The following is a 93362-nucleotide window of genomic DNA, read 5'->3' on the forward strand; positions in this document are numbered from 1 at the left end:
GCCGGTGGCGGCTGCTTTATAAAGATAAGGGGTAGAGCTATCCACCTCTTTTTCGATCCTCATGGAAGAGTGCTGACGTGTACCGGTTATCGCTCCGTTTGCGCTGTTAACCGGAAGATTGATACCGTGACTTAAACCGATTATCTCAATGCTTCCTTCGCAGTCCTGGACATCTACTGAGCCTTTGATATCCGCGCCGCCGTCGTCTTTGAGCCACATATAGGGAGGGATTGGCATGTTATTTGTTCCTTTTTTTGTTAAATAACTTCATTGTTAAGAAATAGAAGACCGTTGTGAGAGTAACCAGGATTAAAATATCGGCGTTTATATATGTTTCGTACATTGTCTCCGCATTCACATCATCATAGATGAATTCGCAAATAGCAGTCGCAATGTCATGATTAATGTAAGCTGTTGAAGGACCCAGAGTGCGACCTACCAGGAAGCTAATTAAAACAAACCAGACGGCCTTTAGCAGCCTTGAGGCCCATTTACGGGCAGGTGTAGCTATATCCACTGCCAATAACCTCAATGCAACCGCGAGCCATGAGTGAACGCATACACGGGATTTGAATAAGCTCTGTATTCATCAAAGCGCTATGAATCGCTGCATAATCGGAGTTATGAGCGATTGTTATACATCCTTCTGACACTGTACCCGGATGGAGTCTGAACAGCCCGCGATAGACGTGTTCAACCCATGTTCCATCGTCGATCCCCCAATCATCCCTATATAAAGCAAACCACTCATCACGGCCAAATTCCGCACCGGATCTTATTTTGTTCCACTGGTCCTGAACATGAGCCTTTATTGAAGATAAGAAACCGCCTGAACCTCGATCGACAATCCAATATTTACCTGGGGGAATTGGGCCTGCACCTTGTATTGCGCCGCAGGCTCCTTGATTACGGTAAGCTCCCTGACCGGAATGCGCCATAAAGATGCCAACCCCATATAGATTAAATGGGGCGTAGTCAGCACCGTTTAGCGTCATTGTTCCATTTATAGCCATACATATCCGCCTTTCGTTTTAGCGACGGATTTGATGTCTGGCATGTACTGCGCCTTTTTATCAGGGCTCAAACAAGTATATGGGGAGACCGATGTTACCTGCGTTATTGACATTACTGCGCTTAAAAACTCCATTCCTTTTCCTGCCATCAGGTGGTTTATTCGTTACAGCTTATGCCCGCTGCCTGTATGGAAGGTCAAACCCGATCATGTTTCCGCTCAATTGGTGTTCTTTTAAGATATTGACCAGGCAAATTTTAACCGCATGAGACGATCAGCGATGCCGCCACGCTGTCGCCATGGGCATAAAGGTAGGGTTATAAGCAACTGATTGGGAAGGGGATGAATTTCAGGCAACAAAAAACCCATCAACCTTGAACCAAAACGGCGGGGTTGATGGGCTCCACAAATTGGGGACATCAAAGAAAAGCAGTGGCAATAGTTATGACTGTGACCTGTGTAAAAAGTTCTGCGCGTAACGAAAATTTTTTCAGCCACGCGCAAACTTGAGACTTATCCGAGTCCAGGCCAGATAATGACGATCAGCGTACCTGCCAGCGTCAGCAGCACGTTTGCGATCGCGTACGTGCCTGCATAGCCCAGCGCCGGAATATTGCTGCGCGCGGTGTCGCTGATGATTTCCATCGCCGGTGCGCAGGTACGCGCGCCCATCATCGCGCCGAAGAGCAGGGCGCGGTTCATGCGTAGCACGTAGGCACCGAACAGGAAGCAGATCACCACCGGCACCAGGCTGACGACAAGTCCGGAAAGCAACATTTGCCAGCCGACAGCGCCCAGGCCGTTGCCAATGCCGCTCCCGGCGCTTAAGCCGACACCCGCCATAAAGACCATCAGGCCGAACTCTTTCACCATGTTCAGCGCCCCCTGAGGGATATAACCGAAGGTCGGATGGTTCGCTCGCAGGAAGCCCAGCATGATCCCGGCGAACAGCAGGCCGGCAGCGTTACCGATGCCGAAGCTAAAGTTGCTGAACTGGAAGGTGATCATCCCAATCATCAGGCCGACAATGAAGAAGGCGCAGAACGCTAACAGGTCCGTCACCTGGCTGTGAATGGAGATAAAGCCGATACGATCGGCAACGGTTTTGACACGTCGGGCATCGCCGCTGACCTGCAACACGTCGCCTTTGTTGAGCACAATGTTATCGTCGATAGGCATTTCAATCTGGCTGCGGATAACGCGGTTGAGGAAACAGCCGTGGTCGGTCAGCTTCAGCTGCGCCAGACGGCGGCCCACGGCGTTGTGGTTTTTCACCACAATCTCTTCGGTGACGATACGCATGTCGAGCAGGTCGCGGTCGAACACCTCTTTCCCGTTGCGGAAGCTGGGATCGAGACGCGCGTGGGCGTCCGGGTAGCCGACCAGGGCGATGTCATCGCCCATCTGGAGCACCGCGTCACCGTCCGGGTTAGCCAGAATACCGTTACGACGAATTCGTTCGATGTAGCAGCCGGTCTGACGGTAGATCCCAAGTTCGCGCAGGTTTTTCCCGTCAGTCCAGGCAACCAGCTCCGGGCCGACCCGGTACGCGCGGATCACCGGCAGGTAAACCTTACGTTTGGAGTCCGTGTCCAGGCCGCGCTCACGGGCAATGGTCTGGGCGCTGGTCTGGAGATCCTGATGCTGAAGTTTCGGCAGATAGCGCGCGCCAACAATCAGGCTTACCAGACCAATCAGATAGGTCAGGGCATAGCCCAGGCTCAGGTTGTCCAGCGCGACGGAAAGCGGCGTGCCTGCCATGCCAGAATGACGAAGCGTGTCCCCGGCACCCACAAGCACCGGCGTGGAGGTCATCGAGCCGGCCAGCATACCGGCCGTTAAGCCAATGTCCCAGCCAAACAGTTTGCCCAGCCCTAACGCAATCAGCAGCGCGCTGCCGACCATCACCAGCGCCAGCATCAGATAATTTTTGCCATCACGGAAGAAAATCGAAAAAAAGTTCGGGCCGGCTTCCACGCCTACGCAAAAAATAAACAGCATGAAACCTAAGTTAAGCGCGTCCGTGTTAATACTGAAATGTTGCTGACCTAATAACAGCGAGACGACTAAAACGCCAATGGAATTACCAAGTTGAACTGAACCCAGGCGCAATTTACCCAGACAAAGGCCCAGTGCCAGTACCACAAATAATAACAGGATGTAATTCCCATTTAACAAGTCTGCGACGTTTATATTCACGGAGGCTAACTTCTTGTTTACCAGTAAGTTGTTGAATGAAAGGACTATTTGGGCTACTGTTTTCAGAGTCAGGGAATCACTGAGAACCTCCCTGCTTCCTGATAAATACCCTAAACACTAGCAGGCGGTTAGTTTAATCGTAATAGCTACCGACAGCCACCTATTATCGCACGACTTCCGTGCGTGTTTTGGCAAGGATTGCCGCAATGCTTTATCTGACTGGGCGTCCACCGGACGATTTTTGTATTTGATAGAGATAAGTCAGGAGGATAGTTTGAACTTTAAACGAAACTGGGCTGGCGTCATCAGCTGTTTTTTGCTGTTTACGGTCGTTTGCATGTCGCTTGCATTTAACGTGAAGGGCGCCTTCAGAGCGTCCGGTCATCCGGAGCTGGGCCTGCTGTTTTTCATTCTGCCGGGGGCTGTGGCCAGTTTTCTCTCTCGCAAAGGCGAGGTGGTGATGCCGCTTCTGGGGGCAATCCTTGCGGCGCCCATCTGCTTGCTTCTGATGCGCGTGCTGTTTCTCTCGTCGAGAAGCGTCTGGCAGGAAGTGGCGTGGTTGTTGAGCGGCGTTTTCTGGTGTGCGCTGGGCGCGCTGTGTTTCTTATTTACGCGCAGCCTGCTGCAACAGCGGAAGCACCGTAAATAAAAACGCCCTCAGGGTGAGGGCGTCTTCGCATTGCCTTACTGAGCGGCAAACAGGCCAAGGTGCTCTTTGGCGTAGGCTTCAAAATCGGTGCAGCCGCCGATGTGTTTCTGGTCGAGGAAGATCTGCGGCACGGTTTCAACCGGTTTACCCACGGTTTTTTCCAGATCGGCTTTGCTGATGCCTTCCGCGTGGATATCCACGTAGCGGAAGTTAAAATCATCACGTTCTTCAGTCAGTTTCTCAGCCAGCTCTTTCGCGCGCACACAGTAAGGGCATCCTGGACGACCAAAAATTACTGCAAACATTTCTCTCTCCTCAAAAAACAAGCCTGACGGCGAATAATGCCTATAGTGCACGATAACCTGTCGTCATGGAAAGAAGGTTTCACCTGTCACTTTGATACAGTCAGGCTATGTTTCGCCAATTACATCATGGGGATCATTGCCTATACTGGCTGCCATACGTTTTACGCAATACAAAGAGAGATAAAATGACGCCAACCATTGACCTGCTTCGTTCCCACCGTTCCATTCGCCATTTTACCGATGAGCCAATTACTCAGGCGCAGCGTGAAGCGATCATCGACAGCGCGCGCGGTACCTCCAGCTCCAGCTTTTTGCAGTGCAGCTCGATTATCCGCATCACCGATCCGGCGATGCGTGAACAGCTGGTGACGCTCACGGGTGGACAAAAGCACGTTGCCCAGGCGGCCGAGTTCTGGGTGTTCTGCGCCGATTTTAACCGTCACCTGCAAATCTGCCCTGAGGCGGAGCTGGGGCTGGCGGAACAGCTGCTGCTGGGCGTGGTCGATACGGCGCTGATGGCGCAAAACGCCTTCACGGCGGCGGAATCGCTGGGGCTTGGCGGGGTGTATATCGGCGGGCTGCGCAACAACATCGAAAGCGTGACCGAGCTGCTGAAGCTGCCGAAACACGTGCTGCCGCTGTTTGGCCTGTGCCTCGGCTGGCCGGCGGACAACCCGGATCTGAAGCCGCGTATTCCTGCCGCGATGCTGGTGCATGAAAACCACTACCAGCCGGTCGACCAGGACGTTCTGAATCAATACGACGAAGAGCTGGCGAACTACTACCTGACGCGCGACAGCAACAACCGTCGCGACACCTGGAGCGACCATATTCGTCGCACCATTATCAAGGAGAGCCGCCCGTTCATTCTTGATTACCTGCACAAGCAGGGCTGGGCAACGCGGTAGTCCATTCCTCCCGCGCCTCGTGTATGATAGGCAGGCTTTTACCATGTCTTTAGAGAGGTGCAGGGTGAAGATTGCCATATTGTCCCGGGATGGAACGCTCTATTCATGTAAACGTCTGCGAGAAGCGGCGGCGAAGCGCGGGCATCAGATTGAGATCCTCGATCCGATGTCCTGCTATATGAACATCGACCCTGCGGCGTCGTCGATTCACTACAAGGGCCGCAAGCTGCCGCACTTCGATGCGGTGATCCCCCGCATTGGCTCCCAGATCACCTATTACGGCACGGCTGCGCTGCGCCAGTTTGAAATGCTGGGAAGCTATCCGCTCAACGAGTCCGTGGCGATTTCCCGCGGCCGCGATAAACTGCGCTCGCTACAGCTGCTGGCGCGCCAGGGGATCGATCTGCCTGTCACCGGGATTGCCCACTCCCCGGACGACACCAGCGATTTGATCGACATGGTGGGCGGTGCGCCGCTGGTCATAAAGCTGGTGGAGGGCACGCAGGGAATCGGGGTGGTACTGGCGGAGACGCGTCAGGCGGCTGAAAGCGTGATTGACGCGTTTCGCGGTCTGAATGCCCATATTCTGGTGCAGGAATATATTAAAGAGGCCAAAGGGTGCGATATCCGCTGCTTTGTGGTGGGCGATGAAGTGGTGGCTGCCATTGAGCGGCAGGCGAAAGAGGGCGACTTCCGCTCGAACCTGCACCGCGGCGGCATTGCGCGGGTGGCCATTATCAGCGAGCGCGAGCGCGCGATCGCGGTGAAAGCCGCACAGACGTTAGGCCTGGACGTTGCGGGGGTCGATCTGCTGCGCGCCGAGCGCGGGCCGCTGGTGATGGAGGTCAACGCCTCGCCGGGGCTGGAAGGGGTGGAAAAAACCACGGGCGTCGATATTGCAGGTAAAATGATCGCGTGGATTGAACGTCACGCGACGCCGGGATTTTGCCTGAAAACGGGCGGTTAAATGGATCGGCGCGCACTTTTTGCGTAATCTGGACAACGTTTTTATTTAAGAGGCTGCACAGCGATGGATTTACAGGTCGTACCTACACTGGATACGTTACGTCAATGGCTCGATGATGCCGGTATTACTTTCTTCGAATGCGACTCCTGCCAGGCGCTGCATCTGCCTCACATGCAAAATTTCGACGGCATTTTTGATGCCAAAATCGATCTGATTAACGACGTCATTCTTTTCTCGGCGCTGGCCGAAGTGAAGCCTTCCGCGCTGCTGGCGCTGGCGTCCGATCTGTCTGCAATTAACGCCAGTTCTCTGACGGTCAAAGCGTTTCTCGACATACAGGATGATAACCTGCCGAAGCTGGTGGTTTGCCAGTCTTTATTCTCCGGCGCCGGGCTCTCCTTCAAGCAGTTCGCCTGGTTTATGCGCCTGAGCGAAGAGCAGATTTCCATGGTAATGATGGAAGCCAACGCACACCACCTGCTGTACAGCGCGGAAGATGATGCTGAGAATAATGATGCATCTCCCAATTTTCTCCACTAAGGCTGTCTGACTTTTGCGCAGTCGCTGCCAGAGCGGCTGCATAACACCGTTTTTTCTGCTGCTTTTAACCTTTCTTTAAAGAATTTTTCACCTCCTCTCAGGCCGTTTCGGCTTATCACGTAGACATAATCTGCATAAAAAATTGATAAAAGGCGTTTTTACGTCTGGGCTATAGCCGGAGACACGGGCTACAGTTATTCTTGCGATGCTTAAAAAAGCGAGCGGATCCTGCCGGAAAAAGGGGGTTATATTTATTTCGGGCAGAGCGACAAACTATGCATGATTATTGCATATCTTCAGGCTGCACAGTTTTGGTTCGTTTGTTAACGAGCTTTCAGAAGGAATAACAATATGATCGCCTTGAATAAAAAATGGTTATCGGGTCTGGTTGCGGGTGCTCTGATGGCCGTCTCTGCCGGCACGCTCGCTGCGGAACAAAAAACGCTGCACGTCTATAACTGGTCTGACTATATTGCGCCGGACACCGTCGCCAATTTTGAAAAAGAGACCGGCATTAAAGTGGTCTACGACGTATTCGATTCCAACGAAGTGCTGGAAGGCAAACTGATGGCGGGCAGCACCGGCTTTGACCTGGTTGTGCCGTCGGCAAGTTTCCTTGAGCGTCAGCTGACCGCCGGCGTTTTCCAGCCGCTGGATAAGAGCAAATTACCCAACTGGAAAAACCTCGACCCGGAGGTGCTGAAGCTGGTGGCTAAGCACGATCCGGAGAATAAATACGCGATGCCATACCTGTGGGCGACCACCGGCATCGGCTTTAACGTGGATAAGGTCAAAGCCGCGCTGGGCCCGGACGTCAAGCTGGACAGCTGGGACGTGGTGCTGAAGCCGGAAAACCTTGAAAAGCTCAAAAGCTGCGGCGTCTCTTTCCTCGATGCGCCGGAAGAAATTTTTGCCACCGTGCTTAACTATCTCGGCAAAGATCCCAACAGCAGCAAGGCCGACGACTACACCGGCCCGGCAACCGACCTGCTGCTGAAGCTGCGTCCGAATATTCGCTACTTCCACTCCTCTCAGTACATTAACGACCTGGCGAACGGCGATATCTGCGTGGCAATCGGCTGGGCGGGTGACGTCTGGCAGGCGGCGAACCGTGCGAAAGAGGCGAAAAACGGCGTGAATATTTCCTACTTCATTCCGAAAGAGGGCGCGCTGGCGTTCTTTGACGTCTTCGCCATGCCGGCTGATGCGAAAAACAAAGAGGAAGCGTATCAGTTCCTCAACTACCTGATGCGTCCGGAAGTGATTGCCCACATTAGCGACCACGTTTACTACGCTAACGGTAACAAGGCCTCCGTGCCGATGGTCAGCGAGGATATCCGCAATAACCCGGCGATCTATCCGCCAGCGGACGTCTTTGCCAAGCTGTTCACCCTGAAGGTGCAGGAGCCTAAGATCGACCGCGTGCGTACCCGCGCGTGGACGAAGGTGAAAAGCGGTAAGTAACGGCGTTTGATATCGTTGCCCGGTGGCGCTAACGCTTACCGGGCCGACACAACCCGTAGGCCGGGCAAGCGTTAGCGCCGCCCGGCGATGCGCACCCTGACGGTGCGTTTGCACCAGTGTTGATCTATGCCGGAGAGCACCCCGTGAATGACGCGATCCCCCGCCCGCAGGCGAAAGTCCGTAAAGCGCTGACCCCGCTTCTTGAAATTCGTAACCTCACCAAATCCTTCGACGGCCAGCATGCCGTGGACGACGTCAGCCTGACGATCTACAAAGGCGAAATATTCGCTCTGCTCGGCGCATCGGGCTGCGGTAAGTCCACGCTGCTGCGCATGCTCGCCGGGTTTGAACAGCCGACCGCCGGACAGATAGTGCTGGACGGCGTTGATCTCTCCAGCGTGCCGCCGTACCAGCGGCCCATAAACATGATGTTTCAGTCCTACGCGCTGTTTCCGCACATGACCGTCGAGCAGAATATCGCCTTCGGCCTGAAGCAGGACAAGCTGCCGAAAGCCGAAATCACCGCGCGCGTGGCGGAGATGCTGAGCCTGGTGCACATGCAGGAGTTCGCGAAGCGCAAGCCGCACCAGCTTTCCGGCGGCCAGCGTCAGCGCGTGGCGCTGGCAAGAAGCCTGGCGAAGCGTCCGAAGCTGCTGCTGCTCGACGAGCCGATGGGCGCCCTGGATAAAAAGCTGCGCGACCGGATGCAGCTGGAAGTGGTGGATATCCTCGAGCGCGTGGGCGTGACCTGCGTGATGGTGACTCACGACCAGGAAGAGGCGATGACCATGGCCGGGCGCATTGCGATCATGAATCGCGGTAAGTTCGTGCAGATTGGCGAGCCGGAAGAGATCTACGAGCACCCGACCACCCGCTACAGCGCGGAGTTTATCGGCTCGGTGAACGTCTTCGAAGGGCTGCTGAAGGAGCGTCAGGACGATGGCCTGGTGATTGAATCGCCGGGGCTGGTGCACCCGCTGAAGGTTGATTCTGACAACTCCGTGGTGGACAACGTGCCGGTCTACGTGGCCCTGCGCCCGGAAAAAATCATGCTCTGCGATGAGCCGCCCGCCGATGGCTATAACTTTGCCGTGGGCGAAGTGGTGCACATTGCCTATCTCGGCGACCTGTCGATTTATCACGTTCGCCTGAAAAGCGGGCAGATGCTCAGCGCCCAGCTACAGAACGAGCACCGGTATCGCAAAGGACAGCCAACCTGGGGCGACGAAGTGAGCCTGTGCTGGGATGCGGACAGCTGCGTCGTACTGACGGTATAAGGAGCGGCCATGAGTACACTTGAACCTCCAGCCCGCGTCAAAACACCGGGCGGCTTCGCGCGCTGGCTGGCGCGCGTGCAGATGGCGCATGGCCGCAAGCTGGTCATCGCCATGCCGTATATCTGGCTGATCCTGCTGTTTCTGCTGCCGTTCCTGATCGTCTTTAAGATCAGCCTGGCGGAGATGGCGCGGGCGATCCCGCCGTACACCGATCTGTGGGAGTGGGCCGACGGACAGCTGACGCTGACGCTGAATCTGGGCAACTTCCTTCAGCTCACCGAGGATCCGCTCTATTTCGAAGCCTATTTACAGTCGTTGCAGGTGGCCGCCGTCTCGACGATATGCTGTCTGCTGATGGGCTACCCGCTGGCGTGGGCGGTGGCGCACAGCAAGCCGTCAACGCGAAACATTTTGCTGCTGCTGGTGATTTTACCGTCGTGGACGTCGTTCCTGATCCGCGTATACGCCTGGATGGGGATCCTGAAAAATAACGGCATCCTGAATAACTTTCTGCTGTGGCTTGGCGTCATCGACCAGCCGTTGACCATCCTGCACACCAACCTCGCGGTGTATATCGGGATTGTTTACGCCTACCTGCCGTTTATGGTGCTGCCGATTTATACCGCCCTGACGCGCATTGACTACTCGCTGGTGGAAGCCTCGCTGGATCTCGGCGCGCGGCCGCTGAAGACCTTCTTCAGCGTGATCGTGCCGCTGACCAAAGGCGGGATCATTGCCGGGTCGATGCTGGTGTTTATACCGGCGGTCGGGGAGTTTGTGATCCCGGAACTGCTTGGCGGACCGGACAGCATCATGATTGGCCGCGTGCTGTGGCAGGAGTTCTTCAATAACCGCGACTGGCCGGTGGCCTCGGCGGTGGCGATCGTCATGTTGCTGCTGCTGATCGTGCCGATCATGTGGTTCCACAAGCATCAGCAGAAACAGATGGGAGATCGCGGATGAACAACTTGCCGGTAGTACGCTCTCCGTGGCGCATTCTGATCCTGGTGATTGGCTTCACCTTCCTGTACGCGCCGATGCTGATGCTGGTGATCTACTCGTTCAACAGCTCAAAGCTGGTGACCGTCTGGGCGGGCTGGTCAACGCGCTGGTATAGCGCGCTGTTCCACGACGAGGCGATGATGAGCGCGGTCGGATTAAGCCTGACCATTGCAGCGCTGGCGGCGACGATGGCCTGCGTGCTGGGCACGATTGCCGCGCTGGTGATGGTGCGCTTTGGCCGCTTCCGCGGGGCCAACGGCTTTGCGTTTATGATCACCGCGCCGCTGGTGATGCCGGACGTGATCACCGGCCTGTCGCTGCTGCTGCTGTTTGTGGCGCTGGCGCACGCCATCGGCTGGCCGGCGGATCGCGGGATGCTTACCATCTGGCTGGCGCACGTGACCTTCTGTACGGCGTACGTGGCGGTGGTGATCTCCTCGCGTCTGCGCGAGCTGGACCGCTCCATTGAAGAGGCGGCGATGGATCTCGGCGCCACGCCGCTGAAGGTTTTCTTCATCATCACGCTGCCGATGATTATGCCGGCGGTCATCTCCGGCTGGCTGCTGGCGTTCACGCTCTCGCTCGACGATCTGGTTATCGCCAGCTTTGTCTCGGGGCCGGGCGCGACGACGCTGCCGATGCTGGTCTTCTCCAGCGTGCGCATGGGGGTAAATCCGGAGATTAACGCTCTGGCGTCTATCATCCTTGGCGTGGTCGGAATTGTCGGATTTATCGCCTGGTATTTGATGGCGCGCGCGGAAAAGCAGCGCGTTCGCGATATCCAGCGTGCAAGACGCGGCTGAAGGAATTATTATTTCCAGTGATGTGCCGCGTATGACGCGGCACTGTTTTTCAGGGAAGTAAAAACATTGGGATTCTTGCAAAAAACACGTCATTCGCACGCCCGTCCGAACGTCCCTGCGCTGGTTCAGGTGGCGGCGCTCGCCATTATTATGATCCGCTGCCTGGATGTGCTGATGATTATGAACACGCTGGGCCCGCGGGGCATGGGGGAGTTCATTCATCGCAGCGCGCAGACGTGGAATCTGACGCTGGTGTTTCTCAGCAGCCTGATGCTGGTGTTTATTGAGATCTACTGCGCGTTCTCGCTGGTAAAGGGGCGCAACTGGGCGCGCTGGGTCTATTTTCTTACGCAGATCACCGCTGCCAGCTATCTGTGGGCCGCCTCGCTGGGCTACGGCTATCCGGAGCTGTTCAGCATTCCCGGCGGCTCCCGCCGCGAGATTTTCCATTCCTTAGTGATGCAGAAATTGCCGGACATGCTGGTGCTCTGCCTGCTCTATGTTCCCGCCTCCAGTCGGCGGTTCTTCCGCCTGCAATAATGTGTATAATCGCAGCCCTCGTTTTCCTTGAGGTTTTCATATGCAGTGCGCACTCTATGACGCCGGTCGTTGCCGCTCCTGTCAGTGGATAGAACAGCCGGTCTCTCAACAACTCACCGCCAAAATGGCCGATTTACAGCAGCTGCTTGCCGGTCACGCGGTGGGCGAGTGGTGCGCACCCGTCAGCGGGCCGGAGCTGGGCTTTCGTAATAAAGCCAAAATGGTGGTCAGCGGCAGCGTCGAAAAGCCGCTGCTGGGCATGCTGCACCGTGACGGCACGCCGGAAGACCTCACCGCCTGCCCGCTGTATCCCGCTTCGTTTGAACCGGTGTTTGCCGCACTGAAGCCGTTTATCGCCCGCGCGGGGTTAACGCCCTATAACGTTGCCCGCAGGCGCGGCGAGCTGAAATACCTCCTGCTGACCGAAAGCCAGATCGACGGCGGCATGATGCTGCGCTTCGTGCTGCGCTCAGAGAGCAAGCTGGAGCAGCTGCGCGCAGCGCTGCCGGCATTGCAGGCCCAGCTTCCGCCGTTGCGGGTGATCACGGCCAACATTCAGCCGGTGCACATGGCGATTATGGAAGGGGAGAAAGAGATTTTCTTCACCGAACAGCATGCGCTGGCGGAGAACTTTAACGGCGTGCCGCTGTGGATCCGTCCGCAAAGTTTCTTCCAGACTAACCCCACCGTCGCCAGCGCGCTGTACGCCACCGCGCGCGACTGGGTGCGCGCGTTACAGGTTCATCACATGTGGGATCTGTTCTGCGGCGTCGGCGGCTTTGGCCTGCACTGCGCCACGCCGGACATGCAGCTCACCGGCATTGAAATCTCCGCCGAAGCGATTGCCTGCGCAAAGCAGTCCGCCGCGGAGCTGGGGTTAACCAATCTGCACTTCCAGGCGCTGGACTCCACGCAGTTCGCGACCGGGGAGGGCAACGTGCCGGAGCTGGTGCTGGTGAACCCGCCGCGCCGGGGCATCGGCCAGGCACTGTGCGACTATCTGAGCCAGATGGCGCCTAAGTACATCGTTTATTCCAGCTGTAACGCACAGACCATGGCGAAAGATATCGCTAATCTGCCGGGTTACCGCATTGAGCGCGTTCAGCTCTTTGATATGTTCCCGCACACCGCGCATTACGAAGTGCTGACGTTGCTCGTGAAATCTTAAACAAAATGTGAACTCTTCATCCCTGCGAAATCAGGTAAGCTTACGTCATAAAAATTGAATAAAGGCTTACCGATGAAGCAGATCCTGCTGGTGGAAGATGACCACGATATTGCGGCGCTCCTGCGCCTCAACTTAGAAGACGAAGGCTACACCATTACCCACGAGCCGGACGGGGGGAAGGCGTTACCGCTTCTGGAAAAACAGCCGTGGGACGCGGTGATCCTCGATCTGATGCTGCCGAACGTCGACGGCCTGGAAATTTGCCGCCGTATCCGCCAGATGACCCGCTACCTGCCCATTATCATCATTAGCGCCCGCAGCAGTGAAACCGATCGTATTACCGGCCTGGAAACCGGGGCGGATGATTATCTGGCAAAACCGTTCTCGGTGCAGGAGTTGATTGCCCGCATTAAGGCGCTGTTCCGCCGTCAGCAGGCGATGGGGCAGGCGCAGACGGACGGCATTATCCAGGCGCACGGCCTGACGATCGATCCGCTGGCGCGCAGCGTGCGTCTCAACGGGCAACACGTCGATCTCACCCCGCGCGAATTTGAGCTGCTCTATTTCTTTGCCCGCCATCCCGGCGAGGTCTTCTCGCGGCTGGCGCTGCTGGAACAGGTGTGGGGCTATCAGCACGAAGGCTACGAGCACACCGTCAATACCCACATCAACCGCCTGCGCATCAAAATTGAGAAAGATGCCGCCGAGCCGGAAATCATTCGCACCGTCTGGGGCAAAGGCTATAAGTTTGCGGAGCGTAACCATGATGCGTCGCTTTAGCCTGAGCCAGCGCCTGACGCTGCTGTTTACGGCGTTATTGCTGCTCTGCGCTACCGTTGCCTGTGCGGTGCAGCTTTACAGCAGCATGCAGTACGGCAACGCCATGGTGCAGCGGCTCTCCGGCGGCCTGGCGCAGCAGATCGTCCAGCGGGAACCGATTCTGGACGCGCAGGGCAGGGTGGATCGCAGTGCCTTAAAGCCCCTGTTCGACCGGCTGATGACCTTTAATCCGAGCGTCGAGCTGTATGTTGTCTCCCCGGATGGCGATATCCTGGCTGATGCCGCCCCGCCGGGCCACATCCAGAGGCAAAAAATTGACCTTGCGCCGATTCAAAATTTCCTGAGCGGGACGGTGATGCCGGTGCTGGGCGACGACCCCCGCAGTCAGAATAAAAAGATCTTCAGCGCCACGCCGCTGCGTCAGGACGGCGAGCTGAAAGGCTATCTGTACATTATTTTGCAGGGGGAGGAGTTCAACGCGCTGGCGGAGACGGCCTGGCACAAAGCGCTCTGGAGTACGGCGCTGTGGTCCATGCTGCTGGTGGCGCTGTTTGGCCTGCTGGCGGGGGTGCTCATCTGGTACTGGGTGACGCGTCCGGTCAAACAGCTCACGATGGACGTGGCCGGGCTGGAGCAGGACAGCATCAGCGCGATCAAGCAGCTGGCGGCCCAGCCGCTGGCGCCTGCCGGCCAGGATGAAGTGGCGATCCTGCGCAATACCTTTATTGAGCTGGCGCGCAAAATCACCTCTCAGTGGGATCGGCTGGCCGACAGCGACCGTCAGCGGCGGGAGTTTATCGCCAATATTTCACACGATTTGCGCACGCCGCTGACCTCGCTGCTGGGGTATCTGGAAACGCTGTCGCTGAAATCCGCGACGCTGACGCCACAGGAGCACCAGCAGTACCTCGCCACCGCGCTGCGTCAGGGGCAAAAGGTGCGCCATCTGTCGCAGCAGCTGTTTGAGCTGGCGCGTCTTGAGCACGGCGGCATCAAGCCCCAGCGCGAGCGTTTTGCCATGGCCGAGCTGATTTCCGACGTGGCGCAGAAGTTTGAGCTGGCCGCCCGCACGCGGGAGTTAAATCTGCATATTGATGTGCCGGGTCCGCTGCCGCTGGTGAACGCCGACGTCTCCATGATTGAACGGGTGGTGACGAATCTGCTGGATAACGCGATACGCCATACGCCACCGGGTGGAGACATTCGTCTGGCGGTGTGGCAGGAGAACGACCGGTTGCAGGTTGAAGTGGAAGATAACGGCGCGGGTGTCGATGCGGCCTTGCGGGACGATCTGTTCCAGCGGCCTTCAGCGTTAAATCCTCAGGCGTCGCGGGACAACCGGGGCGGATTAGGGCTATTGATCGTGAAAAGAATGCTGGAGCTGCACGGCGGGGGGATCCGGTTGATGGAGTCCGTAAGCGGGGCGCGGTTCAGGTTCTTTGTGCCGCTGTGAGAAATTGCCGGGTGGCGCTGCGCTTACCCGGCCTACAGACCACCCCCGTAGGCCAGACCACCCGGCAAAAAGCGATTACTGCGGGAACCACTGCTCGCTGATTTTCTGGTACGTACCGTCAGCCTTGATCGCTTTCAGCGCGCCGTTCAGTTTCTCCAGCAGGGCTTTGTTATCCGGGCGTACCGCGATGCCGAGGCCAGTACCGAAGTACTGCGGATCGGTCACTTTCTCGGTCGCCGTCCCCAGCTGCGGGTTGGTTTTCAGCCATTCGTTCACCACGGCGGTATCGCCGAATACGCCGTCAATACGGCCATTTTTCAGGTCGATAATCGCGTTCTGATAGCTGTCATAGGCTACGGTTTTGACTTCAGGGTGCTTGTCCTGGAGGAATTTCTGGTGCGTGGTGCCGTTTTCCATGCCGATGCGCTTGCCTTTCAGCTGGTCAAAGGAGGTGTACGCGCCTTTCTTCGCAATCACCACCGCAGAGTTGGCGTAGTACGGGTCGGTGAACGCGACCTGCTTGCTGCGCTCTGGGGTGATATCCATACCGGAAATCACCGCATCGTATTTTTTGAACTTGAGGGACGGGATCAGGCTGTCAAACGCGTGGTTAGTAAAGGTGCAGTCGGCCTGCATCTGCTTGCACAGCGCTTTCGCCAGGTCGATGTCGAAACCGACGATCTGGTTGCTGGCATCCAGCGATTCAAACGGCGGATAGGTGGCAGAAACGCCGAAATTAATTTTATCTGCGGCTGACGCGCCAGCGGCGAAGGTTGCCAGTAATGCGGCCAGAACTAACTTTTTCATTGTGTTGCTCCCGTCTGTAGGTCTTATGAACGTACAATGCCATTTAATGAATTTATATGCAATATAAACGATTAAATATTAAAAGGTAGGCAAAAAAAAACGGATAACCAAAAGGTTATCCGTCACGTGTATTCACGTTTATGCATTTTCTGCCGGGCGGGCCCGGCCTACGATCTCCGCTCGAATGCCAGCGCCTTACGCTCGATCAGGCGCATCATCAGCGTCAGCAGGCCGTTGACCACCAGATACACCAGCCCGGCCGCACCGAACACCATCACGTCGTAGGTGCGTCCATACAGCAGCTGCCCGTGGCCCATCACTTCCATCAGGGTGATGGTGTAGGCCAGAGAGGTGCTCTTGAACACCAGAACGACTTCGTTGGAATAGGAAGAGAGCGCGCGCTTAAAGGCGTACGGCAGCAGGATCGCCAGCGTGTCCTTCTTGCTCATGCCCAGCGCGCCGCAGGACTGCCACTGGCCTTCCGGGATCGCGCGGATTGCACCGTAAAACAGCTGCGTGGTGTAGGCGGCGCTGTTCAGCGAGAGGGCAATCAGGGCGCATAGCCACGGCTCAGAGAGCAGGTGCCAGAGCACCGGGTATTCCTGCAACGACGGGAACTGCCCCGGACCGTAGTAAATCAGGAAAATCTGCACCAGCAGCGGCGTACCGGTAAACAGCGTAATGTAACCGCGTACAATCCACACCAGCACCGGCGTTTTCAGCGTCAGGACGATGGTGAAGATCAGCGCCAGAATCAGCGCCACGATGATGGACGCGACGGTCAGCGTCAGGCTGGTGTGCAGCCCTTTCATCAGTTCGGGTAAATAGTCCAGCATCAGCCTGGTCTCCGTTCAAAACGCGTTGCACGCAGATCAATACGCTTAAGAACGTACTGGCTCAGCAACGTGATCGCCAGGTAGATCGCTGCCGCCACAATGTACCAGGTAAAAGGCTCCTGCGTACGGGTGGCGATGCTTTTGGTTTGCAGCATCAAATCGTTCACGCTGATCAGGCTCACCAGCGCGGTATCTTTCAACAGGACCAGCCACTGATTACCCAGCCCCGGCAGGGCATGACGCCACATCTGCGGCATCACCAGGCGGAAGAAGATCGCCGCTTTCGACAGGCCCAGCGCCTGGCCGGATTCCCACTGACCCTGCGGCACTGCCTTCAGCGCGCCGCGCAGCGTTTGTGACGCATAGGCCGAATAGAGCAGGGAGAGCGCAATCACGCCGCACAGGAATGGGCTGACGTCAAAGTTCTCGATCTGCATCTGCACCGGGATCTGCGCAACGCCGAGGTTAAGGGTAAAGCCGTCCGACAGCGTGAGCAGCAGCTGTGAGGAACCGAAATAGATAAACAGGACCACCAGAATTTCCGGTAGCCCGCGCAGCACGGTTACCAGCGCTGAACCGAGCCATGCGACAGGGCGCCACTTAACGGACTCCCACACCGCAAAGAACATCGCCAGTACCAGGCCGATAATCAGTGCACAAACGGCAAGGCCGACGGTCATCCCGGCGGCGCTTGCTAAAGGAAAAATTTCATTCATCAGGAATTACTTCTGGAACCATTTTTTGTAGATGGTTTCGTAGGTGCCGTCTTTCTTCACTTTTTCCAGCGCAGCGTTGAATTTCTGCTGCAACTCGGTGTTGCCCTGACGTACAGCAATACCCAGACCTGTACCGAAGTAGTCTTTATCGGTCACCTTGTCACCCACGGCGGCCAGCTTGTCGTTCGCTTTCAGCCATTCAGTCACAACAGCCGTGTCCCCGAAGACCGCATCGATACGACCGTTTTGCAGGTCCAGCTTCGCGTTCTGGTAGCTGTCATACGGCACGGTGGTGATTTCCGGATGCTTATCCATGATGAATTTCTGGTGCGTGGTGCCGTTTTGAACGCCCACCTTCTTGCCTTTCAGCAGATCGACAGAAGCGTATTTGCCTTTCTGACCGATGAACAGGGCAGAGTTGTCATAGTAAGGCGCAGTGAACAGAACCTGCTTTTCACGCTCCGGGGTGATGTCCATGCCGGCCATCACCGCGTCGATGCGGCGGAACTTCAGGCTCGGGATCAGGCTGTCGAACGACTGGTTGCTGAAGGTGCAGGTCGCGTCGATCTCTTTACACAGGGCGTTGGCCAGGTCCACGTCGAAGCCAACAATTTTGTTGTTCGCATCGATGGATTCAAACGGAGGATAAGACGCTTCGGTGGCGAAACGGATGGTCTGGGCTGCGGTAGCGGAAAGGCTGACGCTAGCGAGCAGCGCGGCAATCAATACTTTTTTCATTATAATTTCCCTAACACGTCAGTGAGATAAGTAATTTTTGAAGGCATCGGTTTGCGGGTTGGTGAAGCAGCTCGCGTCACCTTGCTCAACGATATACCCGTTTTCCATGTAGACCACGCGGCTGGCGGTTTTGCGCGCCACTTCCACCTCGTGGGTCACGATGACCTGGGTAATGTTGGTTTCCGCCAGCTCGCGAATAATACTCACGATCTGAGCAGTAATTTCCGGATCCAGCGCCGCGGTCGGCTCATCAAACAGTAGCACCGCCGGCTCCATCATCAGCGCACGGGCAATCGCCACGCGCTGCTGCTGACCACCGGAGAGGTGAAGCGGATAGCGGTCGCTGTAGGGCTTCAGGCGCAGACGTTCCAGCAGCTTGTCGGCACGCGCCATCGCCTGATCCTTGCTTAAGCCGAGCACGCGGCACGGGGCTTCAATCAGATTTTGTACCACGGTCAGGTGCGGCCAGAGATTGTATTGCTGAAAAACCATGCCCACGTTTTGACGCAGTTCACGAATCGCTTTATCAGAAGGGGTTTTCGCAAAATCAAAATGGTTACCGGCAATGGCCAGCGTGCCCGAGCGGGGCATTTCAAGCAGATTCAGAACGCGCAGAAGGGAGCTTTTTCCCGCGCCGCTTGGGCCGAGCAAAACCAGCGTTTCGCCCTCCGGGCAGCTCAGCGTAATGTCGAACAGCGCCTGGTGTGCGCCGTAGAAGCAGTTAATGCCGTTTAGTTTAATACTCATCGGGGCAGTCTTTACTCATCCAGGCAATCTATAGCAATTGAGGCCGCAGATAGTACCGTTGACAGAATAGTTATGCAATATTTCTGCGTTAAAAGTTAAATATAACCCGTTTTTCTTCTTAAACATAGCACAAAATAGCGAAGGGGGAGGGGGGCGAGAATAAATGTCGGCATTCCGCCTGAAATGCCGGACATTTTACGGGGTTAACGTTTATATCACCGCTGCGTTAGCGGTTTTCAACGGACTGGCGCAGGGTGCCAGCCGGGGCATGAACGCTGCCGCCAATGTAGCGAACATCATCGATGGCCCAGCACTGTCCTTCACGGATCATCAGCACTTCATCCTGCCAGGTCTGGGTGCCCTGCGTCAGCTTCACGCGCAGCGGAATATTGCGCGCGTCGGTGTTCGGGATGGTTGACGCGCTGGCAACCTCGGCGCTGTCGGGCAGCGTCGCGCGGCTGGAGAACGGATCGGCAGACAGCAGCGCGTTATGCTGCGGATCGCGCGAGGCGTCGTTAAGCAGTTTCGCCAGGTTATCGCTCAGGTACGGGCGCAGGGCGGTGAGGTCATTACCGCGATGCTGAATGCGATAATCATAGAACTGTTGCGCCACGGCGTCCGGGCCGCCCTCGATGCAGGGGCCGCTGCGGGAACCGATATCCTTAAAGGCTGGCGTGACCGGCGTAGTGCAGGCGCTGAGCACCAGCGCGCAGGGCACTAAAAGCGTTAAAGCAGAGTAGCGCATGTTGATTTCCTTATTTATTAACTATCCTTTCAATCATAGCGTAACGAACCGATAATGCAGTTGCTAACGCATTGAACGCTAAAGAAGGAGAGAAAGTATGCAGTTTTCAACGACCCCAACCCTGGAAGGGCAACCGATCACCGAGTACTGCGGCGTGGTCACCGGCGAGGCGATCCTTGGCGCTAACGTCTTCCGCGACTTTTTTGCCGGCATTCGCGACATCGTCGGCGGGCGCTCCGGCGCGTATGAAAAAGAGCTGCGTAAAGCGCGCGAGATTGCGTTTAAGGAACTGGGCGAGCAGGCCAAGGCGCTGGGCGCGGATGCGGTGGTGGGCATTGATATCGACTACGAAACGGTCGGTAAAGATGCCAGCATGCTGATGGTGAGCGTAAGCGGCACGGCGGTGAAGATCCGTTGATGATGCGTTCGCTCCCAGCCGTCCTGCTGGCGCTGCTGCTGGCAGGATGCGCCACGGAAAAAGGCATCGTTGATAAGGGTGCTTACGAGCTGGATACGCGCCATCAGGCGCAGGCGGCCTACCCGCGTATAAAGGTGCTGGTTATTCACTACACCGCAGACGATTTTGACACCTCGCTTGCAACCCTGACCGATAAAAACGTCAGCTCCCATTATCTCATCCCCGCCAGGCCCCCCGCGCCGGACGGTAAACCACGCATCTGGCAACTGGTGCCGGAGAGCGAGCTTGCCTGGCATGCGGGCATCAGCTTCTGGCGCGGCACCAACCGCATCAACGATACCTCCGTGGGGATTGAGCTGGAGAACCGCGGCTGGCAGAAAGTTGGAGGGGTAAAAACCTTCGTGCCCTTTGAACCGGCACAAATCGCGGCGCTGATCCCTCTCGCTAAAGACATCATTGCCCGCTACGACATCAAACCGCAGAACGTGGTGGCCCATGCCGATATTGCCCCGCAGCGTAAGGACGATCCCGGCCCGCTGTTCCCGTGGCGCGAGCTGGCGCAGCAGGGGATAGGCGCGTGGCCCGATCCGGCGCGCGTGGCGTTCTATATGAACGGGCGATCGCGTTATGAGCCGGTGGATACCGCAACGCTGCTCGATCTGCTGGCCCGCTACGGCTACGAGGTGCCCGAAGACAGCACCCCCGCGCAGCAAAAACGCATCATCATGGCGTTCCAGATGCATTTCCGCCCGCAGCTGTGGAACGGTGTAGCCGACGTTGAATCCCTGGCTATCGCCGAAGCGCTGTTAGAGAAATACGGACAGGGGTAATCCTTCAGAATACCCCCGAATAGGTATATTCTCCTTACTTGTCATGAGATTAATCTTAAGTACATCGTCAATTAACTTTTAGTAAATTGACTTAAAATTATCCGGATTTAAGATAGACACATAGCTTGCTAACTAAATTGGCAAATAAATAAAAGCATTATTCTTTCTTTTTTTTCTTGAGAATTTCATCAGGACTCATATTCAGGTTCCGGCAACAGGCCGGGGCCATTATTAATCATTAAAATCTTAAATCGGGTATAACAATGTTAAGAATCTACGCTAATAAATTACGTCCGCAGGCCGAGATGGAAAAAATTATCGCTGCCACTTCCGGCGTTGAGGAAAAAACGCTGAAGAAATGGCAAAAAATCTCTACGGCTGATTTCGAATACATCCATATTATCGTCAGCGGTGAGGTAGAGTTTCGCCGTGAGTCAGACGAGCTGTGTATGTTCAGCGTAACGGGATACTGCATATTCGGCCTCTCCTCAATGTACTACCAGTCCGCCCATATGTACGGCCTTGTGCGGGCGAATACCGTGGTTCGCTCCATTAAGAAAGAGGATTTCGCCCGGCTGATGACCGAGAAAAACCTGTGGCCTGAACTGACGAAGGTGCTTTCCTGGTATATCTGCATGCTGAGCAAACGCGATGATGTTCTGGTTGCCCGCAGCGCGTATTCCGTTGTCCGCGAATTTTTATATGAAATAAACGATCTGATTGTCCAGCATCAACGCGATATCAACGTTTATGATTACATTCAGGAATATACTAACCTGGCGCGCAGCACCATTATTAAAATCCTCTCCGACCTTAAAAAAGGCCAGTATATTGTGGTGGAAAAAGGTCGACTGCTTAATCTCACCTCTCTGCCTGAAAAATATTAATGCTGCACCCGCCGGTCTCCTGATTCATCTGACGGACGCCGGCTATTATCGCTCTGTTTTACGCTTGCCTGCGTATTATCCTGCGTTTCGTCTACCGGCGGCGCGGGTATTTTTCCCTGCGAATAATCCTGCTCCTGTTCTTTCAACGCCTGCTTAAGTAATTCTTCAAGAGACGCATCGTTGCTGCCTGCGCTGGCGGGCGCGATGTCGCGTTCGTGCGCCTCGGTTCCCGGCAGGGTATCCCGCGACGTGTCCTGCGGCACCGCGCCGTCGGGCGCCTGCTGCCAGTCGGCATCATCGCTGTTTATGGGCAGGTCCTGCATGGGCGGAACATCAACATGCACCGGCGCAGGTTTAGGCTGCGGATGCGGGAACGGTTTACTCACATACACGTAATGCATATCTGAAAGCTGCGTTTCCGGCTTCGCCACGCTGGCTTTGACCGGTTCGGGCGACGGGTGGCGGAGGTGCCAGTACACATGTGCATACAGGCCGGCAACCAGCATGGCGCAAAGCCCGAACGCCCATAACACCGTTTTGCCGAATACGTTTTTCAGGCTGGGGAGACGGTACGAGAACCAGACCGCCTCTCCGGTTGAGTAGCTGCGCTGGGCCGCAAGACAGATGGTCGACATTAGGCTTTTTTCTCCTGCGTTTTCGCGTCCGCAGTGGTGCGGACGGCCTGAATCAGTACGCTCGGCGTGCTGTTGGTCACGCGCATTAATTGCATCAGCGTGTCTTCTCCCGGGATGCCGTCCACGTGCAGTTTCATTTGTTGCTGGAACTCGCGGGTGCGTTTCATCATCTCTGCGGTCCAGATCCGGGCGTGCGTTTCCGGCTTGCTGAGCGCGAGGCTTAACTGCTGATCGAGCCAGGCCATGTCTTTACCGTCGCTGGCGGCGCCGATCGCGTCCTGGCCTTCCGGCGTCAGGCGGTGCAGCTGAGTGAAGTTGCCGGTCGCATGCTGGTTAAACCAGCTGCGGCTCACCTGCCAGGTCCGGTTATTCATGAGCAGGTCAATCGACGTGTCGCCGACGCGGGCGACAACCGCATAGTTAAGGTGACCGCCGGTTTTGAGCTCGCTGACCCACGGATACCCCTCCCGCGCCAGCGCGTCCGGCGACGCGTTCCCCTGCTTACACATCAGGTTCACCTTCGCGGCGTTATGGCACAGGGCCTCTTCTGCCGAGGCGTCATACCCCCACATCAGATAAAGCTGGTGCATCGCATCCGGCTGATTCACCATTTCGTTGTCGATAACCGGCACCACGGCTGCTTCAGGTTTTGGCGTCGGCTGTTTCCAGCTGACGGGGACCGGCAGCGGGATGGGAAGGTGCGCGTTGATCGACGAGGTCAGATACCAGCCGCAGGCCGCAAACAGCACCGACGCGAACAGCCCCACGGTCGCCAGGCGCTTACCCTGTTTTTTGGCGGGCAGGATCTCTCCCGCCGCCAGGCGTAAATGACGCGGGCTGACCTGCGCCGCGCGTTCCGTCCAGGCGGCGAGCATTGACAGGTGTGCCAGAGCATTCAGTTTGCTGATGTTGCCTTTGGTCAGCGCGTGCATTTTGCGCACGCGGGCCGGCGTTAACGGCGAATTTTCACAGCCGTGTTCTTCGCACTGCGCCTGCACGTAGCTCAGGTATTCGCGGCAGGTCAGGGGGCGCAGAACGTGATGGGTGTGCATATATTCGCGCAGTTCAGGTTGCTTAATCAGGCTTTCCCGATCCGCTGCGCCCATTAGCACCACGGACAGGCGGACGTTCAGCTCCTGGGCACGCGTGAGCAGCGTTCCCAGGACTTCCAGACAGCCCTCTTTCATGGCTTCGCAATGGGCGATGGTCAGCACTCTGGATTTCGCTTTTCCCTCCTGCCACTGGCGCAGTACGGCATCCACCGCCTGCATGCGGTTGCCGATCGCTTTCGCTCCCGGGTTGAGCTTGTACAGCAGGCTACTGGCACTCAATTTTGGAAACGCGCTGATGGCAAGCACGTTGCCGCTGCTGGTTTTCAGCGCATCGCTGAAGTGAGCCAGGAGCGGCGCGTCGTCGCTAAAGAGCCCGATAATGCCCGCCTGCTGGGTTTTCTCTTTCAGCAGGTTAAACACATCCTGATGATAAGGCACCAGAAAATCCCCGGATAAACGGGCGATCGTCCTGAATGGCGGGTTTTTAAAATTAAAGTGGCTCTGATACATAACGACTTACCGTCTCTGATTAGGAATAGCAACAGCACCAGAAAGTAAGTTAATGCTCTGAGGTGGTCAATTTGCAGACAGGGTAAAAATATCCTGCTGGCAGCGCCTAACATCTGGATTTTATACGGTCAATATTTTTCTTTATGAAAGTTAGCGGCAAAGTCAGTGGTCGCATTTGCAACAGCTTATTACTATTTTCATCCATATTGGCGCAGTATGACGCTGCTTATTTTTGCTTTGCTATAGGCCGGATAAAAAATGAGGTTCTCATTTCTGTCACGGTGGATAACGCCTTGTATTATGTTTGTGCTGCTGATTTTTTGTGGACAGCAAGGGTATCTCACCTTTAAAGATTATAAAAAAGTTACGAATAAGTTGGCTAATTCTGACGAGCAGCCGCTGAAAACCTTGCGTGAGGAAAAAGTCTTTACGCTATTCACCGCGGCCGTGCGTCAGGATAACGTGCCCGCGGCGGTAAAAGCCCCGCTGGCGGCGGAAATCGAGGGCATCGTGAGCAGCGATGACGCCTGGCTCTCCTTTGCCGTCATCAAGACGCCGGGCGGCCAGAAAAGCTACCGCGAGGGCGAACCGCTCACCGGCTTTAACGACGCATTTATTCAGGAAATTAATAAAGATAATGTGGTTGTTAATTATGAAGGTGCTACGCAGGTACTGGCATTAAATAAGCCGGACTATTTCAAGGGCGGCACAGAAAGCGGCCCGGTGACCAAATCGACAAAAGATCCCGGTGCAGACAGTTTGCATCTGGATGATTATCTGGTGTTAAAGCCGTTAATAGAAAAGGGCCAGCTGGAAGGCTACAGGATCAACCCACGGAATGCCTCCTCGTTCTACAGCCAGTCTGGTCTGGAAAAAGGGGATGTGGCGGTGAAAGTCAATTCTGTCGATATGACTGATGAAGCAAAAGCGAAAAGCATTATTGCTAACTGGTCGAAAATGAAAGAGGCGGAGGTCGTGGTTCGGCGTCACGCTCACCTTGAAAATATTCGGGTCAATGTTCTAAACAATTAACAAGTGTACAGACATGAAGAAATTTCCATGGGCGTGCGTGGCGCTGACCGCATTGTCGTTATATTCCAGTTCGCTGCTTGCAGCTAACTTTAGCGCGAGTTTTAAAAATACCGATATTCGCGAGTTTATCGATACGGTAGGCCGCAATCTCAACAAAACCATTCTGGTCGATCCGTCCGTTCAGGGCACCGTCTCGGTCAGAACCTACAACGTGCTGACGGAAGATGAATATTACCAGTTCTTCCTGAGCGTGCTGGACCTGTACGGCCTGTCGGTGATCCCGATGGACAACGGCATGGTCAAAGTGGTGCGCTCCAGCGTGGCGCGTACCGCCGGTGCGCCGCTGGCGGACAGCAAAAACCCGGGCAAGGGTGACGAGATCATCACCCGCGTGGTGCGGATGGAAAACGTGCCGGTGCGCGAGCTGGCCCCGCTGCTGCGCCAGCTGAACGATGCCACCGGCATCGGTAACGTGGTGCATTTTGAGCCGTCCAACGTGATGTTGTTAACCGGTAAGGCCTCGGTGGTGAACCGTCTGGTGGATCTGGTGCAGCGCGTTGACAGAGAGGGCGTTCAGCGCCGCGAAATCGTGCCGCTGCGCTTTGCCTCTGCCAAAGATCTCTCCGACATGTTGAACAACCTCAACAATGAAGAGCAGAAGGGGCAGAACGCGCCGCAGCTCGCCACCAAAGTGGTGGCGGATGACGAAACCAACAGCCTGGTGATCAGCGGTTCGGAAGATGCGCGTACGCGCACCCGCTCCCTGATTAACCAGCTCGATCGCGAGCAGAACAACGAGGGGAATACCCGCGTCTTCTACCTCAAGTACGCCAGCGCCACCAAAGTGGTTCCGGTGCTGACCGGTATTGGCGAGCAGCTGAAAGACAAGCCGGGTACGGCCAAAGCGAAAACCGCGAGCGCCGCGACGGATCTGAATATTACCGCCGACGAGTCAACCAACTCGCTGGTGATCACCGCCCAGCCTAACGTGATGAATTCCCTGGAGAAGGTGATCGACAAGCTCGATATTCGCCGTCCGCAGGTGCTGGTAGAAGCGATCATTGCGGAAGTGCAGGACGGTAACGGCATGGATCTCGGCGTGCAGTGGACCGGCAAGCACGGCGGCGTGCAGTTCGGCGCCACCGGCTTACCGATTAGCCAGATCAAGAACGGCACCATGAAGGGGGCGAGCTTCACCGGCCTGGCGACCGGCTTCTTTAACGGCGACTTCGGCGCCCTGGTGACCGCGCTCTCCACCGACGGCAAAAACGACATCCTCTCCACGCCGAGTGTGGTCACGCTGGATAACAAAGAAGCGTCGTTTAACGTGGGTCAGGACGTGCCGGTGCTTTCCGGCTCGCAGACCACCAGCGGCGACAACGTCTTTAACTCCGTTGAGCGTAAAACGGTCGGTACCAAGCTGAAAATTGTGCCGCAGATTAACGACGGCGACATGATCCACCTGAAGATTGAGCAGGAAGTCTCCAGCGTTGACAACAGCGCGACGGAAGACGCCAGCCTCGGCCCGACCTTCAACACCCGCACCATCAATAACGAGGTGATGGTCCACAGCGGTCAGACGGTGGTGCTTGGCGGCCTGATGGAAAACGTCACCAAGCAGTCGGTCTCTAAGGTGCCGCTGCTCGGCGATATCCCGCTGGTCGGCCAGCTGTTCCGCTACACCTCGCAGGATACGTCCAAGCGCAACCTGATGGTGTTTATTCATACCACCGTCCTGCGTGACGACGACAACTACAGCGCGGCGTCGAAGGAGAAATATGACCAGATCCGGGTGCGCCAGATGCAGCGACTGGAAGAGAAAAAGCTCGGCATCATTGCGCCGAGCGACAATGCCGTCCTGCCCGCGTTTCCTGTCGACGCCAGCGCCGCGCCGGTGAAAACCAGCGCCACGCGCAATCCGTTTAAAGAATAGTGCGGAGGGGGCAATGTGGACGAACTGAGTAAAGCGCTGTGCAGCAGCAGCTACGCAAAGGATAACGGCGTTCTGTTTTATAACAACGAGGTCTTTATCCGTGAGGACACCCCGGCGTATGCACTGCTGGAGGTGCGCCGTGTACTGGGACGTGCGTTCGTTCCGGTCACCCTGACGCCGGAAGCCTTCGATGAGCTGCTGGCCAAAATCTGGCAGCAGAGCAGCGGCGTTTCGCAGCAGCTGGTGGACGATATGGACGCGGATATCGACCTGATGGCGCTAACCGAGGAGATCCCGGATAACGAAGATCTGCTCGATAACGACGAAAACTCGCCGGTGATCCGCCTGATCAACGCCATTCTCAGCGAGGCGGTGAAGGACGGCGCGTCGGATATTCATATCGAAACCTTCGAGCGCACGCTGAGCATTCGCTTCCGCGTCGACGGCGTGCTGCGCCCGGTGCTACAGCCGGCGCGCAAGCTCGCCCCGCTGCTGGTGTCGCGCATCAAGGTAATGTCGAAGCTGGACATCGCCGAGAAGCGCCTGCCGCAGGATGGCCGTATCTCCCTGCGCATCGGGCGCAAGGCGATCGACGTGCGCGTGTCGACCATTCCGTCCCAGTACGGCGAGCGCGTGGTCATGCGTCTGCTAGACAAAAGCAACCTCAAGCCCGACATCAACAAGCTTGGGCTGATTGATGAAGAGCTGGAGAAGTTAAAAGGGCTGATTGACCGCCCGCACGGCATTATCCTGGTCACCGGGCCGACAGGTTCCGGTAAAAGTACCACTCTGTACGCCATTCTTTCGGCGCTGAACGGCCATGAACGCAACATCCTGACCGTGGAAGACCCGATTGAATACGAGCTGGAAGGGGTGGGGCAGACGCAGGTGAACCCGCGCGTGGACATGACCTTTGCCCGCGGGCTGCGCGCCATTCTGCGTCAGGACCCGGACGTGGTGATGATCGGGGAAATTCGTGACGGTGAGACCGCGCAAATTGCGGTGCAGGCGTCGCTTACCGGTCACCTGGTCATGTCTACGCTGCACACCAATAGCGCCGCAGGGGCGATTACCCGCCTGCGGGATATGGGGCTGGAGTCGTTCTTAATCGGTTCATCGCTGCTCGGCGTCATTGCCCAGCGTCTGGTGCGTCGGCTGTGCACGTACTGCCGGACCACCAGTCCGCTGGACGCCAATGAAAAAGCGCTGTTCAGCTTTATGGACGCGCCGCCAAAAGCGATCTACCGCGCGGTGGGGTGTGAACACTGCCGCCAGAGCGGCTATCAGGGCCGCGCCGGTATTCATGAATTTCTGGTGGTGGACAGCACCATGCGCCGCGCCATTCATGAAGATAAGGACGAAATGTCCATCGAAACGCAGCTGTTTAAGCAGGCCTACAGCCTGCGCGAAAACGGGCTGCTGAAGGTGATTAGCGGCGTGACGTCTCTGGAAGAGGTGATGCGCGTTACCGCCGAGCGTGGGGGGGATGCGTAATGGCCTTCTACGCCTGGACGGCGACGGATGCTGCCGGAAAAACCCAGCGCGGGACGCTACAGGCCGAGGGGCAAAAGCAGGTTCGCCAGACGTTGCGCGAACAAAAGCTGATGCCCGTCAGCATCACCGAAACCCGCGAGGCGGCGGCAGCCGGAAAAGCAAAAACCGGGGCGAAGCTCTCCACGCCGGTGCTGTCGATGTTTACCCGCCAGCTCTCGACGCTGGTGAACGCCGCGCTGCCGCTGGAGAGCGCGCTGAAGGCCATCTCTAAGCAGACGGAAGACAAAAAGCTGGCGGCGATGGTGGTGGAAATTCGCGAAAAAGTGGTGGAAGGGCATACGCTGTTCGACGCCTTCAGCCAGTTTCCGCGCACCTTCGACAAGCTCTACTGCACGCTGGTGATGGCCGGTGAAAAGACCGGTCACCTGGGCGACGTGCTGGAAAAGCTGGCGGAGTACAACGAGCAGCGTCAGAAGATGAAAAGCAAGCTGACGCAGGCGATGGTCTACCCGATTACCCTCACCGTGGTCGCCATCGCGGTCATCAGCATTCTGCTGGTGGCGGTGGTGCCGCAGGTGATTGAGCAGTTTACCCACATGAAGCAGCAGCTGCCGATCACCACCCGCACGCTGATTGCGGTCAGTGATTTCCTGCAAGCCTGGGGCATCTGTATTGCCGGCAGCCTGGCGGGGGCGTTCGTCGGCTTTAAAACCTGGGTGCGAAACGTGAAAAACCGTTTTCGCTGGCACAGCTGGCTGGTGAACGGCTCGCCGATTAAAAAGCTGGTGTGCGCCATCAACAGCGCCCGCTATATCCGTACCCTGAGCATTTTGCAGGCCAGCAGCGTGCCGCTGCTGGAGGGCATGTATATCGCGATGGACGGGATTGAAAACCTCTATGCCCGGCAGGTACTGGAGCAGGCCGCCGACACCGTGCGCCAGGGGGCGTCGCTGTATGCGGCGCTGGAACAGGCGAAATTATTCCCGCCAACCATGCTGTATATGATTGCCTCCGGCGAAGAGAGCGGGGAATTAGGTAATTTAATGGATCGCGCGGCGGAAAATCAGGAATCGGCTTTACAACATCGAATTACATTAACGCTGTCGGTTTTTGAACCGGCGCTGGTGGTATCCATGGCGACGATTGTTTTATTCATCGTGCTGTCAATATTACAACCGCTTCTGCAACTTAATAATATGGTAGGTTAAATCATGGCTTTAAAACGTAAAAACCTGGCTCGCCAGGCGGGCTTCACCTTGCTCGAATTAATGGTGGTCATTGTTATTCTCGGCGTTCTGGCAAGTATGGTGGTGCCAAACTTAATGGGAAATAAAGAAAAAGCGGATGAGCAAAAGGCCACCAGCGATATTGTCGCGCTCGAAGGCTCGCTGGATATGTACAAGCTGGATAACCACCGCTACCCGACCACTGAACAGGGCTTGCAGGCGCTGGTGACCAAGCCTGAAATCGCGCCCATCCCGAACGGCTACCGCGCGGACGGCTATATCCGTCGCCTGCCGCAGGATCCGTGGGGCGGTGATTATATTCTGGTTAGCCCGGGTGAACACGGCGCGGTGGACGTTTTCTCCGCCGGTCCGGACGGCGAAGCGAATACCGCCGATGACATTACCAACTGGTCTCTGGATAAGAAAGAGAAATAATGAAAAATCAACGCGGCTTTACGTTGCTGGAAATTATTCTGGCGCTGGTGATATTTGCCAGTTGCGCCATGATGGTGGTGTCAACCATACCTTCACGCAGCGGTGCGGATATATTTGGCCAGCAATTAAAAGCCCTCGTTGATTACGGTTCAGACCGCGCGGTCATGGACGGAAATATTGTCGGGCTGGTGATGACCACGGATAAATATCAGCTGGTGACGATCGACGATAAAAATGGCGAATGTCACTGGGTGCCATTATCCGCCGGACGTATTACCACCAAAGGTCATTTCCCGGAAGAGATGCACGTCTCGCTCTCGCCGCAGCGCCTGGCCGCAACGGTGGCGTCCGAGCCGCAGGTGATCTTTTTACCGGACGGTGAAATCAGCCGCTTTACGCTGACGCTGCAAAGTTTCGACAAACAGCACCATTTCCGCGTGGTGTCGCAGGGTGCGGCACCGGTATCGGTAGAAAACGATGACTAAGGGCAACAAAAAGCAAAAGGGGATGACGCTGCTGGAGGTGATGGTTGCCCTGGTGATTTTCTCCACTGCCGCGCTGGCGTTGATGAACTCGGTCTCCCTGAACGTGCGGTTTACCCATGGTCTGGCCGACACCTTGCAGGCCAGTTGGGTAGCGGAAAACCAGCTGGCGGAAGCACAGCTTACCAAAACCGACTTCCCGGATGCCGAGCAGCAGGGGACGGAGATGATGGGCGGGCGCAGCTGGAACTGGCGCAAGCAGCGGGTGAAAACCGCCGACAACGTCTGGGCGAACGCCATTCGCGTCTATGCGGAAGGTGACGAGAGCCAGCCGGTCATCTCCCTGCACGTCATTCCGCCGGGAGAGAGCAAGTGAAAAAAACGCGACGCCAGCGCGGGTTTACCCTGCTGGAGATCATGATTGCGCTGACCATCTTCGCGGTGATCAGCACCCTGGCCTGGCAAATTCTGGACGGCGCGATGCGTACCAGCTCGGCGACGGATGCCAGCGCCGCCGGCTTCAACCAGCTTCAGCGCGCCTGGAGTCTGATGGAGCGTGATTTTTTCCAGCTCCAGGCGCGGGCCCCGCGCAATGAGCCGGAGCTGTTTCGTCAGGAGGGCGATGCCCTTGAGCTGACCACCCTGAACGGCGTGAGCGGAACAGTCCAGCTGGAGCGCGTCCGCTGGCGGCTGGAGGAGGGGCGTCTGTATCGCGACGTCTGGCCGGTGATTGACGGTCCGGCAGACGTGAAGCCCGACGACGTGCCGATTGTCACCGGGGTGAAAACGTTACGGTGGCAGTTTTATCGTCAGGGCTGGATGAAGTCCTGGCCCGACGCCGCCCATCTGCCGGACGGCGTGGAGGCGACGCTGACGATGGATAACGGGGAGACCTGGCGCTGGGTGTTTACCACGCCGGGCGATATGCCGGAGGTGGCCGCTGCCGAGGGGCCTGAGAAGGCCGCCGACGCGCCGGCGGCGACCCCGGATGCCGCCCCTTTGCCGGAGGCCAAACCATGAGCCGGATCCGTCAACAAAAGGGCGTTGCCCTGCTGGTGGTGCTGATTTTACTGGTGATGATGTCCGCCCTGGCCGCCAAAATCAGCCAGCAGTTCTGCCGAAATTTGCAGAAAACACATTATCAGGTAAGCCAGCAGCAGCTGCGCTGGGCGATGCAGGCCCAGGAAAAAGTGGTGAAGGACCGGTTGCAGACTGACGCCAGCGGCGAAAGCAAGCCGCTGTCGCTGGACGGCGACTGGCATCAGCCGCTGGAGACCAGGGGTGAAGACTACACGGTCGTGAGCCAGGTGGAAGATGCCCAGGTCTGCCTTAACGTCAATAACCTGTTGACCGCCGACGTCGCGCCCCAGGCGCAAAATGCGCCCGCCGTGGTGGAAAAACCGCGTAAAGAGCAGAGTGTCGAACAGCTGCTGACGGAGAGCGGCCTCAGCCAGAGCACGGCGGAGGAGGTCTATTTCCAGCTGGTGGATTATCTCGATGGTGACAGCACAACGGCGAAAGAGGGCGCCGAAAGCGACGCGTGGGCTGGCGTCGTGCCCGCGCGGCAACCGGCAAACCAGATGATGCGCAGCATCGCGGAAATCAAGCTGCTGCCGGCGTTTCCTGCTTCGGCCTACCCGAAGGTCAGCAAGCTGCTGTGCGCGCTGCCGGACGCCGCCAGCAAGATTGACGTGAACACCCTGCAACCGGAACAGGCCGCCGTGCTGGCGGCCATGTTCCCCGGAAAACTCACGCAGGATGACGCCGTTCGCCTGCTGGATTCGCGGCCTGAATCGGGCTGGGAAAATATGGAAGCGTTCAGCAAAGCGCTGGAGCAGACCTTCCCGCAGGTCAAAGACGATCTCCCGCAGGTGGCCGATCGCTTTTCTGTAAACAGCCGGTACTTCCGCGTGAACTACAGCGGCAATACCGATGAATTAACGCTTCGCGTGGTCAGCCAGCTTCAGATTAATAACGAAGCCGGCGAGATCGTGACGTGGCAGCGCCGTTACCGAATGATTGAATAAGAAAAGTAGAACGTTATGAAACAGGTACTTTTTGTTCGTCCCGACAGCCGCGAGGGCGGGAAAATAATGGGGTGTGTCTCCGGCAGCCAGCAGGTAGAGACGCTGGAGAGCCTGGACGCGCTGGCGGACCATCCGCTGGCGGCCCGTGTTTGTCTGCTGCTGCCCGCCAGCAGCATGATCTTCCGCCATTTTACGCTGCCGAAGAAAGTCGCCTCTCAGGCGACGGCGTTCTCCTGGATGGCGGAAGAGACGCTGATTGGCGACGTGGATAATCTCCACTGGACGGTGCTGAACAAAAAAGGCGCCGAGGTGGATGCGGTGGCGATAGACGCCGACAATCTGCGCGGGTGGTTAAGCCGCTGTCAGGAGGCGGGGTTAAAGGTGATCCAGGTGCTGCCGGATGCCTGGCTGCTGCCCGTGACGGCTGGCGGAAGTACCCTTGTCGCCCAGGACGACGGCTACTGGCTACGTTTATCACCGCATGTTGCCAGCGAAATGGAGGCGAGCCTGCTGCCGCTTCTGATGCATAAGGCCGGAGAGGGGGAGGTGTGCTGTTACGGCGACGCGCCTGCAAACGTCACCGTTGACGTGCAGCATGCCTGGCAGCATCCGCTGGTGCTGATCCAGCCGCAGTGGCAAGCCTGTCGCGTGAATCTGCTTCACGGTGAATTCAGCCTTAAGGCCGGTAACGGGCGCGTCGCAAAACGTATGAAAGCCGCAGCGGTGGCGGCGGGCCTGCTGTCCGTTGGCCTGCTGCTGGGGCCGCGCATTGCGATGGCCTGGATGCTGGTGCAGCAGGAAAACCAGATACAGGAGGAGATCCTCCAGGTGTACCAGCACCATTTCCCCAGCATGCGTCACCAGACCAACATCAAATATCACTTTGGTCAGAACGTCAAAAAACAGAGCAAGGGGATCTTCCTTCAGCTGGACGAGCTGGCCGCCGCCCGGCAGTCAGTCCCTGCGATGGAAATCGACCTGCTGGAATACGATGCGCAGCAAAACACGCTAACGCTTAGCGTCAGCGCGCAAAACCAGCCCGCGTTGCAGGCGTTTGTTAATCAGACCCGTGAGAATTTCGATTTTACCTTACAGCCTGTTTCAACCACCGAACCGTATACCGCCATGATCGCAGGGAAACATAAATGAAAGAGCGAATCGCGCAGCTGAAATCACGCTATCAGAATTACAGCGCCCGGGAGAAAGTTATTTTAAAACTCTGCATCGTCGCCCTGCTTGGGGCTGCGGTGTATTACGCAGGAGTCATCCCTTTGGATAATATGATTCAAAATAGTAAATCGACGCTTAAACGACAAAAAGAGACGCTAAACTGGATGCGCAGTGAAATTAATAAAAATCATCTTCAGGTCCAGTTAGTCAAAACGGATAATCCACGTACGGTGGTTGAGAAAAGCGCCCATGAAATTAACCTTTCACTGACGGACGTGCGTCAGGAGGGACAAACGTTATCGTTCGTGGTGAGTCGGGTAAATGTGTATGAATTAAAAAACTGGCTGCGCGAAATTAATCAGACCTCCGGCGTCAGGTTGCAAAAAATAAACCTCACGCCGGTTGACCACCTCAGCGATGTGAAAGCGCAGGTGCAGCTTACCTGGGCAAAAAACGCATGAATACCGTCTCGCTGATCCGGGAAGCCTGTCCGGTTAGTTTCGCGATGATGAGTGCGATCCTGGGCGGGATTATGGGCAGTTTTCTGGGCGTTGTGGCCGAGCGCCTGCCGGGGATGATGATGGACGAGGAGGGGAGCGGCAATCTGCTCTTTCCTGCCTCGCACTGCCCGGTGTGCCAGCACACGCTGGCCGCATGGGAAAATATTCCTCTGGTCAGCTGGCTATTATTACGGGGGCGCTGCCACCAGTGCAGCACGGCCATCCCGCTGCGGTTATTTTTGGTCGAATTGTTCTCCGCGCTGTTTTTTGGCGTCACGGCCTGGTGCATGCCGGACGTTCAGGCGCTGTTTTCCCTTTGGTTACTGGCGCTCTTTTTACTGCCACTGGCGATGATCGACTGGCAGCACCAGCTTCTTCCGGACTGTCTGACCCAGCCGCTGCTGTGGGCAGGTCTCTTGCTCCATGCGTTTGACCACAGATTGCCGTTGCACGACGCGCTGTTCGGCGCGGTAGCGGGCTATCTGTCGCTCTGGCTGCTCTACTGGGCCTTTCGTTTGGTCACGGGGCGGGAAGGCCTGGGCTACGGCGATTTTAAACTACTGGCGGCGCTGGGCGCCTGGTGTGGCTGGCAGGCGCTGCCCACCATTGAGCTGGCGGCAGCGTTAAGCGGTATTGTCGGTTATTTCATCCTGAATAATGTAAATAAAAATAACCTCACTATTTCTTTCGGACCGTATCTCGCCTTTGCTGGAATAATTGTGTTTATCAGCCAGCAACTGGTTTCCACATTTTAAATATAGCGGTCAAGTTATTTTATAAATTTTTTTGACGGTGGAAGAGAAGGACGTCTCTTTACGCCCGGTGTATCGTAAGGGATATAAGCTAGACGGAATTCAGGCTTGTATCTTTTTATGGAGGAATACAACGCAGTAAAAAGCTTTTTTTCACGGCATTCAGGTTGGTTAAATACGCATTATGCGAAGCGCATCCATGATCTCACGGAAGACATGGATTATTAACGTTACGAATAAATTTATCAGGAAATAAAAATGAAATTTATGAAGCCTAAATATCTGGCGCTTTTTGTTGCAGCCGCAACGAGCTCGGTATTTGCAGCGGCACCGGGTACACCGTCAATTACATCAGGCAACGATAAGTTTGCGCTGGTAGAGGTGGATCAGGCGGCACAGGACTACAACAACCTCATCAAAGTGCACAAAGATGGCGTTGACGTGAAGGTTGAGTGGAACGTGTGGAGCGGCGACGCCCCTACGTCGGCAAAAGTGCTGCTGGACGGCCAGACCGTCTGGACCGGAGCGGGCAGCACCGCCGGCTCTGCGACGTTCAAAGTGAAAAAAGGCGGACGCTATCAGGAACAGGTCGAGCTGTGTAATGACAGCGGCTGCACCAAAAGCGCCAGCAAGCTGATCATCGTGGCGGACACCGACGGTAGCCACCTGCTGCCGCTCAACACCCCGCTGCTGGAAAACAACAAAGCGTTCGCGCAGCACACCGATAAAGTGGTTGGCGCTTACTTCCCCGAGTGGGGCGTGTACGACCGTAACTTCTCTGCGGACAAAATTCCGGCGGCGAACATCAACCACCTGCTGTACGGCTTCATTCCAATCTGCGGCGGCGACGGCATTAACGACAGCGCCAAATCCTCCGGCGCGCTGGAATCTCTGAAGCGCGCCTGCCAGGGCCGTCAGGACTACACCGTGGCGATCCACGATCCGTGGGCGGCGTTGCAGAAACCTCAGCAGGGCGTGACCGGCTGGGATGAACCGTACAAAGGCAACTACGGTCAGCTGATGGCGATGAAAAAAGCCCATCCGGACCTGAAAATTCTGCCATCCGTTGGCGGCTGGACCCTGTCCGACCCGTTCTATCAGATGGATAACAAAGTGCTGCGCGACCGCTTCGTTGCGTCCGTGAAAGACTTCCTGACCACCTGGAAAGTGTTCGACGGCGTGGATATCGACTGGGAATTCCCGGGCGGCGGCGGTGAAAACGCCAAGCTGGGTAACCCGCAGACCGATAAAGCGACTTACACCGCGCTGATGCACGACCTGCGCCAGATGCTGAACGAGCTGTCTGCGGAAACTGGCCGTACCTACGAGCTGACCACCGCTATCGGTGCAGGCAAAGATAAGATCGAAGACGTGGACTACAACACCGCGCAGCAGTACATCGACCACATCTTCCTGATGAGCTACGACTTCTACGGCGCGTGGAGCAATACCGACCTCGGCCACCAGACCGCGCTGTACGGTGCGTCCTGGAAACCAGACACCAACTACACCACCGATAACGCGGTGAAAGCGATGCTCGAGCAGGGCGTACAGCCAGGCAAGATCGTGGTTGGCGCAGGCATGTACGGGCGCGGCTGGACCGGCGTTCACGGCTACACCGGCGACAATCCGTTCACCGGCACCGCCACCGGCCCGGTCAAGGGCACGTGGGAAAACGGCATCGTTGACTACCGTCAGATTGTGAACCAGATGCTGGGCAAACCGGGCTGGGAGTACAAATACGACGAAGCGGCAGAAGCGCCGTACGTGTTCAACAAGTCTACTGGCGAGCTGGTGACCTACGATAACGCCCGTTCCGTGAACGCGAAGGGCAAATACGTACTGAACAAAAACCTGGGCGGCCTGTTCGCGTGGTCTATCGAATCCGATAACGGCGACATCCTTAACGCCATGAACGAAAGCCTGCTGGGCGGCAGTTCAACGCCTGTTGAGCCGGTTGTAACCAACCATGCGCCGGTCGCGTCTGCTACCGACATGACGGTAACGGGCCCGGCGACGGTCACGCTCGACGGCTCCGCCTCCAGCGACCAGGACGGCGATGCGCTGACCTACAAATGGACGCAGGTTTCCGGCGCCACCGTGACCCTGGCGAACAGCACCAAAGCGAAAGCCAGCTTCAGCGTACCGGCTGTGACCAGCGATCAGAACCTGGTGTTCCGCCTGACCGTGACCGACGCGAAAGGCCTGAGCAACGCGATCGACGTGCAGGTCGTGAACAAAGCGCCGAAAGCGAACCAGGCGCCGGTGATCAATGCCATGGACGCCGTTACCGTTGAGTCCGGTGAAGCGATTTCTCTGCATGCACAGGCGACCGATCCAGACGGCGACGCGCTGACCTACAGCTGGAGCGTACCGGCAGACATGAACGCAACGGGGACAAATACCGCCAACGTTCGCATTACTGCGCCAGAGGTCAACAACACCTCTTCCTACACCCTGAGCGTTGTGGTCACCGACGGCAAAACCAGCGTGCAGTCTAACGTGCAGGTAACGGTGAACCCGAAAGCGGCCCCGGCCCCGGCGCCTGTGGACGAAGACACCACCCCGGCCGACGAAGGTAACGTGCCGTCTGACGAAGGGAATACCCCGTCTGACGAAGGCACTACCCCGGCGGATCAGGGTACGGCAACCGGCAGCTGTGATGCGCCAGTTGATCCGGCAGCCAGCCAGCATGCGGTTTGGGAATCCAGCAAGGTCTACAACGGTGGCGACATCGTGAGCTTCGACAACCTGGTGTGGAAAGCGAAGTACTGGACTCAGGGCAACCAGCCTGGCTTCGGCGCAGAAGCGTGGGAGCTGGTGAGCCAGGTGAAATTCAACTGGCGTTCCGATGTGGTCTATAACGGCGGCGAAACCACCACGTACGAGGGCAATGTTTATCGTGCGAAATGGTGGACCCGCGGTGATAACCCTGCGAACAGCGATGTATGGGTGAAAGAAGGCGCAGCACCAGACTGCAAATAATCTGACCCGATAAACGCTCACCGCGCCCGTCACGGTGCGGTGAGCGATTTAAATTCATTTTACAGGATGTGGGTAAGGAGAAATAACCGATACTGTCAGCAGGTAAAAATGAAAAAGCTCATTTTGTTATTGTTAATAATAAGCCAAAGCGCACTGGCGAACTGTTGGGATAAAGCGGCGCATTATTATCATGTCGATCCTTATTTATTGTATGCCATCGCCAATGTGGAATCTGGAATGAATCCGTATGCGGTTGGACAAAACCGCGACGGCACGCGTGATGTTGGACTGATGCAAATTAACAGCACGCATTTTACCGCGCTGGAAAGCCGGGGCATCGATGAATATCGCTTAATGACGGAGCCGTGTACGTCCATCATGGTGGGCGCCTCGATTCTCTCCGGCATGATTAAAGTGTATGGCTATAACTGGGAGGCCGTAGGCGCCTATAACGCCGGGTTAAAAAAAGAGAATTATCCGCAGCGCATGAAATATGCCCATAAGGTCTGGGCGAAATACCAGCAACTGAAATTAGCGGCCCGGTATTAACGTTTTTTATTTTTGAAGAATTCCTGAAGGTGTTCTTCGAAAAGTGAAAACAGCTGAATGTGGTTTATGTATTAACGGAATAATACCTAAGCCGGGTTTTTAACGTTTAATCTGAAATAAACAGGAATACTGAAATGAACAAAAGGACGTTATTGAGTGTACTCATTGCGGGAGCCTGCGTGGCGCCATTGATGGCCCAGGCTGCAAATCTGAAGGAAACCAGCAGTGAGCCGTACACCATGAAAGCCAGCGATCTGGCGAAGAAAGAAAAAGAATTAACCGATTTCCCGCTCATGACGTCGGTTAAGGAGACCATCAGGACGCTGGATAACGCGCAGGTTGAAATGATTGAGCCAGGCCGCGCGGCGAACCCGGAAAACGTTAAGCGCGTCGAAGGGATTGTGAAAGCCAGCGACTGGGAATATCTCTTCCCGCTGCGCGCTCAGGCCTATACCTACAGCAACTTCCTGAAGGCCGTGGGTAAATTCCCGGCGCTGTGTAAGACCTACGACGACGGTCGTGACAGCGACGCCATCTGCCGTAAAGAGCTGGCCACCATGTTTGCCCACTTTGCCCAGGAAACCGGCGGCCACGAAAGCTGGCGTCCGGAAGCCGAATGGCGTCAGGCGCTGGTTCACGTGCGCGAAATGGGCTGGAGCGAAGGGCAGAAGGGCGGCTATAACGGCGAGTGTAACCCGGACGTCTGGCAGGGTCAGACCTGGCCGTGCGGTAAAGATAAAGACGGCGACTTCCTGAGCTACTTCGGTCGCGGCGCGAAGCAGCTGTCCTACAACTACAACTACGGTCCGTTCTCCGAAGCGATGTATGGCGACGTGCGTACCCTGCTCGACAAGCCTGAGCTGGTGGCGGACACCTGGCTGAACCTGGCGAGCGCGATCTTCTTCTTCGCCTACCCGCAGCCGCCAAAACCAAGCATGTTGCAGGTTATCGACGGAACGTGGCAGCCGAACGATCACGATAAAGCCAACGGCCTGGTGCCGGGCTTCGGCGTCACCACCCAGATCATTAACGGCGGCGTTGAGTGCGGCGGTCCAACCGAGATTGCCCAGTCTCAGAACCGTATTAAGTACTACAAAGAGTTCGCCAACTACCTGAAAGTACCGGTTCCGGCAAACGAAGTGCTGGGCTGCGCCAACATGAAGCAGTTCGACGAGTACGGTGCGGGCGCCCTGAAGATTTACTGGGAGCAGGACTGGGGATGGAGCCCGGATACGCCAAATGGTTCGACCTACGCGTGCCAGCTGGTGGGCTACCAGACGCCGTTCAGTGCGTTTAAAGACGGTGACTACACCAAGTGCGTGCAGAAGAACTACAAGGTGAATATCGTGAACGATGACGGCTCTGCCGACACGCCGGTGACCCCGGCGCCAACGCCAACGCCAGCACCGACGCCAGCCGAGGATGAAACGCCGGCCCCTGCGCCAGCGCCTGTTCCGGATGAAACGCCGGCAGAGCCTGTCGTGGTGAACCACGCGCCGGTTGCGCAGATTGCGGGCCCAATCGGTGCCGTTGAAGCGGGCGCGCAGGTTTCGCTGAGCGCTGAAGGCTCTACCGACGCAGACGGCAACACGCTGACCTATACCTGGCGTGCTCAGGACGGTCAGACCGTGGCTGGCGAAGACAAAGCGGTAGTGACCTTCACTGCACCGGAGTCTGCAACGGCGCAGCAGTATGAAGTGAGCCTGACCGTCAGCGACGGCGAGCTGAGCAGCACCACGACTTACCTGCTGAACGTGAAGGCGAAAGCGTCTACGCCATCCGAAGAAGACACGTCGTACCCGGCGTGGAGCGCGAACAGCAAGTACAACGCGGGTGATATCGTGAACAACCACGGTAAGCTGTTCCAGTGCAAACCGTTCCCGTACAGCGGCTGGTGTAACAGTGCCCCGTCGTACTATGAACCGGGCGCAGGCCTGGCATGGGCTGATGCCTGGACGGCGCTGTAAAAGCAAACGGCAACCCTCGGGTTGCCGTTTTTGTATTTGCTCTATCCCCTCACCCTAACCCTCTCCCCAAAGGGGCGAGGGGACAGTACGGTGCAGTTGTAGGCCCGGTAAGGCGAAGCCGCCACCGGGCAAAAAGGCTAGCGATGAAGCTTCCCGTGATCCCGTAACCACGCCGCCGTACGCACAATCCCTTCATCCAGCGATACAATCGGCTTGTACCCCAGCTCGTTCTCCGCGCGTGAGATGTCCAGCGTAAAATCAAAGTTGAGCTTCGACACGCCGTAATGGGTCAGCGCAGGCTCCTTCGCCGATTTACTGCCAAAGCGCTCCATGCTGCGGGCGATCATGTCCAGCATCGGGTAAGGCACGGAACGAATGCGGCAGTCGATTTTCAGCTCGTCAATCAGCCTTTGCACAATGCTGCGCAGGGTGCAGGGTTCGCCGTTGGTGATGTTATACGCGCGGCCCGACACCAGCGTATCGCAGTCCGGCTGGCTCGCCAGCCACATGGCGTGAACGGCGTTCTCGTAATAGGTCATGTCCACCAGTGCATCGCCGCCGCGCGGTAACAGCACGCTGCCGTAGTGGTGCATCATCTGGGCCAGCCGCGGGATGAATACTTTGTCGTGCGGCCCGAACAGGCTCTGCGGGCGCAGCACGGTAAAACGGGTATGCGGGTTTGACTGGGCCAGCAGGTCGATCACCTCTTCGCCAGCCGCTTTGCTGCGGGCAAACTCACAGGCGAAGCGCGCCGGGCGGAAATCTTCCTGAATATCGCGGTGGTGGTGGTAGTCAAAATAGAGCGACGGGGAGGAGATATGAATAAAGTTACGCACGCCCCAGGCGACGGCCCATTCGCCCAGACGGCGCGTGGCGCGCACGTTCGCGAGATCGAAGGCTTCCTGGGTCCCCCACGGGGAGGTAAAACTGGAGCAGTGCCACAGCGTATCGATACCGGCGAGCATCACCTTAGCCTGAGAGGAGACCAGCTCCGTCAGGTCGGCATGGACAAATTCAGCGCCCATTTTTTGCAGGAGCTTGCCCATCGCCTCGTTGCGACCGGTGGCCCTGACGCTGATGCCTTTGTTGCGCAGAAATTCGACCGCATTTCGGCCTAAGCCGCTGGTCGCCCCGGTAACCAGTACCTTCATAACAATCCACTGTGTTGAAAAGAATTTCGTGCGCATTCTTTCGTGAATTACGATGTGTTGCAATGGGAAAGGTGAAAGAAAAAGGGTTTTATTTACTTACCTTCCCGCTTTTCTTCTGCCAGTTGCGCAATCCGTTTCGCCATTCCACGGAAGATAAACAGGTGTGCCGGGATCATCAGCAGCCAGTAGAACAGGCCCGGCATGCCGTGCGGGTGCCACCACGCCCGAACGTCCAGTTCACGGTGGTCGCCGTGGTCCTTAAGGGTGAAGCAGAGCCGCCCCAGCCCCGGCGCCTTCATGCCAAACAGCAGTGCCAGCTGTTTTTCTGGCTCAACGATGATCACCTTCCAGCTGTCGACCGTATCGCCCACGTTCAGATACGGGGCGGCAGGGCGGCCTTTTGCCAGCCGGTGACCCACCAGCAGATCCAGCGCGCCGCGCGTCTGCCAGAGGATATTGCCGAAGAAAAAGCGCTCTTTGCCGCCAATATGGTTCACCACGTCCCACAGCGCGCTAAGGCTGGCCGAGGTTTTTACCGTACAGCCCGCCTGTTTCGGGTAATAGCCGTACTCGGGCCGCCAGCGGGCAAAGGCCTGCGCGTCGTAGCCCCAGTCGCTGGAGTTCACCAGCTTCTCTTCTTCTTTCAGCGTATTGCGCACCGCGTCGTCAAAGCGGATCAGTTCCTGCGGGATCAAGGCCCGCAGCGCGCGATCGTCCGCCAGCAGATCGTGCTTCAGTCCCTGGATCAGCGCCTTCGCGGTTGTCGGAGGAACAGAGGTAATGACGTTTAAAAACCACACCGAGATCCAGCGGGTCGGGAAGGGGATGGGCACCAGCCAGCGTTTGCGACCGCTCACCCGCATAAAATGTTCGAACTGCTCCTGATAGCTCAGTACCTCCGGGCCTGCCGCCTCCAGCACGCGGTGTTGCTCCGCCGGGTGATCCAGCAAAGCTACCAGATAGTGGAGCAAATTCTCCAGCGCAATGGGCGTGGTGCGCGAGCGTACCCAGCGCGGCGGCGTCAGCACCGGCAGGTTATAGACCATATCGCGCATTACCTCGAACGCGGCGGAACCCGCGCCGACGATGATCCCGGCCCGCAGCTCGGTAACGGGAATATTCGCGCCGCGCAGCGTGTCCGCCGTCAGCTGGCGGGCGCGCAGGTGATCGGACTGCTCGTTCTCAGGGGCCTGGAGCGAGCTTAAAAAAATCACCTGCTTCACCGGCGTTTGCAGCAGCGCGTCGCGGACGTTCATCGCCACCTGACGCTCGTGGGCGATAAAATCCCCGCCTTCGCCCATGCTGTGCACCAGGTAGTAAAGCGTGTCCACCCCTTCCAGCAGCGCGGGAAGCGCCTTCGGCCAGCTAAGGTCAAGAGGGTGACAGGTTACGCCAGGCAAATGGCGATTTTGCAGGCGCTCAGTGTTGCGTGCCGCTGCCAGCACCTGATGCCCCTGCTGGCTTAACGCAGTGGTCAGATGCTGACCGATATACCCGCTGGCACCGAGAACCAGAATACGTTGCGGCACGGTATGCTCCTTAACGCTGTAAAAACGCCTGCCAGTGTTTCACCACGTCTGTTAACTGTTCGCGGTTAACGTCCAGATGCATCACCAGACGCACAACCGGGGAGGCGTTGATCAGCACGCCGCGCGCTTTCATAAATTCGCCCAGCGCAGCGTGTTCATCGCCGACGCGGACAAACAGCATGTTGGTGTCGTGACGCATTACGTCAGCGCCGATCTCCCGCAGCTGTGCCGCCATCCACGCAGCATTGTCGTGATCGTCCTTGAGGCGCGCCACGTTATTTTTCAGCGCGTACAGTCCGGCAGCCGCCAGGATCCCCGCCTGACGCATCCCGCCGCCGGTCATTTTGCGCCAGCGGTTGGCGCGCTTGATGTAGTCAGTGCTGCCGACCAGCAGCGAACCCACCGGTGTACCCAGCCCTTTTGAGAGGCAGATGGTGAAGGAGTCGCAATATTGGGTGATGTCCTTCAGCTCGCAGCCATACTCCACCACGGCGTTAAAGATGCGCGCGCCGTCCACGTGCAGGCCGAGGTTGCGCTCGCGAGTGAATTCCCACGCTGCTTTCAGGTATTCTCGCGGCAGGACCTTGCCGTTGTGGGTATTTTCCAGACTGAGCAGCTTAGTGCGGGCGAAGTGAATATCGTCGGCTTTGATTTTCGCCGCGACCTTATCCAGCGGCAGCGAGCCGTCCGGCGCGGCATCGATCGGCTGCGGCTGGATGCTGCCAAGCACCGCCGCGCCGCCGGCTTCGTACAGGTAGTTATGCGCGCCCTGGCCGACAATATACTCTTCTCCGCGCTCGCAGTGGCTGAGCAGCGCCACCAGGTTAGCCTGGGTGCCGGTGGGCAGGAACAGGGCGGCCTCTTTGCCGCCAAGTTCGGCGGCATAGCGTTGCAGTTCGTTGACCGTCGGGTCATCGCCGTAGACGTCGTCCCCGACCGGGGCGGCCATCATCTCTTCGAGCATGGCGCGACCCGGGCGGGTAACGGTATCACTACGTAAATCAATCATTTCACATCCCTTTACTTTAAGAGGTCATGTGAAATGTTTTACCTGAGCCAGTTGGTTTTTGCCAGTTCGATCACCTCGTCACCGCGCCCGCTGATGATAGCGCGCAGCATGTAGAGGCTGAAACCTTTGGCCTGTTCCAGCTTGATTTGCGGCGGGATCGCCAGCTCTTCTTTGGCCACCACCACATCCACCAGCACCGGGCCGTCGATGGAGAAGGCGCGTTGCAGGGCATCGTCCACCTCAGAGGCTTTCTCCACCCGAATGCCGGTGATGCCGCAGGCTTCGGCAATGCGGGCGAAATTGGTGTCGTGTAGCTCGGTACCGTCCGTGAGGTAGCCTCCGGCCTTCATCTCCATCGCCACGAAGCCCAGCACGCTGTTGTTAAAGACCACGATTTTCAGCGGAAGCTTCATCTGCGCCACCGACAGGAAATCCCCCATCAGCATGCTGAAGCCGCCGTCGCCGCACATCGCTACCACCTGACGTTCAGGTGCCGTCGCTTTTGCGCCCAGCGCCTGCGGCATGGCGTTCGCCATCGAGCCGTGGTTGAACGAGCCAAGCAGGCGACGCTTACCGTTCATCTTCAGGTAGCGTGCGGCCCAGACGGTGGGCGTACCCACGTCGCAGGTGAAAATGGCATCGTCGTCGGCGAAGTGACTGATCTGCTGCGCCAGATACTGCGGGTGAATGGCTTTCTCGCTCGGTTTGGCGAGGTCGTCCAGCCCCTTGCGCGCATCGCGGTAATCGCTCAGGGCTTTATCGAGGAATTTGCGGTCCGTTTTCTCTTCCAGCAGTGGCAGCAGGGCGGCGAGGGTGGATTTAATATCGCCGATAAGCGCCATATCCACCTTGCTGTGCGCGCCGATACTGCCAGGGTTGATGTCGATCTGAATAATTTTGGCGTCCGTCGGGTAGAACGCGCGGTACGGGAACTGGGTGCCGAGCAGGATCAGCATGTCGGCGTTCATCATGGTATGGAAGCCGCTGGAAAAACCGATCAGCCCGGTCATGCCGACGTCGTACGGGTTATCGTACTCAACGTGCTCTTTCCCGCGCAGGGCGTGGACGATTGGCGCCTTCAGCTTAGCGGCAAATTCCACCAGCTCATTATGCGCACCGGCACAGCCGCTGCCGCACATCAGGGCGATATTGCTGGAGTATCGCAGCAGCTGCGCCAGCTTTTTCAGCTCTTCTTCAGCGGGGGTGACGGTCGGCTGCGGCGCCGAGCACCAGTGGGTGGTGGCGGTTTCAGGTGCGGCCTTCAGCGCCACGTCGCCCGGCAGGACGACCACAGAAACCCCACGATTCAGGACCGCCTTACGCATGGCTATCGCCAGCACCTGCGGGATCTGCTCCGGCGAGGAGACCAGCTCGCAGTAGTGACTGCATTCACGGAACAGCTCCTGGGGATGCGTCTCCTGAAAATAGCCGCTGCCGATTTCGGATGATGGAATGTGTGCGGCAATCGCCAGCACCGGCACATGGTTGCGGTGACAGTCGAAAAGACCGTTGATAAGGTGAAGGTTTCCTGGCCCGCAGGAGCCGGCACAGACGGCGAGTTCGCCCGTGAGCTGCGCTTCGGCTCCCGCGGCAAAGGCGGCGACCTCTTCATGGCGGGTGGGCATCCATTCTATGGTCTTCATCTTGTTAAGGCTGTCGCTGAGTCCGTTCAGCGAATCGCCGGTGACGCCCCAGATACGCTTTACGCCAGCCTGCTCAAGGGTTTTCGCTATGTATGCAGCCACGGTTTGTTTCATGGTTGTCCTTCTCCTTTATGTGATATCGCTTACAAGCTTAGAAGAAAGTGACTGTATTGCCTGTGCAACAACCTGCATTTAACGATGGCTTTCACTGCAATGGAATGCGTGTGGCGAACCCGGCAAACTCTTGTTACGACTTGCCTTACAGGCGGCAGGCACAACGCAGGCCGGGTAAACGCACTGCCACCCGGCAAAAAGCCCGGTGGCGCTGACGCTTACCGGGCCTACAAGGCTTGCAGAGACAAATGTGCGGGACCGGCTAAAAGCCCGGTGGCGCTAACGGTTACCGTTTATGCGAGCACCAAATCCCCCTGCGGATGACACGAGCATGCCAGCACGTAACCTTCTGCAATTTCCGCGTCGGTCAGCGTCATGGTGCTGGTGACGGTGTACTCACCGGAAACCACTTTAGTCTTGCAGCATCCGCACACCCCAGCGCGGCAGGCTGCCGCTACCGGCACGTTGTTGCTTTCCAGCGCTTCAAGAAGCGTGGTGCCCACGCGGCCAAAGAAGGTCTGCGCCGGTTGCAGCTTCGTGAACTTCATCCCGCTGGTTGCCGCTTCCGCCACGGGCGTGAAGAACTGCTCTTTGAAGAAGCGGGTCACGCCCAGCGCTTTCACTTCTTTCTCCACACTCTCCATGTACGGCGCCGGGCCGCAGGTCATCACGGTACGGTTCGCAATGTCCGGCACGCTTTGCAGCAATTCGCGGCTCAGGCGGCCCGCGATAAACCCGTGCGTAGCATTGTTCTCCGCGACCAGCGTCACCGGATAGTTGCGCCATTCTTCGGCAAAAATCACATCTTCCGGGGAGCGCACGCTGAAGATCGCCTGCACGTCGGCCTGCGGACGGTATTTCGCCAGCCAGCGACGCATCGACATAATCGGCGTCACGCCACAGCCCGCCGCCAGCAGCAGGAATTTATCTTCCGTCTTATCGTCACAGGTGAACTCGCCCTGTGCGTCAGACAGCCAGATATAATCTCCGCGCTTCACGTCACGGGTCAGCCACTGGGAGCCTGCGCCGTCATCAATGCGGCGGACGGTGAGCGTAATGTATTCGCTCACGCCCGGCGTTGAGGAGATCGTGTAAGCGCGCAGGGTGTCCGCCGAATTGCGGACGCTGACCAGCGCATACTGACCCGCGCGGTACGGATAGTAGTCATGGCACAGCAGCGACAGCGTCCACACATCCGGCGTCTCCTGATGTATGTGATGTACCTGCATCCGCCACGGACATTGTGAGGTTGGCATGGTCATGAATTACTCCTTACGCGCTCAGCAGCTGTTTCATATCATCTTCAACATTGGTCACGGAACGCAGACCAAATTTCTCGTTCAGGATGGCCAGCAGGTCCGGCGTCAGGAAGCCTGGCGCGGTCGGCCCGGTGACGATGTTGGTCACGCCGAGAGAAAGCAGGGTCAGCAGGATGACGATCGCTTTCTGCTCGAACCAGGAGAGCACCAGCGACAGCGGCAGATCGTTCACGCCGCAGCCGAGTTTTTCCGCCAGCGTGACCGCCAGAATGATGGCCGAGTAAGCATCGTTACACTGGCCGGCATCCACCAGGCGCGGCAGACCTTCGATGTTGCCGAAGTCCAGCTTGTTGAAGCGGTACTTACCGCAGGCCAGGGTCAGGATCAGGCAGTCATCCGGCACGCGGGTGGCGAAATCGGTGAAGTAGTTACGTTCGCCGCGCGCGCCGTCACAGCCGCCGATCAGGAAAATGTGGCGCAGTTTTTCACGGCTGACGAGGTCAATCAGAGAATCTGCCGCCCCCAGCAGCGTTTCGCGGCCAAAGCCGACGGTGATCAGATGTTCGATTTCACTGTACGGGAAGCCCGCCATCTGTTGCGCCTGGGCGATAACCGGACCGAAATCATCGCCTTCAAGGTGGCTCACGCCCGGCCAGCCGACGATGCTGCGGGTCCAGATGCGGTCATCATACGCGCCCACGGTAGGGTCGATGATGCAGTTAGAGGTCATCACAATAGGACCAGGGAAGCGGGCGAACTCCACCTGCTGGTTCTGCCAGCCGCTGCCGTAGTTACCCACCAGATGACTGAACTTGCGCAGTTCCGGGTAGCCGTGGGCGGGCAGCATTTCGCCGTGGGTATAGACGTTAACCCCGGTGCCTACGGTCTGCTTCAGCAGGTTGTAGAGATCTTTCAGGTCGTGGCCGGAGATCAGGATGCATTTGCCTTCGGTCGCTTTGACGTTGACCTGCGTCGGGGTTGGGTGGCCGTAGGTGCTGGTTTCACCGGCATCCAGAATGCTCATGACCTTGAAGTTCATCTGGCCGATTTCCATTGCGCATTCGAGCAGGGCGTTCATGTCGGAAGGCCAGGTGCCGAGCCACGCCATGATTTTGTGGTACTGGGCGTAGATATCGTTGTCGTACTGACCGAGCACGTGCGCGTGTTCCATATAGGCCGCTGCACCTTTCAGGCCGTACAGGCACAGCAGACGCAGGCCGAGGATGTTCTCGCCAATCGCCGCTTTGTCCTTATTGGGGGTAAATTCTGCGGCCTGGCGCTGTAGCTCGCCCAGGTCGTCGCTCACCAGCTGAAGCTCCGCCATTGGGTTGTCCACGCGGGCACTGGCATCGGCATTCAGGCACTGCACTTTCAGAGCTTCACGCAGGGCAATCGCTTCGCGGGCATAGCCCACAATACGTGGAGAATCGAAGTTAACGTTGGTCAGCGTGGAGAAAAATGCGCGCGGCGCAAAGCTGTCGACATAGTGATCGACAATGCCATATTCACGGGCCTTGAAGGCCCAGGCGGACAAGCCTTGTAGCGCTGCAATCAGCAGATCCTGAAGATCGGACGTTTCTGCGGTTTTACCGCACATACCCTGCGCGTAAGAGCAGCCGTTGCCTGCCGGGGTACGGATGGTTTGTTCACATTGCACACAAAACATAATCACACCTGTTAAAGTTATATTTGAGATACATGTTTAAGGTTATGCCTGTGCCACAGCAGAGAAAAGTGCTTTCTTGTACTAAGTGAAGGGTTATTGATTTAGCGCAATTTTGACGGCAGGGTCACTACCGCCAAAGCAGTATCAGGCTGAGAAAAACGCCATCAGAATGGGCACCAGCAGGCTCAGAATAAAGCCGTGTACGATGGCGGCAGGGACCATCTCCAGCCCCCCCGAGCGCTGTAGCACCGGCAGGGTAAAGTCCATCGAGGTGGCGCCACACAGGCCCAGCGCGGTAGAGCGGCTGCGGCGTACCAGACCGGGGATCAGCATGATGGCTATCAGCTCGCGCGCCAGATCGTTAAAGAAGGCGGCGCTGCCAATCACCGGGCCAAACGATTCGGTCAGCAAAATACCGGAGAGAGAATACCAGCCAAACCCGGATGCCATTGCCAGGCTGGTTTTCAGCGGCAGGTCGAGAATAAAGGCGTTAATCACGCCCCCGGCCATTGAGCTGACCACAACGATAACGGCAACAATCATTCCCCGGCGGTTAAGGACAATCTGTTTCAGCGTCATGCCGTTATTGCGCAGCTGAATACCGATCAGGAATAGCAGGAAAATCAGCGTATATTCGCTGGCTTCCGTTGCGTGCTGTAAAAATGCCCATCCGGTCAGCCCCAGTAAAAAACCAAGCACCACAACGCCGCACAGCTTTAATGATTCCAGCGCCATCGCAATTCGGGAGGGAAGCTTTTCCTGATGGTGGTGATTTTTCCAGGGAATAGTGCGTTCCAGCCACAGTAGCGCGGCAATATTGCACAGCAAAATAACCACGACCGTGACCGCAGAATAATGCAGGATGGAAAGTAAATTTGTCGCCAGATTATCCAGGAAGGCCAGGCTGATCCCCATAAAGAAAAGAATGACGTAAACAATCCAGCTGAGAAAACGATTAATGAGCTTTAAGGCCGATTCATGACGCAGCGGAATAAGGTAGCCCACAATCAGGGGCAGAAGAATGATGAGGAGTCCTGAGAACATGAACAGCCGGTCCTTTTGAGTTTTCGTTAAGCGCCAGAGACACTACCCAATAAAGGCTGTACAGTAAAGCGGCAAAAGAAAGCCGGGTGGCGGCTGCGCCTTACCCGGCCTACAAAGTGCACACTCACGTAGGTCGGGTAAGCGTTAGCGCCACCCGACATTACAGGCCGCACTTAATTAATCGCGTTTTTCCAGCAGGGTGCGGTACAGCACGCCGCCCAGAATACCGCCGATAACTGGCATCACCCAGAACAGCCACAGCTGCTCAAGCGCCCATCCGCCCTGGAAAATGGCGACGGCGGTGCTGCGTGCCGGGTTTACGGAGGTGTTGGTCACCGGAATGGAGATCAGGTGGATCAGCGTCAGCGCCAGGCCAATCGCGATAGGGGCGAAGCCGGCAGGCGCATGTTTGTCCGTCGCGCCGTGGATCACCAGCAGGAAGCCAGCGGTGAGGACAATTTCAATCACGATGGCAGACAGCATTGAGTAGCCGCCCGGAGAGTGTTCGCCGAAACCGTTCGAGGCAAAACCGCTGGCCGCTGCGTCAAAGCCCGCTTTACCGCTGGCAATTACGTACAGCACCGCCGCGGCAATAATACCGCCAATAACCTGAGCAATAATATAGCCAATAATGTCTTTCGCCGGGAAACGTCCGCCCGCCCATAAGCCTAACGTAACGGCCGGGTTGAAATGTCCCCCGGAAATATGCCCCACGGCGAAGGCCATGGTTAATACCGTTAAACCGAATGCCAGCGCAACGCCGACAAATCCAATACCTAATTCCGGAAATGCGGCTGCCAGTACTGCGCTACCGCAACCACCCAATACCAGCCAGAATGTACCAAAACATTCTGCCGCTAATTTTCTGAACATAACCACCTCAAAAATAAACCTCCGCACACAGCTTTGCGCGCGGTTTATATCGTCATAAAGGGATGACGACGCAAAGAGCCAGTATTTTGAAACCATCAACTTTCCTTCGCCACTCAAATAAATTCACTAAATTTGATTTAAGGCAATGTGATGTCATTCCTTGTTCAGAACGGAGGGAACCGCGCATGGCCCAATGATTAATCGGGCATATATTCTGCTGTCGTGACACATAGCCTGCCGCTATACTGCTGATAACGTGAAGGAAAAAGTGGCCGAAATGCGGGGGATGTATGCTACTCGAACGTGTGGAGATTGTCGGGTTCCGCGGGATTAACCGCCTGTCACTACAGCTGGAACAGAACAACGTCCTGATAGGCGAGAATGCCTGGGGTAAATCCAGCCTGCTGGATGCCCTGACGCTGCTACTTTCGCCCGAAGAGAACTTGTACCACTTCGTTCATGACGACTTCTGGTTTCCGCCGGGGGATGTCAACGGACGAGAAAAACATCTGCATATCATTCTGACCTTCCGCGAATCCGAGCCCGGTCGCCATCGCGTGCGCCGTTTTCGTCCGATGTCCCCCTGCTGGGTGCCCTGTGAAGACGGTTTCCACCGTATTTTCTATCGCCTTGAGGGCGAAATGGCGCAAAACGACGGGGTATTAACCCTGCGTGAATTTCTTGATGAGAAAGGAAATCCGATCCCGCTCGAACATATTGACGATCTTGCCCGTCATCTGATCCGCCTGTCTCCCGTGCTGCGCTTACGTGACGCGCGCTTTATGCGGCGGATCCGTAACGGCACCGTGCCGAATATGCCAGAGGTGGAGGTGACCGCCCGCGAGCTGGATTTTCTCGCCCGGGAACTGGTTTCGCGGCCGCAGAACCTCACCGACGGCCAGATCCGCCAGGGGCTTTCTGCCATGGTGCAGTTACTGGAGCACTACTTTTCCGAGCAGGGAACGGGCCAGGCACGCCACCGCCTGATGCGCCGCCGCTCGCACGATGAGCAACGAAGCTGGCGCTATCTCGATATCATCAACCGCATGATCGACCGCCCCGGCGGACGCACGCATCGGGTGATCCTGCTGGGACTTTTCTCCACGCTTTTACAGGCGAAAGGGACGGTGCGTCTGGATCGGGACGCGCGCCCGCTGCTGCTGGTGGAAGATCCGGAAACGCGTCTGCACCCGATTATGCTTTCCGTGGCGTGGCATCTTCTGAATCTGCTGCCGTTGCAGCGTGTCACCACCACGAATTCCGGCGAGCTGCTCTCCCTGACGCCGGTAGAGTACGTCTGCCGCCTGGTGCGTGAATCGTCGCGCGTTACCGCCTACCGGCTCGGGCCCGGCGGGTTAAATGCCGAAGATGGCCGTCGAATTGCGTTTCATATCCGTTTTAACCGCGCCTCTTCCCTGTTTGCCCGCTGCTGGCTGCTGGTGGAAGGGGAAACCGAAACCTGGGTGATAAACGAGCTGGCTCGCCAGTGCGGACACCACTTTGATGCTGAGGGGATCAAGGTGATCGAATTTGCCCAGTCCGGCTTAAAGCCGCTGATCAAATTTGCACGCCGGATGGGGATCGAGTGGCACGTGCTGGTAGACGGCGATGAGGCGGGGAAAAAATACGCGGCGACCGTGCGCAGCCTGCTCAATAACGATCGTGAAGAGGAGCGGGAGCATCTGACCACGCTGCCCGCGATGGACATGGAGCACTTCATGTACCGCCAGGGATTTGACGACGTTTTTCACCGCGTGGCGATGATCCCGGTAGACGTGCCCATGAATATGCGTCGGGTGATTGCCAAAGCCATCCAGCGGTCGTCGAAGCCGGATTTGGCCATTGAAGTGGCGACGGAAGCGGGCAGGCGGGGCGTGGAGTCGGTGCCGATCCTGCTGCGTAAAATGTTCTCCCGCGTGCTCTGGCTGGCGCGCGGGAGGGCAGATTAGCGGGCGGTCGCCTGCGAAACCTGCTGGATCAGGCTATCAAGCAGGGCATAGCGGCGGCGGTATTCGGCCCGTTTTTTACTCGCAATCTCTTCCATCGGTTTACGGGGCATGGTTAAAGGCAGAGCAAAGTTGCCATTCTCCTGCTGCTGTCCGCCAAGAGAGCGCCAGAAGCTGTCGTAGTCAGCCAGCAATTTTCCCTCTTTTTTCTTGCGATAGCGCCAGCTGCGGTAGATGTGGGTGGCGTTGCTCACCGCGAGGATCTGCTCGACCGGGAAAGCGTCTGCCAGCGTCATGACCGCTTCCACCAGCAGACGTTTTGGGAACAGCCCGTGGCAGGCTTTTGTCGCAAGCTGAATGTGCTCGTGCGGGACATGCGCTTTCGCTCCCTGCATTCCACCGATAAACAGCGTTGTCTTGCCTTCATATTTGCACAGCGTAAAGGTCAGTTCGGCCAGCACCGTGTTCTGGTGGTCGCAAAACGTAAGGGTCGCTTCCCCTTCTTTATCCAGAAACGCATCCGCGCTCAGGCGAATGCTAAAATGCTGCTCCTCTTTGCCCGTTAACGTCACCAGCGTGATGCCCTGGCTGGAGAGGTAGCCGTTCAGCAGCGATGCCGGAAGATGGCGGTTCATCATCTGATAGTGATCGTTCAGTGCCTCCAGCGTATGCTGACGGTCCATATTGACGGTCAGCCACGGTCGGTGCAGGCGGCACGGCAGGCCGGGCTGCACGCGCAGGAGCTGCATCAGACGGGGCTGTTTCGCAAGGTCCGCGAGCAGGCGAGCAGTGGTCAGAGGCGTTGCCAGCGAGCGCAACATAAACTTACGTCGATAGGCCGGATTTTGCCACGCCAGCCCCGGCGTGAGGGAACCCGATGCCAGGCTTTTGAACAGTTGCCAGCCCGATTTAGGCTGGGGCAGGGTTGAATAGGGTGTATCGACGATGGAAGACATGTTAGATCCTGCTTCTGGTGGAATGTCGCTATTTCAGCAGGCGCTTTATCAACATCGGGTAAACAATTCCCGACGATTACGGGGATCGGGGGTTTCGTTGAGGAGTGGTTTAGATAAAATCAACGTTGATGGTAGCCAGAACAACTATTTGGAATATTTATGAACCTGAAGGGAAAACGCAGAAAGCTGTTTCTGCTGCTGGCGGTAGTGGTGCTGGCGGGCGGATTCTGGTTATGGAAGGTGCTGAACGCGCCGGTACCGCAGTATCAAACGCTGATTGTCCGTCCGGGCGAGCTGCAACAGAACGTGCTGGCGACGGGGAAACTGGATGCTCTGCGTAAAGTTGACGTGGGCGCGCAGGTCAGCGGCCAGCTTAAAACCCTGTCAGTTGAGATTGGCGATAAGGTTAAAAAAGGCCAACTACTGGGGGTGATCGATCCTGAGCAGGCGCAAAACCAGATCCGCGAAGTGGAAGCGACGCTGATGGAGCTGCGCGCGCAGCGCGCTCAGGCTCAGGCGGAGCGTAATCTTGCCCAGGTCACCCTGACGCGCCAGCAGGCGCTGGCGAAAACGCAGGCCATCTCGAAACAGGATCTGGACACTGCCGCCACGGAGCTGGCGGTGAAGCAGGCGCAGATTGGCACCATCGACGCGCAGATTAAGCGGAATCAGGCCTCGCTGGATACGGCGAAAACCAATCTCGATTACACGCAAATCGTTGCGCCTATGGCCGGGGAAGTGACGCAGATCACCACCCTGCAAGGCCAGACGGTTATCGCCGCACAACAGGCGCCGAACATCCTGACTCTGGCAGACATGAGCACCATGCTGGTGAAAGCTCAGGTGTCCGAAGCGGACGTCATTCACCTTAAGCCGGGGCAGAAAGCCTGGTTTATGGTGCTGGGCGATCCACAAACCCGCTATGAGGGCGTGCTGAAAGATATCCTGCCGACGCCGGAAAAGGTAAACGACGCCATCTTCTACTACGCGCGTTTCGAGGTGCCAAACCCGCAGGGCGTGCTGCGTCTGGACATGACCGCCCAGGTGCATATTCAGCTGACCGGCGTGAAAAACGTGCTGACGGTTCCGCTCTCCGCGCTGGGCGAATCCGCCGGGGATAATCGCTACAAGGTAAAAGTGCTGCGCAACGGCGAAACCCGCGAGCGGGAAGTGGTGATTGGCGCGCGTAACGATACTGACGTGGTGGTGGTGAAAGGGCTGGAAGCGGGTGAGGAAGTGGTTACCAGCGAAAGCCTGCCCGGAGCCGCGCAATGACGGCGCTGCTTGAGCTGAATGACATTCGCCGCAGCTACCCGTCCGGCGACGGGCCGGTGGAGGTGCTGAAGGGCATCTCCCTGCGCGTGGAAGCCGGAGAAATGGTGGCGATTGTCGGGGCGTCGGGCTCGGGTAAATCAACGCTGATGAACATTCTCGGCTGTCTGGATAAACCCACCGGCGGCACCTATCGCGTGGCCGGTACAGACGTGTCCACCCTGGACGGGGACGCGCTGGCGAAGCTGCGCCGCGAGCATTTTGGCTTTATCTTCCAGCGCTACCATCTGCTTTCACACCTGAGCGCGGCGCAGAACGTGGAAGTGCCGGCGGTGTATGCGGGCGTGGAGCGGAAAAAACGCCTTGAGCGCGCAAAGGCGCTGTTAACGCGTCTCGGGCTGGCGGAGCGGGTGGATTATCAGCCCTCGCAGCTTTCCGGCGGTCAGCAGCAGCGCGTGAGCATTGCCCGCGCGCTGATGAACGGCGGACAGGTGATCCTCGCCGATGAGCCAACCGGGGCGCTCGACAGCCATTCAGGTGAAGAGGTGATGGCGATCCTCCACCAGCTTCGCGATCAGGGGCACACGGTGATTATCGTCACCCACGATCCGCAGGTGGCGGCACAGGCCGAACGGATCATTGAGATCCGCGACGGGGAGCTTGTCAGCAACCCGCCGCCACGTCAGTCCAGAGCGGCCGCACCGAAGGAAGCCTTGCCCGCGTCTGGCGGCTGGGGACAGTTCTCCAGCGGCTTTCGCGAGGCGCTGACCATGGCCTGGCTGGCAATGGCGGCCAATAAAATGCGCACCCTGCTGACCATGCTCGGCATCATCATCGGTATTGCCTCGGTGGTGTCGATTGTGGTGGTGGGCGATGCGGCGAAGCAGCTGGTGCTGGCGGATATTCGCGCCATCGGGACCAACACCATCGACGTCTATCCCGGCAAAGATTTTGGCGACGACGAGCCACAGTATCAGCAGGCGCTCAAGTATGACGATCTGGCGGCTATTCAGAAGCAGCCGTGGGTTAATTCGGCTACGCCTGCCGTCTCGCAAAATCTGCGTCTGCGCTACGGCAACATCGACGTGGCGGCCAGCGCTAACGGCGTCAGCGGAGATTACTTCAACGTCTACGGCATGACCTTCAGCGAAGGGGCGACCTTTAACGCCGAACAGCTGGCGGGCAGGGCGCAGGTGGTGGTGCTGGATGCTAACTCGCGCAGGTAGCTTTTCCCTAATAAAACGAACGTAGTGGGCGAGGTGATACTGGTCGGCAACATGCCTGCCACGGTGATTGGCGTGGCGGAGGAGAAGCAGTCGATGTTTGGCAGCAGCAAGATCCTGCGCGTCTGGCTGCCGTACAGCACCATTTCCGGGCGCATTATGGGCCAGTCCTGGCTCAATTCCATCACCGTGCGGGTGAAGGAGGGCTACGACAGCGCGCTGGCGGAACAGCAGCTGGAGCGGCTGTTAACCCTGCGCCACGGGAAGAAGGATTTCTTCACCTGGAACATGGACGGCCTCTTGAAAACGGCGGAAAAGACCACACGTACTCTTCAGCTATTCCTGACGCTGGTGGCGGTGATTTCGCTGGTCGTCGGCGGGATCGGGGTGATGAACATTATGCTGGTGTCGGTGACGGAGCGTACGCGGGAGATTGGCATCCGCATGGCGGTCGGGGCCAGAGCCAGCGACGTGCTTCAGCAGTTTTTGATTGAAGCGGTGCTGGTGTGTCTGGTGGGCGGTGCGATGGGCATTGCGCTCTCGATGATGATCGCCTTTGCGCTCCAGCTCTTCTTACCGGGCTGGGAAATTGGCTTTTCGCCGATGGCGATCCTGACGGCGTTTTTATGTTCCACCTTCACCGGTATTCTTTTCGGCTGGCTGCCGGCGCGAAACGCGGCGCGGCTCGATCCGGTGGATGCGCTGGCGCGAGAATAACCCGAAAATAAAAATGCCAGCCGATCGGGCTGGCATTTTGCCTGCGGGGTGTACACAATGAATCAGAGAGCTATGCAACCGTTTCTGCTTCAACGGGCACGATAAGACTGGCGTGATTGCCTTTTGGCCCCTGGTGTACATCGAACCGGACGGACTGCCCGGCTTTGAGCGTCCTGTAACCATCCATCTGAATGGTGGAATAGTGAGCGAAGATATCCTCGCCGCCGCCTTCGGGGCAGATGAAGCCAAACCCCTTGGCGTTGTTGAACCACTTAACAGTACCCATTTCCATGCTTCGACATCCTTCGTAAATCTTATAAATTAAGATGGAATGAACCGGTGGTGGAGTGGGGGCTGTTCAAAACCTCGCCAACTCACGCTTGTACAATTTAGAGAATCGGAAGACGCCGTCAAGCGTTTGGCGCTGGAGTTGGGACAATAATCAACCAAAATTTGAGGCAGTTAACGCTATTGCAACAGTTTGTGACAGACATCGCGGATGACAGTAATAGATGATTGTTATCTAACATCTGAGGTAGATTCAAAGTGGTTATGCATCATGGGTAAGACCAACGACTGGCTGGATTTTGACCAGCTGGCGGAAGATAAAGTGCGCGACGCGCTAAAACCGCCATCTATGTATAAAGTTATGTTAATGAACGATGATTACACGCCAATGGAATTTGTTATTGACGTGCTACAAAAGTTCTTTTCTTATGATGTTGAACGTGCAACGCAACTGATGCTTACCGTTCATTATCGTGGCAAAGCGATCTGCGGCATCTTCACTGCCGAAGTCGCGGAGACCAAAGTAGCGATGGTGAACGACTATGCAAGGGAGAACGAGCATCCGTTGCTGTGTACGCTGGAAAAGGCCTGATAAGGCATAAAATTGGGGGAGGTGCCTATGCTCAATCAAGAACTGGAACTCAGTTTAAACATGGCTTTCGCCAGAGCGCGTGAGCACCGACATGAGTTTATGACCGTCGAGCACCTGCTGCTCGCATTGCTTAGCAACCCATCTGCCCGCGAAGCGCTGGAAGCCTGCTCCGTGGATCTGGTGGCGCTACGTCAGGAACTCGAAGCCTTCATCGAACAAACCACACCGGTGCTGCCCGCCAGTGAAGAAGAGCGCGACACGCAACCGACGCTCAGCTTCCAGCGCGTATTGCAGCGCGCGGTTTTCCACGTCCAGTCTTCCGGACGTAGCGAAGTGACTGGCGCAAATGTCTTGGTCGCCATCTTCAGCGAACAGGAGTCCCAGGCGGCCTACCTGCTGCGCAAACACGAAGTCAGCCGTCTCGACGTGGTCAACTTCATCTCTCACGGAACGCGAAAAGACGAGCCTAACCAGGCGTCGGATCCCAGCGGGCAGATCAACAACAGTGAAGAGCAAGCAGGCGGGGAGGATCGTATGGAAAACTTCACCACCAACCTTAACCAGCTTGCTCGCGTCGGCGGTATCGACCCGCTGATTGGCCGCGACAAAGAGCTGGAGCGTGCCATCCAGGTGCTGTGCCGTCGCCGTAAGAACAACCCGCTGCTGGTGGGGGAATCTGGCGTGGGTAAAACCGCGATTGCCGAAGGGCTGGCCTGGCGCATTGTGCAGGGCGACGTGCCGGAAGTGATCGCTGACTGCACCATCTACTCGCTGGACATCGGTTCGCTGCTGGCGGGCACTAAATACCGCGGTGATTTTGAAAAACGTTTCAAAGCGCTGTTAAAACAGCTGGAGCAGGATACCAACAGCATCCTGTTTATCGATGAGATCCACACCATTATCGGCGCAGGGGCGGCCTCCGGTGGTCAGGTGGATGCCGCCAACCTGATCAAACCGCTGCTCTCCAGCGGCAAGATCCGCGTGATGGGCTCCACGACGTACCAGGAGTTCAGCAACATTTTCGAGAAAGACCGTGCGCTGGCGCGTCGTTTCCAGAAAATCGACGTCACCGAGCCGTCGGTTGACGAAACGGTGCAGATCATCAACGGCCTGAAAACGAAGTACGAAGCGCACCACGACGTGCGTTACACCGCGAAAGCGGTGCGTGCGGCGGTGGAGCTGGCGGTGAAATACATCAACGATCGTCATCTGCCGGATAAAGCGATCGACGTGATTGATGAAGCGGGTGCGCGTGCGCGCCTGATGCCGGCCAGCAAGCGTAAGAAAACCGTGAACGTGGCGGATATCGAGTCCGTGGTCGCCCGCATCGCGCGTATTCCTGAGAAGAGCGTTTCTCAGAGCGACCGCGATACGCTGCGTACGCTCGGCAATCGCCTGAAAATGCTGGTCTTTGGTCAGGATAAAGCCATTGAGGCCTTAACCGAAGCGATCAAGATGGCTCGTGCTGGTCTGGGGCATGACCACAAGCCTGTTGGTTCCTTCCTGTTCGCCGGCCCGACCGGCGTGGGGAAAACCGAGGTGACGGTTCAGCTCTCCAAGGCGCTGGGCATCGAGCTGCTGCGCTTTGATATGTCCGAGTATATGGAGCGTCACACCGTCAGCCGTTTGATTGGTGCCCCTCCGGGATACGTGGGCTTTGACCAGGGTGGCCTGCTCACCGACGCGGTGATCAAGCATCCGCACGCGGTACTGCTGCTCGATGAAATCGAGAAAGCGCACCCGGACGTGTTCAACATCCTGTTGCAGGTGATGGACAACGGGACGCTGACCGATAACAACGGGCGCAAGGCGGACTTCCGCAACGTGGTGCTGGTGATGACCACCAACGCCGGGGTGCGTGAAACCGAGCGCAAATCCATCGGCCTGATCCACCAGGATAACAGCACCGATGCGATGGAGGAGATCAAGAAGATCTTCACGCCGGAGTTCCGTAACCGTCTGGACAACATTATCTGGTTCGATCACCTGTCTACCGAGGTGATCCATCAGGTGGTGGACAAGTTCATCGTCGAGTTGCAGGTTCAGCTGGATCAGAAAGGCGTGTCGCTGGAAGTGAGCCAGGAGGCCCGCAACTGGCTGGCTGAGAAAGGCTACGACCGTGCGATGGGTGCACGTCCGATGGCACGCGTGATTCAGGATAACCTGAAGAAACCGCTGGCGAACGAGCTGCTGTTTGGATCGCTGGTGGACGGCGGCCAGGTGACCGTGGCGCTGGATCAGGCGAAGAACGAGCTGACGTACGATTTCCAGAGTGCGGCGAAGCACAAGCCGGAAGCGGCTCACTGAGTTGTAAGGTAAAAGCAAAACGGCAACTTCGGTTGCCGTTTTTAGTTTTTGCAAGTAAAGAGACGTATGGGCACATCAGAAAAAGGGCTCTTCGGAGTCCCTTTTTTATGCGACTGCTCTTTCATTCCATGAGTCTTTGAACATTATGTTCCCATCAAAGTAAATCCATTCTATTGATTCATAGCGTATTTCGATTTCTTCCATATGCTTACTTGCGACTCCTATTGGAAATAAAATTGGAGAAATTCTTGTAATCTTTACGTTTTCCAATTTTATATTAAAGTATTCTACTTCTATTCCTGCTTCATTAATTCTGTACATTTTAATTAAAGCTTTTTTAAATGTTCTACCCTGACATACCGCCCTGAATAAATAGGGGGTGAGGCGATCTATCTCTTTTTCAAATGTAATGGGAACATGTAGGCGTGTTCCAGTAAGTTTTCCAGTGTTGTAATCTGTAGGAATCCATACAGAATGGTTGAACGATTTAAGTTCTGTAGAACCCAATCGTGTAGGCATTAAACATTCTCCTGTTATAGGTGAGTTATTTTCATCAGTAAGCCACATATGGGCCGGTATTGTCATTTTTTATCCTTTGTCTCTGAAGCGGAAAGCAATTACAAATACGGTAATAAAGATGCCTAGAATAATTTCGTGAGCTATTTTAATATTATCTATATTGACTGCTACTATACCTGAAAGAAAAGCGGAAAAGATAAATACACCGTACCAGTAAATATCATTAAAACAATCCTGTATAACACTATCAAAGAATTGTTTTAAAAATTTCATTATTGACTTTAACATGATTACATCATTCTTTTTAGTGCGTTAGTAATTTCAATATCAGATGCTGTGTTTATGTTTAAGTATCCAGCCTTCATAATAATTGGCTCAATAAGAAAATACATCATCTCAAGTTTTTCAACATAAAGTGCATGATGAAATTGTGGCATAAAAGTTTTTAATCTATTTGCACTTTCAGAAGCCTTGTTAACAATGCCATAAAGGTTCAATGCGGTAATCGGAATGCCAACGCGTGTGCCCATTTTTTTAACAAAAGCAGCTTCAATGGAGGCATTCATTTTATTACCATAACAAATGTAAGATACAACGGAATAAATTAAGGCAGATTTTGATAAAGTTTTTATGGAAATGTTTTTAGTGAATGGTGTTAATCTTTCAAGGATGCTTTTCTTTTCTACTTCATTTTTGCTTTTAAGAACCGTTTCTATATAAATCTTAATCATCCTGAAAATTAAATTCCGATGTAAAACCAACTCGCCTAACCCCTGCACGAATCTGACATCTTCATCCTTTAATCGGGTGCAAACATCATGATAATTTTTCGTTAAACATGATGAATAGTATAACAGGCGCGTTGCTGCATCCCCGAGGTTATTTAAATAATCAATAACTCCCTCTTTGACCCCGCTCATAGCCTTGTCTAATCTTATGGCTAATTCTTTGTCGGTTCCTATTTTATTAATAATATCTTCACTGTAATACATAATGCATTCCTTTTATTTAATGCGTACATCATCTTATATGGAGCGCTTTGAACAAGTGATCGTGATCTCACTTTTGTTAAATAAGAAAAAATGTAGACTTGATATTAACTTGATAGATGAATGGACTTAAATAATTAATGTGATGAATATATGAGTTATTGGCTATTTCTATCAGCTTCATTTTCCATTTTAAAACATGTCATTGAGAATGGATCTTATATCTTTTGATGTGATTTCATTAGCAATATTTTTTTCGGGTGGAAGGTCGCTAGAGACAACTGTAAAGCGCAGTGTTTTATAGTGATGATACGAAAGCTTGCCGGACGCTATAAAATTCGCTTTATGAGCATCAAACAGACGTGCAAGCGTACTGCTTATTTTTGTGACTTTGTTCACTACAGAACAAGGGGTAAATTAAATTTCATTATTGTTTGATCAATTTTTGATGTCCTTACCAGTGGGAGAAGGGGAGGCCTCGAGGCCGTAGAGGAATTTTGCGAGGCGCTTTCCAGTTTCGTTAGAAGTTGATTGCTGGATAAATCCACAGTAATAAAATGGCGGCGCACCTGCAAAATCAGGTGTCGGGATTGGCGTCCTGATTACACACATATGGAAAGATGTTGCTAACGCAACGTCACTTGTTTCGTTCACTCTTTATTTAGCTACGGTATAATCCGTATCTTCAAATATGGTGGGCTGAACCGGAGCTTCTTTTGAAGCGCCGATTTTCCATATGGTCGGTACGCCAAACCGGTTCAGTCTGCCACCCGAAGTTGGCGTTTCTGGTGGTAGTTTTCAGCTTTAAATATGGAAATTATGAATATGGAAAACCAGTCTATCTCCCAGCTCTATAGCGAGCTCTCCCTCAACCCCGATCTCCCAACCCTTGCCGAACGCTGCAACCTGCTCACTGAAATCCTGCTCGACTGTCATTCGCTCCCACAAACGCAGCCCGTTTGCCGCTGTCTCGGAGCTTATCTGGAAGAGGTAAAATCCGGCCTCGCAGAATCCATGCGTGACTTTCAGGTGGTGGAATTTGAGGACGACGCGGAACAGCCGCGACAAAAAGAGTGGTTGCTGGAAGATACCGAAACGAAATGCGACTACTGCCTGGCATTAAACCACGTGCTGCTGGTTTCGCATTTTGACCGCGATATGCTGCCGCACCTGACGGGACTGCTGCATGACATTACTCATTCTATGGCCGCTGATGTCGTTGCACCTCCACGTGTAGAATCGGTAATTCACATTATTTCCTGAGTGGAATCCGAGGCGTCGGGGGCAGGCCTCTAACGCCGCTGGCTTGACCCTTTTTTTTGATGTTTACGTAACGTATTGATTTATATAATGCGAACTTACGTGCCAGAAAAAAGGGTTTTATGCGCGAAAGTTGATTATTTTGTTTTCAAACAATAAGATGGCGTGGTTTTCTTTCAGTTCACTGCCGTACAGGCAGCTTAGAAAGTAAGTCGCTGCAAGAAGTGGGCGGATATGGAGTTCACTGCCGTACAGGCAGCTTAGAAATGGAACGCGATGAAATTCTCAGGCAATTACGTATTCACTGCCGTACAGGCAGCTTAGAAAACTATGGATTTCAACACCTGTAGGCAGTGACAGTTCACTGCCGTACAGGCAGCTTAGAAATACTAAAATTAAGGGGTATGAATGGAATTAACGTTCACTGCCGTACAGGCAGCTTAGAAAAGCGGGATCGAAGTGTGGGCGGTGGCGCTTAAGTTCACTGCCGTACAGGCAGCTTAGAAAGTGCGGCGGGCAAAAAAAAGCCGGATTTACCGTTCACTGCCGTACAGGCAGCTTAGAAATTTCACTATTTCCCACGTCACGCGGACCTCCAGTTCACTGCCGTACAGGCAGCTTAGAAAGTTCTGGTGCACTGCGGCATAAGCGAGCGGCGAGTTCACTGCCGTACAGGCAGCTTAGAAACTGTCAGGCGTCGCGCCCTGAATAGCCGGAATCGTTCACTGCCGTACAGGCAGCTTAGAAAAATGAAGCCTGCGTGTTGAAGCATGAGACCGTGTTCACTGCCGTACAGGCAGCTTAGAAAAGAATCGCCTGCCGTCGGCTAGCATGAAGCTCGTTCACTGCCGTACAGGCAGCTTAGAAAACGTCATTAACGTGGCTATCGCCACCCTAAATGTTCACTGCCGTACAGGCAGCTTAGAAATTGAACGCGATGAAATTCTCAGGCAATTACGTGTTCACTGCCGTACAGGCAGCTTAGAAAGAAACAGCGTCTGATTATGGATGTTGAAATGGTGTTCACTGCCGTACAGGCAGCTTAGAAATGCCAGAACGACTCCAATCCCCGATTTATCATGTTCACTGCCGTACAGGCAGCTTAGAAAGCTGGTCGCACCGGTCGGGGTGTTGGTACCTGTTCACTGCCGTACAGGCAGCTTAGAAATCTTCGGCCTCTTCCTCTTCGGCTACATCGAGGTTCACTGCCGTACAGGCAGCTTAGAAAATCGGCAACCTGGCGTTTGCTTAACTATGGTGGTTCACTGCCGTACAGGCAGCTTAGAAACCGATCGCTCGCGTGTTCGAACAAAACACCGGGTTCACTGCCGTACAGGCAGCTTAGAAAGTAAGGCTGCGACTGAAGTTCATTAGCCTAGCGTTCACTGCCGTACAGGCAGCTTAGAAATAATAGCTTCCGCGCTGCTTCAAACCTGACTCGTTCACTGCCGTACAGGCAGCTTAGAAAAATGACTGGCCGTCGGCATGATATATGCAGACGTTCACTGCCGTACAGGCAGCTTAGAAACGTCATGATTGCGATCTGGACGAGCTGCTGAAGTTCACTGCCGTACAGGCAGCTTAGAAACAAAGCTAGCCGGCGTACAACGGAAAAAACCTGTTCACTGCCGTACAGGCAGCTTAGAAATGATGAATCGACCGGGATTTTAATCGATAGTTGTTCACTGCCGTACAGGCAGCTTAGAAAATTTCCTTTATCTCAAATGCGATCAACAATTCGTTCACTGTCGTACAGGCAGCTTTGAAAGAACACAGATAACACGGCATCTCTGACCGTCGGTTCACTGCCGTACAGGCAGCTTAGAAATTTTTAACAAGGGCAGTAGCCACCAGCCGTGCGTTCACTGCCGTACAGGCAGCTTAAAAATTAAACGTGCAAAAGTCCCCGTCGTTGTTCATGTTCACTGCTGTACAAGTAGCACAGCTAAACTCAATCTGTTCAAACATTCACTCTATCTATTGAAGATTAAATACCATCATACCTCCACCCCTGTTATTTTAAATTAAATAAAAAACCTATTCACACACCAATCATATTTCTAAATATATATTATCCACAAAAATAATAAATCAAAAGGAAAGGTCATATTTCATCCGCCTATTACAGTAATTACTATTCATTTGATACCCGTCACATTTGTCCTCATCTTATGTTCGATAACATACCAGCACTCAACGCATTGAACTAAAAGCCCTTTATATGTCTGTAAACAGCATCACCCCCACGGATTTAAAAACTATTCTGCATTCAAAGCGCGCCAATATTTATTATCTTGAAAAATGCCGTATTCAGGTGAATGGTGGACGCGTTGAATACGTCACTCAGGAAGGTAAAGAATCGTTTTACTGGAATATTCCCATCGCCAATACGACGGCGGTGATGCTGGGCATGGGAACCTCCGTGACGCAAATGGCAATGCGGGAGTTCGCGCGAGCGGGGGTGATGGTCGGTTTTTGTGGCACGGACGGCACGCCGCTTTATTCAGCGAATGAAGGGGATATTGATCTCTCCTGGCTGTGTCCGCAGAGTGAATATCGTCCAACGGGATATTTACAGAACTGGGTGTCATTCTGGTTCAACGAAGAAAAGCGCTTGCAGGCGGCAAAACAATTTCAGTTTATCCGTTTACAGCAAATCGAAAAACAGTGGACAGGGCTGCGTATGCAGCGGGAAACGGCCTTTCAGCCAGATAAAGATGCACTAAATATCCTGCTTGAGCGTGCCAGACAAGGCATGGCAAAAGCTCAGGACCACACCTCACTGATGCTCCAGGAAGCCCAGCTCACGAAATCTCTCTACAAACTCACCAGCCAGACGACGGGTTACGGCAGTTTTACCCGAGCTAAACTGGGAGGCGGGGTGGATATGGCAAACCGTTTTCTCGACCAGGGTAATTATCTGGCCTACGGGCTGGCGGCTGTTGCGGCTTGGGTGACGGGCATTCCGCACGGTCTGGCGGTGATGCATGGAAAAACCCGACGCGGCGGGCTGGTTTTTGATATAGCCGATTTAATAAAGGACGCGCTGGTCATGCCTCAGGCATTTATGGCCGCAATGGAAGGAGAAGATCATCAACAGTTTCGCCAGCGCTGCATCAACGCCTTTCAGCAGGCGGACGCGCTGGATGTGATGATTACCACGTTGCAGGAAACATCCCAGACACTGGCGGTAACCGCGCCATGAATGTTCTTATTATTTCCCGCTGCACGAAAAACGCCCGGGATGAAAGCTGTCGTATTATCGACCAGTTTGCAGAGCGCACGGGCGATGCGGCCTGGCAGACAACCATTACCCTGGATGGCGCTACCACGCTCAGAAAACTTTTGCGTAAAACGGCGCGGCGTAACACCGCCGTGGCCTGCCACTGGCTGAAGAAAAGCGGGGAAACAGAGCTGCTGTGGATTGTCGGAAACCTTCGTCGCTTCAATGCGCAGGGGCGCGTTCCCACCCATCGCACCACGAAAAATGTGCTTAAAAATGGTGATGAGCACCGCTGGAACAGCGCTGAAAGCATCGCGTTGCTGGCTGCTATCGCCGGGCTGTTCCACGATTTTGGAAAAGCAGGGATGTGCTTCCAGCAAACGCTGCTGAAAGAGAGTCAGCATCGTTTTCAGCCATACCGGCATGAATGGATCTCGGTGCGTCTGTTTCAGGCTTTTGTAGGGCAACAAACCGATGCGCAGTGGCTGGCATCGCTTGAGCATCTCAAGGCGGCTGACGAAAAAGGTATGCTGAAAGCCCTGACGATGGATACGCCGGAAAGAAGCAGTAGCCCGCTAGGTAACCTGCCCCCTCTGGCGCGAGTAGTGGCATGGTTGATGCTGTCGCACCACCGTTTACCGCAGTCCCGTTCGGCAGAGCCACAATTAATGTACTGCGATGGCTGGCTTGAGCGACAGCTGAATGCGGACTGGAACTCCCTGAATCACCGATCTGAAAAAACCAAATGGACCGAGCGTGATAAAAAGAATGTCTGGAAATTCCCTCACGGCACGCCGTTAAGAAGTAAAACCTGGCGCGAGAAAGCCCGACAGATTGGCAAACGTATCAGGAATACCCCCGCGTTATTTCACTTTGGATCGCTTGATAACCTGTTCACTATCCACCTTGCGCGTCTGTCGCTGATGCTGGCAGATCATTTTTACTCGTCGCAGCCTGCGTATTCAGGATGGCAGGACGAAGCTGTCCAGAGCTGGGCGAACAGTAATCCCGAGCCCAACCAAAAGCTGGATGAACATAACGTGGGCGTGGCGCATCATGCTCTGCTGATGGGCCGTTCTCTTCCCACTTTACGGCGCGCATTACCCGCCATTGCCCGACATAAAACGTTTCGGGAACGGGCGAAAGATCCGCGTTTTCACTGGCAAAACAGGGCCTGGGATGTTGCCTCTTCGCTACGGGCAAAAAGCGCTGATCAAGGCTTTTTTGGCGTCAATATGGCCTCGACCGGATGCGGTAAAACCTTTGCCAACGCCCGGATTATGTACGCCCTGGCGGACGAGCAGGAGGGATGCCGCTTCAGCGTCGCACTGGGGCTACGGACCCTAACCCTTCAGACGGGACATGCGTTGCAGTCTCGTCTGGGTCTTGACGATGACACGCTGGCCGTCGTGACCGGCGCGGCGGCGGTGAAGGAGCTTTACCAGGGCAACGACGCAGAAGATAACAACAGCGCCAGCGACGAAGCGTTTTTTGCCAGCCATCATTACGTCCATTACGAAGGCGCGACGAGCGGCGGCACGGCGCAGCAGTGGCTGGCGAAAGAACCCGCGCTTAATCGTCTGGTCAGCGCGCCGGTGCTGGTGACAACGATCGACCACCTGATCCCGGCAACGGAAGGCGTGCGCGGCGGCAGGCAGATCCCTGCCATGCTGCGCCTGCTGACCAGCGATCTGGTGCTTGATGAACCTGATGATTTTGACATTGATGATTTGCATGCCCTTTGTCGGCTGATGAACTGGGCGGGCATGCTCGGCTCTCGCGTGCTGCTTTCCTCTGCGACGCTACCGCCCGCGCTAACGGAAGCGTTGTTTGAAGCCTATCGGGAGGGGCGAAAAGCCTGGCAGGCTGCATGCGGTCAGTCTGACAGACCAATGAGCATCTGCTGCGCCTGGTTTGATGAGTATGGCGCGCAGTCGCAGGATGTGACCGACGACGCGCATTTTCGCCGGGCGCATGACGATTTTGTTCGCCAGCGAATCAAACGTCTGCCTGAACAGCCGCGGCTTCGTCTGGGAAAACTGGCTGCCGTGAAGCCGCACTCTTCAAGGTCGGCAGATGTTATCTCCGCGCTGGCACAGACGCTACACCAGCAAATTATCGCGCTGCATGGCCTTCATCACAGCACGCACAACAGCGGCAAAACTGTGTCGTTTGGTCTGGTACGGATGGCCAACATCAATCCGCTGGTTGCCGTCGCGCAAGCGCTGATGGCATTACCCTCACCGGACAACTTCTGCATCCATTATTGCGTTTATCACAGCCAGCACCCGCTGGCGGTGCGTGCGGCGATTGAAAAACGACTCGATTGTGCATTTACGCGGCACGAGCCGGATCTGGTCTGGCAGTTGCCCGAAGTTAAGCAGGCGCTGACGTCATCGGAGCAGCATCATCTTTTTGTCGTGCTGGGAACGTCTGTTCTTGAGGTCGGGCGCGATTTTGATGCCGACTGGGGGATTATTGAGCCGAGCTCAATGCGTTCACTTATTCAGTTTGCGGGGCGTATTCAGCGCCATCGTCAGATCGCTCCTGAGAGCGAAAACCTGGTAATTCTGGATCGCAACGTCCGCGCCCTTCGTGGGGAAAAGGTTGCCTACTGCCGACCCGGTTTTGAAACCGGGCAGTATCCGCTGCCTCATCACGACCTCCATGAACTGATCGATAAAGAGGGCTATCGCACCCTGAATGCGATTCCGCGCATCGCTGCGGGTATTCCAGGCAATGCTCTTGCGGCACTGGAGCACGCCCGGTTGCGTGCCGCGCTGCTGGACGGAGGCGACAAATCTGATGCGGTCGCCGCGTTGTGGTGGCGACGGCCCTTAACCTGGAACGGTGAACTTCAGAAACGTACGCCATTTCGGCGAGCTTCACCTCAGGCTTCTTTCTTTTTGCGTTTGGAAGAGGAAGGCGATGAACCTGAGTTTTGCCTGATGCAGGAAAACGGGGAGTTAAAACCTGCGGGACGTTTTTGCAAACAGCCGTTATCCGTGGCTGATGGCGTAGAGCCGTGGATTGCTATTGATTATGCCGAGGTATTACAGGTGCTGGCGGATATGAAGCAGCTAGAGCTGGCTGCGGTGTCGCGACGGTATGGTGAAATCACATTGAGAGTGACCAGGGAGGAGGAGACAGAGCAATGGCTGTATCACCCGGTATTGGGTGTGTTCAGGGAATATCTATAAAGAGCCAGGAGCGAGTATGTCAGTTGAAGCACTAAGCGCTTTCATCGCTGAGTACATTGCCGGACGACGGCAAACAAAGCTGGAAGCATTTGATAAAGAGGCCGCGAAGCGCAGCGATAAAGATAGCGCAACGCTTGCGGCCGAACGCCGGGAGCTGGAACTTCGCTATGAACCGAAAGCATGGCTGACGGATGCCGCGAAGCGGGCCGGACAAATTAACCTCGTGACCCATGCGGCGAAGTTTACCCACGGGGATTCAAAAAGCAGCAGTATCTACAGCGAGGCAGTGGCGCAGGAAGGGTATCTCAGCACCGCGACGCTGTCAGGTCTGGAACCGGATGCGGTGGGCAACGCCGCGGCGCTGGATGTCGCGAAATTAATGCAAACGCGGGTAGAGGGTGGCGACTCCCTTTTAGCAAGCCTGAAACGAGGCGATCGCGCTGCGCTGGCCGCTTTTACCGATGATGAAAATCAACTGAGGGAGTGGATTGACGGGTTTTCTCGTGCGTTAACTTCCGGAGAACCGGCTTCGCACAAGCTGGCGAAACAGGGATATTTTCCGGTAGGAGAAGGTTACCACCTCTTAAGCCCGTTATTCGCCACCTCGCTTGTTCACGCCATGCATCAGAAAATGATTGCCTACCGTTTTGGCGATGAGGTTAAAGCGATCTGGAAAGCACGACGCGAGAAAACATGGCATCCCACTCCGCTGACGCTCTTCCCAGATTCAGCGGAAATACACTTCGGTGGCACTAAACCGCAAAATATTTCCTATCTCAACAGCGTGCGCGGCGGACGTAGCTGGCTCCTTTCCTGCCAGCCGCCGCAGTGGAAAAGGGCAGAAAAGCCGCCAACGCATTTGCGTTCTGTTTTCGCCTCGGGTGGGCAATTTGACCGTCGTGCCAGGAATCACATTCAGCTGCTTGTTTCCTTGCTGACGAGAACGGGCGATTACACCAGCTTTCGTATTCGTGAAGCGCGTGATGGCTATATCAATATGCTTATCGATCTGCTATTCGAAATTGCATCTGAACTTCAACGTGAAGACTGGCAGAACTGGACGCTCAACAACACGGATCTGAAACCACATCAACAGCTCTGGCTCGATCCCTGGCGCACAAAAACAGATGAGGCCTTCCGACTTGAGCGAGAAAAAGACGACTGGCAGGACGCAGTGGCAGAAGATTTTGCCCTGTGGCTGAACGCTCGTCTGCGTAAGGCGATGCCGGATTTAGGCGCCGTGGAAAAACGTGAATGGGAAACCCGCGAACGTTTACGCTCCAACCTCCGCGAGATGGAAAAAATCATTCAGGAGGCGCTGAAATGAGCTCACTGATCCTGCTTCGTCGTATCAGAGTTGAAAACGCCAACGCCATTGCGGGCCTGACGTATGGTTTTCCTGCCATCACCCATTTTCTGGGATTTTCCCATGCGTTATCTCGCAAGCTGAAGGAAACGCACGGGCTAAACATTGATGGCTGTGCTGTCGTCAGCCACGAGCACCAGATCCATGCGCATACGTCCGGTCGTGATTATCAGTTTGCCCTGACGCGTAACCCGCTTACCCGGGACGCGAAAACGGCCTCCTTTAATGAAGAGGGGCGCATGCATATGACGGTTTCGTTGCTGCTGGAATGCCATGGGGAGATCCCTAATGGCGAATACGGGCAGCGCGACCTCGCAGAACATCTCCGGCAAGTTTGCCCGACGCTCAGGCTGGCGGGTGGCATTATCGTCGATATTCAGGCTATTACCGTCATGGCGATGCCGTCCAACAGTCGTGACCTGTGTCGGTTGCAGTGGCAACTGATGCCCGGTTTTTCCTTACGCGATCGCAGCGGCTGGCTGGGGGAACATTATCAAACGCTTCTGGAAAACGATCCCACCACCACGATGCTTGATGCCTGGCTCGATTTCGCTGCGCTGAAGTTTCAGGCTGAAACGCCGGAGGAGGGCGACATTCGCGAAGGCGAGCCGGCAAGCTGGCACTATGTTCCGAAACCAAACCCCGGTTATCTGGTGCCCTTAATGACTGGCTATCAGCGGATTTCCGAACTCTATTCCCCTGGCGTTGTAAGCAACGCACGTGATGCAGAAACACCATTTGCATTTACGGAGGCAGTGTATGGCGTGGGCGAGTGGTGCGGCCTGCACCGTATCCAGTCTCTTGATGAAATTTTCTGGCGTTTTCATACGACAGAAACCGGCTACTACTGTCAGGGCGCGGGCGCGCCGGTGACATCTGCACATTCAAAATAAAAAGGATTTAGCTATGGCAAAGGCTCCAACTGCCGTTAAAACGGCATCTGTACTGGCATTTGAACGTAAACTGGCGACGTCGGATGCGGTGATGTTTGCAGGAAACTGGCAGGGTAAGACCTGGCAACCGATACGCATTCAGGAAAAAGCGGTACGTGGCACCATTTCCAACCGCCTGAAAAATGCGCTCACCAACGATCCGGCAAAACTGGATGCTGAGATCCAGAAAGCTAACCTCCAGCGGGTGGATGTGGCGTCGCTGCCCGCAGACGCGGATACCTTACAGGTGAAGTTTACCCTGCGCGTGCTGGGAAATTTATCCACGCCTTCCGTATGTAATGACCGCGCCTATCAGGATGAACTTCAGCAGGTTATTGACGGCTACATCAGCGAGCATGGTTTTGCAGAACTGGCGCGCCGCTACGCAACTAACCTGGCGAACGGACGTTTTTTATGGCGTAACCGGGTTGGCGCTGAAAAAATCATCGTGAACGTGACGGGCAGTAAGGCGTGGACGTTTGATGCGTACAATTATGCGCTGCGAGATTTTTCATCCAGCGACGAGAGCCTAAACGCCCTGGCGCAGGAAATTGAAAAAGGGCTTAGCGGGGAAGGGTTTGTGCTACTTAACGTAGAGGCGCAGGTGCTTCTCGGTGCCGGACAGGAGATTTTCCCGTCGCAGGAGCTGGTCCTTGACAGCAACAGCAGTAAGAGCCGCCTGTTATATCAGGTGGATAATATCGCTGGCATGCACTCGCAGAAAATCGGCAATGCGATTCGGACGATCGATACCTGGCATCCAAAAGTGGATGAGCTTGGCGCGATAGCCGTTGAGCCGTATGGCTCTGTCACCAGCCGCGGCGTGGCCTGCCGTCAGCCGAAAGAGAAAATGGATTTCTACACGCTTCTCGATAGCTGGGTGACGAAAGGGCATAAACCCGACATTGAGCAGCAGCATTACGTGATGGCCGTGCTGATCCGGGGCGGTGTCTTCGGCGAGAAGGGCGAGTAAGGAGTGATTATGGATCACTACATTGAGATCCATGTCCTGCCCGACCCGGAGTTTAGCGAGGAGATGCTGATGGCCGCGCTGATGGCCAAACTGCATCGTGCGCTGAGCTTGCGGGGGAAGGGGGATATTGGCGTTAGCTTCCCTGCTCATGGCATCAAGCCTGGCGCGGTGTTACGCCTGCATGGCGATCGCCAGGCGTTAAGCGAACTCGAATCGCTGACATGGCGGAAAGGGCTAAACGATTACTGCCTGTGCACGGCAATTAAAGCCGTGCCAGAGGTAAATCGCTGGCGATGCGTATCCCGGATCCAGGTGAAAAGCAGCGCGCAACGGCTTATGCGTCGCTCGGTAAAGAAAGGATGGATAACCGAAGAAGAGGCGCAGGAAAGGGTACGTACAATGGAGGAAGCGCGGACCGATTTGCCCTGGCTTAATTTACGTAGCCTCTCAACAGGTCAGTCTTTCAGGCTCTTTATCCGTCATGGTGAGCTGCTTCCCGAACCTGTGGTTGGGCTGTTTTCGACTTATGGACTCAGCGCGACGGCGACAATTCCCTGGTTCTGATGAATCACAGCCGCATCAGCTTTCAGGGTGCGGTTTTTTCTGCAAGACGGGTATCAAAATTAAAAGGGAGTTGCTCAACAGAATTGAGTGCCTTGTGGAATGCAGGATGCAATGGATTGAGTATGGCATTGTTTTCATAGGGAATGATGCAAGAAGGTAAAATCAGGGCGAGGGCACTGTTAGCCTGCAACCAACCGGTTCCCAGGTCCATTGTCGATACCGGCGCCGGATTTTCCTGCCAGTCGTCCGGTAACCACGCTTTATCCAGGTAATCGATCTGATCGTCCGGGATATCAATGCTGAAAAGCTGGTACTGATTCAGCACGGTATCTTTTCTGACATGCACCAGAATTTCCAGTGAAGCCAGCGAGATGGAGGTGGAGACATACACGGTAGGGTGGCCTTTATGATTCCAGCGTCCGCCATACTGGTTAGCACCACTTCCACTCCATGCCTCGCTGGCATAACGTTCTGTCACCATACGATAAAAAATCATGCAAACACTCCGTGTTCCAGTCGACCAATCAGGTCGGTGACTTCCAGCGCCCCGGTTTCCGTAGCAATCAGGTCGACAGGCGCAACGTTCCCAAGTCCGCGCACCGGTAGCTGCAACCAGTTCCATGCCTCTTCTTTGCTGCCGAAATACTCGACAGCCGCATCCAGTACCCGAACGAAGCGTGCCACACGCTCGCTCTCGTCTGGCGTCAGCGTCCGGCCTGCGCTTTTGCGGCGGGCAACGTTACGCTCGTTGATTCCCGTGACGCGTAAAATCTCCGCTTTCGACATGTCCGTCCACTCGTGAATATTGTCGAGCACGCTGACGGGTAATCCTTGATTAAGATACTCAATCAGCCGCATACCTCTGTTTGCAGGTAAACCAGCGTAGCGCCACAGCGTGTTATCAGCAGGTTTTTGCGCGGGGACCCATGTTCTCATAATACCTCCCGAGTAATGTCATTTGTCATGGGTAAGTATAGTCATTTGTCAGGGGTCAGGGAATGGATATTTTTTGTGCTGAGTGGGTTATGAAAGAGTGGGTTTTGACCCTAATTTTCGATAAGAAGCTAATATATTGATTTTAATATGCATTTTTAATTGGCGAGAAAAAAGGGTTAGAGGAGGGCGTTTAGCTTTTTTTGTATGAAAATCATGATAGTGTGGAGCTATTATTCCAGTGCACTGCCGTACAGGCAGCTTAGAAAAAACCATTCCCTTCTGTAGATTGTTAAGCTCTGTGCACTGCCGTACAGGCAGCTTAGAAATGGGCCAGCGCGCAATGATTACGGAGACGTACGTGCACTGCCGTACAGGCAGCTTAGAAATAAGGCAGTGGATATGTCCCGGGCAAACAACCGTGCACTGCCGTACAGGCAGCTTAGAAATAAGGCAGTGGATATGTCCCGGGCAAACAACCGTGCACTGCCGTACAGGCAGCTTAGAAATGCCAGCAGCTTCATTTTTGCTTCTGACTGTTGTGCACTGCCGTACAGGCAGCTTAGAAATACCCGGGAAACAAAGCTCGTACTGCCCCGTGGTGCACTGCCGTACAGGCAGCTTAGAAAAGGAATGACTTCCTTCATTATCAGAATGATCATGTGCACTGCCGTACAGGCAGCTTAGAAAATGAAACCATTTCCCCCGGTTTTACCGAAGGTGTGCACTGCCGTACAGGCAGCTTAGAAATACGACATAGACGGGCCTGAAGGCGACAACTCGTGCACTGCCGTACAGGCAGCTTAGAAAAGGCTGGAAAATTCAAAGCCTTCCATCAGCGCGTGCACTGCCGTACAGGCAGCTTAGAAAAGGAATGGTTCGGTTGTTGTCTTTCCCGGAGCGTGCACTGCCGTACAGGCAGCTTAGAAAGTGATAACGCGGAACGCGATGATAACCGAGTAGTGCACTGCCGTACAGGCAGCTTAGAAATAAGCCGTGTACGGTTTTGAAACTCATTGTTTGTGCACTGCCGTACAGGCAGCTTAGAAATACGGTGATACAGCTCCAGTAATCAAAGTTGGGTGCACTGCCGTACAGGCAGCTTAGAAACATGTGGAAACCCGCTTAGGCGGGTTTTTTCGGTGCACTGCCGTACAGGCAGCTTAGAAATGTCGCAGGAACTGGTCAGGTGAGCCGCCAGAGTGCACTGCCGTACAGGCAGCTTAGAAAGCCAGAGTAACATCCTGCTGCTCGTTCTTTACGTGCACTGCCGTACAGGCAGCTTAGAAATGCCCCGCTCTCTTTGTTGACTCCAGGTAGTTCGTGCACTGCCGTACAGGCAGCTTAGAAAACTTACTTCATGCGTGCAGGGTCAACACATTAGTGCACTGCCGTACAGGCAGCTTAGAAATGGGGTGAAATGGGCGCGGAGGAAGTGAGCAAGTGCACTGCCGTACAGGCAGCTTAGAAAAGCTCCAAAAGCCTGCATATCTACATCCAAATGTGCACTGCCGTACAGGCAGCTTAGAAAATCCGCACCGACAATTTAACACTTGTGCAATAGTGCACTGCCGTACTGGCAGCTTAGAAAGCGAGCATGTCGTCACGTGTGATATAGATACCGTGCACTGCCGTACAGGCAGCTTAGAAATACTACATGAAAGCGTCAGAGACCATCTACCGGTGCACTGCCTTACAGGCAGCTTAGAAACGTTGTACTCGATAAGTTTGCTACAGGTGATAGTGCACTGCCGTACAGGCAGCTTAGAAATTGACGGGTAGTTCATGGACTTTGTCAGCCATGTGCACTGCCGTACAGGCAGCTTAGAAATACACCGATAACTTGTCGGCGCAGACGCTGGTGTGCACTGCCGTACAGGCAGCTTAGAAAAATCGTTCAAATAATCGACTGTCCTGACAAAAAAATAAGGCCGGGAATATCCCGGCCTTATTTAATATTCATCTGCCATTACAGGCAAAAACAATTAGCGACTACGGAAGACAATGCGGCCTTTGCTCAGGTCGTACGGGGTCAGTTCAACAGTCACTTTGTCGCCCGTCAAAATGCGGATATAGTTTTTGCGCATTTTACCGGAGATGTGCGCAGTTACCACGTGACCGTTTTCCAGTTCTACGCGAAACATGGTATTAGGCAACGTATCAAGTACGGTACCCTGCATTTCAATATTGTCTTCTTTGGCCATCTAATCCTCTGGGGTATCACTACCAAGTTTTGAACCGGCAAGATAATGCCGAAATTCATCAATTAAGTAAAGAATTGCGCGTTTAAAACGCAGCAAAACAATTTCAGCGTATTGCCCAAGCGTCACGGTACAACCGAACGGAAAGCGCATTCGTAAAGGGGAGACGACAGGATAAACGTCAGGACGTTATCTGAAGCGGGGGTCCCAAACGGCGGCGGGGCAACAGGCAGAAGCTACTCTGCGGCGTAATTATAACACCCTCATAAAAAATATGCGGAAAACATTTAGGCATTGGGCATAAAGAGCGTTCTGGGAACCCAAAAATCGCGCGGAAGGGTCTCCTGTCGGCACTGTTCGAGGTGTTCGATATAGCGTCGGCGGGAAATTTCCACGGCGCCCAGCGAGGCGGTGTGCTCATTCAGCACCTGGCAATCCATCAGCTGTCCGCCACGTTGGGCAAATTCCTCGCTAAACACCAGCAGCGCAGTTTTCGACGCATTCGTGGCGCGGGAGAACATCGACTCGCCGCAGAACAGCGTGCCCTGCGCCACGCCGTACATTCCGCCAACGAGGTCATCCTCTTTCCATACTTCGATGGAGTGCGCGTAGCCCAGCTCATGAAGCTGGTGGTAGGCGATAATGATGTCGCGGGTTATCCAGGTGCCTTCGTGACGATCTTCAGCGCAGCCTTCAATGACCTGCCCGAAGGCGTGGTTGAGCGTAACGCGATAGGGCGATTTTGCGTGAAAACGCTTCATGCTGCGGCTCAGGTGAAACTGCCCAGGCCACAGCACGGCTCGCGGGTCGGGAGACCACCATAAAATCGGGTCGCCGGGGGAAAACCACGGGAAGATGCCGCGCTGGTAAGCCATCAGGAGACGCGCCGGGCTGAGATCGCCGCCCAGAGCCAGCAATCCGTTAGGTTCACGCAGCGCCCCCTCCGGAGAAGGGAACGCAATATTATGGCGAGAAAGCTGCACCAGGCGCATGACAACAGAACTCCAGTACGCGAGAGAGGACGCTACAAATATAGTCTACAGGCGCTGTTTAAACTGGTAGTAGCGACCCTGTTTTGCCAGCAGCTCTGCGTGATTACCTTGCTCAATTATGTGTCCGTTGTCCATCACAATTATCCGATCGAAATTCACCAGTCCGCGCAGGCGGTGAGTGACCATCAGCACGGTTTTGCCTTTCATCACATTTGTCAGTAAATCAAGAATTTGACTCTCGGTTGTCGCATCCAGACCTTCTGTCGGTTCATCCAGCAGCATCAGCGGCGCATCGTGCAGCAGGGCGCGCGCGATGGCCAGACGACGCAGTTCGCCGCCGGAAAGCTGTCGACCCCCTTCACCCAGCCAGCTGTTTAACCCGTCGTCCTCAAGCAGCTTGTGCAGCCCAACCTGTTCCAGCATCGCCCGCAGCGTATCGTCGGAAGCGTCTGGTGCCGCCAGAAGAAGATTATCGCGCAGCGTAGCGCTGAACAGATGCACCCGCTGAGGCACGACGCTGACCGTTTTACGCAAGGCCGCTTCGCTAAAACCAGACAGCGGAATGTCGTTAAGCCGAATCTCGCCCTGCTGCGGATCCCACGCGCGCGTGAGAAGTTGCAGAAGCGTCGATTTGCCACATCCCGTACGGCCAAGGATCGCAATGCGCTGCCCGGCATCAACAGACAGGCTGACGTCTTCCAGCGCGTTTTGCGCCTGCTTGTCGTAGGCGAAGGTGACGTTGCTGAGCGTCAGCGCGACCTGCTCCGGCACGGCGGTTTGACCGGCGCTAAACTTCACTTCCGGCTCCTGCTCGGCAATGTCCGTAATGCGCAGCGCAGAGGCGATGACCTGGCCGAGATGCTGAAACGCGCCCGTGACCGGGGCCAAGGCTTCGAAGGCAGCCAGGGCACAGAAAACAAACAGCGCAATGAGCGGACCGGGCTGCGCGTTACCGCCCACGCCACCGGAGGCCATCCAGAGCATGGCGATAACGGCAATCCCACCAATTAACATCATCAGCGCCTGGGAAAACGCGGTCAGCTCAGACTGGCGACGCTGGGCTTCATGCCAGTTAAGTTCCGTATTTTCCATACGGGCGCGGTAGCGTTTACTGGCGCCAAAAATGGTGAGCTCGGCCTGTCCCTGTAACCAGGAGGTGAGCTGCTGGCGGTATTCTCCACGCAGACGCGTCAGGTTTTCCCCGGTGGTTTTACCTGCACGATAAAACAGGGGGGGCAGAATAATCAGCGTCATCAGCATGATGCCGCCGAGCGTCAGCGCAATAGGAACATCCAGGAAACTCAACCCCAGCGTGACCACGACAATCACCACAAACGCGCCCACCATGGGCGAAATGACGCGGAGATAGAGGTGATCCAGCGTATCTACATCCGCAACCACGCGGTTGAGTAATTCGCCCTGCCGAAAACGTGCCAGTCCGGCAGGGGAGAGGGGCAGCAGCTTACTGAACGTATAAATGCGCAGGTGTTGCAGCACGCGGAAGGTCGCGTCGTGGCTGACCAGACGCTCGAAATAGCGCCCGGCAGTTCGCGTAATCGCCGTGCCGCGCACCCCGGCGGCAGGCAGCATATAGTTAAAGCTGTACAGCCCGGCAAAGCCTGCGGCCGCAGACGCGGAGAGGAACCAGCCGGAAAGCGTAAGCAGGCCGATGCTGGCGAGCAGCGTGACGATCGCCAGCACAATCCCGAGCGTCAGCATCCATTTGTGGCGTTTATACAGTGCAAGATAGGGAAGCAGGGCGCGCATCAGATGTCCTCCTGACGATTCGCCAGCAGGTTCGCAAACGGCCCCTGCGCGGCAACAAGCGCGGCGTAATCGCCTTGCTCAACAATGTGTCCGTTTTCCATCACCCAGATCCGATCCCAGTCGGCAATACCTTCCAGCTGGTGGGTCACCATCAGGGTGGTTTGCTGGCGTGAGGCGGCGTTAAGCGCATCCATCACGCGCTGCTCGCTGTGTGCATCCAGGCTGGCCGCGGGTTCGTCCAGCAGCATTAGCGAACAGGGGTTCAGCAGCGCACGGGCAACCGCGACGCGCTGTGCCTGGCCCACCGACAGCCCGGCAGACTGATCGCCAATGACCGTATCGACGCCCTGCGCAAGCAGCGGCAGAAACTCGCTGACCCAGGCGCGGTCGAGGACCGATTGCAGCTCATCGTCACGCGCATCCGGACGTGCCAGCAGCACATTCTCGCGCAGCGTCGGGGCAGGCAGCTGCGGGTTTTGACCCACCCAGCTCAGCTGCTTACGCCAGGCATCAGGATCAAGCTCGCGCAGCTCCGTTTTGTTGATACGCAGCGATCCGGTGTAGGCCATAAAGCCTGATAGCGCATTCAGCAATGAGCTTTTACCTGAACCGCTGGTGCCCACCAGCACCACACGTTGCCCGGCGGGCAGGGTAAAGTTCAGCGGACCTGCCAGCACTTTGCCTTCAGGCGACAGAACAGAAAAATCCTGTGCTTCAATGGTCACCGGATCGTTCGTATTCAGCGTCACTTCACCACGCTCAGGATGCGCCAGCGGCGTTTCCATGAAGGTTTTCAGGCTGTCGGCAGCGCCAACCGCCTGCGCTTTAGCATGGTAAAAGGTGCCGAGATCGCGAAGCGGCTGGAAAAATTCCGGGGCCAGGATCAGCGCCAGGAACCCGGCGGAAAGCGTGACCGCCGTACCGTAGTGGCCAAAGTCCAGCGCGCCGAGGTAGGAGAAGCCAAAGTAAACCGCCACCAGCGCAATCGACAGGGAGGTGAAGAACTCGAGCACGCCGGACGAGAGGAAGGCCATGCGCAACACTTCCATGGTGCGCTGACGAAAATCCTGCGACGCCAGGCGAATGTTTTCGGTCTCCGCTTCACCGCGACCAAAGATACGCAGGGTTTCCATGCCGCGCAGACGGTCCAGGAAATGACCGCTTAACCGACCCAGCGCCAGGAAGTTGCGGCGGTTTGCGTCTGCCGCGCCCATGCCGACCATCGCCATAAACAGCGGGATCAGCGGGGCGGTCCCCAGCAGGATCAGCGCCGCCACCCAGTTAACCGGGAAGATGGCGATAACAATCAACAGAGGCACAAATACCGCCAGCGCCATCTGGGGAAGATACCGCGCGTAGTAATCGTGCATATCGTCGATTTGCTCAAGGATCAGCGTCGCCCAGCTGCCGGCTGGCTTACCCTGGATCCACGCAGGCCCGGCTTCCGATAGCCGATCGAGCACCTTGCGGCGAATCTCATAGCGGATGTGCTGCCCGGCATGGAACCCAACCCGCTCGCGCAGCCAGACCACCCACGCACGCAGAATGAAAACCAGCACCAGAATGATAAACGGCAACAGCAGCGCTTCGCGCGGAATGTTCTCCATGATCATATGATTGAGAATGCGGGCCAGCAGCCATGCCTGGGCAACAATCAACAGACCGCTGATGAATCCCAGAACGCGGGAAATCATAAGCCAGCGGCGGGATAGAACGCTTTGCTGTTTCAGCCAGCGTGTTAACTCTTGTTGACGGGTTTTTTCCATTGCGTACTTTGCAGGTGACGTTATAAGAAATTAGACCTCTGCATGTTACACGTGAGCAAAAATAAAGGCGACCAATGGCCGCCTTTATTTACGTTTGTTACTGACTTGTAAAGATTATTTACCTTGTTCAGCCAGTCCGTCCAGATAGCGTTCTGCGTCCAGCGCGGCCATACAGCCGGTGCCCGCAGAGGTGATCGCCTGACGATAAATATGGTCCATGACGTCGCCTGCCGCAAAGACGCCCGGAACGCTGGTCTGGGTCGCGTTGCCGTGAATGCCGGACTGCACTTTAATGTAGCCGTTTTCCAGCTCCAGCTGACCTTCGAAGATAGCCGTGTTCGGGCTGTGGCCGATGGCCACGAACAGGCCCGCTACCTCCAGCGTTTCGACGGTGTCGGTGTTCTGCGTATCACGAATACGCAGACCCGCCACGCCCATCTGGTCGCCGGTCACTTCTTCCAGCGTACGGTTGGTGTGCAGCACAATGTTGCCGCTCGCCACTTTATCCATCAGGCGTTTGATCAGGATCTTCTCAGCGCGGAAGGTGTCGCGACGGTGGATCAAGTGCACTTCCGAGGCGATGTTCGCCAGGTACAGCGCTTCTTCGACCGCGGTATTACCGCCGCCGATCACCGCAACTTTCTGGTTGCGATAGAAGAAACCGTCGCAGGTTGCGCAGGCTGACACGCCGCGGCCTTTGAACGCTTCTTCAGACGGCAGGCCGAGATAACGGGCAGAGGCGCCGGTGGCAATGATCAGCGCATCGCAGGTGTATTCACCGCTGTCACCCGTCAGGCGGAACGGACGGTTCTGCAAATCCACTTTGTTAATGTGGTCGAACAGGATTTCGGTTTCGAATTTGGCGGCATGCTCGTGCATGCGCTCCATCAGCAGCGGCCCGGTAAGGTCGTTCGGGTCGCCCGGCCAGTTCTCCACCTCCGTGGTGGTGGTCAGCTGACCGCCTTTTTCCATTCCGGTGATCAGTACCGGTTGCAGGTTAGCGCGTGCAGCGTAGACCGCTGCGGTATATCCCGCAGGTCCAGAACCAAGGATTAGCAGCTTACTGTGTTTGGTCGTGCCCATGAGATCCCCATTGTTGTTGGCAGGCAATGGGCTGGATTGTAGGGAATTTGTTGCCGTAAAAAAAGAGCACGGCAGTTTTGCTTCCGATATATGCAATAGCCGCGCCCTATGAATCAGATGCGTTCATATCACGTTCGCTACTGAAAATCGCGCGTTTATAAGGCAATAAAATGAGGATTAATACCCCTCCGTAATGAATATCCGGCATCTTGTACTAAAAATCGATGTTTTGCTTTGACAATCCCCTGCGCTTTTGCGAAAACATTCAAGGAAGAAAAAAAGACGCATGAACTGCATGCCGAATAGACATGCACGTAAATGCCATTTTTACCGGGTCAGTGAAATCTACGCATGGTGTGGACAGACGCCATACGTGATGTCTGTGACTGCTTTCGGGCAACGGTCTTCTTACCGCAGAACCCGAATCCACATCGCGTCAAATACATAACCAGGCGATGTGATGAATAACGGGTGCAGGCTCTGAACAGTGATGTGCACAGGGTCCAGGCAGGAGTAGGGAAGGAATACAGAGAGACAATAATAATGGTAGATAGCAAGAAGCGCCCTGGCAAAGATCTCGACCGTATCGATCGTAACATTCTTAATGAATTGCAAAAGGATGGGCGTATTTCCAACGTCGAGCTTTCAAAACGTGTGGGACTTTCCCCGACGCCGTGCCTTGAGCGTGTGCGTCGACTGGAAAGACAGGGTTTTATCCAGGGCTATACGGCTCTGCTGAACCCGCATTATCTGGATGCCTCACTTCTGGTATTTGTTGAGATTACTCTGAATCGTGGTGCACCGGATGTGTTTGAGCAATTTAACGCCGCTGTACAAAAACTTGAAGAAATTCAAGAGTGTCATCTGGTTTCCGGTGATTTCGACTACCTGTTGAAAACCCGTGTGCCCGATATGTCCGCCTACCGTAAGCTGCTGGGTGAAACCCTGCTGCGTCTGCCAGGCGTGAACGACACCCGTACTTATGTGGTGATGGAAGAGGTCAAACAGAGCAATCGTCTGGTTATTAAGACGCGCTAACACGGAACAGGTGCAAAATCAGTGTAGTTTGATTACACTCCTGTTAATCCATACAGCAACAGTGCCGGGGATACCCGGCGCTGTTGTCCGTTTTAGCACACAGGCAGGACATGCCTGATACCTGGAGAGCCTTTCTTGAGCCAGGAATACACTGAAGACAAAGAAGTCACACTATCGAAGCTAAGCAGCGGACGTCGTCTCCTCGAGGCTTTGCTGATTGTTATTGCCCTTTTTGCCGTCTGGCTGATGGCCGCCTTACTCAGTTTCAACCCCTCAGATCCCAGCTGGTCACAAACCGCATGGCATGAGCCTATCCATAACTTAGGTGGCGTTCCCGGCGCCTGGCTTGCGGACACGCTCTTTTTCATTTTCGGTGTGATGGCCTATACCCTTCCCGTCATCATTATTGGCGGATGCTGGTTTGCCTGGCGTCATCGACAGAACGACGACTACATCGATTATTTTGCCGTTTCGCTGCGCCTGATTGGCGCCCTGGCGCTGATCCTCACCTCCTGTGGACTGGCGGCGATCAACGCCGATGATATCTGGTATTTCGCCTCCGGCGGGGTGATCGGCAGCCTTCTGAGCTCCGCGCTGCAACCGATGCTTCACAGCAGCGGCGGCACGCTGGCGCTGCTGTGTATCTGGGCGGCGGGGCTGACGCTGTTTACCGGCTGGTCCTGGGTGAGCATTGCTGAGAAGATCGGCAGCTTTATTCTGACGCTGCTGACGTTCGCCAGCAACCGTACCCGTCGTGACGATACGTGGGTCGATGAAGATGAATACGAAGATGAGTATGACGAAGACGATGCGCCTGATGTGCGTCGTGAGTCTCGTCGCGCGCGTATTCTGCGCGGTGCCCTGGCGCGCCGCCAGCGCGTCGCTGAAAAATTTGCGAACCCGTTAGGCCGTAAAACGGACGCCGCGCTGTTCTCCGGCAAACGTATGGATGAAGACGAGCAGATTGAGTATCGCGGTGCAGCCGTCGATCCTGATGACGTGCTGTTCTCTGGTCATCGCGCCACGCCGGGTGAGTATGACGAATACGATCCGCTGCTGAATGGTCATTCCGTGACTGAACCGGTAGCCGCCGCTGCTGCCGCAACGACGGCGGCGCAGGCCTATGTTGCACCTGTTGAAGCCGTGATGCCGTCCTCGCCTGTGCCTGCCCCGGAGTCCGCGATCCAGCAACCGCAGGTAGACTGGCAGACTGCGCCTGGCGTCCATACGCCTGAGCCGACCATCGCGCCTGAGCCAGAAAGCTATATTCCCGTTCAGCAGGAGCAGTGGCAGCAGCCGTATCAGCCGCCTGAGCCTGTCACCGAGCCGCAACAACCGTATCAGGCTTATACGCCAGAACCCGTTGTACATGAACAGCCCTACGTTGCGCCGGAGCCTGAACCTGAAGTGGTCGAGGAAGCGAAGCCGTCTCGTCCGCCACTGTACTATTTTGAAGAAGTGGAAGAGCGCCGCGCCCGTGAGCGCGAGCAGCTTGCCGCCTGGTATCAGCCCGTGCCCGAGCCGGTACAGGAGCCAGTTGCAAAAGCGCCTTCGGTCAGCGTTCCACCTGTAGACCCTACGCCAGCCGTTGCGTCGGGTACTGAAGCCGTGAAGCAGGCAACGGCAACCGCTGCCGCGTCCGCTCCGCTATTTAGCCCTGCGACCGACAGCGCCCCGCGTCCTCAGGTGAAAGAGGGCATTGGTCCACAGCTGCCGCGCCCTAACCGCGTGCGCGTACCGACTCGCCGGGAGCTGGCCTCTTATGGCATTAAACTGCCTTCCCAGCGTATGGCGGAAGAGAAAGCGCGTGGTTCCGACTACGAAGATGATGCAGACGAACTGCATCAGGACGAGCTGGCGCGTCAGTTTGCCGCCCAGCAGAATCAGCGTTACGGCGACGAGTATCAGCACGACGTGCCTTCACAGCATGACGACGATGATGCGGCCGAAGCAGAGCTGGCGCGCCAGTTTGCCGCTACGCAGCAGCAGCGTTATTCCGGTGAGCAGCCTTCGGGGGCAAACCCGTTCTCGCTGTCGGATTTCGAATTCTCACCAATGAAAGATCTGGTGGATGATGGCCCAAGCGAACCGCTGTTCACGCCGAGCGTAATGCCGGAAGCGGAGCCGGTGCGTCAGCCGCCAGCGCCACAGGCTTACGCGCAGCCGCAACAACCGGCGCCGCAGGCGTATGCTCAGCCGCAGACGCCTGCCCAACCGCCACAGCCGCAGTTCCAGCAGCCGGCACCGCAGCCGCAGCCGCAGGAGAGCCTGATTCATCCGCTGCTGATGCGTAACGGAGACAGCCGACCGCTGCAACGTCCAAGCACGCCGCTGCCGTCGCTGGATCTGTTAACGCCGCCGCCGGCTGAAGTCGAGCCGGTTGATACTTTTGCCCTCGAGCAGATGGCCCGTCTGGTGGAAGCGCGTCTGGCTGACTTCCGTATTAAAGCGGACGTGGTGAACTACTCACCGGGCCCGGTGATTACCCGTTTCGAACTGAACCTGGCGCCGGGCGTAAAAGCGGCGCGTATTTCTAACCTCTCCCGCGACCTGGCGCGTTCCCTGTCGACCGTGGCTGTTCGCGTGGTGGAAGTGATCCCAGGCAAGCCTTACGTTGGCCTTGAGCTGCCAAACAAGAAACGCCAGACCGTCTATCTGCGTGAAGTGCTGGACAACACCAAGTTCCGCGATAATCCTTCCCCGCTGACCGTGGTGCTGGGGAAAGACATTGCGGGCGATCCGGTAGTTGCCGATCTCGCGAAAATGCCCCACCTGCTGGTTGCGGGTACCACCGGTTCCGGTAAATCCGTCGGTGTGAACGCCATGATCCTTAGCATGCTCTACAAAGCGCAGCCTGAAGACGTGCGTTTCATCATGATCGACCCGAAAATGCTCGAACTGTCCGTCTACGAAGGCATTCCACACCTGCTGACGGAAGTGGTCACCGACATGAAGGACGCCGCCAATGCACTGCGCTGGAGCGTCAATGAAATGGAGCGTCGTTACAAGCTAATGTCGGCGCTGGGCGTGCGTAATCTGGCCGGTTATAACGAGAAGATCGCCGAGGCGGCGCGCATGGGTCGTCCGATTCCGGACCCATACTGGAAGCCGGGTGACAGCATGGATGCCCAACATCCGGTGCTGGAAAAACTGCCTTACATCGTGGTGCTGGTGGATGAATTTGCCGACCTGATGATGACCGTTGGTAAGAAAGTGGAAGAGCTGATTGCACGTCTGGCACAGAAAGCGCGTGCGGCGGGTATCCACCTGGTTCTGGCTACGCAGCGTCCGTCCGTGGACGTTATCACCGGTCTTATTAAGGCAAACATCCCGACCCGTATCGCGTTTACCGTGTCGAGTAAAATTGACTCACGTACTATTCTTGACCAGGGCGGAGCAGAGTCGCTGCTGGGGATGGGTGATATGCTCTACTCCGGGCCGAACTCCACCTCGCCGGTGCGTGTTCACGGTGCGTTTGTTCGCGACCAGGAAGTGCACGCGGTTGTGCAGGACTGGAAAGCGCGCGGGCGTCCGCAATATGTTGACGGCATCACCTCCGACAGCGAAAGCGAAGGTGGCGGCGGTGGTTTTGACGGCGGCGAAGAGCTGGATCCGTTATTCGACCAGGCGGTTAATTTCGTCACCGAAAAACGTAAAGCGTCCATCTCGGGCGTGCAGCGCCAGTTCCGTATCGGCTACAACCGCGCAGCGCGTATCATTGAGCAGATGGAAGCGCAGGGCATCGTGAGCGAACAAGGACATAACGGTAACCGTGAGGTGCTGGCGCCACCGCCGTTTGAGTAACCTTCAGCGATTGCAAAGAAGGGTAAATCAGCAAAAATTAAGCATATTCTTCTGTCGCCTGCCTTCGGGCAGGTACAGAATAGAAACGGAACCCCCATATCGGGAAGACGTATTTTAAGGAATAACAATGAAAAAAATCGCCATCGCCTGTGCATTACTCTCCAGTTTTGTTGCCAGCAGCGTCTGGGCTGATGCAGCCAGCGACCTTAAAAGCCGACTGGATAAAGTGAGCAGCTTCCACGCCAGCTTCACGCAAAAAGTGACTGACGGCAGCGGCAACGCGGTGCAGGAAGGGCAGGGAGATTTGTGGGTGAAGCGCCCAAATCTGTTTAACTGGCACATGACCCAGCCGGATGAAAGCGTTCTGGTGTCTGACGGTAAAACCCTGTGGTTCTACAACCCGTTTGTTGAGCAGGCGACCGCCACCTGGCTGAAAGACGCGACCAGCAATACGCCGTTTATGCTCATTGCCCGTAACCAGTCCAGCGACTGGCAGCAGTACAACATTAAACAAAACGGCGACGAATTTGTCCTGACGCCAAAAGGCAGCAACGGTAATCTGAAGCAGTTCACCATTAACGTGAGCAGCAACGGCACCATCAATCAGTTTGGCGCGGTTGAGCAGGACGATCAGCGCAGCAGCTATCAGTTGAAGTCTCAGCAAAACGGCGCTGTTGATGCATCGAAATTTACCTTTACCCCGCCGCAGGGCGTAACGGTGGACGACCAACGCAATAAGTAAGAGGCATGAGTGAGCAATTTGTCGCTCGATTTTTCAGATAATGCGTTTCAACCTCTGGCCGCCCGTATGCGGCCAGAAAATTTAGCGCAGTACATCGGTCAGCAACATCTGCTGGCTGCGGGGAAACCCTTGCCGCGCGCCATCGAGGCCGGGCATCTGCACTCCATGATCCTCTGGGGGCCACCCGGCACCGGAAAAACCACGCTCGCTGAAGTGATTGCCCGCTATGCCAACGCGGACGTTGAGCGCATCTCGGCGGTCACGTCGGGGGTGAAAGAGATCCGCGAGGCGATCGAGCGGGCGCGACAAAACCGCAATGCCGGACGTCGCACCATTCTGTTTGTCGACGAAGTACACCGCTTCAACAAGAGCCAGCAGGATGCCTTCCTGCCGCACATTGAAGACGGTACGATTTTCTTCATCGGCGCCACCACGGAAAACCCGTCGTTTGAACTGAATTCTGCGCTGCTGTCCCGTGCGCGCGTGTATCTGCTTAAATCGCTGACCACGGAAGATATCGAAAAGGTTCTGACGCAAGCGATGGACGACAAAGCGCGGGGTTATGGCGGACAGGATATCGTTCTGCCGGACGAGACGCGTCGTGCGATCGCCGAACTGGTGAACGGTGATGCCCGTCGGGCGCTGAACACGCTCGAAATGATGGCCGATATGGCCGAAGTGGACGATGCGGGCAAGCGCGTATTGAAGCCTGAACTGCTCACCGAAATTGCCGGTGAACGCAGCGCGCGCTTCGATAATAAAGGCGACCGTTTCTACGACCTGATCTCGGCGTTACATAAATCCGTGCGCGGCAGCGCGCCGGATGCGGCGCTCTACTGGTATGCGCGTATCATCACCGCCGGTGGCGATCCGTTATATGTCGCGCGTCGCTGCCTGGCGATTGCGTCGGAAGACGTCGGCAATGCCGATCCGCGCGCCATGCAGGTCGCGCTTTCTGCCTGGGATTGCTTTACCCGCGTCGGGCCTGCGGAGGGTGAGCGCGCCATTGCTCAGGCGATTGTCTATCTGGCCTGCGCACCGAAAAGCAATGCGGTGTATACCGCCTTCAAAGCGGCGATGTCGGATGCACGTGAACGTCCGGATTACGACGTTCCGGTACACCTTCGCAATGCCCCGACTAAGCTGATGAAAGAGATGGGTTACGGGCAGGAGTATCGCTACGCCCATGATGAACCCAATGCCTACGCCGCCGGGGAGGAGTATTTCCCGCAGGAGATGGCACAAACCCGCTATTATCACCCTACAAACAGAGGTCTTGAGGGTAAGATTGGCGAAAAGCTCGCCTGGCTTGCCGGACAGGATCAAAATAGCCCTATAAAACGCTACCGTTAGTTCAATCGTTGCGGTAATGTTGGCAATATATCTCTGTGGCCGCAGGCTGTGGTCACTTTTTCCTTTTTTAATTCGATAAGCACAGGATAAGCATGCTCGATCCCAATCTGCTGCGTAATGAGCCAGACGCAGTCGCTGAAAAACTGGCACGCCGGGGCTTTAAGCTGGATGTAGATAAGCTGCGCGCTCTCGAAGAGCGTCGTAAAGTTTTGCAGGTACAAACTGAAAATCTGCAAGCAGAGCGTAATTCTCGATCGAAATCCATTGGCCAGGCGAAAGCGCGCGGGGAAGACATTGAGCCATTACGCCTGGAAGTGAACAAACTGGGTGAAGAGCTGGATAAGGCGAAAGCTGAACTGGACGTTCTTCAGGCTGAAATTCGCGATATTGCTCTGGCGATCCCGAACATTCCTGACGACAGCGTGCCTGTCGGCAAAGACGAAAACGACAACGTTGAAGTGAAACGCTGGGGTACGCCTCGCGAATTTGACTTCGAAGTGCGCGACCACGTGACGCTGGGCGAAATGCACGCGGGCCTGGACTTTGCGGCAGCGGTTAAGCTGACCGGTTCTCGCTTCGTGGTGATGAAAGGGCAAATTGCTCACCTGCACCGCGCATTGGCTCAGTTCATGCTGGATCTGCACACCGAGCAGCACGGCTACAGCGAAACCTACGTACCGTATCTGGTTAACCACGATACGCTGTACGGTACAGGCCAGCTGCCGAAATTTGCCGGCGATCTGTTCCACACCCGTCCGCTGGACGAGGAAGCAGACAGCAGCAATTACGCGCTGATCCCAACCGCGGAAGTGCCGCTGACCAACCTGGTGCGTGACGAGATCATCGACGAAGACGATCTGCCAATCAAACTGACCGCGCACTCTCCGTGCTTCCGTTCTGAAGCGGGTTCTTACGGTCGTGATACTCGCGGCCTGATCCGTATGCACCAGTTCGATAAAGTTGAGATGGTGCAGATCGTTCGTCCGGAAGAATCGATGGATGCGCTGGAAGAGATGACCGGCCACGCGGAAAAAGTGCTGGAGCTGCTGGGGCTGCCTTACCGCCGTATGGCGCTGTGCACCGGGGATATGGGCTTCGGCGCCTGCAAAACCTTCGACCTCGAAGTGTGGGTGCCTGCGCAGAACACCTACCGTGAAATCTCCTCCTGCTCTAACGTCTGGGATTTCCAGGCGCGTCGTATGCAGGCGCGTTGCCGCAGCAAGTCCGACAAGAAGACCCGTCTGGTTCATACCCTGAACGGTTCTGGTCTGGCGGTTGGTCGTACGCTGGTGGCCGTGCTGGAGAACTACCAGCAGGCAGACGGTCGCATTGAGATCCCTGAGGTGCTGCGTCCTTACATGAAAGGCCAGCAGTTCATCGGTTAATATTTTGCTTCAAAACAAAAAAGCGCCTCAGGGCGCTTTTTTTATATCCCTGATTTGATACGACGCAATACCTCCTCCCTCTAAAGTAGTAATACTCCTCCGAACGAAAGTTAGCATAAAACACCGATAACGTAGCTTTTCGTTATATATAAAACTACATAGCGGTTTGCACCGCCTCTCTTTTCTTTGTGAGCAACCAAAGTGAGTCTTTATGAAAATCAAAGCGCCTGAAGCGTTAATGGCTGCCGAGGTCACTCGCCGTGGGTTGATGAAAACCACGGCAATAGGCGGCCTGGCTGTTGCCAGCAGCGCCTTTACGCTCCCCTTTACCCGACTGGCGTCGGCGGCGGAGGCTCTGTCTCCCGCTTCAGCCCCGGAAAAAGTGGTGTGGAGTGCCTGTACCGTTAACTGTGGTAGCCGCTGCCCACTGCGTATGCACGTCGTGGACGGTGAAATCAAATACGTAGAAACCGACAATACCGGCGATGATAACTACGAAGAGTTACATCAGGTTCGTGCCTGTCTGCGTGGCCGCTCAATGCGCCGTCGCGTTTATAACCCGGATCGTCTGAAATATCCCATGAAGCGTGTCGGTAAGCGTGGGGAAGGGAAGTTTGAGCGCATTAGCTGGGACGAAGCCTACGATATTATCGCGACCAACATGCAGCGCCTGATCAAAGAGTACGGCAATGAATCCATCTACCTGAACTACGGCACCGGGACGCTTGGCGGCACCATGACCCGCTCCTGGCCGCCGGGTAAAACTCTGGTAGCGCGCCTGATGAACTGCTGCGGCGGCTATCTCAACCATTACGGCGACTACTCTTCCGCACAGATTGCCGCGGGCCTGAACTACACCTACGGCGGCTGGGCAGACGGCAATAGTCCGTCGGATATTGAAAACAGTAAACTGGTGGTGTTGTTCGGCAATAACCCGGGCGAAACGCGCATGAGCGGCGGCGGGGTAACCTATTACCTTGAGCAGGCGCGCGCCAAATCCAACGCACGAATGATCATCGTCGATCCGCGCTACACCGATACCGGCGCCGGGCGTGAAGACGAGTGGATCCCCATTCGCCCTGGTACCGACGCGGCGCTGGTCAATGCGCTGGCGTATGTGATGATTACTGAAAATCTCGTCGACCAGCCGTTCCTGGATAAATACTGCGTTGGTTATGATGAGAAGACGCTGCCAGCCAGCGCACCGGCTAACGGGCACTATAAAGCCTATATTCTTGGCCAGGGCAGCGACGGCGTGGCGAAAACTCCGGAGTGGGCATCCACTATCACCGGCATTCCTGTCGAACGTATTGTTCAGCTGGCACGTGAAATCGGTTCAGCCAAACCAGCTTATATCAGCCAGGGCTGGGGACCACAGCGTCACGCGAATGGTGAGATTGCCACCCGCGCCATTTCTATGCTCTCAATTCTGACCGGCAACGTCGGCATTCACGGCGGTAATAGCGGCGCGCGTGAAGGCTCGTATGAAGTACCGTTTGAACGTATGCCAACACTGGATAATCCGGTTCAGACCAGCATCTCCATGTTTATGTGGACTGACGCGATCGAGCGCGGCCCGGAAATGACCGCGCTGCGCGACGGCGTTCGGGGCAAAGATAAGCTGGATGTGCCGATCAAAATGATCTGGAACTATGCCGGTAACTGCCTGATCAACCAGCACTCCGAAATCAACCGCACCCACGAAATCTTGCAGGACGATAAGAAGTGCGAAATGATTGTGGTGATCGACTGCCATATGACCTCGTCGGCGAAGTATGCCGATATCCTGCTACCAGACTGCACCGCCTCCGAGCAGATGGATTTCGCGCTGGACGCCTCCTGCGGCAACATGTCCTATGTGATCTTCACTGACCAGGCCATCAAACCGCGCTTCGAGTGCAAAACCATCTATGAGATGACGTCCGAGCTGGCGAAACGTCTTGGCGTTGAGCAGCAGTTCACCGAGGGACGCACTCAGGAAGGGTGGATGCGCCATCTGCATGAGCTCTCCCGCAAAGCCATTCCAGACCTGCCTGACTTCGATACCTTCCGCAAGCAGGGGATGTACAAACAGCGCGATCCGGACGGGCATCACGTGGCGTACAAAGCCTTCCGCGAGGATCCGGTGGCCAATCCGCTGACCACGCCGTCGGGCAAAATCGAGATCTATTCGGAAGAGCTGGCAAAAATTGCCGCGACCTGGGAATTGCCGGAAGGGGACGTTATCGATCCACTGCCGATCTATACGCCTGGTTTCGAAAACTACAACGATCCGCTGACGGAGAAATTCCCGCTTCAGTTGACCGGTTTCCACTATAAAGCGCGTGTTCACTCCACCTATGGCAACGTTGACGTACTGAAAGCGGCCTGCCGACAGGAGATGTGGATCAACCCGATGGATGCGAAAGCGCGCGGCATCAGTAATGGCGATCGCGTACGTATCTTCAACGGGCGTGGCGAGGTGCATATCGAAGCCAAAGTGACGCCGCGCATGATGCCGGGCGTTGTCGCGCTGGGGGAAGGGGCCTGGTATAACCCGGATGCGAATCGCATCGATCAGGCGGGCTGCATCAACGTTCTCACTACGCAGCGTCCGTCGCCGCTGGCGAAGGGCAACCCATCCCACACGAACCTTGTTCAGGTTGAAAAGGCGTAAGGAGTAACCGATGACAACCCAGTATGGATTTTTTATTGATTCCAGCCGTTGCACCGGGTGCAAAACCTGCGAGCTGGCCTGCAAGGATTACAAAGACCTGACCCCGGATGTCAGCTTCCGTCGTATTTATGAATACGCGGGCGGCGACTGGCAGGAGGACAACGGCGTCTGGCATCAGAATGTCTTCGCCTATTACCTGTCGATTGCCTGCAACCACTGCGAAGATCCGGCCTGTACCAAGGTCTGTCCGAGCGGGGCAATGCACAAGCGCGACGACGGCTTTGTGGTGGTGGACGAGGACGTCTGCATCGGCTGTCGCTACTGCCACATGGCCTGCCCGTACGGCGCACCGCAGTACAACGCCGCTAAAGGCCACATGACCAAGTGCGACGGCTGCCACAGCCGCGTCGCGGACGGCAAAAAGCCCATCTGCGTCGAGTCCTGCCCGCTGCGCGCGCTGGATTTTGGCCCGATTGAGGAGCTGCGC

The 93362-nt window shown here is 55.9% G+C and carries 79 protein-coding genes, 1 pseudogene and 2 CRISPR repeat arrays; of the genes and pseudogenes, 49 read left to right on the plus strand and 31 right to left on the minus strand.

What is annotated here, in order from left to right:
- The 3 genes from E0L16_RS18925 to E0L16_RS18940 form a co-directional block, all read right to left on the minus strand.
- Positions 1 to 237 (minus strand): type VI secretion system tube protein Hcp (locus E0L16_RS18925; RefSeq protein WP_131637822.1); only part of this gene is annotated, 237 nt, incomplete at its 3' end.
- A 254-nt stretch (positions 238 to 491) separates the two neighbouring features.
- Positions 492 to 1013 (minus strand): DUF2778 domain-containing protein, encoded by a 522-nt coding sequence (locus E0L16_RS18935; RefSeq protein WP_131637826.1) that lies wholly within the window; start codon positions 1011 to 1013, stop codon positions 492 to 494.
- Positions 1014 to 1525: 512 nt separating this feature from the next.
- Positions 1526 to 3211: an aspartate:alanine antiporter gene (locus E0L16_RS18940; RefSeq protein ID WP_063866223.1), complete on the minus strand. Its 1686-nt coding sequence runs from the start codon at positions 3209 to 3211 to the stop codon at positions 1526 to 1528.
- A gap of 274 nt (positions 3212 to 3485) precedes the next feature.
- On the opposite strand from E0L16_RS18940, the gene E0L16_RS18945 reads away from it, so the two are divergent.
- Complete coding sequence (locus E0L16_RS18945) at positions 3486 to 3860, plus strand: inner membrane protein YbjM (RefSeq protein WP_063449233.1); 375 nt, start codon at positions 3486 to 3488, stop codon at positions 3858 to 3860.
- Between the two features lie 35 nt (positions 3861 to 3895).
- Here E0L16_RS18945 and E0L16_RS18950 read toward each other — a convergent pair whose 3' ends face one another.
- Positions 3896 to 4165, minus strand: coding sequence for a GrxA family glutaredoxin (locus E0L16_RS18950; RefSeq protein WP_014169305.1), 270 nt, complete (start codon positions 4163 to 4165; stop codon positions 3896 to 3898).
- Positions 4166 to 4350: 185 nt separating this feature from the next.
- On the opposite strand from E0L16_RS18950, the gene nfsA reads away from it, so the two are divergent.
- The 11 genes from nfsA (at position 4351) to E0L16_RS19010 (ending at position 15067) form a co-directional block, all read left to right on the plus strand.
- A complete protein-coding gene (nfsA, locus tag E0L16_RS18955; protein ID WP_063449232.1) occupies positions 4351 to 5073 on the plus strand; it encodes a nitroreductase NfsA in 723 nt (240 codons plus the stop codon).
- A 64-nt stretch (positions 5074 to 5137) separates the two neighbouring features.
- Entirely contained in the window at positions 5138 to 6040 is a 903-nt protein-coding gene (rimK, locus tag E0L16_RS18960) for a 30S ribosomal protein S6--L-glutamate ligase (RefSeq protein ID WP_131637827.1), read from the plus strand.
- A 63-nt stretch (positions 6041 to 6103) separates the two neighbouring features.
- Positions 6104 to 6580, plus strand: coding sequence for a YbjN domain-containing protein (locus E0L16_RS18965; RefSeq protein ID WP_003858385.1), 477 nt, complete (start codon positions 6104 to 6106; stop codon positions 6578 to 6580).
- Positions 6581 to 6931: 351 nt separating this feature from the next.
- Positions 6932 to 8044 carry a spermidine/putrescine ABC transporter substrate-binding protein PotF gene (gene potF / locus E0L16_RS18975; RefSeq protein ID WP_131637829.1) on the plus strand — a complete coding sequence of 371 codons (1113 nt, stop codon included), beginning with the start codon at positions 6932 to 6934 and terminating at the stop codon, positions 8042 to 8044.
- Positions 8045 to 8187: 143 nt separating this feature from the next.
- A complete protein-coding gene (gene potG / locus E0L16_RS18980; RefSeq protein ID WP_017693732.1) occupies positions 8188 to 9321 on the plus strand; it encodes a putrescine ABC transporter ATP-binding subunit PotG in 1134 nt (377 codons plus the stop codon).
- A 9-nt stretch (positions 9322 to 9330) separates the two neighbouring features.
- A complete protein-coding gene (potH, locus tag E0L16_RS18985) occupies positions 9331 to 10284 on the plus strand; it encodes a putrescine ABC transporter permease PotH (protein WP_063866228.1) in 954 nt (317 codons plus the stop codon).
- The gene (potI, locus tag E0L16_RS18990; RefSeq protein WP_063449228.1) at positions 10281 to 11126 is read left to right on the plus strand and encodes a putrescine ABC transporter permease PotI; all 846 of its coding nucleotides are present in this window, start codon (positions 10281 to 10283) and stop codon (positions 11124 to 11126) included. The genes potH and potI overlap by 4 nt, the downstream gene beginning before the upstream one ends.
- 42 nt (positions 11127 to 11168) lie before the next feature.
- Positions 11169 to 11666: a YbjO family protein gene (locus E0L16_RS18995; RefSeq protein ID WP_087878582.1), complete on the plus strand. Its 498-nt coding sequence runs from the start codon at positions 11169 to 11171 to the stop codon at positions 11664 to 11666.
- A gap of 40 nt (positions 11667 to 11706) precedes the next feature.
- Positions 11707 to 12834, plus strand: a complete 1128-nt coding sequence (rlmC, locus tag E0L16_RS19000; RefSeq protein ID WP_131637831.1) for a 23S rRNA (uracil(747)-C(5))-methyltransferase RlmC — start codon at positions 11707 to 11709, stop codon at positions 12832 to 12834.
- A gap of 72 nt (positions 12835 to 12906) precedes the next feature.
- Positions 12907 to 13614: a response regulator transcription factor gene (locus tag E0L16_RS19005; RefSeq protein WP_063866230.1), complete on the plus strand. Its 708-nt coding sequence runs from the start codon at positions 12907 to 12909 to the stop codon at positions 13612 to 13614.
- The gene (locus E0L16_RS19010; RefSeq protein WP_131637833.1) at positions 13598 to 15067 is read left to right on the plus strand and encodes a sensor histidine kinase; all 1470 of its coding nucleotides are present in this window, start codon (positions 13598 to 13600) and stop codon (positions 15065 to 15067) included. Before E0L16_RS19005 ends, E0L16_RS19010 begins: the two co-directional genes overlap by 17 nt.
- Positions 15068 to 15142: 75 nt before the next feature.
- Here the strand turns inward: E0L16_RS19010 and artJ are convergent, their stop codons facing one another.
- The 6 genes from artJ to E0L16_RS19040 form a co-directional block, all read right to left on the minus strand.
- A complete protein-coding gene (gene artJ, locus E0L16_RS19015; protein WP_107535016.1) occupies positions 15143 to 15874 on the minus strand; it encodes an arginine ABC transporter substrate-binding protein ArtJ in 732 nt (243 codons plus the stop codon).
- Positions 15875 to 16041: 167 nt separating this feature from the next.
- Positions 16042 to 16710 carry an arginine ABC transporter permease ArtM gene (gene artM, locus E0L16_RS19020; protein WP_131637835.1) on the minus strand — a complete coding sequence of 223 codons (669 nt, stop codon included), beginning with the start codon at positions 16708 to 16710 and terminating at the stop codon, positions 16042 to 16044.
- On the minus strand, positions 16710 to 17426 hold the full coding sequence (gene artQ, locus E0L16_RS19025; protein WP_063449222.1) for an arginine ABC transporter permease ArtQ: 717 nt from the start codon (positions 17424 to 17426) through the stop codon (positions 16710 to 16712). Before artQ ends, artM begins: the two co-directional genes overlap by 1 nt.
- A gap of 6 nt (positions 17427 to 17432) precedes the next feature.
- Complete coding sequence (gene artI / locus E0L16_RS19030; RefSeq protein ID WP_063449221.1) at positions 17433 to 18164, minus strand: arginine ABC transporter substrate-binding protein ArtI; 732 nt, start codon at positions 18162 to 18164, stop codon at positions 17433 to 17435.
- Positions 18165 to 18182: 18 nt separating this feature from the next.
- Positions 18183 to 18911 (minus strand): arginine ABC transporter ATP-binding protein ArtP, encoded by a 729-nt coding sequence (artP, locus tag E0L16_RS19035; RefSeq protein WP_107535018.1) that lies wholly within the window; start codon positions 18909 to 18911, stop codon positions 18183 to 18185.
- Between the two features lie 226 nt (positions 18912 to 19137).
- On the minus strand, positions 19138 to 19656 hold the full coding sequence (locus tag E0L16_RS19040) for a lipoprotein (RefSeq protein ID WP_063449219.1): 519 nt from the start codon (positions 19654 to 19656) through the stop codon (positions 19138 to 19140).
- Between the two features lie 97 nt (positions 19657 to 19753).
- Here E0L16_RS19040 and E0L16_RS19045 point away from each other — a divergent pair, with 97 nt between their 5' ends.
- From E0L16_RS19045 to E0L16_RS19055, 3 genes are all read left to right on the plus strand, one after another.
- Complete coding sequence (locus tag E0L16_RS19045; RefSeq protein ID WP_063449218.1) at positions 19754 to 20074, plus strand: heavy metal-binding domain-containing protein; 321 nt, start codon at positions 19754 to 19756, stop codon at positions 20072 to 20074.
- Positions 20074 to 20904 carry an N-acetylmuramoyl-L-alanine amidase gene (locus E0L16_RS19050; protein WP_131637837.1) on the plus strand — a complete coding sequence of 277 codons (831 nt, stop codon included), beginning with the start codon at positions 20074 to 20076 and terminating at the stop codon, positions 20902 to 20904. Before E0L16_RS19045 ends, E0L16_RS19050 begins: the two co-directional genes overlap by 1 nt.
- Before the next feature lie 263 nt (positions 20905 to 21167).
- Positions 21168 to 21791, plus strand: a complete 624-nt coding sequence (locus tag E0L16_RS19055) for a helix-turn-helix domain-containing protein (protein WP_131637839.1) — start codon at positions 21168 to 21170, stop codon at positions 21789 to 21791.
- Here E0L16_RS19055 and E0L16_RS19060 read toward each other — a convergent pair.
- A complete protein-coding gene (locus E0L16_RS19060; protein ID WP_131637841.1) occupies positions 21788 to 22426 on the minus strand; it encodes a hypothetical protein in 639 nt (212 codons plus the stop codon). The genes E0L16_RS19055 and E0L16_RS19060 overlap by 4 nt on opposite strands.
- The gene (locus E0L16_RS19065; protein ID WP_131637843.1) at positions 22426 to 23988 is read right to left on the minus strand and encodes an ExeA family protein; all 1563 of its coding nucleotides are present in this window, start codon (positions 23986 to 23988) and stop codon (positions 22426 to 22428) included. Before E0L16_RS19065 ends, E0L16_RS19060 begins: the two co-directional genes overlap by 1 nt.
- A gap of 300 nt (positions 23989 to 24288) precedes the next feature.
- On the opposite strand from E0L16_RS19065, the gene gspC reads away from it, so the two are divergent.
- The 15 genes from gspC to E0L16_RS19140 all read left to right on the plus strand — a co-directional run bounded on the left by gspC (position 24289) and on the right by E0L16_RS19140 (position 40540).
- Positions 24289 to 25020: a type II secretion system protein GspC gene (gspC, locus tag E0L16_RS19070; RefSeq protein WP_102749612.1), complete on the plus strand. Its 732-nt coding sequence runs from the start codon at positions 24289 to 24291 to the stop codon at positions 25018 to 25020.
- Positions 25021 to 25033: 13 nt separating this feature from the next.
- On the plus strand, positions 25034 to 26953 hold the full coding sequence (gene gspD, locus E0L16_RS19075) for a type II secretion system secretin GspD (RefSeq protein ID WP_131637845.1): 1920 nt from the start codon (positions 25034 to 25036) through the stop codon (positions 26951 to 26953).
- Between the two features lie 15 nt (positions 26954 to 26968).
- A complete protein-coding gene (gspE, locus tag E0L16_RS19080) occupies positions 26969 to 28447 on the plus strand; it encodes a type II secretion system ATPase GspE (RefSeq protein ID WP_131637847.1) in 1479 nt (492 codons plus the stop codon).
- Positions 28447 to 29655 (plus strand): type II secretion system inner membrane protein GspF, encoded by a 1209-nt coding sequence (gene gspF, locus E0L16_RS19085; protein ID WP_107535025.1) that lies wholly within the window; start codon positions 28447 to 28449, stop codon positions 29653 to 29655. The genes gspE and gspF overlap by 1 nt, the downstream gene beginning before the upstream one ends.
- Positions 29656 to 29658: 3 nt before the next feature.
- A complete protein-coding gene (gene gspG, locus E0L16_RS19090) occupies positions 29659 to 30108 on the plus strand; it encodes a type II secretion system major pseudopilin GspG (RefSeq protein ID WP_006809430.1) in 450 nt (149 codons plus the stop codon).
- A complete protein-coding gene (gene gspH, locus E0L16_RS19095; protein ID WP_131637849.1) occupies positions 30108 to 30593 on the plus strand; it encodes a type II secretion system minor pseudopilin GspH in 486 nt (161 codons plus the stop codon). The genes gspG and gspH overlap by 1 nt, the downstream gene beginning before the upstream one ends.
- The gene (gene gspI / locus E0L16_RS19100; protein ID WP_063866244.1) at positions 30586 to 30966 is read left to right on the plus strand and encodes a type II secretion system minor pseudopilin GspI; all 381 of its coding nucleotides are present in this window, start codon (positions 30586 to 30588) and stop codon (positions 30964 to 30966) included. The genes gspH and gspI overlap by 8 nt, the downstream gene beginning before the upstream one ends.
- Positions 30963 to 31610, plus strand: coding sequence for a type II secretion system minor pseudopilin GspJ (gene gspJ / locus E0L16_RS19105; RefSeq protein ID WP_131637850.1), 648 nt, complete (start codon positions 30963 to 30965; stop codon positions 31608 to 31610). Before gspI ends, gspJ begins: the two co-directional genes overlap by 4 nt.
- On the plus strand, positions 31607 to 32617 hold the full coding sequence (gene gspK / locus E0L16_RS19110) for a type II secretion system minor pseudopilin GspK (RefSeq protein WP_131637852.1): 1011 nt from the start codon (positions 31607 to 31609) through the stop codon (positions 32615 to 32617). Before gspJ ends, gspK begins: the two co-directional genes overlap by 4 nt.
- Before the next feature lie 15 nt (positions 32618 to 32632).
- The gene (gene gspL, locus E0L16_RS19115; RefSeq protein ID WP_131637854.1) at positions 32633 to 33766 is read left to right on the plus strand and encodes a type II secretion system protein GspL; all 1134 of its coding nucleotides are present in this window, start codon (positions 32633 to 32635) and stop codon (positions 33764 to 33766) included.
- Positions 33763 to 34248, plus strand: a complete 486-nt coding sequence (gene gspM / locus E0L16_RS19120; RefSeq protein ID WP_063866249.1) for a type II secretion system protein GspM — start codon at positions 33763 to 33765, stop codon at positions 34246 to 34248. The genes gspL and gspM overlap by 4 nt, the downstream gene beginning before the upstream one ends.
- Positions 34245 to 35042 carry a prepilin peptidase gene (locus E0L16_RS19125; RefSeq protein ID WP_131637856.1) on the plus strand — a complete coding sequence of 266 codons (798 nt, stop codon included), beginning with the start codon at positions 34245 to 34247 and terminating at the stop codon, positions 35040 to 35042. The genes gspM and E0L16_RS19125 overlap by 4 nt, the downstream gene beginning before the upstream one ends.
- Before the next feature lie 255 nt (positions 35043 to 35297).
- Positions 35298 to 38024, plus strand: coding sequence for a glycosyl hydrolase family 18 protein (locus tag E0L16_RS19130; protein WP_131637858.1), 2727 nt, complete (start codon positions 35298 to 35300; stop codon positions 38022 to 38024).
- A 108-nt stretch (positions 38025 to 38132) separates the two neighbouring features.
- Complete coding sequence (gene iagB / locus E0L16_RS19135) at positions 38133 to 38573, plus strand: type III secretion system invasion protein IagB (RefSeq protein ID WP_063449202.1); 441 nt, start codon at positions 38133 to 38135, stop codon at positions 38571 to 38573.
- Between the two features lie 134 nt (positions 38574 to 38707).
- The gene (locus E0L16_RS19140) at positions 38708 to 40540 is read left to right on the plus strand and encodes a chitinase (protein ID WP_131637860.1); all 1833 of its coding nucleotides are present in this window, start codon (positions 38708 to 38710) and stop codon (positions 40538 to 40540) included.
- 137 nt (positions 40541 to 40677) lie between these two features.
- Here E0L16_RS19140 and E0L16_RS19145 read toward each other — a convergent pair whose 3' ends face one another.
- The 8 genes from E0L16_RS19145 to aqpZ all read right to left on the minus strand — a co-directional run bounded on the left by E0L16_RS19145 (position 40678) and on the right by aqpZ (position 50828).
- Entirely contained in the window at positions 40678 to 41691 is a 1014-nt protein-coding gene (locus tag E0L16_RS19145) for an NAD-dependent epimerase/dehydratase family protein (protein WP_063866510.1), read from the minus strand.
- A gap of 92 nt (positions 41692 to 41783) precedes the next feature.
- Positions 41784 to 43220 (minus strand): SDR family oxidoreductase, encoded by a 1437-nt coding sequence (locus E0L16_RS19150; RefSeq protein ID WP_131637862.1) that lies wholly within the window; start codon positions 43218 to 43220, stop codon positions 41784 to 41786.
- Positions 43221 to 43230: 10 nt separating this feature from the next.
- On the minus strand, positions 43231 to 44229 hold the full coding sequence (gene ltaE / locus E0L16_RS19155) for a low-specificity L-threonine aldolase (protein ID WP_131637864.1): 999 nt from the start codon (positions 44227 to 44229) through the stop codon (positions 43231 to 43233).
- A 38-nt stretch (positions 44230 to 44267) separates the two neighbouring features.
- Positions 44268 to 45986, minus strand: a complete 1719-nt coding sequence (gene poxB / locus E0L16_RS19160) for a ubiquinone-dependent pyruvate dehydrogenase (RefSeq protein WP_131637866.1) — start codon at positions 45984 to 45986, stop codon at positions 44268 to 44270.
- Between the two features lie 293 nt (positions 45987 to 46279).
- The gene (gene hcr, locus E0L16_RS19165; protein ID WP_131637868.1) at positions 46280 to 47248 is read right to left on the minus strand and encodes an NADH oxidoreductase; all 969 of its coding nucleotides are present in this window, start codon (positions 47246 to 47248) and stop codon (positions 46280 to 46282) included.
- A 10-nt stretch (positions 47249 to 47258) separates the two neighbouring features.
- Entirely contained in the window at positions 47259 to 48911 is a 1653-nt protein-coding gene (gene hcp, locus E0L16_RS19170; RefSeq protein WP_131637869.1) for a hydroxylamine reductase, read from the minus strand.
- A gap of 144 nt (positions 48912 to 49055) precedes the next feature.
- Positions 49056 to 49955 (minus strand): LysO family transporter, encoded by a 900-nt coding sequence (locus tag E0L16_RS19175; RefSeq protein WP_102750849.1) that lies wholly within the window; start codon positions 49953 to 49955, stop codon positions 49056 to 49058.
- 177 nt (positions 49956 to 50132) lie between these two features.
- Positions 50133 to 50828 carry an aquaporin Z gene (gene aqpZ / locus E0L16_RS19180; RefSeq protein WP_131637871.1) on the minus strand — a complete coding sequence of 232 codons (696 nt, stop codon included), beginning with the start codon at positions 50826 to 50828 and terminating at the stop codon, positions 50133 to 50135.
- Between the two features lie 290 nt (positions 50829 to 51118).
- Between aqpZ and E0L16_RS19185 the strand changes: the two genes are divergently transcribed.
- Positions 51119 to 52777, plus strand: a complete 1659-nt coding sequence (locus tag E0L16_RS19185; RefSeq protein WP_131637873.1) for an ATP-dependent endonuclease — start codon at positions 51119 to 51121, stop codon at positions 52775 to 52777.
- Here E0L16_RS19185 and E0L16_RS19190 read toward each other — a convergent pair.
- On the minus strand, positions 52774 to 53730 hold the full coding sequence (locus tag E0L16_RS19190) for a VirK/YbjX family protein (RefSeq protein ID WP_131637875.1): 957 nt from the start codon (positions 53728 to 53730) through the stop codon (positions 52774 to 52776). The two genes, E0L16_RS19185 and E0L16_RS19190, sit on opposite strands and share 4 nt — an antisense overlap.
- Before the next feature lie 159 nt (positions 53731 to 53889).
- On the opposite strand from E0L16_RS19190, the gene macA reads away from it, so the two are divergent.
- Both macA and macB read left to right on the plus strand, forming a co-directional pair.
- Entirely contained in the window at positions 53890 to 55005 is a 1116-nt protein-coding gene (gene macA / locus E0L16_RS19195) for a macrolide transporter subunit MacA (protein ID WP_131637877.1), read from the plus strand.
- Positions 55002 to 56942 (plus strand): annotated as a pseudogene (gene macB, locus E0L16_RS19200) (macrolide ABC transporter ATP-binding protein/permease MacB). The gene macA and the pseudogene macB overlap by 4 nt, the downstream one beginning before the upstream one ends.
- 70 nt (positions 56943 to 57012) lie before the next feature.
- On the opposite strand, the gene cspD reads toward macB, so the two are convergent.
- Complete coding sequence (gene cspD, locus E0L16_RS19205) at positions 57013 to 57234, minus strand: cold shock-like protein CspD (RefSeq protein ID WP_006809408.1); 222 nt, start codon at positions 57232 to 57234, stop codon at positions 57013 to 57015.
- A 267-nt stretch (positions 57235 to 57501) separates the two neighbouring features.
- On the opposite strand from cspD, the gene clpS reads away from it, so the two are divergent.
- Together clpS and clpA are read left to right on the plus strand one after the other, a co-directional pair.
- Entirely contained in the window at positions 57502 to 57822 is a 321-nt protein-coding gene (gene clpS, locus E0L16_RS19210; protein WP_006174393.1) for an ATP-dependent Clp protease adapter ClpS, read from the plus strand.
- 27 nt (positions 57823 to 57849) lie between these two features.
- Positions 57850 to 60129: an ATP-dependent Clp protease ATP-binding subunit ClpA gene (gene clpA, locus E0L16_RS19215; protein WP_063449189.1), complete on the plus strand. Its 2280-nt coding sequence runs from the start codon at positions 57850 to 57852 to the stop codon at positions 60127 to 60129.
- Positions 60130 to 60234: 105 nt separating this feature from the next.
- Here the strand turns inward: clpA and E0L16_RS19220 are convergent, their stop codons facing one another.
- Complete coding sequence (locus tag E0L16_RS19220) at positions 60235 to 60714, minus strand: Hcp family type VI secretion system effector (protein ID WP_131637879.1); 480 nt, start codon at positions 60712 to 60714, stop codon at positions 60235 to 60237.
- Between the two features lie 224 nt (positions 60715 to 60938).
- On the minus strand, positions 60939 to 61640 hold the full coding sequence (locus tag E0L16_RS19225) for a hypothetical protein (protein WP_131637881.1): 702 nt from the start codon (positions 61638 to 61640) through the stop codon (positions 60939 to 60941).
- 816 nt (positions 61641 to 62456) lie between these two features.
- Here E0L16_RS19225 and E0L16_RS19230 point away from each other — a divergent pair.
- The 7 genes from E0L16_RS19230 (at position 62457) to cas6f (ending at position 73155) form a co-directional block, all read left to right on the plus strand.
- Positions 62457 to 62900 carry a hypothetical protein gene (locus tag E0L16_RS19230; RefSeq protein WP_165498429.1) on the plus strand — a complete coding sequence of 148 codons (444 nt, stop codon included), beginning with the start codon at positions 62457 to 62459 and terminating at the stop codon, positions 62898 to 62900.
- Between the two features lie 176 nt (positions 62901 to 63076).
- A CRISPR array of direct repeats spans positions 63077 to 64785; the repeat unit is 28 nt; unit sequence GTTCACTGCCGTACAGGCAGCTTAGAAA.
- Between the two features lie 333 nt (positions 64786 to 65118).
- Positions 65119 to 66102 carry a type I-F CRISPR-associated endonuclease Cas1f gene (cas1f, locus tag E0L16_RS19235; RefSeq protein WP_131637885.1) on the plus strand — a complete coding sequence of 328 codons (984 nt, stop codon included), beginning with the start codon at positions 65119 to 65121 and terminating at the stop codon, positions 66100 to 66102.
- Positions 66099 to 69320 (plus strand): type I-F CRISPR-associated helicase Cas3f, encoded by a 3222-nt coding sequence (gene cas3f / locus E0L16_RS19240; RefSeq protein ID WP_131637887.1) that lies wholly within the window; start codon positions 66099 to 66101, stop codon positions 69318 to 69320. Before cas1f ends, cas3f begins: the two co-directional genes overlap by 4 nt.
- A gap of 16 nt (positions 69321 to 69336) precedes the next feature.
- Positions 69337 to 70647 (plus strand): type I-F CRISPR-associated protein Csy1, encoded by a 1311-nt coding sequence (gene csy1, locus E0L16_RS19245; RefSeq protein ID WP_131637889.1) that lies wholly within the window; start codon positions 69337 to 69339, stop codon positions 70645 to 70647.
- Positions 70644 to 71579 (plus strand): type I-F CRISPR-associated protein Csy2, encoded by a 936-nt coding sequence (csy2, locus tag E0L16_RS19250; protein WP_131637891.1) that lies wholly within the window; start codon positions 70644 to 70646, stop codon positions 71577 to 71579. Before csy1 ends, csy2 begins: the two co-directional genes overlap by 4 nt.
- A 13-nt stretch (positions 71580 to 71592) precedes the next feature.
- A complete protein-coding gene (gene csy3, locus E0L16_RS19255) occupies positions 71593 to 72591 on the plus strand; it encodes a type I-F CRISPR-associated protein Csy3 (protein WP_131637893.1) in 999 nt (332 codons plus the stop codon).
- Between the two features lie 9 nt (positions 72592 to 72600).
- Complete coding sequence (gene cas6f, locus E0L16_RS19260; RefSeq protein ID WP_131637895.1) at positions 72601 to 73155, plus strand: type I-F CRISPR-associated endoribonuclease Cas6/Csy4; 555 nt, start codon at positions 72601 to 72603, stop codon at positions 73153 to 73155.
- A 22-nt stretch (positions 73156 to 73177) separates the two neighbouring features.
- Here cas6f and E0L16_RS19265 read toward each other — a convergent pair whose 3' ends face one another.
- The 7 genes from E0L16_RS19265 to trxB all read right to left on the minus strand — a co-directional run bounded on the left by E0L16_RS19265 (position 73178) and on the right by trxB (position 81897).
- Positions 73178 to 73651 carry an RES family NAD+ phosphorylase gene (locus tag E0L16_RS19265; RefSeq protein WP_131637897.1) on the minus strand — a complete coding sequence of 158 codons (474 nt, stop codon included), beginning with the start codon at positions 73649 to 73651 and terminating at the stop codon, positions 73178 to 73180.
- A complete protein-coding gene (gene parS, locus E0L16_RS19270; protein ID WP_112792498.1) occupies positions 73648 to 74091 on the minus strand; it encodes a type II RES/Xre toxin-antitoxin system antitoxin in 444 nt (147 codons plus the stop codon). The genes E0L16_RS19265 and parS overlap by 4 nt, the downstream gene beginning before the upstream one ends.
- A 238-nt stretch (positions 74092 to 74329) precedes the next feature.
- Positions 74330 to 75979: direct repeats of the CRISPR family, unit length 28 nt; unit sequence GTGCACTGCCGTACAGGCAGCTTAGAAA.
- 94 nt (positions 75980 to 76073) lie between these two features.
- A complete protein-coding gene (infA, locus tag E0L16_RS19275) occupies positions 76074 to 76292 on the minus strand; it encodes a translation initiation factor IF-1 (RefSeq protein ID WP_002211347.1) in 219 nt (72 codons plus the stop codon).
- Between the two features lie 284 nt (positions 76293 to 76576).
- Positions 76577 to 77281, minus strand: coding sequence for a leucyl/phenylalanyl-tRNA--protein transferase (aat, locus tag E0L16_RS19280; RefSeq protein WP_063449180.1), 705 nt, complete (start codon positions 77279 to 77281; stop codon positions 76577 to 76579).
- A gap of 45 nt (positions 77282 to 77326) precedes the next feature.
- Entirely contained in the window at positions 77327 to 79048 is a 1722-nt protein-coding gene (cydC, locus tag E0L16_RS19285) for a heme ABC transporter ATP-binding protein/permease CydC (protein ID WP_131637899.1), read from the minus strand.
- Positions 79048 to 80814, minus strand: coding sequence for a heme ABC transporter permease/ATP-binding protein CydD (gene cydD / locus E0L16_RS19290; RefSeq protein WP_063866266.1), 1767 nt, complete (start codon positions 80812 to 80814; stop codon positions 79048 to 79050). The genes cydC and cydD overlap by 1 nt, the downstream gene beginning before the upstream one ends.
- 114 nt (positions 80815 to 80928) lie before the next feature.
- Complete coding sequence (gene trxB, locus E0L16_RS19295) at positions 80929 to 81897, minus strand: thioredoxin-disulfide reductase (protein WP_063449177.1); 969 nt, start codon at positions 81895 to 81897, stop codon at positions 80929 to 80931.
- Between the two features lie 543 nt (positions 81898 to 82440).
- Here trxB and lrp point away from each other — a divergent pair.
- From lrp to E0L16_RS19330, 7 genes are all read left to right on the plus strand, one after another.
- On the plus strand, positions 82441 to 82935 hold the full coding sequence (lrp, locus tag E0L16_RS19300; protein WP_000228469.1) for a leucine-responsive transcriptional regulator Lrp: 495 nt from the start codon (positions 82441 to 82443) through the stop codon (positions 82933 to 82935).
- Positions 82936 to 83070: 135 nt separating this feature from the next.
- Positions 83071 to 86739, plus strand: a complete 3669-nt coding sequence (locus E0L16_RS19305) for a DNA translocase FtsK 4TM domain-containing protein (protein WP_131637901.1) — start codon at positions 83071 to 83073, stop codon at positions 86737 to 86739.
- Between the two features lie 127 nt (positions 86740 to 86866).
- Positions 86867 to 87481: an outer membrane lipoprotein periplasmic chaperone LolA gene (gene lolA / locus E0L16_RS19310; protein ID WP_003858270.1), complete on the plus strand. Its 615-nt coding sequence runs from the start codon at positions 86867 to 86869 to the stop codon at positions 87479 to 87481.
- Positions 87482 to 87490: 9 nt separating this feature from the next.
- A complete protein-coding gene (gene rarA, locus E0L16_RS19315) occupies positions 87491 to 88834 on the plus strand; it encodes a replication-associated recombination protein RarA (protein WP_112793205.1) in 1344 nt (447 codons plus the stop codon).
- 92 nt (positions 88835 to 88926) lie between these two features.
- Positions 88927 to 90219, plus strand: coding sequence for a serine--tRNA ligase (serS, locus tag E0L16_RS19320; protein ID WP_063449174.1), 1293 nt, complete (start codon positions 88927 to 88929; stop codon positions 90217 to 90219).
- Positions 90220 to 90430: 211 nt separating this feature from the next.
- Complete coding sequence (dmsA, locus tag E0L16_RS19325; RefSeq protein WP_131637903.1) at positions 90431 to 92875, plus strand: dimethylsulfoxide reductase subunit A; 2445 nt, start codon at positions 90431 to 90433, stop codon at positions 92873 to 92875.
- A gap of 10 nt (positions 92876 to 92885) precedes the next feature.
- Positions 92886 to 93362 (plus strand): DMSO/selenate family reductase complex B subunit (locus E0L16_RS19330; protein WP_063843861.1); only part of this gene is annotated, 477 nt, incomplete at its 3' end.

The organism is Enterobacter quasihormaechei (assembly GCF_004331385.1).
Taxonomy (GTDB): Bacteria; Pseudomonadota; Gammaproteobacteria; order Enterobacterales; family Enterobacteriaceae; genus Enterobacter; species Enterobacter quasihormaechei.

Excerpts from the sequence above, each read along its gene's own strand:
- E0L16_RS18935 (WP_131637826.1), bottom strand. The coding sequence starts at position 1,013 with ATGGCTATAAATGGAACAATGACGCTAAACGGTGCTGACTACGCCCCA.
- E0L16_RS18950 (WP_014169305.1), bottom strand. The coding sequence starts at position 4,165 with ATGTTTGCAGTAATTTTTGGTCGTCCAGGATGCCCTTACTGTGTGCGC.
- nfsA (WP_063449232.1), top strand. The coding sequence starts at position 4,351 with ATGACGCCAACCATTGACCTGCTTCGTTCCCACCGTTCCATTCGCCAT.
- E0L16_RS18965 (WP_003858385.1), top strand. The coding sequence starts at position 6,104 with ATGGATTTACAGGTCGTACCTACACTGGATACGTTACGTCAATGGCTC.
- potF (WP_131637829.1), top strand. The coding sequence starts at position 6,932 with ATGATCGCCTTGAATAAAAAATGGTTATCGGGTCTGGTTGCGGGTGCT.
- potH (WP_063866228.1), top strand. The coding sequence starts at position 9,331 with ATGAGTACACTTGAACCTCCAGCCCGCGTCAAAACACCGGGCGGCTTC.
- potI (WP_063449228.1), top strand. The coding sequence starts at position 10,281 with ATGAACAACTTGCCGGTAGTACGCTCTCCGTGGCGCATTCTGATCCTG.
- rlmC (WP_131637831.1), top strand. The coding sequence starts at position 11,707 with ATGCAGTGCGCACTCTATGACGCCGGTCGTTGCCGCTCCTGTCAGTGG.
- E0L16_RS19005 (WP_063866230.1), top strand. The coding sequence starts at position 12,907 with ATGAAGCAGATCCTGCTGGTGGAAGATGACCACGATATTGCGGCGCTC.
- E0L16_RS19010 (WP_131637833.1), top strand. The coding sequence starts at position 13,598 with ATGATGCGTCGCTTTAGCCTGAGCCAGCGCCTGACGCTGCTGTTTACG.
- artJ (WP_107535016.1), bottom strand. The coding sequence starts at position 15,874 with ATGAAAAAGTTAGTTCTGGCCGCATTACTGGCAACCTTCGCCGCTGGC.
- artM (WP_131637835.1), bottom strand. The coding sequence starts at position 16,710 with ATGCTGGACTATTTACCCGAACTGATGAAAGGGCTGCACACCAGCCTG.
- artQ (WP_063449222.1), bottom strand. The coding sequence starts at position 17,426 with ATGAATGAAATTTTTCCTTTAGCAAGCGCCGCCGGGATGACCGTCGGC.
- artI (WP_063449221.1), bottom strand. The coding sequence starts at position 18,164 with ATGAAAAAAGTATTGATTGCCGCGCTGCTCGCTAGCGTCAGCCTTTCC.
- artP (WP_107535018.1), bottom strand. The coding sequence starts at position 18,911 with ATGAGTATTAAACTAAACGGCATTAACTGCTTCTACGGCGCACACCAG.
- E0L16_RS19040 (WP_063449219.1), bottom strand. The coding sequence starts at position 19,656 with ATGCGCTACTCTGCTTTAACGCTTTTAGTGCCCTGCGCGCTGGTGCTC.
- E0L16_RS19045 (WP_063449218.1), top strand. The coding sequence starts at position 19,754 with ATGCAGTTTTCAACGACCCCAACCCTGGAAGGGCAACCGATCACCGAG.
- E0L16_RS19050 (WP_131637837.1), top strand. The coding sequence starts at position 20,074 with ATGATGCGTTCGCTCCCAGCCGTCCTGCTGGCGCTGCTGCTGGCAGGA.
- E0L16_RS19055 (WP_131637839.1), top strand. The coding sequence starts at position 21,168 with ATGTTAAGAATCTACGCTAATAAATTACGTCCGCAGGCCGAGATGGAA.
- E0L16_RS19060 (WP_131637841.1), bottom strand. The coding sequence starts at position 22,426 with ATGTCGACCATCTGTCTTGCGGCCCAGCGCAGCTACTCAACCGGAGAG.
- E0L16_RS19065 (WP_131637843.1), bottom strand. The coding sequence starts at position 23,988 with ATGTATCAGAGCCACTTTAATTTTAAAAACCCGCCATTCAGGACGATC.
- gspC (WP_102749612.1), top strand. The coding sequence starts at position 24,289 with ATGTTTGTGCTGCTGATTTTTTGTGGACAGCAAGGGTATCTCACCTTT.
- gspD (WP_131637845.1), top strand. The coding sequence starts at position 25,034 with ATGAAGAAATTTCCATGGGCGTGCGTGGCGCTGACCGCATTGTCGTTA.
- gspF (WP_107535025.1), top strand. The coding sequence starts at position 28,447 with ATGGCCTTCTACGCCTGGACGGCGACGGATGCTGCCGGAAAAACCCAG.
- gspG (WP_006809430.1), top strand. The coding sequence starts at position 29,659 with ATGGCTTTAAAACGTAAAAACCTGGCTCGCCAGGCGGGCTTCACCTTG.
- gspH (WP_131637849.1), top strand. The coding sequence starts at position 30,108 with ATGAAAAATCAACGCGGCTTTACGTTGCTGGAAATTATTCTGGCGCTG.
- gspI (WP_063866244.1), top strand. The coding sequence starts at position 30,586 with ATGACTAAGGGCAACAAAAAGCAAAAGGGGATGACGCTGCTGGAGGTG.
- gspK (WP_131637852.1), top strand. The coding sequence starts at position 31,607 with ATGAGCCGGATCCGTCAACAAAAGGGCGTTGCCCTGCTGGTGGTGCTG.
- gspL (WP_131637854.1), top strand. The coding sequence starts at position 32,633 with ATGAAACAGGTACTTTTTGTTCGTCCCGACAGCCGCGAGGGCGGGAAA.
- gspM (WP_063866249.1), top strand. The coding sequence starts at position 33,763 with ATGAAAGAGCGAATCGCGCAGCTGAAATCACGCTATCAGAATTACAGC.
- E0L16_RS19125 (WP_131637856.1), top strand. The coding sequence starts at position 34,245 with ATGAATACCGTCTCGCTGATCCGGGAAGCCTGTCCGGTTAGTTTCGCG.
- E0L16_RS19130 (WP_131637858.1), top strand. The coding sequence starts at position 35,298 with ATGAAATTTATGAAGCCTAAATATCTGGCGCTTTTTGTTGCAGCCGCA.
- iagB (WP_063449202.1), top strand. The coding sequence starts at position 38,133 with ATGAAAAAGCTCATTTTGTTATTGTTAATAATAAGCCAAAGCGCACTG.
- E0L16_RS19140 (WP_131637860.1), top strand. The coding sequence starts at position 38,708 with ATGAACAAAAGGACGTTATTGAGTGTACTCATTGCGGGAGCCTGCGTG.
- E0L16_RS19145 (WP_063866510.1), bottom strand. The coding sequence starts at position 41,691 with ATGAAGGTACTGGTTACCGGGGCGACCAGCGGCTTAGGCCGAAATGCG.
- ltaE (WP_131637864.1), bottom strand. The coding sequence starts at position 44,229 with ATGATTGATTTACGTAGTGATACCGTTACCCGCCCGGGTCGCGCCATG.
- poxB (WP_131637866.1), bottom strand. The coding sequence starts at position 45,986 with ATGAAACAAACCGTGGCTGCATACATAGCGAAAACCCTTGAGCAGGCT.
- hcr (WP_131637868.1), bottom strand. The coding sequence starts at position 47,248 with ATGACCATGCCAACCTCACAATGTCCGTGGCGGATGCAGGTACATCAC.
- hcp (WP_131637869.1), bottom strand. The coding sequence starts at position 48,911 with ATGTTTTGTGTGCAATGTGAACAAACCATCCGTACCCCGGCAGGCAAC.
- E0L16_RS19175 (WP_102750849.1), bottom strand. The coding sequence starts at position 49,955 with ATGTTCTCAGGACTCCTCATCATTCTTCTGCCCCTGATTGTGGGCTAC.
- aqpZ (WP_131637871.1), bottom strand. The coding sequence starts at position 50,828 with ATGTTCAGAAAATTAGCGGCAGAATGTTTTGGTACATTCTGGCTGGTA.
- E0L16_RS19185 (WP_131637873.1), top strand. The coding sequence starts at position 51,119 with ATGCTACTCGAACGTGTGGAGATTGTCGGGTTCCGCGGGATTAACCGC.
- E0L16_RS19190 (WP_131637875.1), bottom strand. The coding sequence starts at position 53,730 with ATGTCTTCCATCGTCGATACACCCTATTCAACCCTGCCCCAGCCTAAA.
- macA (WP_131637877.1), top strand. The coding sequence starts at position 53,890 with ATGAACCTGAAGGGAAAACGCAGAAAGCTGTTTCTGCTGCTGGCGGTA.
- cspD (WP_006809408.1), bottom strand. The coding sequence starts at position 57,234 with ATGGAAATGGGTACTGTTAAGTGGTTCAACAACGCCAAGGGGTTTGGC.
- clpS (WP_006174393.1), top strand. The coding sequence starts at position 57,502 with ATGGGTAAGACCAACGACTGGCTGGATTTTGACCAGCTGGCGGAAGAT.
- clpA (WP_063449189.1), top strand. The coding sequence starts at position 57,850 with ATGCTCAATCAAGAACTGGAACTCAGTTTAAACATGGCTTTCGCCAGA.
- E0L16_RS19220 (WP_131637879.1), bottom strand. The coding sequence starts at position 60,714 with ATGACAATACCGGCCCATATGTGGCTTACTGATGAAAATAACTCACCT.
- E0L16_RS19225 (WP_131637881.1), bottom strand. The coding sequence starts at position 61,640 with ATGTATTACAGTGAAGATATTATTAATAAAATAGGAACCGACAAAGAA.
- E0L16_RS19230 (WP_165498429.1), top strand. The coding sequence starts at position 62,457 with ATGAATATGGAAAACCAGTCTATCTCCCAGCTCTATAGCGAGCTCTCC.
- cas1f (WP_131637885.1), top strand. The coding sequence starts at position 65,119 with ATGTCTGTAAACAGCATCACCCCCACGGATTTAAAAACTATTCTGCAT.
- cas3f (WP_131637887.1), top strand. The coding sequence starts at position 66,099 with ATGAATGTTCTTATTATTTCCCGCTGCACGAAAAACGCCCGGGATGAA.
- csy1 (WP_131637889.1), top strand. The coding sequence starts at position 69,337 with ATGTCAGTTGAAGCACTAAGCGCTTTCATCGCTGAGTACATTGCCGGA.
- csy2 (WP_131637891.1), top strand. The coding sequence starts at position 70,644 with ATGAGCTCACTGATCCTGCTTCGTCGTATCAGAGTTGAAAACGCCAAC.
- csy3 (WP_131637893.1), top strand. The coding sequence starts at position 71,593 with ATGGCAAAGGCTCCAACTGCCGTTAAAACGGCATCTGTACTGGCATTT.
- cas6f (WP_131637895.1), top strand. The coding sequence starts at position 72,601 with ATGGATCACTACATTGAGATCCATGTCCTGCCCGACCCGGAGTTTAGC.
- E0L16_RS19265 (WP_131637897.1), bottom strand. The coding sequence starts at position 73,651 with ATGATTTTTTATCGTATGGTGACAGAACGTTATGCCAGCGAGGCATGG.
- parS (WP_112792498.1), bottom strand. The coding sequence starts at position 74,091 with ATGAGAACATGGGTCCCCGCGCAAAAACCTGCTGATAACACGCTGTGG.
- infA (WP_002211347.1), bottom strand. The coding sequence starts at position 76,292 with ATGGCCAAAGAAGACAATATTGAAATGCAGGGTACCGTACTTGATACG.
- aat (WP_063449180.1), bottom strand. The coding sequence starts at position 77,281 with ATGCGCCTGGTGCAGCTTTCTCGCCATAATATTGCGTTCCCTTCTCCG.
- cydC (WP_131637899.1), bottom strand. The coding sequence starts at position 79,048 with ATGCGCGCCCTGCTTCCCTATCTTGCACTGTATAAACGCCACAAATGG.
- cydD (WP_063866266.1), bottom strand. The coding sequence starts at position 80,814 with ATGGAAAAAACCCGTCAACAAGAGTTAACACGCTGGCTGAAACAGCAA.
- trxB (WP_063449177.1), bottom strand. The coding sequence starts at position 81,897 with ATGGGCACGACCAAACACAGTAAGCTGCTAATCCTTGGTTCTGGACCT.
- lrp (WP_000228469.1), top strand. The coding sequence starts at position 82,441 with ATGGTAGATAGCAAGAAGCGCCCTGGCAAAGATCTCGACCGTATCGAT.
- lolA (WP_003858270.1), top strand. The coding sequence starts at position 86,867 with ATGAAAAAAATCGCCATCGCCTGTGCATTACTCTCCAGTTTTGTTGCC.
- serS (WP_063449174.1), top strand. The coding sequence starts at position 88,927 with ATGCTCGATCCCAATCTGCTGCGTAATGAGCCAGACGCAGTCGCTGAA.
- dmsA (WP_131637903.1), top strand. The coding sequence starts at position 90,431 with ATGAAAATCAAAGCGCCTGAAGCGTTAATGGCTGCCGAGGTCACTCGC.